Genomic DNA, 114329 nt, shown 5'->3' with positions numbered 1-114329 from the left:
GCCGAAGCCGGCGCGCGGGTCGTCGTCGCCTCGCACCTCGGCCGTCCCAAGGGCGCCCCGGACCCTGCGTTCTCGCTGGCCCCCGCCGCCGCGCGCCTCGGTGAGCTGCTCGGTGCCGAGGTCGCCTTCGCGACCGACACCGTCGGCGAGTCCGCCCGCGCCACGGTCGCCGCCCTCACCGACGGCCGGGTCGCCGTCATCGAGAACCTCCGCTTCAACGCCGGTGAGACGTCGAAGGACGACGCCGAGCGCGGCGCCTTCGCCGATCAGCTCGCCGAGCTCGCCGACGTGTACGTGGGCGACGGCTTCGGTGCCGTCCACCGCAAGCACGCCTCGGTCTTCGACCTCCCGGCCCGGCTGCCGCACGCGGCCGGCGGCCTGATCGCCACCGAGGTCGGCGTTCTCAAGAAGCTCACCGAGGACGTCACGCGCCCCTACGCCGTGGTCCTCGGCGGCTCCAAGGTCTCCGACAAGCTCGGCGTCATCGACCACCTGCTGGAGAAGGCCGACCGCATCCTCATCGGCGGCGGCATGGCGTACACCTTCCTCAAGGCCCAGGGCCACGAGGTCGGCAGCTCCCTCCTCCAGGAGGACCAGATCCCGGCGGTGCTCGGCTACCTCGAGCGCGCCGAGGAGAAGGGCGTGGAGTTCGTGCTCCCCGTCGACGTCGTCGTCGCGGCGCAGTTCCCGGACCTCAAGGCCAAGACCCCGGGCAATCCCACCACCGTCGCCGCCGACGCCATTCCGGCCGGCGTGATGGGCCTGGACAACGGCCCGGAGACCAACAAGCTCTACGCCTCGAAGCTCGCCGACGCGGCCACCGTCTTCTGGAACGGCCCGATGGGCGTCTTCGAGCACCCCGACTACGCCGAGGGCACCAAGGCGGTCGCCCAGGCACTCGTCGACTCCTCGGCCTTCAGCGTCGTCGGCGGCGGGGACTCCGCAGCCGCCGTCCGCATCCTGGGCTTCGACGAGAACGCATTCGGCCACATCTCGACCGGTGGCGGCGCCAGCCTCGAGTACCTCGAGGGCAAGACGCTTCCCGGCCTTGCCGCACTGGAGGACTGACCCTTAATGAGCACCCGTACCCCGCTGATGGCGGGCAACTGGAAGATGAACCTCAACCACCTCGAGGCCATCGCCCACACCCAGAAGCTCGCCTTCGCGCTGGCCGACAAGGACTACGACGCCGTAGAGGTCGCCGTCCTGCCGCCCTTCACCGACCTGCGCTCCGTGCAGACCCTGATCGACGGCGACAAGCTGAAGATCAAGTACGGCGCCCAGGACATCTCGGCGCAGGACTCCGGCGCGTACACCGGTGAGATCTCCGGCCCCATGCTCGCCAAGCTGAAGTGCACGTACGTGGCCGTCGGCCACAGCGAGCGCCGCCAGTACCACGGCGAGAACGACGAGATCTGCAACGCCAAGGTGAAGGCCGCGTACAAGCACGGTCTGACGCCGATCCTCTGCGTCGGTGAGGGCCTGGACATCCGCAAGGCGGGTGAGCAGGTCTCCTACACCCTCGCGCAGCTCGACGGCGCCCTGAAGGACGTCCCGGCCGAGCAGGCCGAGTCCATCGTGATCGCGTACGAGCCGGTCTGGGCCATCGGGACCGGCGAGGTCGCCACCCCCGAGGACGCCCAGGAGGTCTGCGGTGCGATCCGCCGCCGGCTCGCCGAGCTGTACTCGCAGGAGCTGGCCGACGCCGTCCGTATCCAGTACGGCGGCTCGGTGAAGTCCGGCAACGTCGCGGCCATCATGGCGCAGCCCGATGTGGACGGTGCGCTCATCGGCGGCGCCGCCCTGGACGCCGACGAGTTCGTCAAGATCGTCCGCTTCCGCGACCAGTGAGTATGCGGTAGCGCCGATCCGTCGTACCCTTGCGGGGGCCGAGAGGGGTACCCCCCTCAGGCCCCCGCTGTTCGTACATGCAGTCCTAGAGATTCCGGAAAGTAGGGACCAGCCGTGATTTTGGCGTTCGAGATCGCCCTGATCGTCTTCAGCCTGCTGCTGATGCTGCTGGTGCTGATGCACAAGGGAAAGGGCGGCGGCCTCTCCGACATGTTCGGTGGCGGAATGCAGTCGTCCGTGGGCGGCTCGTCGGTCGCCGAGCGTAACCTCGACCGCATCACCGTCGTGGTTGGTCTGGCCTGGTTCGCGTGCATTGTCGTCCTTGGTCTGCTCATCAAGCTGGACAGCTGACCCGTCGTTCGCGATTCCCGGTGAGGGTGTAACTCCTTCCACTGGACGCGCGTTGGGCCTTACGTAGACTGGGGCATCTTCGAGCACCATCACGCAGGGAGTTACGACCGTGGCAAGTGGCAACGCGATCCGGGGAAGCCGGGTCGGAGCGGGGCCGATGGGGGAGGCCGAGCGCGGCGAGTCCGCGCCGCGCCTCCGCATCTCCTTCTGGTGCTCGAACGAGCACGAGACGCAGCCGAGCTTCGCCCATGACGCGCAGGTACCGGAGACCTGGGACTGCCCGCGGTGCGGTTTCCCGGCCGGCCATGACCGGGACAATCCGCCGGCACCACCGCGCACCGAGCCGTACAAGACGCACCTGGCGTACGTGCGTGAGCGGCGCAGCGACGCGGACGGCGAAGCGATCCTCGCCGAAGCCCTGGCGAAACTCCGCGGCGAGATCTAGACGTTGTCCACCGGCCGGTCACCCCACGGGTGCCCGGCCGGAATCCGTATGTCGTCCCGCAGCCCGCTGCTGCCCCGTCGCGCCCCTCAGATCAATTAGGTTGGTGGGGCAGCGGGGATGTTGCAGGTACGAGAAGAAGTGGGCGATTTCCCGGATGAACGCACAAAGCCGAACGAAGCTCAATCAGACGCCCGAGTGGACGGCTCTCGGCAAGCACCGTGAGGAGCTCGGCGGCACCCATCTGCGTCAGCTGTTCGCGGACGCGCCGGACCGCGGGAGCGCGTACACCCTCCGGGTCGGCGACCTCCACATCGACTACTCCAAGAACCTGGTCACCGACGAGACGCTGGGCCTGCTGCGCGAGCTCGCCGCCGCCACGGACGTCGCCGGGCTGCGGGACGCGATGTTCCGCGGCGAGAAGATCAACACCACCGAGGACCGCGCCGTCCTGCACACCGCGCTCCGCGCCCCGCGCGACGCCGTGATCGAGGTCGACGGCGAGAACGTGGTGCCGGCCGTGCACGCCGTCCTCGACAGGATGGCCGCCTTCTCCGACCGGGTCAGGGCGGGCGAGTGGACCGGTCACACCGGCAAGCCCATCAAGAACGTCGTGAACATCGGCATCGGCGGCTCCGACCTCGGCCCCGCCATGGCGTACGAGGTACTGCGCTCCTTCACGGACCGCTCGCTCACCGTCCGCTTCGTGTCCAACGTCGACGGTGCCGACCTGCACGAGGCCGTACAGGGCCTCGACCCGGCGGAGACGCTGTTCATCGTCGCGTCCAAGACCTTCACGACGATCGAGACGATCACCAACGCCACCTCCGCCCGCGACTGGCTGCTCACCGAGCTGAGGGCCGGTCAGGACGCCGTAGCCAAGCACTTCGTGGCGCTGTCGACCAACGCGGAGAAGGTCACGGACTTCGGCATCGACACGGCGAACATGTTCGAGTTCTGGGACTGGGTCGGCGGCCGCTACTCCTTCGACTCGGCGATCGGTCTCTCGCTGATGATCGCCGTCGGTCCGGACCGGTTCCGTGAGATGCTCGACGGCTTCCACCTCGTCGACGAGCACTTCCGCACCGCGCCCGCCGAGGAGAACGCCCCGCTCCTGCTGGGTCTGCTGGGTGTCTGGTACGGCGCGTTCTTCGACGCCCAGTCCCACGCCGTGCTGCCGTACAGCCACTACCTGTCCAAGTTCACCGCGTACTTGCAGCAGCTGGACATGGAGTCCAACGGCAAGTCCGTGGACCGGGACGGCAATCCGGTCGACTGGCAGACCGGCCCGGTCGTCTGGGGCACCCCCGGCACCAACGGCCAGCACGCCTACTACCAGCTGATCCACCAGGGCACGAAGGTCATCCCGGCGGACTTCATCGGCTTCGCAGCGCCCGTCGGTGACCTGCTGCCCGGCCTGATCGCCCAGCACGACCTGCTGATGGCCAACTTCTTCGCCCAGACCCAGGCCCTCGCCTTCGGCAAGACGCCCGACGAGGTCCGTGCGGAGGGCGTCGCCGAGGAGCTCGTTCCGCACAAGACGTTCCGCGGCAACCACCCGACGACCACGATCCTCGCCGACCGGCTCACCCCGTCGGTGCTCGGCCAGCTGATCGCGCTGTACGAGCACAAGGTCTTCGTCCAGGGCGCCGTCTGGAACATCGACTCCTTCGACCAGTGGGGCGTCGAGCTCGGCAAGGTCCTCGCCAGGAAGATCGAGCCGGTCCTGACCGACGGCACCGGCGAGGAGGAACTCGACAGCTCCACCGCCGCCCTCGTCTCCGCGTACCGCACACTGCGGGGTCGCTGAGCCGATGGGCAGGGGGGCGGGGACGGTAGCACTCAGGCCGCCGCGGAACGCACCGGCTCCGCGGGCCGTCGGATGGTGGCGGGCCCAGTGGCTGCTGCTGACGGCCGCTCCGGTGGCCGTCATGGGCCTGCTGGGGGCCTTCATCGCTCCGGCCAGGTTCTGGCTGCTGGTGCCCGCGGCGGCACTGGCGGTCATCGGCCTGCTGTGCGCCGTCCTCTTCCCCCTCTGGTGGTTCCGCACCCATCGGTGGGAGGTCACCGACGACGCGGTCTACGTACGGACCGGTGTCTTCCTGCAGGAGTGGAGGATCGCGCCGATGTCCCGCATCCAGACCGTGGACACCGTGCGCGGTCCGCTGGAGCAGCTCTTCGGACTGGCCACGGTCACGGTCACCACCGCGTCCTCCAAGGGAGCCGTGCGGATCGAGGGCCTCGGTCACGAGGTCGCGGCCGAGCTCGTCGAACGGCTGGCCAGGGTCACCCAGGCCACCCCCGGGGACGCGACGTGAGCACCGCCGCGGCCGAGGACCCCGGGTGGCGGCGGATCCACCCGCGCACGGTGCTGGTCACCGCGCTCGTCACGGCGGGAGTCGCGGCCGGCGCGGCCGTGCCGGCCGTCCTCGGCCTGTCCGACCGGTTCGGATACGCACGAGCCATCGGCTGGGCGCTGGCCGGGGCCGCCCTCCTGATCGGTTGCGCCACGGCCGGTGACTACGTGCGGTGGCGGCGCACCCGCTACCGCGTCGGCACCGTACGCGTCGACCTGCACACCGGACTCCTGCTGGTCAAACGGCGCTCACTGGACCGGACACGGATCCGCAGCGTCGACCTCACCGCCCCCGTGCACCTGCGGGTCCTCGGCCTGGTCACGGTGCGCATCGGCACCGGCGAACAGACGGGCGGCGAATCGACCCTGGAACTGGACCCCGTCTCCCGGGCCGAGGGGGAGCGGCTGCGCCACGAACTCCTCGACCGCGCCGCTGAGTCGGGGTCCGGGACGCACCGCGAGGGCGAACTGGCCACGCTCGACCCGCGCTGGATCCGCTTCGCACCGGTCTCCTTCGTCGCTCCCGCACTGGGCGGCGCCGCGGTCGGCGGGCTGCTGCAGATCAGCGAGTGGGCCGGGGTGCAGGGAGAGGTGATCGCCTGGGTCGCCGACCGGTTCCTCGACACCCCGCTGGCCCGGGCGATCGTGATCATGGCGGGGGCGGCCCTGGCCGCCGGTGTCGTCGGGGCACTCGGCCTCTGGGTCGAGATGTGGTGGAACTACCGACTGGAGCGCGAACCCGGCGGCACCCTGCGGGTGCGGCGGGGACTGCTGACCTCCCGCTCCCTCTCCGTCGAGGAACAGCGGCTGCGCGGTGTGGACCTGGTGGAACCGCTCGGCGTACGGCTGTTCGGTGCCGCGCGGGTGGACGCGATCACCACGGGGCTGGCCAAGGACGAGGAATCGCAGGGCGCCGACCACAACACCCTGCTCCCGGCCGTGCCCCGCCCGCTGGCCGACATGATCGCGGCCGAGGTCCTGCGCGAGACGAGGACCCCGACCGGTGCCACGCTGACCGCCCACCCCCGCGCAGCCCGGAGCAGGCGGCTGCGCCGCGCGCTGGGGGCCGTTCTGGTCCCCGTACTGACCCTGGCAGTTCTCGGCGCCGTGCTGACGCCCGTACTGCTGTGGATCGCGCTGGCCTGCACGGTGGTGTTCCTCCCCCTCGCCGTGCTGCTGGCCCTCGACGCCTACCGGGCCCTGGGGCACACCGTCAGCGGCGACTACCTCGTGACCCGGTCCGGTACCGTCCGGCGCTCCACGGCGGCCCTGCAGCGGACCGGGGTGATCGGCTGGACGGTCAGGCAGTCCTGTTTCCAGCGCCGGGCCGGGCTGCTGAGTGTCACCGCCACGACGGCAGCCGGGGCCGGTGCGTACACCGCGCACGACACCGACGCCTCCGAAGGCCTCACGTTCGCAGCGGAGGCCGTGCCCGGCCTGCTGGAGCCGTTCCTGGAGCGCGGCTGAGGCGCCCGGGTCAGCCGTGCGTCGTGTCGATGACGCAGAAGCGGTTGCCCTCGGTGTCCGCGAGAACCACGAAGTCCGGATCCGGCGGATAGAGCTCCCACGCCACCGGCTGCGCCCCCAGCCCCGTCAGCCGCGCCACCTCGGCGTCCTGCTCATCGGTGTACAGGTCGAGGTGGACGCGCGGCACCTCCTGCACGGGCGACTCGCTCCGCCCCAGGGCCAGTCCGGCGCCGTGCCCCTCGGCCGGGACCAGCACCACCCAGTCGTCCTCGAGCGGCTCACGCTCCACGTAGCCGAGCGCCGCCATCCAGAAGTCCGCCGCGCGACGTACGTCCGACGCGCCCATCACCACAGTCCCGATTCTCACCATGGCGCCACCCTGGCACGACGGAGGCCCGGCCCGCTCCTGGGAGCGGAACCGGGCCTCCGTCGACCTGTGCCTACGCAGAGGCGGGCGGGTACAGCGCACGCGGCAGCCGCGAGGCCGCCGCCGCGTCCATCAGCCACAGCGTGCGGCTGCGGCCGTACGCGCCCGCAGCCGGGGCCTGGATCTCCCCGGCACCGGACAGCGCGATCTCCGCCGCCTCGGCCTTGTCCTCACCCGCCGCCAGGAGCCACACCTCGCGCGCGGCCCGGATGGCGGGCAGCGTGAGCGAGACACGGGTGGGCGGCGGCTTGGGAGCGCCGTGCACACCGACGACGGTGCGCTCGGTCTCCCGTACCGCCGGCAGCTCCGGGAAGAGCGACGCGACATGCGTGTCCGGGCCGACGCCCAGCATCAGCACGTCGAACGTCGGTACCGGCCCGTGGTCCTCCGGGCCCGCCGCGGCAGCCAGTTCCGCCGCGTACCCCGCGGCGGCGGCATCCGCGTCGCCGCCGTAGGGACCGTCCGAAGCAGGCATCGCGTGCACCCGGGACGGGTCCAGGGCCACCGCGTCCAGCAGGGCCTCACGGGCCTGCGTGACGTTGCGCTCCGGGTCGCCCTCGGGCAGGAACCGCTCGTCGCCCCACCACAGGTCGAGCCGCGACCAGTCGATCGCGTCCCGCGCGGGCGAACCGCCGAGCGCGGCCAGCAGGCCGTTGCCGTTGCGCCCGCCGGTGAGGACCACGGAGGCCGATCCGCGCGCGGCCTGGGCGTCCACGATCTTCGTGATCAGCCGGGCCGCCGCGGCCTGGGCCATCAGCTCCTTGTCGCGGTGCACGACGAGCTGCGGAGCACTCACTTCGAGGCCGCCTTCTTGGCCGCGGCCTTCTTCGCGGCCGGGGCCGCGGCACCGGCCGGGGACGACGGCTTGTGCCCGGCACCGACCGACGACGCCTCGGCGGGACCCCCGAGACGCTCCACGCCGAACTTCACCGTGGCCTCGTAGATGTTGTCCGGGTCCAGCCGCCGCAGCTCCTCCGCGAGGAGCTCGGCGGTCTCCCGCCGCTTCAGCGCCACCGCGCGGTCCGGCTGGCCCACCATGGAGAGCGTGGCCAGCGAGCCGTCGGCCCGGTCCAGAACGATGACACCGCTCTTGGTCTCCAGCCGCACGGCCGTCAGACCGGGACCGGCGGACAGGGTGCGCTCCACCGGGACACCGAGCCGGTCCGCGAGCCACATGGCCAGCAGTTCGCAGCTCGGATTGTCCGACTCGCCCTCGACCGTCGCCGAGACGACCTGGGCGGGCTGCTGGTCGAGCGCGGCCGCCAGCATCGAGCGCCACGGTGTGATGCGGGTCCACGCCAGGTCGGTGTCACCCGGCTGGTACGTCGCCGCACGCACCGCGAGCTCGTCGAGCGGGTGCTCGGCCGAGTACGTGTCGGTGATACGGCGCTGGGCCAGCGCACCCAGCGGGTCCTTCGCCGGGTCCGCCGGGGCGTCCTCGGGCCACCACACCACGACCGGGGCGTCCGGCAGCAGCAGCGGCAGAACGACCGACTGGGCGTGATTGGCCAGTTCGCCGTGCAGGCGCAGGACGACGGTCTCGCCGGAGCCCGAGTCGGAACCGACCCGCACCTCGGCGTCGAGGCGGGCGTCACGCCGGCTGCGCGGCGAACGGCTGATCCGCTTGATCACCGCGATGATCCGCGAGGGGTGCTCGCGGGAGGAGTCGGCCGCCGCCCGGAGGGCGTCGTAGGCGTTCTCCTCGTCGGTGACGACGACGAGGGTGAGCACCATTCCGATGGCCGGGGTGCCGATGGAACGGCGGGCCGACACCAGGGCCTGGTTGATCTTGCTGGACGTGGTTTCCGTGAGATCGATCTTCATGGCCGGCGCCAGCTCCGTCCGTCGCGTGCGAGCATCTCGTCGGCCTCGGCCGGACCCCAGGTGCCGGCCGCGTACTGGGCGGGCTTCCCGTGCTTGTCCCAGTACTGCTCGATCGGGTCGAGGATGTTCCAGGAGAGCTCGACCTCCTGGTGGCGCGGGAAGAGGTTGGCGTCGCCGAGCAGGACATCCAGGAGAAGCCGCTCGTACGCCTCCGGGCTGGACTCCGTGAAGGACTCGCCGTACGCGAAGTCCATCGTGACGTCCCGTACCTCCATGGAGGTACCGGGCACCTTGGAGCCGAACCGGACCGTGACGCCCTCGTCCGGCTGCACCCGGATGACCAGGGCGTTGCCGCCCAGCTCCTCCGTCGCACCGGACTCGAAGGGCAGGTACGGGGCGCGCTTGAAGACGACCGCGATCTCCGTGACCCGGCGGCCGAGCCGCTTTCCGGTACGGAGGTAGAACGGCACGCCCGCCCAGCGGCGGTTGTTGATCGTCAGCTTGATCGCGGCGAAAGTGTCGGTCTTCGACTTGGGGTCGATGCCGTCCTCCTCCAGGTAGCCGGGGACTTCCTCGCCGCCCTGCCACGCGTGCGCGTACTGGCCGCGCACGGTGTGCTTGCCCAGGTCCTCCGGCAGCTCCACCGCCGTGAGCACCTTGAGCTTCTCGGCGACCAGGGCCTTCGGGTGGAAGGAGCCGGGCTCCTCCATCGCGGTCAGCGCCAGCAGCTGGAGCAGGTGGTTCTGGATGACGTCACGGGCCGCGCCGATGCCGTCGTAGTAGCCGGCCCGGCCGCCGATGCCGATGTCCTCGGCCATCGTGATCTGGATGTGGTCGACGTACGACCTGTTCCAGATCGGCTCGAACATCGTGTTGGCGAAGCGCAGCGCCAGGATGTTCTGGACCGTCTCCTTGCCGAGGTAGTGGTCGATACGGAAGACCTCGTTCGGCGGGAACACGTCGTGCACGAGCTGGTTGAGCTCCTGCGCGCTGGTGAGGTCGTGTCCGAACGGCTTCTCGATGACGGCACGCCGCCAGGAGCCCTCCTTCTGGTCCGCGAGCCCGTGCTTCTTGAGCTGCTGGACGACCTTGGGGAAGAACTTCGGCGGTACGGACAGGTAGAAGGCGAAGTTGCCCCCCGTGCCCTGTGCCTTGTCGAGCTCCTGGATCGTGGACTTCAGGGTCTCGAAGGCGTCGTCGTCGTCGAAGTTGCCCTGGACGAAGCGCATCCCCTGGATGAGCTGCTGCCAGACCTCTTCACGGAACGGCGTACGCGCGTGCTGCTTGACGGCGTCGTGGACCTCCTGGGCGAAGTCCTCGTCCTGCCACTCGCGGCGTGCGAAACCGATGAGCGAGAAGCCCGGCGGTAGCAGGCCGCGGTTGGCCAGGTCGTAGACGGCGGGCATCAGCTTTTTACGGGACAAATCGCCCGTGACGCCAAAGATCACCAGGCCCGACGGCCCCGCGATACGCGGGAGCCGTCGGTCCTGGGCGTCACGGAGCGGGTTGGCTCCGGGAACACCAGACAAGGTGGTCAGCCCTCCGAAGGAGCGAGGCGCTTGAGCTCGGCCTCGGTGGAGTTGAGCAGGTCGATCCAGGCGGCTTCGAACTTCTCGACGCCCTCGTCCTCGAGGAGCTGGACGACGTCGTCGTAGCTGACCCCGAGCTTCCCGACGGCGTCGAGCTCGGCACGTGCCTGCTCGTAGGTGCCGGCGATGGTGTTGCCCGTGATCTGTCCGTGGTCCGCCGTGGCGTTCAGGGTTCCCTCGGGCATGGTGTTCACCGTGCCGGGGGCGACCAGGTCGTCCACGTACAGGGTGTCCTTGTACGCGGGGTCCTTCACGCCCGTGGAGGCCCACAGCGGACGCTGCTTGTTGGCGCGCCCCTTGTCCAGGGCCGCCCAGCGGTCGGAGGAGAAGACCTCCTCGTACGCCTCGTAGGCGAGGCGGGCGTTGGCGAGAGCGGCCTTGCCCTTCAGCGCCTTCGCCTCGTCGGTGCCCACGGCGTCCAGGCGCTTGTCGATCTCGCTGTCCACGCGGGACACGAAGAACGAGGCCACCGAGTGGATCTTGGAGAGGTCCAGGCCCGCGGCCTTCGCCTTCTCCAGGCCCGCCAGGTAGGCGTCCATGACCTCGCGGTAGCGCTCCAGCGAGAAGATCAGCGTCACGTTGACGCTGATGCCCTTGCCGATGACCTCGGTGATCGCCGGCAGGCCGGCCTTCGTCGCCGGGATCTTGATGAGCGTGTTCGGCCGGTCCACCAGCCAGGCCAGCTGCTTGGCCTCGGCGACGGTGGCCGCCGTGTGATGGGCCAGGCGCGGGTCGACCTCGATGGAGACCCGGCCGTCCTGGCCGTCGGTGGCGTCGAAGACCGGGCGCAGGATGTCGGCGGCGTCGCGGACGTCGGCCGTCGTGATCATGCGGATGGCCTCGTCGACCGTGACCTTGCGGGTGGCGAGGTCGGTGAGCTGCTGGTCGTAACCGTGGCCCTCGGAGATCGCCTTCTGGAAGATCGACGGGTTGGTCGTGACACCCACGACGTGGCTCTGGTCGATCAGCTCGGCCAGGTTGCCGGAGGTGATCCGTGTACGGGACAGGTCATCCAGCCAGATCGCCACGCCCTCGTCGGAGAGGCGCTTGAGTGCGTCTGTCATGAGAATTGCATCTCCTACTTGTCGTATATCCGGGTCAGCGCGCGGTGGCGGCGAGAGATTCCCGGGCGGCGGCGGCCACGTGGCCGGCGGTGAAGCCGAACTCGCGGAAGAGGACCTTGGCGTCGGCCGAGGCACCGAAGTGCTCCAGCGAGACGATCCGGCCCGCGTCGCCCACGTACCGGTGCCAGGTCAGACCGATGCCGGCCTCGACCGCGACACGGGCCTTGACGGACGGCGGCAGCACGCTGTCCTTGTACTCCTGGTCCTGCTCCTCAAACCACTCGACACACGGCATCGAGACCACACGGGTCGGCACGCCGGCTGCCTGGAGCTCGTCCCGCGCCTCGACGGCCAGCTGGACCTCGGAGCCCGTGGCGATCAGAACGGCCTGCGGCTCGCCGCCCTCGGCCTCGAACAGGACGTAGCCGCCCTTGGCCGCGTCGTCGTTCGCCGCGTACGTCGGCACGCCCTGGCGGGTCAGCGCCAGACCGTGCGGGGCACCCTTGCCGAACACCTTGGTGTAGCGGCGCAGGATCTCGCGCCAGGCGATCGTGGTCTCGTTGGCGTCGGCCGGGCGGACGACGTTGAGACCCGGGATGGCGCGCAGCGAGGCGATGTGCTCGACCGGCTGGTGGGTCGGACCGTCCTCGCCGAGGCCGACCGAGTCGTGCGTCCACACGTACGTCACCGGGAGGTGCATCAGCGCGGACAGGCGCACGGCGTTGCGCATGTAGTCGGAGAACACCAGGAAAGTGCCGCCGTAGATACGGGTGTTGCCGTGCAGCGCGATGCCGTTCATGGCCGCGGCCATCGCGTGCTCGCGGATGCCGAAGTGGATCGTCCGGCCGTACGGGTCCGCCTCGGGCAGCGGGTTGCCGGCCGGGAGGAACGACGAGGTCTTGTCGATCGTGGTGTTGTTCGAGCCCGCCAGGTCGGCCGAGCCGCCCCACAGCTCGGGGATGACTCCGCCGAGCGCCTGCAGGACCTTGCCGGAGGCCGCACGGGTGGCGACACCGTGGCCCGCCTCGAAGACGGGGAGCTTGTCCTCCCAGCCCTCGGGCAGCTCGCCTGCGGCGATACGGTCGAACTCGGCGGCGCGCTCCGGGCTGGCGGTGCGCCACGCGGCGAAGGACTTCTCCCACTCGGCCTTGGCCTCACGGCCGCGGTCCAGTGCCTCACGGGTGTGCGAGATGACCGCGTCGGAGACCTCGAAGGTCTTCTCGGGGTCGAAGCCGAGGACCCGCTTGGTGGCCGCGATCTCCTCGTCACCGAGAGCCGAGCCGTGCGCGGCCTCGGTGTTCTGGGCGTTCGGGGCGGGCCAGGCGATGATCGAGCGGGCCGCGATGAACGACGGGCGCTCAGTCTCGGCCTTGGCGGCCAGCAGTGCCCGGTAGAGGCCCTCGGGGTCCAGGTCGCCGTCGGGCGACTGGTCGACGCGCTGGACGTGCCAGCCGTAGGACTCGTACCGCTTGAGGGTGTCCTCGGAGACCGCGGTCTCCGTGTCGCCCTCGATCGAGATGTGGTTGTCGTCCCACAGGAGCACCAGGTTGCCGAGCTTCTGGTGGCCCGCCAGCGAGGACGCCTCGGCGGAGATGCCCTCCTGGAGGCAGCCGTCACCGGCGATGACCCAGACGGTGTGGTCGAACGGGGAGGTGCCGGGGGCCGCCTCCGGGTCGAACAGGCCGCGCTCGTAGCGGGAGGCCATCGCCATGCCCACGGCGTTGGCGACACCCTGGCCGAGGGGGCCGGTCGTCGTCTCGACACCGGTGGTGTGGCCGTACTCCGGGTGGCCGGGGGTCTTGGAGCCCCAGGTGCGGAACGCCTTGAGGTCGTCCAGCTCCAGGCCGTAACCGGCCAGGTAGAGCTGGATGTAGAGCGTCAGGCTGGAGTGGCCCGCGGAAAGGACGAAGCGGTCACGGCCGGTCCAGTCGGCGTCCGCCGGGTCGTGGCGCATCACCTTCTGGAAGAGGGTGTACGCGGCAGGGGCCAGGCTCATCGCCGTACCCGGGTGGCCGTTTCCGACCTTCTGTACGGCGTCCGCGGCGAGGACGCGGACAGTGTCCACGGCCCGCTGGTCCAATTCGGTCCACTGGAGGTCTGTGGTGGTCGGCTTGGTGCTCACCCTGAGTCAGGGCTCCTCTCCACTGTTCGTAAACCGGTGGCTGGTTACCGCACCGGGCATTGCCGAGCCTACCCCCGGAACTAGGCCTCACTTCTGCCCTTTCCACAGTGCGGGCGACCTGCGGAGTTCGCCTCCCGTATGAGCGCCACCGTTCACTTCTGCGCCACCCCAACACGACCCCACCCCCGCGAAGAGCGGCGTATCCGCAACGTCTACAGTGGTCTGGTTCGCGCAAGTCTTTACCGGGCCTTCCTGCCCGGAGCTTGCTGGGATTTCTCTGTCAGGGGTGTGCGTGACGGCCGTCGAGTCCCGACCCGCAGGGGTCGCCTTGACTCCGAGCCCAGTGGGCCATCGCCCGTTCGGGGCCCGCATCAAGGCATTCGTGGCACTTACCAAGCCGCGCATCATCGAGTTGCTGCTGATCACCACAGTTCCGGTGATGTTTCTTGCCGCTCAAGGCGTGCCCGACGTCTGGCTCGTAGTCACCACCACCATCGGCGGATATCTTTCCGCGGGCGGTGCCAATGCGCTCAACATGTATATCGACCGTGACATCGACGCGCTGATGGACCGTACGTCCCAGAGGCCGCTGGTCACAGGCATGGTGAGCCCGCGCGAGTGCCTGGCCTTCGGAATCGCCCTCGGAGTGATTTCCACGGTCTGGTTCGGCCTGCTCGTCAACTGGCTCTCGGCCGCGCTCTCGCTCGGCGCACTTCTGTTCTACGTCGTCGTCTACACGATGCTGCTGAAGCGCCGGACCTCGCAGAACATCGTCTGGGGCGGAATCGCCGGCTGCATGCCCGTACTCATCGGCTGGTCCGCCGTGACCAATTCGATGTCCTGGGCCGCGGTCATTCTTTTCGCCGTCATCTTCTTCTGGACGCCGCCGCACTACTGGCCGCTGTCGATGAAGGTGAAGGAGGACTACGCCCGGGTAGGCGTCCCGATGCTCCCGGTCGTCGCCTCCAATCTGGTGGTGGCCCGCCAGATCGTCATCTACAGCTGGGTGATGGTCGGGGTCTCGCTGCTGCTGACCCCGCTCGGCTACACCGGCTGGTTCTACACGGCGGTGGCCCTGCTGGCCGGCGGCTTCTGGCTCTGGGAGGCGCACGGCCTGCAGAGCCGGGCCAGGGCCGGGGTGACCGGCAGCAAGCTCAAGGAGATGCGACTGTTCCACTGGTCCATCACCTATGTCTCCCTCGTCTTCGTCGCCATCGCGGTGGACCCCTTCCTGCGGTAGTCCCACAGGTACGAAGCTCCGCCGACGGGCGGGGACGTGGCCTATGCCACGTCCCCGCCCGTCGCCGGTCGATCTACCCCTCGGTAGCATCATTTTCATGGCAGAGACGGCAGAGCCCCAGACCCAGCAGACGGACGACAGCAAGCACGCGGCCCGCGCGGAGCGCAGGGCCGCGAAGCTCGCCAAGCAGATCGGCGCTTTCGCCGAGGCTCACGGCGGCGCCGAGGGGCAGCTCGCCTACATCGGCCAGATGGGCACCCGCATCGTCCTCGTGGGTGAGGACGGCGGCTGGGGCGACCTGGTCGCCCCCTCCTACGCCGTCGCCGAGAGCGCCGCCCGGAAGTCCGGGATCACGATGCACGAGAGCTTCGACGGCGAATTCGCCGCCAAGGTGCGCACGGGCCCGTACGAGTGGTCCCGGATGGCCGGAATCCAGCTCGGCGGCCCGTCGAACGGCTGAACCCGCACACGCGAAAGCCTCTGCCGTCGTACCCGACCGGGTACGACGGCAGAGGCTTTCGCGCGGATCAGGCTACGGGCGCGTGCTCCGGCTCCCGGCCGGACGCCGGGGCGGGAACGGTGGCCCCCGCCACCGGGCGCTCGCGCAGCGACAGCAGCAACCGCAGGACGGCGATCCACATCAGGCCCGAGCCGAGCATGTGGAGGCCGACCAGGATCTCGGGGACGTCGCTGAAGTACTGCACGTATCCGATGGCGCCCTGCGCCACCAGGACGATCAGCAGGTCCCGGGAGCGCGCCCGGGTGTCGGCGGGGGCGTCCACGATCCGCAGGGCCAGCCACATCGCGATCGCCAGGGCGCAGACCACCCAGGCGGCGACGGCGTGCACATGGGCCGCGGCGGACCAGTCCCACGGCATGCGCGGTACGTCGCTGCTGTCCCCGGCGTGCTTGCCCGAACCGGTCACCGTGGTGCCGAGCGCGATCAGGACCACCGAGGCCGCCACGATCGCCCAGGACAGGTTGCGCACCGGCTTCGGGGCGCGCGGGCGGCGCGGGCCGTCGCCCTCGCCGATCCGCACCCAGGTGAGGACGGCCACGGTGAGCAGACAGTTGGCGAGCAGGAAGTGCCCGGCCACCGACCACGGGTTGAGGCCCGCCCAGACCGTGATACCGCCGATGACGGCGTTCCCCATCACGAGCCAGAACTGCGACCAGGCGAGCCGGGTCAGACCGCGCCGGCGGGGCTTCAGGGAGCGCGCCGCGATGATCGCCCAGCCGACCGCGGCCGACAGGACGTACGTGAGCATGCGGTTGCCGAATTCGATGGCGCCGTGCAGACCCTGCTCCGGCGTGGCGAAGAGGCTGTCGTCCGTGCACTTGGGCCAGGTGTCGCAGCCCAGACCGGAACCGGTCAGCCGGACGGCACCGCCGGTGACGATGATGAACACCGTCATGACGACTGCGGACAGTGCGGCACGCCGGGCCGTCGTCACGGACGGCGTCCAGCGCTTGGCGATGTAGGAGAGGGGGGTTTCCACGCGCACCATCGTAGGCAACGGCTTGTGCACGTTTTCACGAGGGGTGGTGGTCAATCCCGGATGTCTCGTGACATCAGCGGTATGTCACCGCATGCTCACTCCCAGCGGAAGAACTTCGCCGCCGCGCCGAGCCCGAGCACCGCCCACACGGCAAGGATCCCCAGGTTGCCCCACGGCATCGGGGCGCCGTGCTGGAGGACGTCCCTGAGGCCGTCCGAGAGCGCCGAGATCGGCAGCAGCCCGAGGACCGACTGCGCCGCGTCGGGGAACCTGTCCAGCGGCACGATGACCCCGCCGCCGACCAGCAGCAGCAGGAAGACCAGGTTGGCCGCCGCGAGGGTGGCCTCGGCCTTCAGCGTCCCCGCCATCAGCAGCCCGAGGCCGGAGAAGGCCACGGTGCCCAGCACCAGGAGCAGCAGGACGGCGAACGGGCTGCCCTCGGGGGACCAGCCCAGCGCGAAGGCGATCACCGTGAGCAGGACGATCTGCAGCACCTCGGTGACCAGCACCGCGAGGGTCTTCGCCGCCATCAGGCCCCAGCGCGGCAGCGGTGAGGCGCCCAGTCGCTTGAGTACCCCGTAACGCCGTTCGAACCCCGTTGCGATGGCCTGGCCGGTGAAGGCCGTGGACATCACCGCGAGCGCGAGAATGCCGGGCGCCAGGAAGTCGACCGGCTCGCCCGCGCCCGTGTCCACGATGTCGACCGCGCTGAACAGCACCAGCAGCAGCGTCGGAATGACCACCGTCAGCAGCAGCTGCTCGCCGTTGCGCAGCAGCATCCGCGTCTCCAGTGCGGCCTGTGCGGCGATCATGCGCGGCAGCGGGGCGGCGCCGGGGCGGGGGGTGTACGTACCGGCGCTCATGCGCGCAGCTCCTTGCCGGTCAGTTCGAGGAAGACGTCCTCGAGGGTGTGCCGCTCCACCGCGATGCCGTCCGGCATCACGCCGTGCTGGGCGCACCAGGAGGTGACGGTGGCCAGCAGCTCCGGGTCGATCTTCCCGGTGATGCGGTACGCGCCGGTGGTGAGCTCGGCCGCCTCGGTGCCGTCGGGCAGAGCCTTCAGGAGCGAGGCGAGATCGAGCCCGGGCCGACCGGTGAAGCGCAGGGTGTTCTCGGCGCCGCCGCGGCACAGCTGCTCCGGGCTGCCCTGGGCGACAACCCGGCCCGCGTCGATGACGGCGATGTCATCGGCGAGTTCCTCGGCCTCGTCCATGAAGTGGGTGGTGAGGACGACCGACACGCCGTCGGTGCGCAGCTCCCGGACCAGGTCCCAGGTGGAGCGACGGGCCTGCGGGTCGAGGCCCGCGGTCGGTTCGTCCAGGAAGACCAGCTCGGGGCGGCCGACGACGGCCATCGCCAGGGCGAGGCGCTGCTGCTGGCCACCGGAGAGCCGGCGGTAGGTGGTGCGGCCGCAGCTGCCGAGCCCGAGACGTTCGATGAGCATGCCGACGTCCAGCGGGTGGGCGTGCAGTTTCGCGATGTGCTTGAGCATCTCGTCGGCGCGCGCACCGGAGTAGACGCCGCCGGACTGCAGCATCACGCCGATACGGGGACGGAGTTCGGCCGCGTCGGCGACCGGGTCCAGGCCCAGGACCCGCACGCTCCCGTCGTCGGGCCTGCGGTAGCCCTCGCAGGTTTCGACGGTGGTGGTCTTGCCGGCGCCGTTGGGACCGAGGACCGCGGTCACCGTGCCCGCCCGGACCTCCAGGTCGAGGCCGTCCACCGCGGTCTTGGTGCCGTAGCGCTTTACCAGGGCCTTGACCTGTACGACGGGCTCGCTGCTCATGGCGGGCAAGTCTAGGCGGGGTGGTCCGGGACATTGCGCGGAGGGTTCCCCGGGGGTGCCTCGCGGAGAACCGGGGGTGCGGTGCAGGGGCCGGGTGGTGCGGTGCGGGGATCCGGCCATTTTCTCGAGGGGAACGACGTGACGGGAACATTTCCCCTTCATGTCATGTCCCTGTCGCGTGGATGCCGTACCGGCCGCGCAGTGGATCCGGCGCCCCAGGGGGCCCATGAACGTATCCGGCCACATGGGTGCGCTCCCGCCCCCGCGCCGTCTTCCGTTTCCTTTGTTGGAGCTTCAACATCTCACGCGGCCCGGTTCGCTGCCGATCAGGCGGCGGACCGGGCCGAGCACCCGCGCTACCTCCACTCCACAGAGAAGGAGAACAGCCCGTGGCCCGAAGACTCACCCGCACAAGACCCCTCGCCGTACTCACTGCGGCTCTGACGGCACTGCCGCTGGCCCTCTCGGCGGCCCCCGCGCACGCCCGGCCGGATCCCGGCGGTCCGACCCTCTACCAGCAGAAGACCCAGTCCTCGGTCGTCGACGCGCTGGCGGAGAAGGGCAGGGCGACACTCTGGATCAATCTGGATTCCGAGGCCGACACCGGAGCGGCCCGTGCGGCCGGCGGGAAGGACGACCGGGCGCGGAAGCTGTACGCGGCCAAGACCGCGCACGCCAAGCAGTCGCAGGCGGGTCTGCGTGACCTGCTGACCGGCGCCGGTGTCTCCTACAAGACGTTCTGGATCAGCAACACGATCAAGGCCACCGGCGTCAGTGAGGCGCTCGCGGAGAAGATCGCCGCCCGTGACGACGTCGAGTCGATCGAGGCCGACGACCCGATCGAGATCCCCGACCCGCTGCCCGGCGAGGACGAGACGGGCATCGACGCCGTCGAGTGGAACATCGACCGGATCAACGCGCCCAAGGTGTGGAGCAGCTTCGGCGTCAAGGGCGAGGGCATCGTCATCGCCAACATCGACTCCGGCGTCCAGTACGACCACCCCGCGCTCCAGGCCGCCTACCGCGGCACCAAGGCCGACGGCACGTACAGCCACGACTACAACTGGTTCGACCCGGCCTCCGTCTGCGCCACGGCCGCACCGTGCGACAACAACGGCCACGGCACGCACACCATGGGAACCATGGTGGGCGCCGACGGCATCGGCGTCGCGCCGGGTGCCAAGTGGATCGCCGCGAAGGGCTGCGCGACCAGCTCCTGCGCACGGGACACCCTGCTCGCCTCCGGCCAGTGGGTCGTCGCCCCCACCGACTCCGCCGGCGCCGACCCGCGCCCGGAGCTGGCACCCGACGTGGTGAACAACTCCTGGGGCGCCAACGTCTACGACGCCTGGTACCGGGACACCGTCCAGTCCTGGAGGGACGCCGGCATCTTCCCGGCCTTCTCCAACGGCAACAACGGCCCCGGCTGCAACACCGCGGGCAGCCCCGGCTCGTACACCAACTCCTACTCCTCGGGCGCGTTCGACATCGACAACGCCATCGCCTCCTTCTCCTCCCGCGGCACCGGCGAGAACGCCGAGATCAAGCCCGACCTCGCGGCACCGGGAGTCAACATCCGCTCCTCCTGGGCGGGCGGCGGCTACAACACGATCTCCGGTACGTCGATGGCCTCCCCGCACACCGCGGCGACCGTCGCCCTGATGTGGGCGGCCTCGCCCGCCGTCGCCGGTGACGTCACGGCCACCGAGGCGCTGCTCGACTCCACCGCCGTCGACACCCCGGCCGACCAGTGCGGTGGCACGGCCGCCCGCAACAACGTCTTCGGCGAGGGCAGGCTCGATGCCTTCGAGGCCGTGAACGCCACCCCGCGCGGAGCGCTCGGAGCCGTCAGCGGCACCGTCACGTCCGGGGGCGCCGCTGTCACCGACGCCGTCGTCACCTTCGAGGGGCCGATGCGCGCGACCGCGACGACCGCGACGGACGGCGGATACGCCCTGCCGAAGCTGATGGTCGGCGACTACGAGGTCTCCGTCACCAAGTTCGGGTACCTCACCGCGAAGGGTGCGGTGACCGTCGTCGAGAACGGTGCGGCGGTCAAGGACTTCCCGCTGGCGACGGCGCCCGCGGCCACACTGTCGGGCAAGGTCACCAGTTCCGCGGGCGCCGAGGCGGGTGCCGTCGTCGCGGCCCAGGGAACCCCGGTCACCACGACGGCCGAGGCCGACGGCTCGTACAGCCTCACGCTCCCGCAGGGCTCGTACACCCTGGCCGTCACCCCGGCGGGTGCCTGCGCCACCGCGACCTCGCTCACGGTCGACATCGCCGCCGACCTCACCCAGGACATCGCCCTGGACGACCGGACCGATACCTTCGGCTACTCCTGCAGCACCGAGAGCGCCGCCGAGTTCCCGGCCGGCACCGAGAAGCTGACCTACACCTCCACCACCTCGGGTGCGGCCTCCTTCAGCCTGCCGTTCACCTTCGCGCTGTACGGCAAGGGCTACACGACGGCGACGGCGACCCTGGAGGGTGTGCTGGCGTTCGGCACCTCGTCCACCAGCAGCACCAATGCGACGCTGCCCAGCACCGGGACCCCCAACGGGGCGCTCTACCCGCTGTGGGACAACATGACGGTCGACGCCTCGGGAGGCGTGTACTGGGCGGTCACCGGCACCGCGCCGCACCGCAGGGCCGTCGTCGAGTGGCGGGACGCCCTGGTCGTGACCGGCAGCACGCGCGCCACGTTCTCCGCCGTGATCGGCGAGGACGGCTCGATCTCGTACCACTACAAGAGCGTGCCGGGCAACGGGGCCACCGCGACCGTGGGCCTGGAGAACGCCACCGGCACGGACGCGCTCCTCTACTCCTTCAACGCCCCGGTCATCACGGACGGCACCACCCTGTCCTTCGGTGCCAAGGCCCGCGGGGTCGTGGCCGGCAAGGTCGTCGACGCCAACGACGACGAGCCGCTGGCCGGTGCCACGGTCACGGTCGCCGGGGAGAGCGTGACCACGGCGGGGAACGGTACGTACGCGCTGCAGCCGGCCGCGGGGGAGTACACCGTGGAGGTGTCCGCCGACCGCTACGCGACCGTCTCCGCACCGGTCGACGCGAAGGCGGGCGACGTCGCGTACACGACGACGGCGCTCGGCACACCGCTGGTGCGCTCCGCACAGGACGCCGTGAAACTGGTCGTTCCGGCCGGGCAGTCCCGTACCCGGACGCTGGACCTGGCGAACGCCGGTACGGAGTCGGCCTACACCGTGACCGAGAAGCAGGACGCGGGCTGGCTCGGGCTGTCAGCCGCCGAGGGCACGCTCGCCCGAGGCGCGGAGGCGTCCGTTCCGCTCGCCTTCGACACGAGCGGCGCCACGCCCGGCACGGTTCTCACCGCGACCCTGGTGCTCACCAGCGGCAGCGGCCGTGCGCCGGTGGTCGAGATCCCGGTGAGCGTCGTCGTCCCTGCGTACCAGACGGCGCTGGACACCGGCGCCAAAAAGTCGGCTGTCGACGCGCTCGGTGACACCTGGACGGTCGACCCGGCCTACACCGCGGGCGCCTACGGGTACCTCGGGAGCACCTCGCGGGTCACGACGTCGAGGGCCATCTCGGCGACCGACGACCCCGCCCGCTACTCGACGGCGCGGCAGGGCATGTACGAGTACCGCTTCGACGGGCTGCCGTCGGGCACCTACCGGATCGAGCTGGGCTTCGCCGAGCTCGCCTCCAACGATCCGACCGACCGGGTCTTCGACGTGATGGCCGAGGGGGCGCAGGTCGTGCCCAACCTCGACCTGGCGCTGGAGGCCGGGCGGTACACAGCGCACGACCGTGCGTTCACCATTACGGTCACCGACGGCCGGCTGAACCTCCGGTTCGTGGCCAATGAGGGCAGGACGCTGGTCAACTCGATCAGAGTGACCGAGCGGTCCGACCTCGCGGCGGGCTGACCGGCCCGCAGTCACCCGGTCGGCCCCCGGCGGACCTTCGTCCGCCGGGGGCCGGTCCGGCGTTTTCGCAGGCCCAGCGGCTGCGTGTGGTCTAGACCTCCTACCCGCGAAGGCGTGCCGGAGATCATCATTTCCGCAGGTCAACTTAGGTTCGCCTAAGTGATGAAGCGCACCGCGCCGGGTCGGGGGGTGGGTTGTCAGGCCCGGACGAATTACGCAACAATGGCGTTGTGAAATACGTTGGCGAGGCTCCTCAGGAGGAACTCGCGACCGGTGAGCGCTCGACGCGCAACCGGGTCGCGCGCTCCATCCTGGACCACGGCCCGTCCACCGCCGCCGATCTGGCGAAGCGCGTCGGCCTGACCCAGGCCGCCGTACGCCGTCATCTCGACGCCCTCGTCTCCGACGACGTCGTCGAGGCCCGCGAACAGCGGGTGTACGGAGCGCGCACCCGTGGCCGTCCGGCCAAGGTGTTCGCCCTGACGGACTGCGGCCGCGACGCCTTCGACCAGTCCTACGACGAGCTCGCCGCCGACGCCCTGCGCTGGATCGCCGAAACGGGCGGGGACGAGGCGCTCGTCGCCTTCGCCCGCGCGCGCATGGCCTCCCAGTGGGAGACGTACCGCGCCGCGGTCGACGCCGTGACCCCCGAGGCACGCACCGAGGCGCTGGCCAAGGCCTTGTCGGCCGACGGGTACGCTGCAACGGCGCGCAGCGCGCCGGGCCCCCAGCAGGGCGAGCAGCTGTGCCAGCACCACTGCCCGGTGGCGCACGTCGCCGAGCAGTTCCCGCAGCTGTGCGAGGCGGAGACGGAATTCTTCTCCAGCCTGCTCGGGACGCACGTACAGCGTCTGGCCACCCTCGCCCACGGCGACGGGGTGTGCACGACGTTCGTTCCGCGCAGCAGCCCCGCAGCACCACAGACCACCACATCACCATCTGCAAGTACGGCCGGGAGGAACCCCGCATGACGCTCCCCACGGAGACTGCCCACCCTGAGCTCGATGGCCTGGGCACGTACGAATTCGGCTGGGCCGACTCCGACGCGGCAGGCGCGGCGGCGAAGCGCGGCCTGTCCGAAGCTGTCGTCCGCGACATCTCGGAGAAGAAGAACGAGCCGGAGTGGATGCTGAAGCTCCGTCTCAAGGGCCTGAAGCTGTTCGGCAAGAAGCCCATGCCGAACTGGGGCTCGGACCTGTCGGGCATCGACTTCGACAACATCAAGTACTTCGTGCGGTCCACGGAGAAGCAGGCGGAGTCCTGGGAGGACCTGCCCGAGGACATCAAGAACACGTACGACAAGCTCGGCATCCCCGAGGCGGAGAAGCAGCGCCTGGTCGCCGGTGTCGCCGCGCAGTACGAGTCCGAAGTGGTCTACCACCAGATCAACGAGGAGCTCGAGGCGCAGGGTGTCATCTTCATGGACACCGACACCGCGCTGAAGGAGCACCCGGAGCTCTTCCAGGAGTACTTCGGCACCGTCATCCCCGTCGGTGACAACAAGTTCGCCTCGCTGAACTCGGCCGTGTGGTCCGGCGGCTCCTTCATCTACGTGCCGAAGGGCGTGCACGTGGAGATCCCGCTCCAGGCCTACTTCCGTATCAACACGGAGAACATGGGCCAGTTCGAGCGGACGCTGATCATCGTCGACGAGGACGCCTACGTCCACTACGTCGAGGGCTGCACCGCGCCGATCTACTCCTCGGACTCCCTGCACTCCGCGGTCGTCGAGATCATCGTGAAGAAGGGCGGCCGCTGCCGCTACACGACCATCCAGAACTGGTCGAACAACGTCTACAACCTCGTCACCAAGCGCGCCGTGGCGTACGAGGGCGCGACGATGGAGTGGGTCGACGGGAACATCGGCTCCAAGGTCACCATGAAGTACCCGGCCATCTACCTGATGGGCGAGCACGCCAAGGGCGAGACCCTGTCCATCGCCTTCGCGGGCGAGGGCCAGCACCAGGATGCCGGCGCCAAGATGGTGCACATGGCACCGAACACCTCCTCCAACATCGTCTCCAAGTCGGTGGCACGAGGCGGCGGCCGCACCTCCTACCGCGGTCTGATCGAGATCGGTGAGGGCGCCCCCGGCGCCAAGTCGAACGTGCTGTGCGACGCACTGCTCGTCGACACCATCTCGCGCTCCGACACCTACCCGTACGTCGACGTCCGCGAGGACGACGTGTCGATGGGTCACGAGGCGACCGTCTCCAAGGTCTCCGAGGACCAGCTCTTCTACCTGATGAGCCGCGGCATGACCGAGTTCGAGGCCATGGCGATGATCGTGCGCGGATTCGTCGAGCCGATCGCCAAGGAGCTGCCCATGGAGTACGCCCTGGAGCTCAACCGGCTGATCGAGCTGCAGATGGAGGGCTCGGTCGGCTAGCAGGCCCGCCGACCGGATCCCCCTGACATTTGACTGAGAAAGCGAGCACTACGACAGCCATGGCTGAGGCTCAGAACATTCCGGCGGGCTCCACCACCGCCGGGTCCATCGCGGTGGCGGCCGAGTCCACCGTCGCCACGCGCATGAGCGCCCCCCCGTCCTTCGACGTCGCGGACTTCCCGGTCCCGCACGGCCGCGAGGAGGAGTGGCGGTTCACGCCGCTGGAGCGGCTGCGCGGACTGCACGACGGCACCGCCGTCGCCACCGGTGACGGGGTCAAGGTCGTGATCGAGGCGCCCTCCGGCGTCACGGTCGAGACCGTCGGCCGCGACGACGCGCGGCTCGGCCGGGCCGGCACTCCCGTGGACCGGGTCGCCGCCCAGGCGTTCTCGTCCTTCCAGCAGGCCTCGGTCGTCACGGTCGCCAAGGAGGCCGTGCTCACCGAGCCGATCCGGATCGCCGTGCACGGCCAGGGTGGTGTGGCCTACGGCCACCAGGTCATCGAGCTGGGCGCCTTCGCCGAGGCGGTCGTCGTCATCGACCACACCGGCGACGCGGTGCTCGCCGCCAACGTCGACTACGTCCTGGGCGACGGCGCCAAGCTCACCGTCGTCTCCGTCCAGGACTGGGACGAGAACGCCGTCCACCTCGGTCAGCACAACGCGCTGATCGGCCGGGACGCCTCGTTCAAGTCCATCGTCGTCACCTTCGGCGGCGACGTGGTCCGCATCCACCCCCGGGTCGCCTACGCGTCCACCGGCGGCGAGGCGGAGCTCTTCGGTCTGTACTTCACCGACAAGGGCCAGCACCAGGAGCACCGCCTCCTGGTCGACCACAACGCCCCGCACTGCAAGTCCAACGTGGCCTACAAGGGCGCGCTCCAGGGCGACGGTGCGCACGCCGTGTGGATCGGTGACGTCCTCATCCAGGCCGCCGCCGAGGGCACCGACACGTACGAGATGAACCGCAACCTGGTTCTCACCGACGGTGCCCGGGTCGACTCCGTACCGAACCTCGAGATCGAGACCGGCGAGATCGTCGGCGCCGGACACGCCTCGGCGACCGGCCGCTTCGACGACGAGCAGCTGTTCTACCTGCAGTCCCGGGGTATCCCGGCCGAGGAGGCCCGCCGGCTCGTCGTGCGCGGCTTCTTCGCCGAGCTCGTCCAGCAGATCGGCCTGCCCGACGTCGAAGCCCGTCTCCTCGACAAGATCGAGACCGAGCTGAAGGCGTCGGTCTGATGGCCTTCGTCAAAGCCTGTGCGCTGAGCGAGCTGGAGGACGACACCCCGAAGCGGGTGGAGCTCGACGGCACGCCGGTGTCCGTCGTCCGCACCGAGGGCGAGGTGTTCGCGATCAACGACATCTGCTCGCACGCGAACGTCTCGCTGTCGGAGGGCGAGGTCGAGGACTGCTCGATCGAGTGCTGGCTGCACGGATCGAGTTTCGACCTCCGCACCGGCAAGCCGTCCGGTCTTCCCGCGACGCGCCCCGTCCCCGTATACCCCGTAAAGATCCAAGGGGACGATGTGCTCGTCTCCGTCACCCAGGAGTCCTGAGTCACCCATGGCAACGCTTGAAATCCGCGACCTGCACGTCTCCGTCGAGGCCGACAACGCCACGAAGGAGATCCTCAAGGGCGTCGACCTGACCGTGAAGCAGGGCGAGACCCACGCCATCATGGGCCCCAACGGGTCCGGCAAGTCGACCCTCGCCTACTCGCTCGCGGGTCACCCCAAGTACACGATCACGAGCGGCACGGTGACCCTGGACGGCGAGGACGTCCTGGAGATGTCCGTCGACGAGCGCGCCCGCGCGGGCCTGTTCCTCGCCATGCAGTACCCGGTCGAGATCCCCGGTGTCTCGGTCTCCAACTTCCTGCGCACCTCCGCCACCGCCGTCCGCGGCGAGGCACCCAAGCTGCGTACGTGGGTGAAGGAGGTCAAGGAGACGATGGCCGGGCTCCAGATGGACCCCGCCTTCGCCGAGCGCAACGTCAACGAGGGCTTCTCCGGCGGTGAGAAGAAGCGCCACGAGATCCTCCAGCTGGAGCTCCTCAAGCCGAAGATCGCGATCCTCGACGAGACCGACTCCGGCCTGGACGTCGACGCGCTGAAGACCGTCTCCGAGGGCGTCAACCGGGTCCGCGAGACCGGTGAGGTCGGCACCCTGCTGATCACGCACTACACACGCATCCTCAAGTACATCAAGCCCGACTACGTGCATGTCTTCGCCAACGGCCGGATCGCCGCCTCCGGTGGCGCCGAGCTCGCAGACACGCTGGAGAACGAGGGCTACGAGGCCTACACGAAGGGTGGCGCTTCCGCGTGACTGACGCCCGACAGGGGCTCTCCGGCCTCCTCGACACCGAGGCGATCCGCAAGGACTTCCCGATCCTGGACCGTACGGTCCACGACGGCAAGAAGATCGTTTACCTGGACAGTGCGGCGACCTCGCAGAAGCCGCGCCAGGTCCTCGACGCGCTCAACGAGTACTACGAGCGGCACAACGCCAACGTCCACCGCGGTGTGTACACGATCGCGGAGGAGGCCACCGCGCTGTACGAAGGCGCTCGCGACAAGGTCGCGGCCTTCATCAACGCACCCAGCCGCAACGAGGTGATCTTCACCAAGAACGCCTCGGAGTCGCTGAACCTCGTCGCCAACATGCTCGGCTGGGCGGACGAGCCCTACCGGGTCGACAGCGACACGGAGATCGTCACCACGGAGATGGAGCACCACTCCAACATCGTGCCGTGGCAGCTGCTCTCGCAGCGCACGGGCGCGAAGCTGAAGTGGTTCGGCATCACGGACGACGGACGGCTGGACCTGTCCAACATCGACGAGATCATCACGGAGAAGACGAAGATCGTCTCCTTCACGCTGGTCTCGAACATCATGGGCACGATCAACCCGGTCGAGAAGATCATCCGCCGCGCGCAGCAGGTCGGCGCGCTGGTCTGCATCGACGCCTCGCAGGCCGCCCCGCACATGGTGCTCGACGTGCAGGCGCTGCAGGCCGACTTCGTGGCCTTCACCGGCCACAAGATGGTCGGCCCGACCGGCATCGGCGTCCTTTGGGGACGGCAGGAGCTCCTGGAGGACCTGCCGCCGTTCCTCGGTGGCGGCGAGATGATCGAGACCGTGTCGATGCACTCGTCGACGTACGCTCCGGCGCCGCACAAGTTCGAGGCCGGTACGCCCCCGATCGCCCAGGCCGTCGGCCTCGGCGCGGCCGTGGACTACCTCTCGGCCATCGGCATGGAGAACATCCACCGCCATGAACAGGCGATCACGGAGTACGCGGTGAAGCGGCTCCTGGAGGTCCCCGACCTCCGGATCATCGGTCCGGCGACGGCCGAGGACCGCGGCGCGACGATCTCCTTCACGCTCGGCGACATCCACCCGCACGACGTGGGCCAGGTACTCGACGAGCAGGGCATCGCGGTCCGGGTCGGACACCACTGCGCGCGGCCGGTGTGCCTGCGGTACGGAATTCCTGCGACGACGCGAGCGTCGTTCTATCTGTACTCCACGCCCGCCGAGGTCGACGCCCTGGTGGACGGCCTGGAGCACGTGCGGAACTTTTTCGGTTAATGGCGAGGGTTGACTGGTGAAGCTTGACTCCATGTACCAGGAAGTGATCCTGGACCACTACAAGCACCCCCACGGGCGTGGCCTGCGGGAGGGCGACGCCGAGGTGCACCACGTCAACCCGACGTGCGGCGACGAGATCACGCTCCGCGTGAAGTACGACGGCGAGACCATTGCCGACGTCAGTTATGAGGGCCAGGGCTGCTCCATCAGCCAGGCCAGCGCCTCCGTTCTCAACGAGCTGCTGGTCGGCAAGCAGCTCGGCGAGGCGCAGAAGATCCAGGAGACCTTCCTGGAACTGATGCAGTCGAAGGGCCAGCTGGAGCCGGACGACGCGATGGAGGAGGTGCTGGAGGACGCGGTCGCGTTCGCCGGTGTCTCCAAGTACCCGGCCCGGGTCAAGTGCGCGCTGCTGAGCTGGATGGCGTGGAAGGACGCGACGGCGCAGGCGCTGTCCGAAGGGAAGACGGCATGAGCGAGAACGAGACTCTTACCACCAAGCCGGCCTCCGAGGAGGAGGTCCGCGAGGCGCTGTACGACGTGGTCGACCCCGAGCTGGGGATCGACGTCGTCAACCTCGGCCTGATCTACGGCATCCACGTCGACGACGCCAACATCGCCACCCTCGACATGACTCTGACGTCCGCGGCCTGCCCGCTGACCGATGTCATCGAGGACCAGGCGAAGTCCGCGACGGACGGCATCGTCAACGAGCTGCGGATCAACTGGGTCTGGATGCCGCCGTGGGGCCCGGACAAGATCACCGACGACGGCCGCGAGCAGCTTCGCGCACTGGGCTTCAACGTCTGATCCCGGACGTCGCCCCGTTTCGGTACGACGAACGGCCATGCCCGCCAGGCAGACTGGCGGGCATGGCCGTTCGCTTTTACCACCTCGCCGTCGACGCCCACGACCTGCCGTCACTGGCGCGCTTCTGGTGCCGCGTCATGGACTGGCAGGTGCTGTTCGAGGACGAGGACGAGGTCGTCATCGGTGCCGACGAGTTCGCGATGCCGGGCATGTGCTTCCTCCCCGTACCGGAGGGGAAGACGGTCAAGAACCGGCTGCACATCGATCTGGCGCCCGACGACCAGGCCGCCGAGGTCGAGCGGATCATCGCGCTCGGTGCCCGGCGGCTGGACGTGGGGCAGGGCGAGGACGTGACCTGGGTGGTGCTGGCCGACCCCGAGGGCAACGAGTTCTGCGTACTGCGCCCGAAGAACTCCCTGGTGGACTGAGCTCGTCCGCTACTGCGGGGGACCGTGAGGGGCTTCGCCCTGCTGCCCTCCGTAGGGGGGCGGGCCGGGCTGCGCACCGTACGGGGCCCCGCCCTGCTGCGGTACGCCGGCCGCCTCGGCCAGCACCGGGCCCAGGTCCTCCGTCCGTATCCGCCGGTCCACGTACAGCAGACCGGTCACCAGTTGCGGGAACGTGGTCGAGATGATCTGGCTGACCATCTGCCCCAGCATCGTCGCGATGAAGTAGCCGCTCATCGCGACCACGATCGCCGTGGGGCTCGGGTCGTCGTCCAGCGAGGACGTGCTGATGATGCCGGGGAACATACCGAGGATCGAGAACGGCATCTGGATGAAGTAGCCGGCCGTGGCGGCCATGATGTAGACGAGCAGGGTGATGCCGAAGATCCGCCACCAGTCGCCGCGCACCAGCTGGGCGGAGCGCCGCAGGGCGGCCACCGGGCGCTGGCCCTCGAAGACCACGATCGCCGGTGCCAGGCAGAACTTGACCCAGAGCCAGGCGGCCAGCGGCCCGGTCGCCAGGGCGCCGAGGATGCCGACCGTCATGGCCGTGGCCGCGCCGGAGCCGCTCTCCAGGGTGACCGCCGCGATGATCACCCCGACGAAGGCCGTCATGACCAGCGCCACGGGTACGACCACGATCAGCGCCGTGAGGATCAACGTGCCGAGCACCGGCGCGAGATGGGACCACGCCCGGCGCCACACCGTGGAGACGTCGATGGGCCTGCCCAGCACCGCCTCCTGCAGCACCGCGGGGACCGCCGCGTACATCAGGCCCGAGACGATCATCATCGTGATGATCCCCACCACCGCGAGGGCGCCCACCGCGGTGATGAGCGAGATGACGTCCGACGAGGCCGCCTCCTCCTCGTAGTCGAGCGAGACCACCCGTTCCAGCGGATCTGCGACCGCGGAGTAGGCGATGGCCACCGCCGCCGCCATCAGCAGGGCCGCGCCGCCGTACAGGGCGGCGCCGAGGCCGAACAGCTGCTTCCAGTACCTGCCCATCGTCGAGAACGCGCCGTTGAGCACATCCCCGAGCCTGAGAGGTGCCAGGGGTATCACCCCTGGCTTCGACGGCGGAACCCAGCCGCCCCATCCCGGCGGCCCCGGAGGTCCCCCGTACGGAAATCCGCCGTACGGTGCGCCCCCGTGCGCGCCGCCGCCCCACCCTGCGTCCTGCGCCACTGCTACTCCGTTGTGTTGTTGTCGTGCATTCATCATCCGGTACGACCGGTCGGGACACCGTAGCGTCCCGTGACGGCGGCTCATCGGGGCAGGACACTCCAGGTCGTTGCGTACGGTCGTACGCAACGATGTGTACACTCGTACACATGGGATACGGACTGCTGGCCGTCGCCATCGCGGCCGAGGTGGCCGGGACGACGGCCATGAAGTACAGCGAGGGCTTCACGCGACTGTGGCCCTCGCTCATCACGGTCGTGGGCTATGTGCTGGCGTTCGCGCTGCTCGCCCAGACCCTCAAGACGCTCTCCGTCGGCACGGCCTACGCCATCTGGGCGGGCGCGGGCACGGCGGCCGTCGCCGCCATCGGGATCCTGTGGATGGGGGAGTCCACGGCGCCGGCCAAGCTGGCCGGCATCGCGCTCATCATCGCGGGGGTCGTGGTGCTCAACCTCGGCGGTGCCCACTGATGGTGCGCCGTTACGACCCCGAGCGGCGCGACCGCATCATCGACGCGGCGATCCGTGTCGTCGCGGACCGGGGCATCGCAGGCCTCAGTCACCGCTCCGTGGCCGCCGAGGCGGACGTGCCGCTCGGCTCGACGACGTACCACTTCGCCTCGCTCGACGAACTGCTGATCGCGGCGCTGCGCCGGTGCAACGACAACTTCGCCCGGGTCGCGCGGGAGAGCGCGTACCTCGCGGACCCGGACGCCGATCTCGCCGACGAGCTGACACGGTTGCTGACGGAGTGCTTCGAGGGCGGGCGCGGCCCGCTGGAGCTGGAGTACGAGCTGTATCTGGCCGCTCTGCGACGGCCCGCCCTGCGGGCCGTCGCCGCGGAGTGGACCGACGGTGTGAGCAGCCTGCTGACCGACCGCACCGACCCGGCCACGGCGCGGGCCGTGGCCGCCCTGCTGGACGGGATCAGTCTGCAAGTGCTGCTCACCGGGGACGACTTCGACGCGGAGTACGCGAGGGAGATGCTGTCCAGGATCGTGGACGGTGCCGCGCGCTGATCACCGTCGTGGACGGCGCCATGCGCTGATCACCGCCCCCGGACGACCGCCAGTGCGGCCCGCACGCTCGCCTCGATGTCGGTGATCGGATACAGCACCTCGACGACCGTCCGCTCCCTGTCCACCACCAGGGTCAGCCGCTTCAGCCTGCTGACGCCGGACGCGCGGAAGGTCGGCAGCCGCAGGGCGGCCGTCAGGGCCAGTGCGGCATCGGAGAGCAGCGGGAAGCGCAGCCCTTCCTTGTCGGCGAATGCCCGTTGCTCGTCGGGGCGTTGGGTGGACACCCCGTGCACGGTCGCGCCGGCTGCGGTGAACTCGGCCAGCTGGTCCCGGTAGGTGCACGATTCGAGGGTGCAGCCGCTCGCGCCCGGGATCCCGGACCAGCCCGGTGGGTAGGCGTCCTTCCGGGCGTACGCGCTGGGGAAGCAGTACAGGACGGTGTACGGGGTGTCGGCGACAGGGTCGCGCAACTCGCCGTTGCAGTCGAGCAGTTCCAGCTCGGGGAGCCGGGTGCCCACCAGTGACCGCACCCGGGCCGCCTCCTTCGAGCTCTCCTCGGTCGTGGCCATCGTCTCCCCTTCCCCCAGTACCCACGCGTCGCCCCAGTCCTGGAGCGCGATCAGTACGGGCAGCAGTGCCCGCCCGCGTGGGGTGAGCCGGTACTCGTGGCGGACCGGCCGGTCCTGGTACGGCTCCCGGGCCAGCACCCCGGCGTCCACCAGCAGGTGCAGCCGCTCGGTGAGCACCTTGCGGGACATGCCCAGCTCCTGCTGCAGCGCGTCGAAGCGGTGCACCCCGCGTGCCGTGTCGCGAACGATCAGCAGGGTCCACCAGTCGCCCACGACGTCGAGCGCCTGGGCGATCGCGCAGTCGGCGTCGGCCAGGCTGGTGCGCTGGGGCATGACGGCCCGCCTTCCTACTCGGTTGACCCGCGCACATCATGCTGCCATAGTCCGTTCCCAAAAGGAACTCACTCGGGGGGGACGGGATGGGCATGCTGCGCGGCGTACCGAGGACGGTACGGCTCCTGGCGTTCGGCGCTTTCCTCAACGCCGTCGTCAGCTTCACCTTCGTGTACCTCTTCCTCTACCTCACCGGACCGCGCGGCCTGTCCGTCGCACAGGCCGGGGTGATCAGCGGCATCGGCGGAATCGGCCTGGTCGCCGGGAACTTCACCGGTGGCTGGTTCGGGGACCGGTACGGCCATCGCCGGATGCTCCTGGCCGGGGCCTGCGCGAGCGGCGCCGCGCTCGTCACCCTGCCCGTGCTGCCCGTCGCCGCCCTGTACGCGGTGCTGCCGCTCGCCCAGTACGCGTCGGGCGTCGTGCGCGCTGCCAACGCCGCACTCGTCGCCGTCTCGGTACCCGAGGGCGGGCGGCGCCAGAGCTTCGCCCTCACCCGCTTCGCGTCCAACGGCGGCTTCACCGTGGGCCCGCCGCTCGGAGCGCTGATCGCCGCCCAGTACTCGTACGGTTGGCTGTTCCTCGCCGACGGTCTGGGCACTCTGCTCTTCGCCGCCTACGCGGCCGCCATCCTGCCTGCGCGCGGCACCGCGCACACCGCGCCCGCGCACGGCTCCGGTGCGGCACCGGGCCTGTGGCAGGAACTGCGCGCCAGGCCGGCGGTGATCGTCCTGCTCGCCGCGATCGTCTGCGTCGACCTCGTGTACCGGCAGCAGTACTCCACGCTGCCGGTCTTCCTCGCCGACCACGGCTACGACGCCCAGTTCTACGGCTGGCTGATAGCCGTCAACGGCGGCGTCATCCTCTGCCTCGAACTGCCCGCGGCACACGTACTGCGCAGCCGGGCGCCGCTGAGCATCGTGGGTGCCGGTCTGCTGCTGGTCGGGCTCGGCTACGCGGTGCTGATCCCCGGGGCCGGGGTGCTCTTCGCCGTGTCGATGATGCTGTCACTGACCGCAGGCGAGATCCTGTACAAGACCACGGCCACGGCCTACGTGGCCGACCAGGCACCGGCACACGCGCAGGGCCGCTTCCAGAGCCTGTACGCGGGTGCGTCCATCAGTGGCCAGGTCCTGGCGCCGCCTCTCGGCGGCGCGCTCTACGTGGCCTCGCCCGCCCTGCTCTGGCCGGTCTGCGCAGCCGTGGCGTGCGGCGCGGGGGTGGCCGTACTGGCGGCACGGCGGATGGACCCCGAAAGCCGCGCCTCGACGGCGGCGGGCCCCTGGCGGCCTCCCGGCCTGCCGGGGGCGGCGACGCCGTCGGCCGAGTGTGCGCCGCGCCCGGCCGGGAGCCCTCCCCGTCCTGAGACCGGTTCGCCCGCGCACCGCCCGGGCGGTTAGGTTCTGTTCATGACCGACACGACTTCCCAGGGCTCCGCCCGCACCACCGGCGCCGTCGCCGCCGGCCTCGCCACCATCGCCGGTGACGGCACCGTCCTCGACACCTGGTTCCCCGCCCCCGAGCTCGTCGCCGACCCCGGGCCGGCCGGCACGCAGCGCCTCGGCACCGACGAGGCGGTGAACCGGCTCGGCGAGGGCGCGGCCAGGGCCATCGGCGTGGACGCCCGTCGAGGGGTGGAGGTCGTCGCCGTCTCCACGGTCATCTCCTCGCTCGACGACAAGCCGCTCGACGCGCACGACACCTACCTGCGGCTGCACCTGCTCTCGCACCGACTCGTCCAGCCCCACGGGCAGAACCTCGACGGCATCTTCGGCTTCCTCGCCAACGTCGCCTGGACCTCGCTCGGCCCGGTGGCCGTCGACGACCTGGAGAAGGTCCGGCTCAACGCCCGCGCGGAGGGCCTGCACCTCCAGGTCACCTCGGTGGACAAGTTCCCCCGGATGACGGACTACGTCGCACCCAAGGGTGTACGGATCGCCGACGCCGACCGGGTCCGGCTCGGGGCGCACCTGGCCGCCGGCACGACCGTGATGCACGAGGGTTTCGTCAACTTCAACGCGGGCACGCTCGGCACCTCCATGGTCGAGGGCCGCATCTCCGCGGGTGTCGTCGTCGGTGACGGCTCCGACATCGGCGGCGGCGCGTCCACCATGGGCACCCTGTCCGGCGGCGGCAAGGAGCGCATCGTCATCGGACAGCGCTGCCTCGTCGGCGCCGAGGCCGGTGTCGGGATCGCGCTCGGCGACGAGTGCGTCGTCGAGGCCGGGCTGTACGTCACGGCCGGCACGCGCGTCACGCTGCCGGACGGACAGGTCGTCAAGGCCCGGGAGCTCTCCGGCGCCTCGAACATCCTCTTCCGCCGCAACTCGGTCTCCGGCGCCGTCGAGGCCCGCCCGAACAACGCGGTCTGGGGCGGTCTCAACGAGGTGCTGCACAGCCACAACTAACCGGCGGCGGCGAGGAGTTCCTCGTACACCCTGCGCAGCCCGTCAGTCGCCCCGCGGCCGGCGGGCTGCAGCGGTTCCCGGACCGGGCCCGCGTCCAGCAGAGCCTTCGCCGTGACCGCGCCCGGTAGGCCGGCGGACATCATGGCCTCGACCAGGCCGATGGTGAGCCCGTTCAGGCGGGCCGCCTCCGCGGTGTCGCCGGCGTCGAACGCGTCCAGCACGGCCCGCATCCGGCGCGGCGCCACATTGGCGACCGTGCTCACGTAACCGGCGCCGCCCACCGCGTACAGCGGAAGGTTCATCTCCTCGCAGCCCGAGTAGTAGGCCAGCCGGGTGCGCGCCATCACCTTCGTCGCCCCGAGCAGGTCGTACGCGCAGTCCTTGACCGCCACGATGCGGGGGTGCTCCGCCAGCCGCAGCAGGGTCTGCGGTTCGATCCTCGTGCCGGTGCGGCCCGGGATGTCGTACAGCATCAGGGGAATGCCCGTGGCCTCCGCGACCCTGACGAAGTGTGCCTCCACGGCGGCCTGCGGGGGACGGCTGTAGTACGGGGTGACCACCAGCAGCCCGTCCGCGCCGGCCGCCTCCGCCTCCTGGGCCAGGCGGACCGTGTGCCGGGTGTCGGAGCTCCCGACACCTGCGAGGAGCGGGATGCCGTCGCCGACCGCTTCACGGACCGCCCGCAGCAGGGCCGTCTTCTCCTCGTCGGTGGTGGTCGGGGACTCGCCCGTGGTGCCGCTCAGCACCAGTCCGTCGCAGCCTTCCGCGATCAGGCCGAGGGCGTGCTCGCGGGCGGCTGCCAGATCCAGGTCACCGGTGGCGGTGAACGGAGTGATCATGGCGCAGAGGGCGCGGCCGAACGGCCCGGCCGGGGTGGTTGTCATGCCGGAAGTCTCCGCGCGGCGGTCCGTGCAGGTCCACTTAGTTCTGCTTGGGGTGATGGTGAAGAGACGCTGAACTCACCGTCTGGCATGATCGAACAGAGAGACGACAGACCGTTCCAGGGGTGGGGTACACGGGCATGCGGGTACGGAAGAGGATGACGGCGGCCGTGATCACGGCCGGTGCGCTGGCCCTCTCGGGCTGTTCCGGCTTCCTCGTCCCCGCGGGCGAGGGGGAGCCCGGCCCGACGCCCGGCGCGGCGAGCACCGGACGTGCGCAGACCGGCGGGGTCCGTGCCGAGCCGTTTCCCGCACCTTCCGACCCGGCGGACGCGCCGGCGCAGGGCGCGCCGAGCCCTGCCGGGTCGACGGCCGACTGCCCCGCCTCCGGCGCCCGTGTCGATGTGGGCCCGGTGGAGACCGCGATGTTCCACCGCGCCGTCGTGCTCACGCTCGTGAACTGCGGTACGAAGCCCTACCGCGTGAACGGCTATCCGTCCGTCCGGGCGCTGGGCGAGGACGGCGAGCGGATCCCCGTTCCCGTGAACGCGGGCGGCTCGATGTTCGGCAGCGACCAGGGACCGAAGGGCGTCACGCTGAAGCCGGGCAAGACCGTCAGGTCGATCCTGGCCTGGGTCTCCACCGAGGAGGGCGGCGACCTCATCGAGGGGGACGCCCTGGAGATCGCGCCCGCCCCCGACACGGGCGCCCTCGTCCACCCGCTGGAGGGCCACGACCTGCGCCTGATGGACGAGTTGAACACGACGGCGTGGCGCACCGAACTGCCGGAATGAGCCGGGGGACAGCCGGAGTCGGAGAGAAGGCCTCAGTCGGAGGGACGGCTTCAGTCAGAGGGACAGCCGGAGTCAGAGGGGCAGCTTGAAGCCCTCGTGGCTGCGCGCGAAGCCCAGCGACTCGTAGAACCTGTGGGCGTCCGTCCGCCGCCTGCTGCTGGTCAGCTGCACGAGTGCGCAGCCCCGCAGCCGGGCCCGCTCCACGGCCCGCCGCATGAGGTCGCGCCCCAGACCGCCGCCCCGCAGGTCGGCCCTGATCCGCACCGCCTCGACCAGCGCACGCTCGGCTCCGTGCTTCCCGAGACCGGGGATGTACGTCAACTGCAGGCACCCCAGCACGCCGTCGGCGTCCGCCAGGACCAGCATCTCGTTCCGCGGATCGCTGTCGATGGCCGCGAAGGCCGCCTCGTAGGCAGCGTCGACGACGACCGATGCCGGGTCCATCACCCGGTCCTCGTCCGCGAGAAGTGCGAGAACGGCAGGGAGATCGTGGCGCGTCGCCGGTCGGAGGATCACAGGTGGGGAGTCTGGCACGAGCACCGGGCGGAGGATCCGTCGGGTGCTTGACCTCAAGCATGCTTCAGGTGTGAGGGTGATGATCGGCGGCGCACCGCAGGAGTGCGCCCGGAGAGGACCCCGTCATGCCGCCCGTACAGTTCAACTCCCGGCCCGATGTCGCGTGTTCCGACTCAGGCGTCGTCAAGGTCAGTACCTGGGACGCCGGTTCCCCGGAGCGGCAGCGGCAGGTGGTCGAGGCCGTGCGCGGGGCATGGCGCAGCCGTGACTGGCCGCACCCCGGGCTGCTCTCGTACACCGTGCACACCGGGGAGGACGGCAGGACACTGCTCCACTACGCGCAGTGGACCGGCGAGGACGCGTACCAGGACTTCGTGCGCGGCGGCCGCGACGCGCGCGATACCGAGATCGACGCGGCCGTCCCCGGCATCGAGCGGATCGGACCACACACGTTCGAGCTGTACCGGTCGGGGCTCCGGGAGGGCGAACCCCGTGAGCCCGGCTGCATCGTGATTGTCGACGTCGAGTTCGACGGACCGGACCCCGCGCGCCAACGGGACTGGGTGGACGCGGTGTTCGAGGCATTGGGCAGCGATCCGGCCCCGGCGCCCGGCGGCATCTCGGCGCACTTCCACGTCGGTACCGAGGGCGACCGCGTACTCAACTACGCGGAGTGGGAGACGGCGCAGGCCCACGTCGACGCCCTCGCCTCGGCCGGTGAGGGCGTCGGATCCCCGACACCGCAGTGGCAGCGGGTCCAGAACTACCCGGGTGTGAGCGGCGGGGGCGTGCACCGCTACACCCCGGCGCTCAGCCTCGGAGCGGGCCTGTAGCAGAACCGGGCGGCTCGGGACGAAATGCGTCTACGCTGGGGCTGCGGCGCCTGGCCCGTACACAGGGGCCCGCGCCGTGCGCATCGGGAACCGCCCGTACGCACGGGGGCCCGGCGCAACGGGATCCGCCCGTACGCACGGGGGCCCGGCGCAACGGCTCAGGGCCCGCGCAACGGCTCCACCCCGCACCTGTCCCGAGCACGCCCGAGGAGAACCCCCAGATGTCCGCAGAGCGCCCCTCCCTGCCGCCGGTGCGGCTGCACACCGAGGCCGAGCTGGCACGGGACGCGTTGGCCGCTCCGCTGCTCGCCCGCGCCGCCCGGCTGGCCCGCTGGGCCGGACCCGCGACCCGGGTCGGCGCCGGTGGCGAACTCGTCGAAGCGCAACTGCCCGCGGCGGCGGAGCACCTCGGTCTGACCGACGACGAGGACGGGGCCGCGTCCGCCAGCGAGGCGTGGCGCCTCGCTGTCGACACCGGGCTCGTGGACGTGGAGGACCCGCAGGACGAGGACGGCGAGCCGGACGACGGAGCGGAGGGCACCGTCACCGCCGGAGAGAACCTGACACTGTTGACCGCCGGATCCCCGCAGGACGTCCTCGCGATCTGGCTCGACGGTCTGGATGCCGTGCACGCGGACGCCACCGCGCCGGCGTTCGACGACTTCGCCGATCTCATCCGTGAGGACGGCACCGTCGACTTCGAGGCCCTGGACTGGGACCCGGACGTCGAGGCCGAATTCCTCGACGGGGTGCTCGGCAACCTTTACGTGCTGAGCCTCTCCGACGGTGGACCGGGCGAAGGCCCCGTGCCGCTGCCCGCCCTCGCCGCTTCGATGGTCGTGCCCGACGACATGGGCGAGCCCACCGACGACGTCCTGGAACAGGTGTCGGAGGTGATGATGCGCCTGGACGATCAGTTCCGCCTGCTCGAGCCCATCGGCATCGTCGCATACCGGCCGGTGGACGAGGCGTTGCTGGCCGAGGAGGGCGAGGAGGCGGAGCCGCCCGCCGACGACGAGGACGTCACCCGGTACGGGCTGGTGAAGCTGACGCCGCTCGGCTTCTACGGCATCCGGGAGCGGATGCTGGAGGCCGGAGTGGACGCACCCGCGGTCGGTGACCTCGCGGACAAGGGCGCCGACGTGCTCCTCGACGGCATCGCGTACTACCCCGAGGACGCCTCCCGGGCCGAGGTCGGGCTGTGGCTGGGGCGGCACGGAGCGGACGGAGCGGTGGCCGCCGCGGCCGAGCTGCTGGTGGCGGCGCGCGGTGTGGACCAGGGAGCCCCGCTGCGCAGGCTCCACTGCCAGCAGGCCCTCGCCCTGGTCGGCCCGGAGGCCGAACCCGCGGTGCGTGCGGTGCTCGGCGACCCGGAGCTCGGCGGGCTGGCCCGGGTCTGGCTCGCAGAACGTGGCGCGGCCGACGTGCCCGCCCCGCCGGAGTCGATGGTCTTCTGGCTCGCCGTCGACACGATCGCCGCGCAACTGGACGCCGACGGAGACATGGACGAGCTCCAGGAACTGGTCGAGGGGCTCTCCGGTCAGCACAGCGGTTTCTTCGACGAGGCGTGGCGGGTGGAACACCCGGCGACGGCCGATGTGCTCGAGGCGATCGGACGGCTGCACCGCGACAGGAAGACGGCGAAGGCAGCCCGCAAAGCCGCCTTCAAGGCACGGTCGCGCAGCAGGAGCTGAGCGGGGCCCGAGCCTTTTCGGCCAGGGGGGAGCGGCCGGGATGCGGCCGGAGGCCGGGTTTGTCCTCAAATGCCGGAGGGGTTTGGTGTCCGGGCCCGCTCGAAGTCGTGCGGCGTTCAACTGGTGTTGGTGCGGGGGAGGGAACGTGATCGCGCCAACCACCCGGCCACGTCGCACCAGGAGTCCGTGATGTCGTTCACTCGCAGGGAATTCACCAGACAGTCCGCCCTCACCGGTGCCGGTATCGCTCTCACCGGCACCGTCGGCGCGCTCGCCACCGCACCCGGCGCCCTGGCCGCCGAGGACGCACGGCACGGCCACGGGAACGACCACGACGATCACGACGACCACGGACACGGACACGGCAAGGAGCTGGGCTACGGCCCGCTGCTCCCCGACCCGAAGGGCATCCTCGCGCTGCCCGCCGGATTCTCGTACCGCATCGTCACGCACAGCGGTGTCACCAAGCTGGAGACCGGCGAATCCACCCCCTCCAACCACGACGGCACCGCCGCCTTCGAGGGCCCCCGCGGTGTCACCCTCCTCGTCAACAACCATGAGCTGAGCGGTACCAGGGCAGGCTGGGAGCACCCCGTCCCGCTCATCGAGGGCCTCGTCTACGACCCGGTCGCGGCCGGTGGCTGCACCGTCGTGGAGACCCGCCGCGACGGACGTACCGCCGAGTGGGTCGGCATCGCCGGTACGTCGACCAACTGCGCCGGCGGCAGTACCCCCTGGGGCACCTGGCTCACCTGTGAGGAGACCGAGGACAAGGCCGGTAAGAACGGTCTGCTCAAGGACCACGGCTACGTCTTCGAGGTAGACCCCTACGACAGGCGCGCCAACCGCGACCCGCGCCCGGTCAAGGCGTTCGGCCGGTACGCCCACGAGGCCGTCGTCATCGACCCCAAGCGCGGCCACGCCTATCTGACGGAGGACGCGTCGGGCCCCAACGGCCTGCTCTACCGCTGGGTCCCGCCGCACGGCTTCAAGCACGGCCGCGGCAAGCTGCGCACCCTCGCCGACGACGCGGGTGTCCTGCAGGCCACCAAGTGCTTCGACAAGAACGGCGTGTTCGTCGACGACCTGGCCCGGGCGTCGAAGATCGGTACCGTCTACGGCGTGGACTGGGTCGACGTACCCGACCGTGACGCCAGGACCGTCTCCGTGCGCAAGCAGTTCGACGACACCCAGGTCACCCGCGCCCGCAAGCTCGAAGGCATGTGGTGGGGAGACGGCGGCGCCTACCTCGTCTCCTCGTTCGCCCGGAGCGAGAGCCCCGCGCAGCACGACGGCCAGGTCTGGTTCTACGACCCCAAGCGCCGCACGCTCACCCTGAAGGTGCTCCTCGGCGTGAACCCCGACCCGTCCGTGGACGGCGCCCTCGACGGCCCGGACAACATCACCGTGTCCCCGTACGGCGGTCTGGTCATCTCCGAGGACGGCGAAGGCATCCAGCACCTCTTCGGTGCCACGGACAGCGGCCGCACGTACCCGATCGCGCGCAACGACCTGAACGCGGGCACCGACGACGACCCCTCGTACAGCGAATTCACCGGCGTCACCTTCTCGCCGGACGGTAAGACGCTGTTCGCCAATATCCAGACACCCGGAATCATGCTCGCCATCACGGGCCCGTGGAAGCGTCAGCCGAACCGGCACTGACATCTGCCCGGTGCGCGGCACGTAGGGGAAATTCCCTCGCGTGCCGCGCAGTTGTTCTCCTAGAGTCAGGGCCATGCACCTCCCGGTGCGAAGGCAGCGGCTACTTCCTTCCACGAAATCACGCCGCAGCCGTCCTGACCTCGGGAGGCACAAGCGTCGGGGTGCCCGGTGCGCAGGCAACGGATACTTCCGGGATCCGAAGGTTGCGGGTTCGAATCCCGCCCGGCCAGAGCCGGTAGCTCAATCGGATAGAGCATCGGACATGAGCCCGTCGCCGACTCCTGATCTCGGGCACCCCATTCGCTGTGCCTTCTCCCATGAATTCGGGGGAATTCATATGGCACGCTTCAATACCCGTTTCACCAGGCCCCGCCTCACCTCGCCCGTGAAGTCCACCGGGCGCACCGCGCGCAACCATCAGGGCGCCGTCGGACACCTCAGGGACGCCCGCTCCGAGCTCTTCCTCCTCGCGGTCGCGAACTTCGTGTCGCAGCAGACCTTCCACGAGGGCGGCGACGAACGCGACAACCGGTTCGCGGCCCTGGTGCGGCAGCTCGCCGTCGAGGACCCGCAGTGGACCGCGGGGCTGCTGCACTGGCTGCGCCGCGAGGGCGGGATGCGTACGGCGTCGATCGTCGGCGCCGCCGAATACGTGAAGGCCCGGCTCGACGCGGGTGCCGTGGACGGCCCGTCCAACCGGCAGGTCGTGGACTCGGTGCTGCTGCGGGCGGACGAGCCCGGTGAGCTGCTCGGCTACTGGACCTCGCAGTACGGCCGTGCCGTGCCCAAGCCCGTCAAGCGGGGGATCGCCGACGCCGTACGCCGGCTCTACAGCGGCAAGGCGCTGCTGAAGTACGACACCGCGTCCAAGGGGTACCGCTTCGGCGACATCCTCAACCTGGTGCACGCCGCGCCCGACCCGGCCAAGGCCTGGCAGGGCGAGCTGTTCCGGTACGCGCTGGACCGCAGGCACCACCCCGAGGACGCCGTGCCGCCCGTCTCGAACCGCACCCTGACCGCCCACCGGGCGCTGATGGACCTGCCGGTCGCCGAGCGTCGCGCCGTCGTCACAGGACCCGGTGGAGCGGACCGGCTCGCCGCCGCCGGCATGACCTGGGAGGCACTCGCGGGCTGGCTGCAGGGTCCGATGGACGCCGCGGTCTGGGAAGCGGTGATTCCCTCCATGGGGGCGATGGCGCTCGTACGCAACCTGCGGAACTTCGACGAGGCCGGGGTCTCCGACGCGGTCGCCGCCGAGGTGGCGGCGAGGATCTGTGACCCGGCGGCGGTCGAGGCGTCCCGGCAGTTCCCCTTCCGCTACCTCGCGGCCTACCAGCACGCGCCCTCGCTGCGCTGGGCCTACCCGCTGGAGCAGGCGCTCGGGCACTCGCTGGCGAACATCCCGGCACTGCCCGGCCGCACCCTGATCCTCGTCGACCGTTCCGGTTCCATGTGGTCGCCGCTCTCGGACCGCTCGCAGCTGAACCGGGCCGACGCCGCGGCCGTCTTCGGTACGGCGCTCGCGCTGCGGGCCGCCGATGCCGACCTGGTGGAGTTCGGCACGGGCAGCGCGCCGGTGCCCCACCGCAGGGGCGAGTCGGTGCTGAAGATCCTGGAGCGCTTCCACAGCCTGGGCGGAACCAACACGGTGGAGGCGGTGCGCACGCACTACAGGAAGCATGACCGGGTGCTGATCGTCACGGATGAGCAGGCCTCGTTCACGTACCACGGGGACGTCGCCGAGGGGATCCCGCCGACCGTTCCGGTCTACACCTGGAACCTCGCCGGGTACCGGATCGGGCACGGCCCGTCGGGGAGCGATAACCGCCACACCTTCGGGGGTCTTTCCGACGCGGCATTCCGGATGGTTCCCCTGCTGGAAGCGGGCAGGAGCGCCGACTGGCCGTGGAACGGCTGATTACGAATCCGGCACTACTGCGGCCCTGGGAGTGGTCGGGCATGGCGTCGGGCGCTCCCAAGGCGCATACTCAACGTAATGAAACAGTCAGCCGGATCCCGGCGTCACCTGCCTTCCAGTCCCTTCAACCGCCCGGCCCAGGCGGCCCCACCGGTCGAATGCTTCGATGTGGGCGACAGGGTGTCGCACGACCAGTTCGGACTCGGCCGAGTCCTTGCTGTCGAGGGCGACAACGACGCAGTGCTTATCGACTTCTCGGGGCGACAGGGGAGGATCCTGAGCCCGTACTCCAAGCTGACCAAGCTCTGAGAAGGAGGACGAGCACCTACAGCGTCCGACCGGAGACTCTCCGGATCCGGGGCACCTGAGGAGACATCCATCGGGTGCCCCGGAAGCCGTTCCAGGGGCAGGCGGGCGGCTGCGTCCTACAGCGCCTTCGCGGCGGGCTTCACCATGCCGCGAACGGTCCGCGACTTCACGAACTCACCCATGCCGGTCATCTCCCACTCGCCGGTGAACTGCTTGATCAGCTTGGCCATCATCACGCCGGTCTGCGGCTCCGCGTTCGTCAGGTCGAAGCGGACCAGCTCCTCGCCCGTCGCCGCGTCGATCAGCCGGCAGTAGGCCTTGGCGACCTCGGTGAACTTCTGGCCGGTGAACGAGTTGACCGTGAAGACCAGACCGGTCGCGTCGGCGGGGATCCGGCCGAGGTCCACGACGATCACCTCGTCGTCACCCGCGCCCTCACCCGTGAGGTTGTCGCCGGAGTGCTGGATCGCACCGTTGAGAATGGAGAGCTTGCCGAAGTAGCAGCTCTCCAGGTGATTGCGGTTGGGGCCGAAAGCGATCACCGAGGCGTCGAGGTCGATGTCCTTGCCGCGGAACGCGGGCTCCCAGCCGAGGCCCATCTTGACCTGGGAGAGCAGCGGCTTGCCGCCCTTGACCAGGGACACCGTCTGGTTCTTCTGGAGGTTGACCCGGCCCTTGTCGAGGTTGATCTTGCCGGAGGCGGCGGGAGCGGGTGCCGCCGCCGGAGCAGGCGGAGCGGGCGGAGCGATCCGCGGGTCCACGGGGGCGGCCACCGGGGGGACGGCCGGGGCGACGGGTGCGGGCGGTGCGACCGGGGCGGGCGCGGTGGCCGCTGCCGGCTCCTCGACCGATACGCCGAAGTCCGTGGCGATGCCGGCCAGGCCGTTCGCATAGCCCTGGCCGACGGCGCGGGCCTTCCAGGCGCCGTTGCGCAGATAGATTTCGATGACCACCAGTGCCGTCTCCGCACCCAGCTGGGGCGGGGTGAATGTGGCGAGCGCGCTGCCGTCGTCCGCGTTGCGCACCGTCGCGGTCGGCTCGACCCCCTGGAAGGTCTGGCCCGCGGCGTCGGGGCTCGCGGTGACGACGATCTTCTCGATGCCCGGCGGGACCGCGGAGGTGTCCACCACGATCGCGTCGGGCGCGGAGCCGCCACCCGAGCGGTACGTCACGCCGGGGCCGGAGGGCTGGTTGTAGAAGATGAAGTCGTCGTCGGAGCGCACCTTGCCGTCGGCGGTGAGCAGCAGGCCCGAGACGTCGAGCCGCACCGGGGCGGCGACGTCCACCGCCACGCGGACGGCGGAGAGAGGGATGTTCGAGCCGGGGGTCATTGCGGTCATGCACGGGCTAACGAATGACCCGGCTTTGCCGTTCCCTTACCTTCGGGTACGTGCTCCGTACGGCTCAGCGCCCGCCCACGGGCCGGTTCCGGGGGTGGTTGCGCGCCGCGCGTTCGTTGCCGTGCTTGTACGCGCCCGTCCAGCGCGCCATGACCAGCTGGGCGTCGCCGGACGTCACCTCGGCGAGGAACTTCTCCGCACGGCCGCCGCGCAGGGTGCCCGCAGGGCGGCCGTGATGGGTGATCGTGACGCTCGCGTCGGCATGCTGCTCGTACAGGAATCCGGAAGGTTTCGGCATGCGCCCCATGGTGCCCGCGCCCCGAGTGCGCCGTCGCGCGATTTTCGGGCCCCCGCCGACGGAGCCGGGCCCGGACTAGTACGGCCACATCGGCGGGTCCGTGACGAAATGGCCACCGATGTGGGCGTGGTCCGGGTTCTGCGGGTCCAGCTCCCCGTGCTCGGCGACGAGCTTGTCCGCGTACTGCTCGGAGTCGTCCTGCGGCTCGTACCCGAGGGACCTGGCCGTCGACAGGTCCCACCACAGGCGGGTGTTGTCGGAGGAGCCGTAGATCACCGTGTGGCGCACGTCCTCGGCGGTGAGCGCGGCGTGGAAGAGGCGCGCCCCGTCGCCGGGGCTCATCCAGACCGACAGCATCCGGACCGATGTCGGCTCCATGAAGCAGGAGCCGATGCGCACCGAGACGGTCTCGACGCCGTACTTGTCCCAGAAGAGCTGCGCGAGATCCTCGCCGAAGGACTTCGACAGACCGTAGAAGGTGTCGGGGCGGCGTGCGGTGTCGATCGGGATCAGCGGATCGCCGGGCAGGGGGCGCGGGGTGTAGCCGACGGCGTGGTTGGAGGAGGCGAACACGATGCGCCCGACACCCTCCTCGCGTGCGGCCTCGTAGAGGTTGTAGGTGCCCTCGATGTTGGAGCGCAGAATCTTGTCGAACGACGCTTCCAGGGAGATGCCCGCGAGATGGATGATCGCGTCGACGCCCCGTACGGCTTCCCTCAGGGCCTCCTTGTCACCGAGGTCGGCGGTGATCGCGTCGGGTTCGCCCTCGATGGGGACGACGTCGAAGAGGCGCAGCTCGTAGCCGTACGCGGGCAGCAGTCCCCGCATCAGGGTGCCGAGGCCGCCGGCGGCGCCGGTGAGCAGGACGGTGCGGGGAGCGGGCATACGGAGATCTCCTCGGTGCGGGCACAGGACGGGGTGCGGCGTACGCGGACGTGCCGTGCGTTGCGGTGGTGCGTACGGACAGCAAGGTACGCGCGGCACGCAGGCATGACACATCGGCGCGATGCGTCAAATCCATGGACGACATTCACATGCATGGACAAGCTAAGAAGTCCTGGCGGATCACGTCAAGTGTGGCCCCGGGTGAGCTGCTCCGTCTCCAGGTTGGGCGTTCTTGTCTTGACCTGCACAGCGCGGCTGCCTTAGCGTGGCGGCGTTCAGAAATATGGACACCGATCAGAATTGTGCACGCCTGAATCTGCTCAGGGAGCGCCCGTGACCTCAGCCCCCCTTGCCGCCCGACTCACCGATGTCGCCGGGCCGCTCTTCTTCCCCGTCACCGCCTACGGGCCGGACGGCACCGTGGACCTCGACGCCTTCCGTGCGCATGTGCGCGCCGGCATCGATGCCGGCGCCGCAGCGGTCTTCGCCTGCTGCGGCACCGGCGAGTTCCACGCGCTGACACCGGAGGAGTTCCGGAACGTCGTCGCCGCGGCCGTCGAGGAGACCGCCGGACAGGTACCCGTCGTCGCGGGCGCCGGCTACGGCACGGCGCTCGCGATCCAGTACGCGAAGCTCGCCGAGGACGCGGGGGCGGACGGACTCCTCGCCATGCCCCCGTACCTCGTCGTCGCCGGCCAGGAAGGCCTGCTGGGCCACTACGCCGCGCTCGCCGGGGCCACCGGCCTGGAGACGATCGTCTACCAGCGCGACAACGCCGTCTTCACCCCGGAGACCGTCCTCGCCCTCGCGCAGACGCCCGGGATCATCGGCCTCAAGGACGGCGTGGGCGATCTCGACCTGATGCAGCGCATCGTCAGCGCCGTACGCACCGGCCTCCCCGGCCAGGACTTCCTGTACTTCAACGGCCTGCCCACCGCCGAGCTCACAGGGCTCGCCTACCGCGGCATCGGCGTCACCCTCTACTCCTCCGCGGTGTTCGCCTTCGCGCCCGACATCGCCCTCGCCTTCTACCGGGCGATGGAGTCCGGCGACGACGACCTGGTGAACGCGCTGCTCGACCACTTCTACCGGCCGCTCGTCGAACTGCGCGCCAAGGGGCGCGGATACGCGGTGTCGCTGGTGAAGGCGGGCGTCCGGCTCGAGGGCCTGGAGGTCGGCGAGGTGCGCACCCCGCTCACCGAACCGCCCGCCGAGCACGTAGAGGAACTCGCCGTGATCATCGCGAACGGCCGGGCCCTGCTGGAGAAGCACGGGGCCGGGCAGGAGGAGCGCGGGTGAAGACCTCCGCCTTCCTCTACCCCTGGGACGTCGTCGGGGACCCGGACGCCGCCACGCGCGTCGCGGACCTCGGTGTCCAGCAGGTGACGCTCGCCTCCGCGTACCACTCGACCCGGGCCCTGACCCCGCGCCACCCGGACCGCCGGATCGTCACGGCCGAGCACGCCGCCGTCCTCTACCCGGCGGACCCGGCGCGCTGGGCGGGACGCGAGCTGCGGCCCCACGGGCAGACCTGGGTGGCGGGCGAGGACCCGTACGCCGAGGCGGCCGAGGCCCTGACCGGCGCCGGGCTCCAGGTGCACTCCTGGGTCGTCCTCGCGCACAACTCCCGGCTGGGCGCCGAGCATCCGGACACCTCCGTGGTCAACGCCTACGGCGACCGCTACCCGTGGGCGCCGTGCATCGCTCAGCCCGCCGTCCACACCTACCTGGTGGACATGGCGGCGGAGGCGGCCGTACGGCCCGGGGCACACGGCACCGAGCTGGAGTCCTGCGGCTGGTACGGCTTCGCCCATCTGCACGCCCACGACAAGACCGCGGGTGTGGGCCTCGGGGACGCGGCGCAGTACCTGATGTCGCTCTGCTTCTGCGCCGCGTGCCGGGCCGGGTACGGCGGGCAGGGGCTGGACGCGGAGGAGCTGGGTGCGGCGGTGCGCCGGGCCCTGGAGCCGGTCTGGGCCGGATCCGGGTCCGGAGACACCGGCTGGTCCGGCGTCGAGAAGCTGCTGGGGGCCGGCCTCGCCGATGCCACCCTGCGGTGGCGCGGCCAGGTGGCCCGGACGCTCCAGGAGTCGGCCGTCGCCGCGGTGCGGCAGGCGGCGGAGGGCCGGGACTTCCAGGTCCTGCTGCACGCCGACCCCGCCCCGTACCGCACCGGCGCCAACGTAGGAGTCGAGGCAGCGCACATCCTGTCCACCGCGGACGGCGTGGTGCTGCCCTGTACCGGCGACGACGCGGCGCGCGAGGCGGTCCTCAACCCGTTCGCCGGGCTGTCCGGAGTGCGGGCCGCCAACTTCGGTGTGGTCACCGGCATGGGCGGCAGTCCCGGAACGCTGGAGCGGGACGCGGCGCACGCGCTCTCGCTCGGCGCCACCGAACTGCGCCTGTACCACGCCGGACTGGCCTCCGGGCCGGATCTCGAGGCCGTCACCGACGCGCTCTCACGCGTCGGTCGATGAAGGAGGCGGACCGGTGGGGGCGCCTGTCAGCCCGCCTGTCAGCCGCCCCCTAGCCCGCCACTTCGTCCGAGCAGGGGAGACCCCGTTCGCCGGCCCGTGCCCAGCCATGCCGCGGTGGCCAGTCCGGCCACCGCGGTCAGCGGCAGCAGCACGGTGACGTCCACCGACGCGACCAGCCCCGCCCCGAGGGCCAGGGCCACCGCGTTCGGCACCATCATCAGCGAGTTGGCCGCCGCGGCCGTGCGGCCCAGCACCGCGTCCGGGGTCTCCCGCTGCACGGCCGTCATCGCGGCGATCAGCACACACGGCAGACCCAGGCCGATCGCCGCGCTCGCCGCCAGGGCGACCGGCTCGCAGGGCAGTGCCCGCGCACCCACGGCCACCGCGAACACGGCGGTCCCCGCCGCCGCGAAGACCCGCTCAGGCATGCGCCGGAGCAGCGGCCCGGCCAGCAGCCCGGCGGTCACCGAACCGGCGCCCTGGACCGCGTACAGCACCCCTGTGCAGGCGGGGGAGCGGCCGAGCACGTCGTCGACGACGGCGTACACCGCAGCGCCGTTGAGCCCGGCCGGCAGCATCGTCAGGGCCCCGGCGCACACCAGCGGCCGCAGCACCTGCGAGCCGCGCAGCAGCCGTACGCCCGCCGACGTGCCACCCCGCCGCGACACCCGCCCAGCCCCGTCGGGCCTCCGCCCCCGCAGTTGCGCGAACACCAGCGCGGCCAGGGCGAACGTCACCGCGTCCAGGAGTGCCACCGTCCCGCCGCCGTACCGCGCGAAGAGCCCCGCGCCCGCCAGCGGCGCGAGCAGTTTCATGCCCTCGTTCGCCATGGTCCGCGGCAGGTTGAAGTCACCCAGCAGCCGCGCGTCGACCGTCCGGGCGACCAGTGCCGTCTCGGCCGCGTCCAGCAGGACGCCACTCACCCCGTAGACGAACAGAACGGTGAAGAGCACCCAGACCCGTCCGGCCGAATCGACCACGAGCAGCGAGGTCATCAGCCCCGCCATGCCCAGATTCACCCAGATCAACAGCTGTTCGCGGGGCAGCAGATCGGCGAGCGCGCCGAGGGCGGGGCCGGCGAGCACCGGGGCCCACATCGCGAACACGGTCAGGGCCGCGAGGCTGTCCGAACCGGTGAGCGACTTGGCCCAGATCCCGGCGGTCAACCACATCGCGGACGTACCGAATCCGGAGACGAGCACCCCCGTCAGAACGAGCAGTGCCGTCCGATCGCATACCACTTTGCCCACGGCGCCGCCCGCCCTCGCACCACCGTGACCTGCGCACTCGCTTCCGGGCCACGCCAACGGAGCCATGCCGGCGACTAAGGGCACCTGGTGACATCGGGCAGAAGCCCTGGAGATGCGTCGAAACATCTTCTGTCAGAAGCGTTGACGAAACATTCGCGACCGCTCTAACTTCATCGCGTCGTACTTCGTACGTCATATATGAGACGCGATACGCGAGATGCGAGAGCCCTTCACCCATGACCTTTGCGCCCACCCCGATCCCCTCCCGGACCCAGTACGTGCTGGAGGCGATCAAGCACGCCATCCTCACCGCACAGCTGAGACCGGGGCAGGCGCTCGTCGAGACGGAGCTCGCCGCGCAGTTCGGGGTGTCGAAGACTCCCGTACGTGAGGCGCTGAAGACGCTCGCCGGTACGGGACTCGTCGTCATGAGCCAGTACAAGGGCGCCACCGTGCGACTCGTCGACGCGACCATGGCGCGGGAGGTGTACGACGTGCGCCTGCTCCTGGAGCCCGAGGCGCTGCGCCGCTCCATCACCCGCAAGGCCTCGCTCGACGCGGCGCAGGAAGCGCTGGAGCGCTCCGACTCGGCGGTCGACAAGGCCGACAGGTCGCTCGCGAACCGGGACTTCCACCGCGCGCTCTACCTGCCCTGCGGCAACCCGCTGCTCGCCCGGATGCTGGACGAGATCCGCGACCAGGCCGCCCTCGTGTCGACCGTGGCCTGGTCGGCCATCCCCTCGTGGGAACGCGAGGCGGCCGAGCACCGGGAGATCCTGCGGCTCGCGCTCGCGGACGACGCGACGGCGGCAGCCGGGGCTCTGCACGACCACATCGCGTCGTTCGTGCGCCGCGCCTTCCCCGACGACGAAGACGGGGGTGAGGCGGCGTGAACAACCAGCTGGAGCTCAACCACCAGCACCTCGACGAAAGGCCAGTCCGCATGGACCTCTCCCCGCTGAAGGCGGCCCTCGCAGACGTTGTGGCGATCCCGGTGACCCCGTTCGCCGAGGACGGGAGCATCGACACGACGGCGCACCGCGCCCTGCTGAGACGGCTGCTCGACGGTGGAGTCCGCATCGTCACCCCGAACGGCAACACCGGGGAGTTCTACGCGCTGACCCCTGATGAGCGGCGCACCGTCACCGAACTCACCATCGACGAGGCGGGCGGCCGTGCCACCGTCCTCGTGGGCGTCGGCCATGACGTACCGACCGCCGTGGCCGCCGCCGAGCACGCCAGGGACACCGGCGCCGAGATGGTGATGGTGCACCAGCCCGTGCACCCCTACATCTCGCAGGAGGGCTGGATCGACTACCACCGGGCCATCGCCCAGGCGGTTCCGGAGCTCGGTGTCGTCCCGTACATCCGCAACCCGCTCCTCGCCGGCGAGCGCCTCGCCGAACTCGCGGACACCTGCCCCAACGTCATCGGCGTGAAGTACGCCGTCCCGGACGCCGCCCGCTTCGGCGCCTTCGCCCGGGACGCCGGCCTGGAACGCTTCGTCTGGGTCGCGGGACTCGCCGAGCTGTACGCACCGTCCTACTTCGCCACCGGCGCCACCGGATTCACCTCCGGCCTCGTCAACGTCGCCCCCGGTGTCTCGCTGGCCATGCTGGAGGCGCTGCGGGCCGGCGACTACGCGGCGGCGATGAAGGTCTGGGAGCAGATCCGCCGCTTCGAGGACCTGCGCGCCGACCGGCAGTCCGCCAACAACGTGACCGTCGTCAAGGAGGCCCTGTCCGCACTCGGGCTCTGCAGCCGCGACGTCCGCGCACCGAGCAGGGTCCTGCCCGAGGCGCAGCGCGCCGAGGTCGCCGACCTGGTCGCAGGGTGGTCCATATGACGGGTACCGAAGGCACGCGCATCACTCCCGAGGAGCTGCGCAGCCACCAGTGGTACGGAACGGACGGGCTCCGCTCGTTCAGCCACCGCGCCCGCACCCGCCAGCTCGGCTACCTCCCCGAGGAGCACCTGGGCAAGCCGGTCATCGCGATCCTCAACACCTGGTCCGACATCAACCCCTGCCACGTCCATCTGCGCGACCGCGCGCAGGCGGTCAAGCGGGGCGTCTGGCAGGCGGGCGGCTTCCCGCTCGAATTCCCGGTCTCCACACTCTCGGAGACCTTCCAGAAGCCGACCCCGATGCTCTACCGCAACATGCTGGCGATGGAGACGGAGGAGCTGCTGCGCTCCTACCCCGTCGACGGCGCCGTGCTGCTGGGCGGCTGCGACAAGTCGACGCCCGCGCTCCTCATGGGCGCCGCCTCCGTCGACCTGCCGACCGTGTTCGTGCCCGCCGGGCCGATGCTGCCGGGGCACTGGCGCAACGAAGTGCTGGGCTCCGGCACGGACATGTGGAAGTACTGGGACGACAAGCGGGCCGGGCTCATCGGCGACTGCGAGATGGCCGAGCTGGAGAACGGGCTCGCGCGCTCGCCCGGCCACTGCATGACGATGGGCACCGCGTCGACCCTGACGGCCGCCGCCGAGGCGCTCGGCGTCACGGTGCCGGGCGCCTCGTCCATCCCGGCCGTCGACTCCGGTCACGACCGGATGGCGGCGCAGTCCGGGCTCCGGATCGTCGAACTGGTGTGGCAGCAGCTCACGTTGTCGAAGATCCTCACCGCCGACGCGTACGAGGACGCCGTCGCCACCGTTCTCGCGCTCGGCGGCTCCACCAACGCCGTCATCCACCTGACCGCGATGGCGGGCCGGTCCGGGGTGAAGCTCACCCTGGACGACTTCGACCGCATCGCCCGCACCGTCCCGGTCCTCGCCAACCTCCGCCCCGGCGGCAAGTACCTCATGGAGGACTTCCACTTCGCCGGCGGACTGCCCGGATTCCTGGCGCAGCTCACCGACGTTCTGCACCTGGACCGCCCCACCGTTGCGCACACCACGCTGCGCGAACAGCTCGACGGGGCGCTGGTGCACAACACCGACGTCATCCGGGAGCGGGACAACCCCCTGGCCGAGGAGGGCGGCGTGGCGGTGCTGCGCGGCAACCTCTGCCCCGACGGCGCGGTCATCAAGCACATCGCCGCCGAGCCACACCTGCTGCGCCACACCGGTCCCGCGGTCGTCTTCGACGACTACAAGGAGATGCAGCGCACCATCAACGACCCGGCCCTGGCCCTCACCCCGGACCACGTCCTGGTGCTGCGCAACGCAGGGCCCAAGGGCGGTCCCGGCATGCCCGAGTACGGCATGCTGCCGATCCCCGACTACCTGCTGAAGCAGGGCGTACGGGACATGGTGCGGATCTCCGACGCCCGGATGAGCGGCACCAGTTACGGGGCGTGCGTGCTGCACATCGCGCCCGAGTCGTTCGTCGGCGGGCCGCTCGCCCTGGTGCGCACCGGTGACCTGATCACCCTGGACGTCGAGGCGCGCCGGCTCCACCTCGATGTACCCGACGAGGAGCTGGAGCTGCGCAGGGCCCGGTGGACACCGCCGCCCGCCCGGTACGGCCGCGGCTACGGCGCGCTCTACCAGGACCAGATCACCCAGGCCGACACCGGATGCGACTTCGCGTTCCTGGCGAGGCAGGGAGAAGTGCCCGACCCGTACGCGGGCTGAAACCGGGCGAAGGGAATTCCGCGCACCGATCCGTTCGGCACACCGAACGACATGCGGTAAGCGCTTGCACGGCACACGCACCGACGCACAGCACACGCACCACCGCACGGCACATCCAGCACTTCCCAGAGATCGGAGACGTGTCATGGCCCAATCCGCAGCCGTGGCCACACCGCCGCCCAAGATGCCCCGGCGCCGCTCGGCGACCCCCCGCCGCCTGCCGTATCTGCTGATAGCACCCGCGGGCCTGCTGATGCTGGGCTTCATCGCCTATCCGGTGATCAGCGTCTTCTACTACAGCCTGCAGAACTACAACGTCACCAAGCCGTGGCGGAACGGCTTCGCCGGTTTCGACAACTTCACCCGCATCTTCACCGAGGACGAGCAGTTCTGGCCGACGCTCGGCTTCAGCGCCCAATGGGTCTTCACCCAGGTCACGTTGCAGCTCGCGCTCGGTCTCGCACTCGCCCTGATCGTCAACCAGAGCTTCATCGGCCGCGGTATCTCACGCGCCATGGTCTTCTCGCCCTGGGCCGTCTCGGGTGTGCTGACCAGCACCATCTGGATCCTGCTCTACAACTCCTCGACCGGCTTCAGCCGCTATCTCGCGGACGCCGGAATCGGTGAGTACGGCACCTCGGTGCTCTCCGACACCGGGACCGTCTTCTGGGCGGCGACCATCTCCGAACTCTGGCGCGGTGTCCCTTTCTTCGCCATCCTCATCCTCGCCGACCTGCAGTCCGTCTCGAAGGAGCTGTACGAGGCGGCATCGGTCGACGGCGCGGGCCGGCTGCGGCAGTTCTTCCACATCACCCTCCCGCACCTGCGGGACGCGATCATCCTCGCCACACTGCTGCGCGGTGTCTGGGAGTTCAACAACGTCGACCTCCTCTACACCCTCACCGGCGGCGGGCCGGCCGGAGAAACCACCACCCTGCCGCTCTATGTCGCCAATACCGGCATCGAGGGCCACGACTTCGGCTACGCCTCGGCGCTCACCACCGTCGCCTTCGTGATCCTCCTCTTCTGCTCGATCGTCTATCTGCGCCTGAGCAAGTTCGGAGGCGACCACAAGTGACTGCCGCACTCGCAGAGAAGAACAGCGCCCCGGGACGGTCTGCGCGACACAGCGCCCCGCCGCCCCCCTCGACCCGTAGGCCCAAGCGCGAGCGTGCCTTCGACGACGTACCGCGTTGGCAGATCTACGTGCCGCTCGGCATCTACCTGCTCTTCACGCTCATCCCCTTCTACTGGATGTTCCTGTTCGCCGTACGGCCCGCCGGTTCCACCTCGCTGGTGCCCTGGCCGATGACGGGGGAGCACTTCTCCAAGGTCTGGAACGAGCGGAGCTTCGCGCTCTTCTTCCAGAACAGCATGATCGTCGGCGTCTGCACGCTGTTCGCCACGACCCTGGTCGCACTGGCCGGCGGCTACGCCCTGGCCCGGTTCAACTTCAAGATCAAGAGCGCGTTCATGCTGGCGCTGCTCTGCTCGCAGTTCATCCCGGGCGCGCTGATGCTCGTACCGCTCTTCGAGATCTTCAAGAACCTCCAGATGATCAACTCCCTCGGGAGCGTCGTCATCGCGGAGACCGTCTTCCAGCTTCCCCTGTCGATCATCCTGATCAGCGGCTTCATCAAGAACGTGCCGGTCTCCCTGGAGGAGGCCGCCTGGGTGGACGGCTGCTCGCGCTTCAGGGCCTTCTGCGCGGTCGTCCTGCCGCTGCTGCGCCCCGGGCTGATCGCCGTCGGCTCCTTCGCCTTCGTCCACAGCTGGAACCACTTCCTGTTCGCCCTGATGTTCCTCAGCGAGCAGGACAAGCAGACGATCCCGGTCGGTCTGAACACCCTGATCGGCGCCGACAGCGTCGACCTGGGGGCGCTGGCCGCGGGCGGTGTCATCGCCGCCGTGCCCGTGGTGATCGTCTTCGCCTTCATCCAGAAGTGGCTGATCACCGGCTTCAGCGCCGGCGCAGTGAAGGGCTGACGGACATGACCGCACGCCTTTGCCCCCGCGCCGCGCGGCGCACCGCCACCGGAGTGGGGAGGCCCGGATGACCACGACACCGCTGACCGTCGTCCTGGCCGGCGCCCGGGGCCACGGCCGCTGGCACCTCGCCAACATCCGCCGCCTCCAGCACCAGGGCCTCGTCAGACTGGCCGGGGTCTGCGAACTGAACCCGCTGACCGACGGCGAACTCGACGCGTTCGCCGATGAGATGCCCGAGCAGTCAGCCGACTTCGGGGCGCTCCTGGACTCCACCGGGGCCCGCGTCGCCATCATCTGCACCCCCATCCCGACCCACACCGCGCTCGCCCTGACGGCGGCGGCCCGCGGCGTCCACCTCCTCCTGGAGAAGCCGCCCGCCGCGACCTGGGCCGACTACGCCCGCATGGCCGACGGTGTGCGGGAAGCCGGCATCGCCTGCCAGGTCGGATTCCAGTCCTTCGGCTCGCATGCCGTGCCCGCCATCAAGGAACTCGTACGCTCCGGAGCCATCGGGAACGTACGCGGCATCGGCGCCGCCGGTGCCTGGGTCCGCGACGACGCCTACTTCCGGCGGGCACCCTGGGCGGGCCGCCGCACCCTGGGCGGCACGGACGTGGTCGACGGTGTGCTGACCAACCCGTTGGCACACGCCCTCGCCACGGCGCTCGAACTCGCCGACCGGGGCACCGCCGAGGACGTGGCGTCCATCGAGACCGAGCTGTTCCGGGCCCACGACATCGAGGCGGACGACACCAGCAGTGTCCGTGTCACCACCACGGACGGGCTGCCGGTCACCGCCGCGGTCACCCTCTGCGCCGAACAGGCCGGGGAGCCCTATGTGATCGTCCACGGCGACCGGGGGCGCATCACCTTCTGGTACAAGCAGGACCGGGTCCTCGTCCAGTGCGCGGGACACGGTCCCGAGGAAGCGGTGCACGGGCGGACCGACCTCCTGGAGAACCTCGTCGACCACCTGGTGCGGGGCACCGAGCTGCTCGTACCGCCCCACCGCACCGGCGCGTTCATGCGGGTCGTCGAGGCCGTGCGCACCGCCCCCGAACCCACCGCGCTGCCCGCCGGCGCCTGGGTCACCCGGCCCGCCGAGACCGGTGGCGGGGTGCGCCGCATCGTGCGCGGCATCGACGCCATGGTCGCCGCCGGGGCCGACACCCTCACCCTCTTCTCCGAACTAGGCGCCCCCTGGGCGCAACCCAGCGAGGTGAGCACACCGTGACCACCGCACTCCTCAGCTGCGCCGGACGCCCCGTAGGCCGCTACGGCTACCGGCCCGGGACGGACAGCCGCCCCTACCTCCACCCCGTCACCACCCTGGCGGGCACCCCCGTCACCGAGGAACGCCCCGCCGACCACATCCACCACCTGGGCGCCTCCGTCGCCGTCCCCGACGTGGCCGGGCACAACTTCTGGGGCGGGCGCACCTTCGTCCGCGACCAGGGCCCCACCGAGCTCGACAACCACGGGGTCCAGCGTCACCTCGGCTGGAAGCTCCGCGACCCGGACGGCTTCGTGGAGGAGCTCAGCTGGGAGGCGGACGGCACCGAGCTGCTGCGCGAGCACCGCACCGTCGCCGTCAGCGAACTCTCCGACACGGCCTGGGCGCTGGACTTCTCCTTCTCGCTGACCAACCGCGGCAGCACGGACCTCTCCATCGGCAGCCCCGCCACCAACGGCCGTCCCGGCGCCGGATACGGCGGCTTCTTCTGGCGCGCCCCCAAGGAACCCACCGCGCCCGGCGTCTTCAGCGGCACCCTCGACGGTGAGGAGGCGGTGCACGGCAGGGCCGCCGACTGGCTGGCCCTGACCGGTGACGGCTGGACCCTCGTCTTCGCCGGGGCGACCGACGAGACCCGGCGCGACCCGTGGTTCGTGCGGACCACCGAGTACCCGGGCGTCGGATCCTCCCTCGCCGCGGACCGGCGGCTCCCCGTCGCAGCCGGTGCCACCGTCGTACGCAGGGTGGTCACCGTCATCGCCGACGGCACGCTCGACCGCGAGACCGCCGCCGGCTACGTCCGCAAGGTGGCGACCGCGTGAGCAGACCCTGGACCGCGGACCTCGGCAACGGCACGTACCGCAACCCCGTCCTGAACTCCGACTGGTCCGACCCGGACGTGGTGCGGGTCGGCGACGACTACTACCTCACCGCGTCCAGCTTCGGCCGGGTCCCCGGACTGCCCCTGCTGCACTCGCGCGACCTGGTCAACTGGTCACTCATCGGCCATGCGCTCGAACGCCTGGAACCGGCCGCCGACTTCGCGGTGCCCCGCCACGACTGCGGGGTGTGGGCCCCCTCGCTGCGGCACCACGCCGGACGCTTCTGGATCTTCTGGGGCGACCCCGACCACGGGATCCAGCAGATCAACGCCGAGGACATCCGCGGCCCGTGGAGCGCCCCGCACCTCGTCAAGGCCGGAAAAGGGCTGATCGACGCCTGCCCCCTGTGGGACGAGGAGACCGGCGAGGCCTATCTCGTGCACGCCTGGGCCAAATCCCGCTCGGGTATCAAGAACCGGCTCACCGGTCACCGGATGAGCCCCGACGGACGCGAGGTGCTCGACGAGGGCAAGACCCTGGTCGACGCCGACACGATCCCCGGCTGGTTCACCCTGGAAGGCCCCAAGCTCTACCGCCACGACGGGTACTTCTGGATCTTCGCCCCGGCCGGCGGAGTGGAGACCGGCTGGCAGGGTGCCTTCCGCTCGCGGGAGTTCTTCGGCCCGTACGAGGAGAAGGTCGTCCTGGCCCAGGGCGGAACCGACGTCAACGGGCCGCACCAGGGCGCCTGGGTGCAGACCGCGGACGGCGGTCCCTCCTCCCACTGGTTCCTCCACTTCCAGTCCCGCGGGGCCTACGGGCGGGTGGTCCATCTCCAGCCCATGAGCTGGCCCGCCGACGGCGACGGCTGGCCGGTCATCGGCGACGGGGGAGAACCCGTCGCCGTGCACGCCAAGCCCGAGGCGCCCGAACAGCCCGCCGAGGCACCGGCCTCCAGCGACGGCTTCCCCGGTGGGCGGTACGGCAGGCAGTGGCAGTGGACGGCGAGCCCCCGGCCCGGCTGGACCGTCGAGCACGCCGGGGACGGGCTGCGGCTCAGCTGCGTACGGACCGCGTACGCGCACGATCTGCGGGCCCTGTCCAACGTCCTGGTCCAGCGGCTGCCCGCCGAGGAGTTCACCGTCGAGGTCGACCTCGCGCTGAACAGCCGGGAGCCCGGTGCCAACGCCGGACTCGCGGTCCTGGGCGACGCCTTCAGCTGGATCGGGCTGGAGGCCGGGGAGGACGGGTCGGCCCGGCTCGTCCACCGGTACGCCGAGTCCGTCGCCGAGCACGAGCGGGACGCCGAACACTCCCGCGCGGCCCCCGAGGGGCGGGTCCGGCTGAGCATCGAGGTCACCACGGGGGCCCGCTGCCGCTTCTTCGCCGACACCGGTGACGGATTCCGGCCCTCGGGCCAGGTGTTCGCCGCCACACCCTGGCGCTGGGTGGGCGCCCTGCTCGGCCTCTTCGCCACCGCACCGGCCGGGACCGGCCCCGCCGGAACGGCTGACTTCACCGCGTTCCGTACCAGCGGCTGACCGCACACACCACAGACCACCCCCACGTCCGCCCCCCACCGACGTACCGCACGGCACCTGCGACATCAGCGATTTCACCGACAGCACCGAGAGAGAAGAGCCGACGATGACCATCTCCAAGACGCAGCGGGGGCGCGCCATGGCCGCGATGTCCCTCACGGCGGCGCTCGCCCTGACGGCCACCGCGTGCGGTGACGACGGCAGCGGCACCGGTAAGGAAGGCAGCGGCAAGGGCGAGATCACGTTCTGGGACAACAACGGCGGTCCGCGCACCGCCATCTGGACCGAGATCATCAAGGACTTCGAGAAGAAGAACCCCGACATCAAGGTCAAGTACGTCCCGATCCCGATCGCCGACGTCCAGTCCAAGTACGACACGGCGATCGCGGGCGGCGGCCTGCCCGACGTCGGCGGCGTCGGAACCGCGTACCTCGCCAGCATCGTGTCGCAGGAAGCCCTCGTGCCGGTCACCGACCGTATCGAGGAGTCGTCGCTGAACGGCAAGCTGGTCGAGGGCATGGTCGAGAGCGTCAAGGCCGCGGGTGGCCGGGGCGACGACCTGTACAGCGTGCCGACCTCCGCGAACAACGGTGCCCTCTGGTACCGCACCGACCTGTTCGAGGCGGCGAACCTCGAGGCGCCCACCACCTGGGACAACTTCTACACGGCGGCCGACAAGCTCACCGACGCGAAGAAGAACAAGTTCGGCTACACCATCCGCGGCGGCGCCGGCTCCATCGCGCAGGCCCTCGACGCGGCCTACGGCCAGTCCGGCATCACGGAATTCTGGGCCGGCGACAAGACGACGCTCAACGACCCCAAGAACGTCGCCGCGCTGGAGAAGTACGCCGCCCTCTTCAAGAAGACGACCCCCGCGGCCGACGTCAACAACGACTTCACCAAGATGGTCGCCCAGTGGGACACCGGCACCATCGGGATGCTCAGCCACAACCTCGGTTCCTACCAGGACCACCTGAAGGCACTGGGGGCCGAGAAGTTCGCCGGTATCCCGGCACCGATCGGCGCGGGCGGCACCCGGGTCCAGGTCTCCAACCCGGTCGACGGGCTCGGACTGTTCCGGGCGAGCGACAACAAGACGGCGGCCTGGAAGTTCATCGAGTTCGCCGCCTCGCACGAGTCCAACAGCAAGTGGAACGAGGCCGCGGGTGCCATCCCGGCCAACACCGAGGCGGCCAAGGACCCCTGGATCTCCAAGACCGAGCCGACGGCGCTCGCCGCGAAGGCACTCACCGACGGTTCCACCAAGATCGTGGATCTTCCGTACTACCTGCCCGACTGGAACAACATCAGCAAGGCGGACAACGAGCCGGAGTTCCAGAAGCTGCTGCTCGGCAAGGTCACGGCCAAGCAGTTCCTGGACAAGATGGCCGACGAGCTGAACACCGCCCAGAAGGAGTGGAAGGACCTGGGCCACTGATCCGACCGTCTCGCCACGGCCGGTACCCGATGACCGGGACCCGGCGGCGGTTCGGGTCGCGCCCCGCCGCCGGTCCCTCTCCCCTCGTACGCCAGGCCTTGTACGTCGAGTACGTCAGGTACGTCGAGCACGTCCGGTACGTCGTACGAGCCGGTCGTACGAGAGAGGCAGTCCCGCTGTGTCACTCACCCGCAGGCAGACGGCAGCCGCGCTCCTCGCGCTGCCGCTCGCACTGACCGCCACCCCCGCACTCGCCCACGGCGGGGGCGGGCCACGGTCCCGGACGCTCCACATCGCGGGCGACTCCACGGCCGCCCAGAAGTACGCCGACGCCGCGCCCGAGACCGGGTGGGGCATGGCCCTCCCCTTCTTCCTCGGCCGTGGACTCACCGTCGCCAACCATGCGATGAACGGGCGGAGTTCCAAGAGCTTCATCGACGAGGGCCGCCTGACCGCCCTCCTCGAAGGCGTCCGCCCCGGCGATCTCGTCCTCATCCAGTTCGGGCACAACGACGAGAAGACGGAGGACCCTGCCCGCGGCACCGATCCGTACACCACGTACCAGGCGTACCTGCGCCAGTACGTGAAGGGCGCGCGGGCCCGCCGGGCGGAGCCCGTGCTGCTGACCCCGGTGGAGCGTCGCCGTTTCGCCGTCGACGGCACCGCCCGGCCCACCCACGGCGAGTACCCCGCCGCCATGCGCGCGCTGGCGGCCGAGGAGCGCGTGCCGCTGCTCGACCTCCAGGCACTCTCCCTCGCCCGCTGGCAGGAACTCGGCCCGGACGGGACCGAGCCCTACTTCAACCGGCTGGAGCCGGGGGAGTCCCCGAACTACCCGGACGGCAAGCAGGACAACACCCACTTCCGGCCTGCGGGGGCGATCGACGTGGCCCGGGCGACCGCCCGTGCCCTCGGCGCGGAACGCGTGCTCGCCGCACGGGACCTGCGCCGCCTCGACGGCCCGGTCCCCGTCGAGTGGATCACCTGGCCGCAGGCCTGAACCGCTTCACCATCTTCTTCCTCCGCCCGTACGACAGTTAAGGATTCGTCATGCCCGCACGCATGTCCCACGCCCGTGCCACCGCCGTGGTGCTGGGCTGCGCCTCACTGGCCCTCGCCGTGAGCGTCCCCGCCCAGGCGGCCCCGCACCACCACGGCAAGGGGATCGAGCGCGCCGTACTTCCCGCAGGCGACGGCTGGGCCGCCGCCGACGGCTCCACCACCGGCGGCTCGCAGGCCACTCCCGACCACATCTACACCGTCACGAACCGCGCCGAGCTCATCGCGGCCTTCCAGGACGCGGGCGACGCACCCAAGATCATCAGAATCGCCGGCACCGTCCACGGCAACTCCGATGTCAACGGCACCCCGATCGGATGCGAGGACTACGAGCAGGACGGCTACACCCTGGAGAAGTACCTCGCGGCCTACGACCCCGCGGTCTGGGGCACGGCCGAGGTCCCGGCGGGTCCGCTGGAGGACGCCCGTGTGGCCTCCGCGAAGCTGCAGGCGGCCGCGGTCAACGTGAACGTCCCCTCCAACACCACCCTCATCGGCGTCGGCGACGACGCGACGATCATCGGGGCCAGCCTGCAGGTGAAGGGCGTCTCCAACGTCATCATCCGCAACATCGCCTTCGAGGACACCTACGACTGCTTCCCCCAGTGGGACCCCACCGACGGGGACCAGGGCGCCTGGAACTCCGAGTACGACAACCTCGTCGTCTACGGGTCCACCCACGTCTGGGTCGACCACAACACCTTCAGCGACGGCGACCGGCCCGACGCCGACCAGCCCCACTACTTCGGCCAGGTGTTCCAGCAGCACGACGGGCTCTTCGACATCGTCCGCGGCGCCGACCTCGTCACGGTGTCGTGGAACGTCCTCAAGGACCACGACAAGACCATGCTCATCGGCAACAGCGACGGCGCCGGGGCGAGCGACCGCGGCAAGCTCCGCGTCACGCTGCACCACAACCTCTTCAAGGACGTGAAGGAGCGCGCGCCCCGCGTCCGCTTCGGCCAGGTCGACTCGTACAACAACCACTTCGTCGCCACCACGGGCAGCGCCTACGGCTACTCGTACGGCATCGGAGCCGAATCCAAGCTCGTCGCCGAGCACAACGCGTTCAGCCTCGGCCGCGGCTTCGACAAGGCCACCATCCTCAAGAAGTGGTCCGAGTCCTCGCTCACCGCGGACGACAACTACGTCAACGGGCGCAAGACCGACCTGATCGCCGTGCACAACGCGGGCGTGCCCGCCGAGCAGCTCACCGTGGGCGCCGGCTGGACGCCCGAGCTGCGCACGAAGGTCGACCACCCGCTCGTCGTCCCCGTGCTCGTCGCACTCAAGGCCGGAGCGGGCAGGATATCGGGCCGCTGACGACGCACATCCCGAACCGGCCGGAGCGGCACCGCACTCTCCCCACCACCCCGGAGAGAGCCGCTCCGGCCACTCACTTTTCCCGCATCCCACGTCAGGAGTACCGCCATGACCAGCAGACGCGGCGCGCTGTCACTGCTCGCCGGCGCGGGTGCCGCCCTCGCCGTCGGCGCCCCCACCGCACACGCCCGGCCCGCGCACGTCCGCCCGTTCGGCCGCTACGGCTCACCGGCCCGCCGCCGGGACCCCCGCACGCTCTACGTCGACCCGCAGGGCGGGGGCGACCACGCCGACGTCCCCTCCGCCGTGGCCGCGGCCACCGGCACCGGGCACACCCTGGTGCTCGCCCCCGGCGTCTACCGCGGAACGGTCACCGTCCCGGCGGACCGGGCCGGCCTCACCCTCATCGGGGCGAGCGGCGACCCGCGCGACACCGTCATCGTCCACAACAACGCGGCCGGCACCCCGAAACCCGACGGCTCGGGCACCTACGGCACCAGCGGGTCGGCCACCGTCACGGTCCAGGCCGCCGACTTCACCGCCCGCGACCTGACCTTCGCCAACGACTGGCTGCGCTCCGACAACCCCGAGTACACCGGAACCCAGGCCGTCGCCATCAAGGTCCAGGGCGACCGTTCGGCGTTCTACGGCTGCCGCTTCCTCGGCCATCAGGACACCCTGTACGCCGACTCGCTCTCCCTGACCGCCTTCGCCCGCCAGTACTACCGCGACTGCTACGTGGAGGGCGACGTCGACTTCGTGTTCGGCCGCGCCACCGCCGTGTTCGACCGCTGCCACTTCCGCACCCTGACCCGTACCGACCTCGCGTCCGCCCCGTACGGCTTCGTCTTCGCGCCCAGCACCGCCGGTGCCAACCCGCACGGCTATCTGGTCCTGCGCTCCCGGGTCACCAGCACCGCCCCCGACGCGTACTACAAGCTGGCCCGCCCCTGGGTGCCCTCGTCCGATCTCACCGCACGGCCGATGCTGACCGTCCGCGACAGTCACCTCGGCGCGGGCGTCGACGCCGTCACGCCGTACGCCACCATGTCCGCCGGCTTCCCCTGGCAGGACCAGCGCTTCGCCGAGTACCGCAACACCGGCCCCGGCGCCCGTATCACCGTCCCGGGCAACCGCCCCCAGCTCTCGGCGTCCCAGGCCCGCTCGCACACCCCCGCCGGCCACCTCGGCGACTGGCGGCCCCGCGTCTGACCGCGGGGCCGGACAGCGCTCGGCGCCCCCGCCGGGCCGGGCTCGGGGCCCGGCCCGGCGGAGGCACCTCGACTGCCGCTCAGCTCCTAGTCGTAACTGATGTCCGACGAGGAGTAGCGGCAGTACGTGCCGTCCGGACCGCTACCGGTCTCCTTCGGCTCGGCACCCGTGCTGTTGCCCGTGTAGCGGACGCACGGCTTGATCTTCTTGCTGCTGTCGCCGTGGATCCGCACCGAGCGCAGCGTCGCGGTGTCGCCGTAGTTGGTGTTGATGCCGACCAGGGACTTGCCCGGCACGGTCACGTCCACGTCGTTGACGGTGATGCTGCGCTTGTACTGCTTGGAGCAGTTGCCGCAGGACCGGACCAGTTTGCCGAAGTCGGAGACCTGGAACTTCGTGATGGTCAGACTGCCCGCGCCGTTGAACTGGAAGACCTTGTCCGAGGCCTTCCTGGCACCGCCGCCGCTCACCGTGTACACGGCCCCCGACGACGTGCCCTTGAAGGACGCGGCGTCCTCGCCGACGTCCTCCCACCAGACGTTCTGGAGCGTGCAACTGCCGGAGCAGTGAATGCCGTCGGCGGCGGGCGAGCCCAGGATGACGTTCTTCAGCGTCGCCCCGTCCTTCAGCTTGAAGATCGGGTCCTGGCCCTCGTCCTGGCCCCCGTCGCCGAGGTCGCCGCTCCCGTAGAAGCGCTTCAGGCCGCCGTCGTACGTCCCCGAGACCTCGATGGTCGACGAGACGGCCTGGCTGCCCTTGGCCGTGGGCCAGGCGGGCACCGCGGCGGCGGCCGCGCCGGCCGGCTGGAGCATCACGTTGGTGGCCAGGGCGGCGCCGGTGAGACCCAGGGCCGCGGTGAGCGCGGCGGCCATGCGGCGGCGGCCGGGACGGCGCCGGTGGGTGTGCCGGAGTGCGGCTCGTTCCCTCATGTTCGGTGTTCCGTTCCTCGGTGGTGGGGGAGTGTTGCGCTCCTTTGTCGCCACCGCCGTACGGAAGGGTTGCCGTGTACGGATCATTTTCCCGGTGCTCGTTCTCCGCACCACCGGCCCCGTCGGGCCCTGATGCCTCAGCGGCCGTCGGTGAAGCCGCCGCCCACCGAGGCCTGCCCGCCGGCCGCACGGGCCCGCGCCGTGTAGTCGTCCCGCGCCGCGTTCCGGACGCCCTCCGCGTGGTTGTACTGCCCCGCGAAGGTGTACGTGCCCGCCCGCACGTTCCGTCCCGGCTTCAGCGTCCACCGGTAGACGAGGAAGCCGTCCTCCTCCTGCGCGGAGGCCACGAAGTCCTCCACCGGCAGGGACCGCCAGGATCCGGTGGTGTTCACCCCGCCGTTCAGCGCGACCCGGAGCTCGACGGCGAGCGCGGTCAGCGGCTGCGCGGTCCTGAGCGTCACGTTGCTCTGCGCCCAGTACCTGTTGCTGTGGGCGTCGACCGAACCGTCCGACCACAGCGGCCCGTTCTCGGCGGGCAGCGCGCCGCCCCGCTCGGTGGACCGCGCCTCGGGCGCGGGTGACACGGGTTCACCGGCCACCTGCTGCCCCGGCCGTCCCGCGCCCTGCTCACCCTGTCCCGCAGAGGTCACGGCGACAGCGCCGACCGCCAGGACCCCGCACACCGCCGCCGTCGCGCCCACGACCCGGAGCCACGGCTTCGGGGCGCGCAGGGGGAGGCGGACCGGCGGCTCCTCGGCCATGCTCCGCTCGATCCGGGCCAGCATCCGCTCCCGGTCGGGGAGGTGCGAGGCGGCGGCGTGGTGCAGCCGCTCACGCAGGTCGTCGTCCATCAGTGCCTTCCTCCGGTGCTGCGCTGCCCCGCGACGGCCACCTGCTGCTGCGCCGCCGGAGCCTCGGGGCCCAGCAGCTTCTGCAACTCCGCCACACCCCGCGAGGTCTGGCTCTTCACCGTACCGACCGATATTCCCAGCACCAGCGAGGTGTCCCGCTCGGACAGATCGAAAGCGTGCCGCAGCACCACGCACGCCCGCTTTCGGAACGGCAGCCTCCGCAGAGCCCCCTGTACGTCCACGACCGCCGACACATCGGGGTCGTCCACGGCGTATCCGTCCCCGGCCCCGCGCGGCGCCCAGAACAGTGCGATCCGGCGGCGCTCACGCACGGCGCTGCGGATGCGCGTGCGGGCCAGGTTGGCGACGACCCCGCGCGCGTACGCGACGGGGTGGTCGGCGCCCCTGACCCGGTCCCACCGGTGCCAGAGCGCCATCAGCGCATCGGCCGCCAGATCGTCCGCCGCGTCGGCCTCACCGGTCAGCAGATGGGCGAGCCGGGCGAGTTCGGCATAGTGCGCCTCGAAGAACGCATGGAACTCGGCGGCAGCAGCATCGTCGACGACTGTGCCCACGGGAACCTCTCTCTGCACTCGGCTCCTGGCGCGATCCAAGGAGCTGTGTACGTTCTCACTTCCGTCCGCGGGGACGAGAGCGTACCAACGTGCACCTCGGAAGCGCTTCGACGAGGGTGCGTAACCAGTAAGGCGCAACACGGCGAAAACCTGAACCCCCCGTGACGGGTGAACAATTCAGCTGCCCGTCGCGGGTCCCTCACGCACGGGGGAGCACCATGCCGGACGGGCCGGAATCCGCCGTGGACAAGAGCGGTGATGCACCGGCCGCAGCGGCGACCGCACCCCGGTGACCGGGCGGACCGCACGGGCTACGCCTCCCCGGCCACCGGCGGACTCCGCCGGAACCCACCGTCCCGTCAGCCCTTCAGTGCCGCCTTCATCATCTTCTGCGCGATCGGCGCCGCCAGGCCGTTGCCGCTGACCTCCGAGCGGGCCGCCCCCGAGTCCTCGACGACCACCGCGACCGCGACCTGCTTGCCGGTGGAGTCGTCCTTCGCGTACGAGGTGAACCAGGCGTACGGGGTGTTGCTGTTGTCCACGCCGTTCTGCGCCGTACCCGTCTTGCCGCCCACTTCCGCGCCGTCGATCCGGGCGTTGGTGCCCGTGCCCTGCTCCACGACGGTGACCATCGCACTGCGCAGCTGCTCGGCCGTGGACTCCGACACGACCCGCTCGGTGTCGCCGTCCTCGAACTTCTGCAGCGTGGAGCCGCCGGCGTCCGTCACCTCGGAGACCATGTGCGGCGAGGCCAGCTCACCACCGTTCGAGAGGGCCGCCGAGACCATGGCCATCTGCATCGGGGTCGCCGTCACCTCGAACTGGCCGATACCGGTCAGCGCGGTCTGCGCCTCGTCCATACCCGTCGGGTACACGCTCTCGGCGGCCCGCACCGGCACGTCCAGCTTCTCGGTGTCGAAGCCGAACGCGTCCGCCATCGCCTTCAGCTCGTCCTGACCGAGGTCGGCGGCCACCTTCGCGAAGACGTTGTTGCAGGAGTACTGGAGCGCGGTGCGCAGCGTGGCGTTCTCGCAGGGGGCGGAGGGGTTCTCGTTCGACAGGACCGTCGTCGTGCCCGGCAGGGTGTACGGGTCGGGGCTGTCCGTGGGCTCGTCGACCGAGTCGTACAGGCCGTTCTCCAGAGCTGCCGACGCCACCACCAGCTTGAAGGTCGAGCCCGGCGGGAGCGGCTGCCTCAGTGCCCGGTTGACCAGGGGCTTGCTCGTGTCGTCGAGCAGCTTCTGCCAGGCGTCCCCGTCGGTCGTCCCGCTGATCCCGGACGGGTCGTACGACGGCGAGGAGACCATGCCGAGGATCCGGCCGGTCTCCGGATCCATCGCGACGGCTGCGCCCCGGTCGTCCCCGAGTGCCTCGAAGGCCGCCTTCTGGACGTCCGGGTCGATGGTCGTCAGCACCTGGCCCGGGGCGGTCTGCTCGCCCGTGAGCACCGCGGCGGGATCCTTCAGCCGGTTGTCGGTGCCGTCGAGCACATCGCTGTAGATGCCTTCGAGCTGTGTGGCGCCGTAAGCCTGTGAGCTGTAGCCCGTGACCGACGCGTACAGCTCGCCCTGGGTGTAGATCCGCTTGTAACGGAGATCGCCGCCCGTGGTCTCCTTCGAACCGGTGACCGGGGAACCGGCCACGATGATGTCGCCGAGCGGCTGCGCGTACTGCGCGATCGTGTTCCGCCGGTTGTGTTCGTCGTCTGCGAGCGCCCGGGCCTCGTACGCCTGCACCCAGGTCGCCCGCACCAACAGGGCGAGGACCATGAGCAGACAGAAGACCGAAGCGCGCCTGATTGTCTTGTTCATCCCGCTGGAGGGACGAGCGGGAGAGCCCGGGACGTTCCCGTTCGTGTCCCTTCTCACCGTTTTCTCAGCCGCCCGGGCGGGTCAGCCGGGCGTGATGAACCCCGACTCGTATGCCGCGATGACCGCCTGCGTACGGTCCCGGGCCCCGGTCTTCGCGAGCACCGCGGCCACGTGCGTCTTCGCCGTCGCCACGCCGACCGTCAGCCGCCCGGCGATCTCGGTGTTGGTCAGGCCCACCGCCAGCAGCCGCAGCACCTCCGCCTCCCGCTCGGTCAGCCGCGCCACCCAGGGCGGCGCCGTGACCGCCTGCCGCCTCCCGTGCTCGGCGGCCAGCGTGCGCACCGCGGCCGGGAACAGCAGCGAGTCGCTGCGGGCCACCAGCCGTACCGCCTGCACCAGGTCCTCGGCCGCCGCCCGCTTCAGGAGGAAGCCCGCGGCTCCGGCGCGCAGGGCGTCGTACACATAGGAGTCGTTCTCGAAGGTCGTGACGACGACGATCCGCGGCGGGTCCTTCATCGTCCCGAGGATCTGCTCGGTCGCGCGGATCCCGTCGATCTCCGGCATCCGCACGTCCATGAGCACCACATCGGGCCGCAGCTCACGCACCACGGACACCGCCTCCGCCCCCGTGGCCGCCTCACCGACGACCTCCAGGCCGGTTTCCGCGTCGAGGATCACGCGCAGTGCCGTACGGACCATGCGCTCGTCGTCGGCGAGGACGATGCGGACCGTGCCGCTGCTCATCGGTTCTCCTGTCGGGGGCTGTGCAGGGGGAGGCGGGCGGTGAGCCTCCATACGCCGGCGGCGTCCGGCCCCGAGCGTGTGGTGCCGCCCAGCAGCACGGTCCGTTCGGCGATGCCACGCAGCCCGCGCCCGCCGCCGGGGCGCACCACCGCCGCCCGGCCGGGCAGTGGATTGTCCATCGTGATCTCCAGTTCGCGCTCGTCCACCGCGATCCGGAGCTCCACGCGCGCACCGCTGCCGCCGTGCCGCAGCGCGTTGCTCAGGCCCTCCTGCACGATCCGGTACGCCTCCCTGGACACGGCCCGCGGAACCAGCTCGGGGCTGCCCTTCGCCGTGTACGCCACGGGGACCCCGCAGTGGTCGAGCAGCCCGTCCAGGGCGTCGAGCGCGGGGCCCTGCGCCTCGTCCTCCCCGCGCCGCAACAGGCCCAGCACGGCGTCGAGTTCACCGACCGTGCGGCGGGTCGTCTCCTCGATCGCCGTCAGCGCCTCCCGTACGAAATCGGGGTCGCTGTCCAGCACCCTGCGGGCCGCACCGGCCTGGAGCGTGACCGCGCTCAGCGCATGGCCGACCGAGTCGTGCAGCTCCCGGGCGAGCCGGTTGCGTACCGCCAGATCCGCCGCCCTGCGCTCCGCGGCTGCCAGCCGGTCGTCGGGCGTCGGGCCCAGCAGCACGATCGCCCGGCCGGCCAGTACCGCCGCGGCCGCGGCCGCGCAGCCGGCCATCGCCACGAGCATCGCGAGGCCGGCGAACGGCGCCAGGGCCAGGAGCCAGGGCCGGTCCATGGCCGAGGGCAGTCCCAGCGCCGGCGAGTCCCGGACACCCGCGACGAACGGCAGCATCATCACGGCCACCGCGAACGGGGTCAGCGCGAGCGTCAGCCCGCTGATGACGCCCCCGAGCGCCACATGCAGGGTGAACCAGCCCGCGGTCCTGATCCGCGCCTGCCGGCTCCTGGCGAGTCCTTCCGCCAGCACCTGCGCCGGGATGCCGCACAGGGTGCGGGCCGCCGCCACCGACAGTGGGCGGGCGAGCGGGAAGAGTCCGGTGACCGCGGCCATCGGCAGCGCGAACGCGAACGCGGTGAACTGGTTGGCGGGCGAGGAGAAGACGTTGGCGTCGGAGCTGTACGAGCCGACGATGACCGTGCCGACGAGGAAGTACGGCATCAACAGCGCGCCACCGACGATGAGATGAAGCCAGCGCAGCCGGGCCCGCCGCCCGAGGAGGAGTCTCACGCCCGGGTGCCGGCCGGCTTCGCCGCAGCCGAGCGCTCGGCGAGGAAGTACGCGCCCAAGGTGACGATCAGCATCCCGACCAGCATCTGTACAGCGTAGATCAGGCCCATCGCGGCCGTGGGCCGGTCGGCGATCTCCTCGACGTTGCCCAGCGAGGCGATGCTCAGCCAGCCTCCCCAGCAGGCCGCGGCCCCGGAGCCGGCCCAGGCCAGGGCGAGCGGCACCTTGAGCGCGAGCCCGCCGGTGCGGCGGAAGGCGAGCAGCAGCACCCCGGCGACGGCGGCGGCGAGGAAGAGGGCGTCGAGCGCCTGGAGCGCGTAGAAGTCGGGGGTACGTTCCGCGATCCGCGTCCCGTTGAGGCCCGCGGTCGAACCCGCGGCCCAGACCAGGTGCATGGTGGCGGGTACGACGGCGAGCACCGAGGCGGCGACAGCGGCGGCGCGGAGGGCGGGACCCGTGGGGCTCGGGGGCAGATCACGCAGGGCGCCCTGCCAGAGGTGGCCCCAACGGTCCCTCGCGTACAGGGCGAACAGGGTACCGAGCGCCAGGCCCTGGATGATGAATCCGGAGTAGACGACGCCGAACACCCAGCCGTCCAGGAAGGCACGCGAGTCGGCGGAGCCCGGACTCCGGCCGCTGATCACGCCGACCAGCAGCTGCAACGGGAAGCCGGTCATGATCGGCAGGAGCAGCCCGGTCGCGACCCACATCGGCAGGGCGAGCAGCCAGGCCCGGACGCGCCGGCCCCAGGCCTGGGTGAGCAGCAGGGCGAGGACGATCACGGTGCCGTCCATCAGCACCGTCGCGCTGTTGGCCACGGCCATCGAGGTGGGGTGGTCGAGCAGGGTGCTGTCGTCCGGGATGCCGACGTGACTGCCCGCGATCCAGGCGATCTTGAGCGACAGGTAGGGCAGGCAGGAGACGATCGTCAGGATGCGGAGCAGGACGCGGGCCCGGCCCGCGTGGAGGGGCGGTGGCGGTGTTTCCCGGGTGCGGGGTGCGAGCGGTCTCTGTGTCATGGCACCCACGCTTCCGTGCGGTGCCCGCCCGCACGTCCTGCGCTGCGACGATCCGCCTCCGCCGCGCGGGGGAGAGGCCTCTCGCCCCTTCGGGCCCGGCGCCCCTCCGCCGCGCCGGGGATCCCGGCCGCCCGGCGCAGCGGGTACCCGGCGTACCGGGTACCCGCCCTGTCAGGCGTCCAGCCGCAGGAGCACCTCGTCGGTCTCCTCGCCCCGGGCCTGCGCGAAGCCCCGGTCCGCGCCGGTCACGGTGAACCCGCACTTCTGCAGCACCCGCACCGAACCGGTGTTGTCGGCCGCGGCCCGCGCGTGCAGCGGACGGTCCGGTACGACATCGAGCAGGGCCCGCAGCGCGGCGGTCGCCACCCCCCGGCCCCACTGCGCCCTGTCCAGCCAGTAGGTCACCTCACGCTCGGCCGGCGGCCCGTACACCCCCACGCTGCCGACCACCACGTCGTCGGCGAGCACCGTGCGCATGATCACCGTGTCCGAGGCGCGGATGCGCTGCCAGTGGGCGTCGAACATGGCACGGTCGGAGGGGTCGGCGCTGGTGAAGGCCGCCATGCGGGTCGCTTCCGGGTCGCTCATGAACGCGAAGAACAGGGGCAGGTCGCCGTCCCGCACCTCGCGCAGTTCGGTTCGCACGGTGTCAGAGCCTCCGGGTCGCCAGGGTCAGCCGGTCGCGGGCGTCGAACAGGGCGTCCTTGACCATCTGTTCGTGCGCGGGCGTGAGCCGGGCGACCGGCACGGAGCAGCTGATCGCGTCGCGCGCCGGGGTGCGGTACGGGATCGCGACCCCGAAGCAGCGCAGGCCCAGTGTGTTCTCCTCACGGTCCACCGCGTACCCCTGCTCGCGGATGAGGCGCAGTTCCTCGATCAGCTTCTCGCGGTCGGTGAGGGTGTGCTCCGTCAGCGCGGGCAGCGTCTCGGGCAGCATCTTGCGGACCTGCTCGTCGCTGTGGGTGGCCAGCAGCGCCTTGCCGAGCGAGGTGGAGTGGGCGGGCAGCCGGCGGCCGACGCGGGTGAACGGGCGCAGATAGTGCTGGGACTGCCGGGTGGCGAGGTACACCACGTTCGTCCCGTCCAGACGGGCCAGGTGGATGGTCTCCGTGGTGTCGTCGGAGAGCCGGTCCAGGGTGGGACGGGCGGCGGCGACCACCTCGTCCCCGTCGATGTACGAGGTGCCGACGAGCAGGGCACGCACCCCGATCCCGTACCGCGTGCCCGTCGCGTCCGTCTCGACCCAGCCCAGCTCCACCAGCGTGCGCAGCAGCATGTAGAGGCTCGACTTGGGGTATCCGACGGCCTCCTGCACGGCTGCCAGTGAGTGCATACCGGGGCGCCCCGCGAAGTATTCGAGGAGCTCCACCGTCCGTACCGCGGACTTGACCTGTGTCCCACCGGACTCGGCAACCGACATCGCCCTGTGCCCCTTCCACCCTTTTTGTACAACCTGCGCAACGCTGCGACTTCTTGCCAACACGGAACGCCCGGAAATAGAGTCCCCTGCATATTCACGATCAGGAACTCTGTTCAGAATACCGAACAACTCCTGATGTGTGGCAGTGGACCGGAAGGAAACACGGTGGCAGCAGCACCAGTCTGGAGTGTCGACCCCCGAACCGGGAACCCGCGTGAGCAGGTTGCGGTGGAGGCTACAGCGGAGGAGGTCGACCGCGCGGTCCGGGCCGCGCATGCCGTGCGCGAGACGCTGGCCGACCGCACGGTGCGCGCCGCGTTCCTGCGTACCGCGGCCGATCTGCTCGCCGGAGCGGGAGAGCACGTCATCGAGGCCGCCGACGCGGAGACCGCACTCGGCCCGGCCCGGCTTGCCGGCGAACTCGCCCGCACGGCCGCCCAGTTGCGGGCCTTCGCGGAGGTCGTCGAGGAGGGGTCCTTCCTCGACATCCACATCGACCACGAGGACGGCAGCAGGACCCCGCCCTGGCCGGACCTGCGCCGCTACAAGATCCCGCTCGGCGTCGTCGCCGTCTACGCGGCCAGCAACTTCCCGCTCGCCTTCTCCGTCCCCGGCGGCGACACCGCGAGCGCACTCGCCGCGGGCTGCCCGGTCGTCGTCAAGGCGCACCCCGACCACCCCGCCACCTCCGAACTCTGCGCCTCGCTCCTGCGCAGGGCAGCCGTGCAGAACGGCCTGCCCGAGGACGTGGTGACCGTCGTGCACGGCTTCGACGCGGGCGTCGAGCTGGTCAAGCACCCCCTCGTCACCGCCGCCGGGTTCACCGGCTCGATCCGCGGCGGCCGGGCTCTCTACGACGCGGCTGCGGCCCGGCCCACCCCGATCCCCTTCCACGGCGAGCTCGGCTCCCTCAACCCCGTCGTCGTCACCGCGGCCGCCGCCGAGGAGCGCGGTGAGCAGATCGGTGCCGGGCTCGGCGGCTCCATGACCATGGGCGCGGGACAGTTCTGCACCAAGCCCGGCTTCGTCCTCGCCCCGTCCGGCGAGGCCGGTGACCGGCTGCTGAAGTCCCTCACCGAGACGGTCAGCGACACCGGTGCGGGCGTCATGCTCGACCACCGGATGCGGGACGCCTTCGTCGCGGGCGTGGCCGAGAGGGCAGCACTCGCGGACGTGGAGGCCCCCGTCACCCCGGGTGCGGGCAGCGAGCACACCGTCTCCGCGGGCTTCCTGACCGTCCCCGCCCAGCGGCTGGCCGCCGAAGGGCCGCACGACGCGCTGCTGGAGGAGTGCTTCGGGCCGGTCACCGTCGTCGCACGCTACGACTCCGAGGACGAGATCACCGCTGTCCTCTCCCGCCTCCCCGGCAACCTCACCGCCACCCTCCAGATCGCCACCGAGGAGGCCGACGGCAGCGCCGCGGGCCTGCTCGCGGCGCTCACCCCGCTGGCCGGACGCGTCCTGGTCAACGGCTGGCCGACCGGCGTGGCCGTCGCCCCGGCCCAGCACCACGGCGGCCCGTACCCGGCCACCACCTCCACCTCGACCTCGGTCGGCGCGACAGCGATCGAGCGCTGGCTGCGTCCGGTCAGCTACCAGTCGACACCCGAGGCGCTGCTCCCGCCGGAGCTGCGCGAGGACAACCCGCAGGGCCTGCCCCGCCGGGTCGACGGGCGCCGCGTATGACCGTGCACCTCCCCGAAGTGCCCTTTCCGCTGGAGCCGTTCGGCCCGCAGGGGTACTGGGGGTACGAGGACGGCGTGCTGACCGGCCGGGCGGGCGCCCGGCAGGACCGCTTCGTCCCGCCGGGCGGCGACGCCCTGGAACCCGCCTCCGACGCTCCGCGCCTGCTGGGTGCCGTGCCGGAGGGCGACTTCCAGCTGGCCGCCCGGGTGAAGGTCGGCTTCGCGGGGGCGTTCGACGCGGGCGTGCTCTATCTGCACGCCGGTGAACGGGAGTGGGCGAAACTCTGCTTCGAGCTCTCCCCGGACCGCCCCACCATCTGCACGGTCGTCACCCGCGGCCACTCCGACGACGCCAACTCCTTCGTCGTGGACGGTGACACCGTCTGGCTGCGGCTCAGCCGCACCGGCAACGCGTTCGCCTTCCACGCTTCCGAGGACGGGGACAAGTGGACCTTCGTCCGCGTCTTCGCCCTCGGGGCGGAGCATGCCCCGGTACTGGCCGGCTTCCTCGCCCAGGCGCCCACGGGCGCGGGCTGCCAGGTGGCCTTCGACCGGATCGCCTACCGGCCCGCCGGTCTCGGCGACCTGCGCGACGGCAGCTGACGCCCAGCGGCGCGCTCACCCCCGGCCACTGGCCGGGGGTGAGCCCGTGGCGTGTTCCCGCCCGCACGCCTGCCCGTCCGACTGCGTTGCGGAGGAACCGCACGCAGACGGCTCCGGGCCGGTGCGGTCGGGCCCCTACGGTGCGATGAACGCCGGAGTCAGGTGGGCGGGGGCCAGCAGGGCGCGGTGCGCCGCCGCTCGCTCCAGCAGCGCCTCGCGGGAGGCGCGGGCGGTGTCCGGGTCGAGCTCGTGGGAGTAGGCGACGGCCGGGTTGCCCAACTGGACGGCGTGCACCAGTGCGTCGCCGGTGACGATGACGTCCCGGCCGCCGGGCTGCTCGACCAGGACGGACTGGTGACCGGGAGTGTGTCCGGGTGTGGGGAACAGGGTCACCCCCCGCCCGAGCCGGTGCTCCCCGCGGACCTCGTCGAGCTGTCCCGCGGCGAGGAGCGGCTCGACGACCCACTGCCACACCGGGTCCGACCGGTCGAGGGCAGCCGTCTCCGCGTGCTGGACGATGTACCGGGCCCGGGGGAACAAGGGCTCCCCGTCCGCCGTCGCCGACCAGCCCACATGATCCTCGTGCAGATGGGTCAGCACGACGGACTCCACGTCCGCCGGTGCGATCCCGGCCTCGGCGAGTGCCTCCGGCAGCCGGCCGGGGACCGGGCACCACGGAGCGCCCGGCCCCTCGGCCGGTCCGACGCCCGCGTCGACGAGGACCCAACGCCCGCCCGGCCGCTCGATCGCGAAGCACCAGAAATTCAGCCGCCACATGCCGTCCGGCCCTCGTGCGCCCGGATCGAGGGACGTCGCGCGTTCCCAGTCATCCTCGCCCGCCCCGGGAAAAACGAGCCGTTCCGGCTTGTAGAACGTGCCTGAGGCGTCCAGTAACGCGAGAACATTTCCGTGCCGTGCCAATGTGCTCTCCTCCTACGGATGCTGGTGCGGACGACAGCCGGATCCGAGCGAGATCACATATGCAAGTCCGGCTCCAGGTAAGTGAATTGATTGTCCAGCCCCGGCAACCCGAGTGTCACCGGCGACCCGTCGGGCCGCACACCCCTCAGACGTCGGCCGCGTACCGCACGAAGTGCGCCCAGCGGGCGGGGGAGACGGTCAGGTGGGGGCGGGTGACGTCCTTCGAGTCGCGTACGAGGACGGCGGGGCCGGTGGTGGCGACCTCCACGCACGCTCCTCCTTCGTTGGAGCTGTAGGTGCTCCTGGCCCACGCAAGGGATGCAGTCATGTGCACAGCGCCGTTGTCACTCATGTCGCTCCCATCAACTCCTCGATGACAGCGAGGGATTCGGACGGGTTGAGAGCCTGTGCCCTGATGCTGCCGTAGCGTGCGGCCAGGATACGGACTTCGTCCTGATCAGTGACCAGACGGCTGATGTTCTGAACTTCCAGGTATGCCACCTGGGGTCGCCCCTGGGGCGTCAGAAGAATGAAGGGCCCGCCCATGCCGGCATGCTCTTCCCGGTCGGTCGGCATGACCTGGAGCTCCAGGCTCCTCAGCCGGCCCAGATCGAGTAGCTTCTCCAGCTGCGCCCTGTGCACAGCGGATCCGCCGATCGGCCGACGCAGTACGGCCTCTTCGACGATGCACGTCAGGATCGGCGCGGGCCATCGAGTCAGGAGCTCCTGACGAACCATGCGAGCGGCGACCCGTAGTTCGATGGTCGCGTCGTCCAGCAGAGGCTTGCGCATCGCGAACAGAGCCCGTGCGTGATTCTCGGTCTGTAAAAAACCTGGCACGACATGGCTGCCGTACTCGTGGACCTCCACGGCATCCGCCTCCAGCCGCGCGTAGTCCCGGAACCACGCCGGATGCTTCACCCGCGCCCGGGCCTTCGCCCGGCCGACGTCCTCCGTCGCGGCCCGCAGCAGCCCGCCCGCACCCAGTGCGTCGTCCGCCGCGGCCAGGAACTCCGGCTGTGGCGTCCTGCGTCCGCACTCCAGCGAGCGGACCAGGTCCTCGCTGTAGCCGAGCTGCTCACCGAGTTCCCGCTGGGTGAGCCCCGCCCGTTCGCGGAGCAGCCGGACCTGGCGGCCGATCACCCGGAACAGCTCCGGCGCGCCCTCCGAGTCGTCGCAATCCCCGATCGCGTCCGTCAGCCCCATCGCCGGCCCCGTTCGTCCTGCGTGCCGCACGGCGGACGACCGGTACCGATCACCACCCGCACCGGTACACGCACGCTGCGTACCGTAGTCACTCCTGGTCAGCGTACGGTCACGCGGCCACGCTGAGTGGCGTGAAGAGCGAATCCGTACACACAGGTATGCGCCGACCGGCAACACCCTCACCGCAGTTCACGCAGCTGTTGAGTGCCACCCGGCGGGGTGCGCGCCTCGCGCGGCTGCTCGCCGTGGAAGAGCTCGCCGCATGGGGGTGGCCGCGCAACGGTGAACCCATCGCCGCGGCCGCGCTCGTCGTCGCCGAACTGGCGGCCAACGCGGTGCGGCACGGGCGGCTGGACGGGCGGGGCTTCCGGCTCGGGCTCGTGCTCCTGCCGGGTGCGGGGCTGCGCATCGAGGTCACGGACCCGCGTGGTGAACGAGCCCCCGCCCGGTCCGGCCGGGGGCGCGGCCTGGTCATCGTCGACGCGCTCGCCACCGACTGGGGCGTGAGGCCGTTCCCGCCCTCCGGGAAGACGGTCTGGGCGGAGATCGGAATCAGGTGACGACGACGGTGTTCTGGCAGGCGGTCAGCAGCCAGCGGCCGTCGTCCTGCTTGGAGATCACGTAGAGCGGGGCGCCCTCGCTCTCCTCGCCCGGGGCCAGGTAGCGCTGACGGACCTTGACCGCCGCGACGTCGGGGCGGATGAAGAGTACGTGGGCGACCTCGTAGGTGACCTCGCCGTCCCGGTCCGAGGCGGGGAGTACCTTGCGGGTGAACTCCGCGATCGCGTCGAGGCCGATGAGGATCCTGCCGTGGCCGGTCGTCCAGATCGCGTCCGGGTGGAAGAGGCCGAGGAACTCCTCGGGGTCCTTGTTCTGCTGGGAGTGCTCGACGGTGGCGACCAGCCGGTTGATCGCCTCGAGGTCTGCCGCGTGTGACGTGGTTTCCGTGTCCATGGGGAACACCCTCGGACCTCACGTGCAACTGAGGTCAAGGGGGAAATCGAGTCGAGCGTCGTGGTGATTGCCTCTACCGTGCCCCGGTGGCTACTCAGGTGATTGTGTTGAACGGTGGGTCCAGCTCGGGCAAGTCCGGGATCGTCCGGTGCCTGCAGGCGGTACTGCCGGATCCGTGGCTCGCCGCCGCGGTCGACTCGCTGATCGAGGCGATGCCCGCATCCATGCAGACGTCGGATGCGGGAATCGGGTTCGCCGCGGACGGCGGGGTGAGTGTCGGCTCGCAGTTCCGGGAGCTGGAAGCGGCGTGGATGGAGGGGGTCGCCGCGATGGCCCGCGCGGGCGCCCGGGTCATCATCGATGACGTCTTCCTCGGCGGAGCGGCGTCCCAGGAGCGGTGGCGGAAGGCCCTCGGCGGACTGGACGTGCTGTGGGTCGGCGTCAGGTGTGCGAGTGAGGTCGCCGCAGGACGCGAGGTCGCCCGCGGGGACCGGGCCGGGGGGATGGCCGCCCTGCAGGCGGAGATGGTCCACCGGGGCGTTGTCTACGACCTGGAGGTGGACACCACTCACAGGGAGTCCCTGGACTGTGCGGGGGCCGTTGCCGCGCGGGTCACGTGATCACAGCGGGCCACCGCCTCCAGCCGGCCCGATCCGAACGGGAGACCCTAGCCCCGCCGCGCCGTGGTGCTCGCGCCGTCGAGCGACTCCCGGATGATGTCGGCGTGCCCGGCGTGCTGGGCGGTCTCCTGGAGAAGGTGCAGCAGGATCCGGCGCACCGGCCAGTGGTGCACGACGCCCGGTTCCCAGGGCGCCTCCGGCAGGGGTACCTCCGCGTCCGGGTCCGACTTCGCGACGGCCTCGTCGGTGGCGCGCGCGGCCTCCTCGTAGGCGGTACGCAGGCCGGCGGTCGTCGCACCCTCCGGTGCCTGGTACTGGGTCATGTCCCACATGCCGTCAGGGGTCCGGCCGGCGGTGTCGGTCATGATGTGCGTCCAGACCCGCTCGCCCTGGGTGAGGTGGTTCAGGATCCCGCCGAGCGTCAGCTCGCTGACCGTGGAACGTTCCGTGACCTGTGTGTCCGCGACGTCCAGCGTGGTGATGAGAAGGAGCCGCCGCGCCTCGCGCAGAGCGGTCAGGATGCCCTCGGCCTCCGGTGTCATGCGGACAGGGTAGGAAGGCATCAGGTCAGGTTGCGGCCTAGTGGATGAGCGGGAATCAGCCGCCGCCGTTGAACGTTGAACGGGCGGCGGAGGGTGGCTCCGCCCCCGTACGGCAGAGCTGGAGAGAAGAAGAGTCATGCGCGTCGAGATCTGGAGCGACATCGCCTGCCCCTGGTGCTACATCGGGAAGGCGCGCTTCGAGAAGGGCCTGGCCGAGTTCGCCCACCGCGACGAGGTCGAGGTGGTGCACCGTTCCTTCGAGCTGGACCCCGGGCGGGCAAAGGGCGACACCGAGAAGGTGATCGACATGCTGGCGCAGAAGTACGGGCGGACCCCCGAGGAGGCCCGCGGCATGGAGGCCAACGTCGCGGCGAACGCGCAGTCCGAAGGGCTCGGCTACCGGTCCGAGGGGCGCGACCACGGCAGCACCTTCGACATCCACCGGCTGCTGCACCTGGCCAAGGCGCGCGGTCGCCAGGACGAGCTGCTGAGCCTCGCCTACCGGGCGAACTTCGCCGAGGAGCGCTCGGTCTTCGACGACGCGGTGCTCGCCGACCTCGCCGAGGAGGCGGGGCTCGACCGGGAGGAGTCGCTGGCGGTGCTCGCCGACCCCGCGGCGTACGCCGACGAGGTGCGGGCCGATGAGCGCGAGGCGGCCGAGCTGGGCGCGAACGCGGTGCCGTTCTTCGTGTTCGACCGACGCTACGGAATCTCCGGCGGCCAGCCCTCCGAGGTCTTCGTCCAGGCGCTGGAGCGGGCGTGGAAGGACCGTCCGGTCAGCGCGCTCACCACCCTCGGCGGGGACGCCGACGCCTGCGACGCGGACGGGGCCTGCGAGGTCCCCCAGGGTGCCTCCGACCGGCACGCATAAGCACTTCTTGGGTGTGCCCCTCAACTCTTCGTGATTGACGAGGGATTGAGGGGCGGACAGGCTGGACGCATGGAGACGTCTACGATCCACCAGGTCACAGCCGCCGAGTTCGCACCGGAGACCACCTACCTCAACACGTCCAGCTGCGGTCTGCTGCCCCGCCGGACCGTCGAGGCGGTCAAGGAACTGGCCGACGACAACGCCACGGGCCGTCGGGCCGGTGCGGGCAGCTTCGAGTCGGTGGACGCCGCCCGGGCCGGTTTCGCCCGGCTCGCCGGTGTCGGTCCCGACCGGGTCGCCACCGGCGGCTCCGTCGCCGCCCATGTCGGGCTCGTCGCGGCCTCCCTGGCGCCGGGCTCCGAGGTCCTCGCCCCGGAGGGCGAGTTCAGCTCGGTCGTCAGCCCGTTCGCCGTCCGCGGTGATCTGAAGATGCGGTACGTCCCGCTGGACGATCTCGCCGAGTCCGTACGGCCGGAGACCGCGCTCGTCGCCTTCTCGGCCGTCCAGTCGGCCGACGGCAGGGTCGCCGACCTGGACGCGGTCCGGGCGGCGGCCGCGGCGCACGGCGCGCGGACCCTGCTCGACGCCAGTCAGTCCGCGGGCTGGCTGCCCCTGGACGCCGGGGCGTACGACTACACGGTCACCGGCGGCTTCAAGTTCCTGCTGTGCCCCCGGGGTGCGTCGTTCCTGACCGTGACCGAGGAGGCGCAGGAGACGGTGCCCGTGGTGTACGCGGGCTGGGTCTCGGCGGAGGACCGCTGGAACAGCACGTACGGGCCGGTCGAGCAGCTGGCCGTCACGGCGCGGCGCTTCGACGAACCGGCAGCCTTCCTCGCGTACCACGGGGCCGAGCGCTCCCTGGAGCTGCTGGCGGAGGTCGGAGTCGATGCGATGTACGCCCACGCCACAGGGCTCGCCGCCCGCTTCCGCAGTGGGCTGTCCGGGATCGGGCACGAGGCGGTGCCGGGGGAGTCGGCGATCGTGGCCGTGCCCGGACTCGGTGGCCGCCTTGCCGAGCTGACGCGGGCGGGGGTCATGGTCTCGGACCGGGCGGGGAACCTGCGGGCGGCGTTCCACCTGTACAACACCGAGGCCGACGTGGACCGTGCGCTGGATGTGCTCTCCGGCTGAACCGGCCGCCCGGGGAGCCCTTCCCGGCCCGAACGGTCACTCCGAGCCCGAACCGTCACTCCGAGCCGGGGCACTCCTGGGTCTCCTGGCAGAGGTTCGCCTCGACCTTGGCCAGCAGCCGGGCCAGCTCCGTACGCTCCGCCGGGTCCAGTCCCGCGAGGGTGTGCTCCTCCAGGCTGGACCAGGCGTCGCGCACCGAGGCGTGGAGCCCGCAGCTGTCGTCGGTTGCCTCGACCAGGACGGCCCGTCGGTCGTCCGGGTCGGGGCAGCGGCGGACATGCCCGGCCTGGTCGAGCCGCTGGAGCATCTTGGTGACGGTGGACGGGTCGAGGTCCACGGCCTTGATGAGCTCCGCCTGGCGGACGGCCCCGCCGTCCCACAGGTGCATCATCAGGAGTTCCTGGCCGGGATAGAGGCCGAGCCCCTTGAGCAGCCTGCCCGCCGCGATCCGGTGCAGCCTGGCGATGCGTGAAACCGCATGGCTGACGGGGCCGCCGCGGGCGGCGCTGGGCAGTGCCTCGGCACAGACGGGATCTGCGGGGGCCGTGCTGTCGGCCTTCATCGGGGCTCCTCGGGGCGGTGGTGCTGCCCGGTCGATTCCGCTGCCGGGTCCTCGACGTCGCCTGGTCCATGACGTCTCCATGAACATTACCTTGGTCGGCCAATTAATGGGTTACAGTGGCGCGGAGATAATTACTTGGCCGACCATGTAAATCCCACGGGAGCTTCCATGACCACCGTGTTCGACCCCATCGACCTCTCCGGTACGCAGCTCGCCAACCGCATAGCGCTCGCTCCGATGACCCGGAGCCGGGCCGGAGACGGCGGTACGGCCACCGATCTCGTCGTCGAGTACTACACCCAGCGCGCCTCGGCCGGACTGATCATCACCGAGGGCATCCAGCCGTCGGTGGTGGGCCAGGGCTACCCCGCCACCCCCGGACTGCACAGTGCCGAGCAGGTCGCCTCGTGGCGCAGGGTCACCGACTCCGTCCACGAGGCCGGCGGGCGCATCTTCGCCCAGATCATGCACGCGGGCAGGATCGGCCACCCCGTACTGCTGCCGGACGGACTCACCCCGGTCGCCCCCTCCCCGGTCGCGGCGCCCGGCCAGGTCTACACCCAGGTGGGCCCGAAGGACTTCGTCGAACCGCGCGAGCTGACCGACGCCGAGATCCGGTCGACCATCGAGGACTTCGTCTCGGCCGCCCGCAACGCCGTCGACGCGGGCTTCGACGGGGTCGAGCTGCACGGCGCCAACGGCTACCTGATCCACCAGTTCCTCGCACCCAACACCAACCTGCGCACCGACGAGTGGGGCGGTTCCGAGCAGGCCCGCACCCGGTTCGCCGTCGAGGTGGCCAAGGCCGTCGTCGCCGAGATCGGCGCGGAGCGCACCGGGCTGCGCATCTCGCCCGGCAACCCGTTCAACGGTATCGAGGAGCCCGCCCCCGACGCCGTCTACACCGCGCTCGTCGCGGAGCTCGAACCGCTCGGCCTCGCCTACCTGCACATCCTGGAGCAGACCGAGATCCGTGAGCTGACGCTCGCGCTGCGCAAGCAGTTCTCCGGAACCGTGGTCCTCAACGTGTTCACCGAAGGGCCGACCGGACCGGAGCACCACACGGTGATCGACGACGGGATCGCGGACCTCATCTCCTACGGCGCGCTGTTCCTCGCCAACCCGGACCTGCCGGCGCGGCTGAAGGCCGGCGGGCCGTTCAACACCCCCGACCCCTCGACCTTCTTCGGCGGCGAGGCGAAGGGCTACACCGACTACCCGGCGCTGCAGGACCGGTAACCCGGCGGCCGGCACACCGCGTACCGCGGCCCCCTGACGGGCGAAGGACCGTCAGGGGGCCGTGCGTGTGCTCACGGAAGGGCGCCGGGCCCGTCCGACGGCGTCACGCCGAGTCCCGCCGGACCAGTTCGGTGGGCAGGATGACCGCGGCCGGGTCCTCCCCTCCGATCTGCGCCAGCAGCACCCGTACCATCTCGGAGCTGATCCGGTCCCACGGCTGGCGGACCGTCGTCAGCGCGGGACGGGCCGCGAGCGCCGCGGGGGAGTCGTCGAAACCGCCGACCGCGATGTCCTGCGGCACGCGCCGGCCCGCCTGCTCCATGGCGGTCAGCACCCCCTGCGCCATCAGGTCGGACGCCACGAACACCGCGTCGATGTCCGGTGCGCGCTCCAGCAGGAGCGATGCCGCGGCCTGACCGCCCGCGCGGCTGTAGTCGCCCGGCACGACCAGCGCCTCGTCGAAGGGCAGCCCGCACTCGGCGAGCGTCTCGCGGTAACCCGCCAGCCGCTCCACGCCGCCGGGGGTGTCCAAGGGGCCGGTGACCGTGGCGATCCGGCGGCGCCCGGACTCGTACAGGAACCGCACCATGTCCCGTGCGCCGTCCCGGTCGGCCGCAGCGACGTAGCTGACCTTCGAGCCCTGGCCGAGCGGCTTCCCACAGGCGACCAGCGGGACGCCTGCCTCGTGCAGCTGGGCGGCGACCGGGTCGCCGGAGTGGCTGGAGACCAGCAGCACCCCGTCGACGTGCCCGGCGATGTACCGCATGTTCCGGCGGCGCTCCGCCTCCGTCCCCGCGATCATCAGCAGCAGCGGTATGTCGTGGGCGGCGAGCGCCGTGGTGCAGCCGCGCAGCAGCACGTTGAAGTTCGGGTCCTCGAAGAACCGCTCCTGCGGCTCGGTCAGCAGGAACGCCACGGAGTCGGAACGGCCGGTGATCAGCGACCGGGCGTGCCGGTTCACGGTGTAACCGGTCTTGTGTATGGCGGAGTTGACCGCGTCGAGCGCGGCGGGGCTGACGTTGTGGCCGCCGTTGAGTACGCGCGAGACCGTACCCCGGGAGACTCCGGCCTCCCGCGCGACATCGTGGATCGTCGGCGGTCGGCGGCGTCCCGTGCCGTTCTGTTCAGTGCGGCTCATGTTGCTTGATCTTTCATCAAGGGAAGCCCTGTTGAGGAGCTGTCAGGACTTTACGGCGCCGGAGAGCAGGTCGAGGCTCCAGAACCGCTGGATCACGAGGAACAGGGCGATCAGCGGAATGATCGCCAGCAGCGCGCCGGTGATGACCAGCGTGTACAGCGCCGGGGTGTTCGAACCCTGCTGCAGCAGTGTGTAGAGCCCCAGGGTCACCGGGAACTTCTCGTCGTCGCCGAGCATGATGTAGGGCAGCAGGAAGTTGTTCCAGACCGCCACGAACTGGAACAGGAACACCGTCACCAGTCCCGGCACCATCATCGGCAGCGCGATGGTCCGGAAGATCCGCCACTCGCTGCCGCCGTCCATCCGTCCGGCCTCGATCACATCGGCCGGCACGGCCGCCGCGGCGTAGATCCGGGCCAGGTAGACGCCGTACGGGGAGAGGATCACCGGCAGCAGCACCGAGAGGTAGGAGTCGGTCATGTCGGCCTTGGCCAGCAGCAGGTACTGCGGTACCGCGAGGATCACCGGCGGCATCAGCACCCCGGCCAGCAGGATGTTGAAGACGGTCTCCTTGCCGCGAAAGCGGTACACGGCCAGCGCGTACCCCGAGACAGCGGACACCGCCGTGGACAGCAGGGCGCCCACTCCGGCGTAGAAGGCCGAGTTGGCCATCCACTTCCAGTACACGCCGTCCCGGTACGCCGTCAGGTCGGCGACGTTGTCGGTGAAACCGGAGCCGGGCAGGAAGGTGAAGGTGGAGAACAGCTCGCTGCCGGACTTGGTCGAGGCGACCAGGACCCAGACGACGGGCAGCAGGCAGTACAGGGCGCCGAGGAGCAGGGCGGCCGTCGGGACGAGCGGGAACCGTCGGGGTCCGGTGGCGAGGGACTGCGTACTCATCGGGAGTCTCCCTGCTTCGTACGGGAGTTGGCCGCCTTGAGGAAGCCGAAGGACAGGGCCAGCGTGGCCAGGGCGATGATGACCGCCTGCGCCGCCGCCGCGTAGATGTCGTTGTTGACGAAGGCGTCCTGGTAGACCTTCATCAGCGGACTCCAGGTGGTGGAGAGCGAGTTGGTCAGAGGCTTCAGCGTGGTGGGCTCGCTGAACACCTGGAGCGTCGCGATGATCGAGAAGAAGAACGTCAGGATCAGCGAGGGCGCCACCATCGGGATCTTGATCCGCAGCGCGATCTGCAGCTGGGAGCAGCCGTCGAGACGCGCGGCCTCGAAGATCTCGACGGGGATCGCCCGCAGCGACGTGTAGATCACGATCATGTTGAAGCCGGTGCCGCCCCACACCGCGATGTTGGCGAGGGAGAGGTACAGCGGGCCACCGTCCAGGAGGTCCGGCTGCGGCAGCCCCGCCCTGTCGAGCAGGAAGAGGAAGGGGCTGACGTCGGGCAGGTACAGGAAGCCCCACATCAGTGCGGCGATGACACCCGGGATCGCGTACGGCAGGAAGATGGCCAGCCGGGTGAAGCCGCGCAGCCGGACCCGTTCGGTGTCCAGCAGCAGGGCGAACAGCAGGGCGAGCCCGAGCATCACGGGGACGACGATCGCGCCGTACCCGAGGATGCGCAGTGCACCGTGCAGCAGCTCCGGGTCGGAGAGCGCGTCGGTGTAGTTGGCCGGTCCCGCCCAGATCTCGTCCCGGGCGCCCTTGCCCAGCCCGAGCCCCTTGACCTCGGTCCTGCGGAAGCTCAGGTAGAGCGCGTACCCGATGGGCAGCGCGAAGAAGAGCAGGAAGAGGACGGTCGCGGGTATCAGGAAGGCGTACGGGGCGCTCTTGACCCCGTACGGCCTCCTGCGGTTTGCGCGTGTCACTCGGAAACTCCGAAGCCCTGCTTCTTGAGGTCGGCGACGGTGGCGTCCTGCATCGCGGTCAGCGCGGTACCGAAGTCCGACCTGTTCTTGGCGGCCTGCGCGAAGTTGTCCTTGAAGGCGGTGTACGCGACGTTGACGTTCGGGCCCCACGCGGCGGGCGCGGTGCCCTGGGCGATCTTCGCGGCCTCGGTGTAGAAGTCGGGCTGGTTGGAGAAGTAGTCCGGGGCCTGGGCGAGCGCCCCACCGGTCTGGGCGGCCGTCGCGGCGGGGTAGATGCCGCTCTCCTTGACGAGGGCGGCGAGCGCGGCCGGGTCCGTGTTCAGCCACTTCGCGAAGGTGGCCGCGGCCTTCTTGTTCTTGGAGTCGTTGGTGACCGCGGTGGAGGAGCCGCCCCAGCTGCCGGTGATGCTCTCGCCGGCCGTCCACTGGGGGAGCGGGGCCATCGCCCACTTGCCCTTCGTCTCCGGCGCCGCTGTGGTCAGGGTGCCCGGCGCCCAGACGGCGCTGACCCAGGCCACCTGCTCGCCGGTGTTGAGTGCCTTGTTCCAGGCCGGGGTGTACATCGGCTGGTTGTCGATGGCGCCCTCCTTGACGAGGCCGCCCCAGAAGTCGGCGACCTTCTGCGTGGCGGGGTCGTCGATCGCGACCTTCCACTTGTCGCCGCCGGTCGTCCACCACTGCGCCCCGGCCTGCTGGGCGAGGCCTGCGAAGAGGCCGGAGTCGTTGGAGGAGAAGGTCGTGAGGTCCTTGTCGGGCGCCTTTTTCTTCAAGGCGCGGGCAGTCTCGGCGAACTCGTCCCAGGTGGTGGGCACGGTCAGGCCGTACTGCTCGAAGAGGTCCTGGCGGTAGTAGAACATCAGCGGGCCCGAGTCCTGCGGCAGGGCGTACAGGGCGTCCGAGCCCAGGGTGGTCTGCTGCCAGATCCCCTCGGCGAACGCGCCCTTGGCGTCGCCCGCCTCCTTGGATATGTCGGCGAGGACGTCGTTGGAGACCAGGGTGGGGAGTGCCTGGTACTCGGCCTGGACGAGGTCAGGGGCCTTGTGCGCCTTGGCCGCCGTGATGATCTTGGTGACGAGGTCGTCGCCCGACGCCTGCTTCTTCACCGTGACCGTGATGCCGGCTTCCTTGCCCGGGCCCTCGTTCCAGATGTCCGCGACCTTGTCCAGGCCGGGCGCCCAGGCCCAGTAGGTCAGTGATGCGGGCCCGGAGGCTGCCGGCTCGTCGCCCCCGTCGTCCGAGGAACCGCAGCCCGAGAGCAGGGCGGTGGCGGCGAGTGCGGCTGCGGTGATCACCGCGACGGAGCGGTATTTCATGGTTTCTCCCCTGACGAGACTGGGCGGGCGCATCGGCGGACGGGCCGATCGGACGCTGTGAGCGTTCACAGTAGAGAAACGAAACCGACACTTGTCAATGGTTGTTGCTGTGCGGTTATGTTGGCCCTGCGTCGCCACGAGTGTGTGTGCACGTTCCCAGAAGTTGTTCCAAAGAGCCAGGAGACGTCCATGCCGCACGCAGCGCCCGCTCCCACCCCGATCGGTCTGCACAAGCTGGCCTTCGGCGGCGACTACAACCCCGAGCAGTGGCCCGAGGAGGTCTGGCACGAGGACGTGCGCCTCATGCGGGAAGCCGGCGTCACCATGGTCAGCGTCGGGATCTTCTCCTGGGCGCTGCTGGAACCCGAACCGGGCAGCTACGACTTCGGATGGCTCGACCGCCTCCTGGGCCTGCTGCACGTCAACGGCATCCGCGCCGACCTCGGCACCCCCACCGTCGCCCCGCCCGCCTGGTTCTACCGCGCCCACCCCGAAGCCCTCCCGGTCAGCCGCGACGGGGTCCGCCACGCCTTCGGATCACGCGGCGCGATCTGCCACAGCTCGGCCCCGTACCGCGCGGCAGCGGCGAACATCACCGAACAGCTCGCCCGCCGGTACGCGAGCCACCCGGCCCTCGCGATGTGGCACGTCCACAACGAGTACGGCGTCCCCGTCAGCGCCTGCTACTGCGACAACTGCGCCGCCCACTTCCGCCGCTGGCTCACCGGCCGGCACGGCTCCGCCGAAGCGGTCAACGAGGCCTGGGGCACCAACTTCTGGGGTCAGCGCTACCGCACCCTCGACGAGATCGACCCGCCCCGCACCACCCCCACGGTGGGCAACCCCGCCCAGCAGCTGGACTACGCCCGCTTCGCCGACGCCACCATGCGCGAGAACTTCACCGCCGAACGCGACATCCTGCACCGGCTCGCCCCCGGCGTCCCCGTCACGACCAACTTCATGACCGCCCTCAGCCAGTGCGACTCCGTCGACTACTGGGCCTGGGGCCGCGAGGTCGACATCGTCACCAACGACCACTACCTGATCACCGACGGCCGCCGCACCCACGTCAACCTCGCCATGGCCGCCGACCTCACCCGCTCGGTGGCGGGCGGTGCCCCCTGGCTGCTCCTGGAGCACTCCACCAGCGGCGTCAACTGGCAGCCCCGCAACCCCGCCAAGCGCCCCGGCGAAATGGCCCGCAACAGCCTCGCCCACGTCGCCCGCGGCTCCGAAGGCGCGATGTTCTTCCAGTGGCGCCAGTCCCGGCGCGGCGCCGAGAAGTTCCACTCCGCGATGCTCCCGCACGCCGGCACCGACTCCCGCGTCTGGCGCGAGGTGACGGCGCTCGGTGCCGGCCTCGGCCTGCTGGAGGGCATCCGGGGCACCCGTACGGTCGCCGACGCCGCGATGCTCTGGGACTGGCAGTCCTGGTGGGCGCAGGCCCTGGAGTGGCGCCCCAGCGAGGACCACGACGCCCGCGAGCGCGCCGACACCTTCTACGCCTCGCTCTACGACCGCCACCTCACCGTCGACTTCGCCCACCCGGACGCCGACCTGTCCGCGTACCCCCTCGTCGTCGTCCCCGCCCTCTACCTCGCCACCGAGGACACCGGCCGCAACCTGCGCCGCTACGTCGAGAACGGCGGCACCCTCGTCGTCTCGTACTTCTCCGGCATCGTCGACACCCACGACGCCGTCCACCCCGGCCCCTACCCGGGCGCGCTGCGGGACGTCCTGGGCCTGACGATCGAGGAGTTCTCCCCGCTCGGCGAAGGGGAGACGGTCCGCCTGATCACCCCCGAGGGCGCCCCCGAAGGACCCGACCTGACCGGGGACCTCTGGACGGACGTGGTGATTCCGCGCGGCGCCGAGACCGTCTGGTCGTACGCCGACGGCATCCCGGCCGGCTGCCCCGCCGTCACCCGCCACCAACTCGGCGAAGGCACCGCCTGGTACGTCTCCACCCGACTCTCCGGCCCCCACCTGGACGCCGTCCTGGACCGTGCCTGCGCCGACGCCGCCATCGTGCCGCGCACCGGCCTCGCCCGCGACGTCGAGGTCGTACGGCGCACCGGGGACAACGGCACGTACCTCTTCGCGATCAACCACACGGACACCGACACCGAGGTGGCGCTGGACGCCCCCGGCACCGAACTCCTCACCGGCGAGCCCGCCGCGCACTCGCTCGCCGTACCGGCGGGCGCGGTGCGCGTCGTACGGCTCGACGGCTGAGGCGCACCGAGGCACCCCCCGCACGACACGGACGCACATCCCCGTTACCCCGCACAACTGTCGAAGGGACATCGACGATGTACGGAACGACGCACACCCGCAGAACCGCAGGAACGGTGGCCGCACTCGCCGGCCTGCTGTTCGCCGCCCTCCCCGCCCAGGCCGCCCACGCGGCCACCACCCCCGCCAACCCCGGTTTCGAATCGGGCAGCACAGGCTGGTCGACCTACTCGGCGGGCGGGCAGTCCGCCGCCTCCTTCACCGAGGCGGGAGGCCACGCCGGCAGCACCAGGCTCAGCCACTGGTCCGCCTCGGCGTACAAGGTCGAGACCTACCAGTACCTCTCCGGCCTCACCGACGGCACGTACACCCTCAGCGCCTGGGTCCGCTCCGGCGGCGGCCAGAAATCGGCCTACCTAGCACTGCGCAACTGCGGCGGCGCCGAGCAGCGCACCGACCTGCCGCCCACCGCCAACGGTGCCTGGATCCGGCTCGTCACCTCCGTCAAGGTGACCGGAGGGGCCTGCACGATCAGCCTCAACTCCGACGCGCACGCGGGGGAGTGGGCCAACTTCGACGACATCACGTTCACCCAGGGAACCACCGGGCTGAGCGTCAGGGGCGGCGACCTCTCCACCCTCCCGAAGAACGAGGCGCACGGCGCGACCTACCGCAACGCGAGCGGTACGGCCGGCGACGCGATGACCATCCTCAAGAACTCCGGGATGAACTACGTGCGCCTCAAGGTCTGGGTGAACCCGGCCGACGGCTACAACAACAAGACCCGTGTGCTCGCCATGGCCAAGCGCGCCAAGGCACTCGGCATGAAGACGCTCATCGACTTCCACTACTCCGACGCCTGGGCCGACCCCGGCAAGCAGATCAAGCCCGCCGCCTGGGCCGGCCACAGCTACAGCCAACTCCGCACCGACGTCTACAACCACACGTACGACGTGCTGAACGCACTGAAGGCCCAGGGCACCACCGCCGACATGGTGCAGATCGGCAACGAGACCAACGCCGGAATGCTGTGGCCCGAAGGGTCCACGGACAACTGGTCCCAGCTGGCCGGCCTCCTGACCTCCGGAGCCGACGCCGCGAAGGCGGTCTCCTCCGGTACGAAGGTGGCGCTGCACCTCGCCAAGGGCGGCGACAACGCCGGCACCCGCTGGTGGTTCGACAACGCCGTGTCGCGGGGCGTCCCCTTCGACGTCATCGCCCTTTCCTACTACGGCTACTGGCACGGATCGCTGTCCGAGCTCCAGACCAACCTCGACGACACCGCCTCCCGGTACGGAAAGCCGGTACTGGTCGCCGAGACCGCGTACGCACACACGCTCGCGGACGACGACGGCCTGGAGAACAACGTGGCGACCGCCGCCCAGCTGGTCGCCGGCTACCCGGCGACCCCGGCCGGCCAGGCGGCCAACCTCCGCGACGTCATGAACGTCGTCGAGGCCGTCCCGAACGGCCGCGGGCTCGGCGCCGTCTACTGGGAGCCGGCCTGGACCGCGGTCACCGGCAGCGGCTGGGACCCGGCCGACCCCTCGTCGGGCAACGCGTGGGAGAACCAGGCGGTGTTCGACTACGACGGGAAGCTGCTCCCGGCGGCGACCTGGTTCAACCACAGGTAGGGGCTACAGGGGCGCGCCGTGCCACTTCCACGAGGTGACACGGTCGCGGCCCGGCAGCTCCGCGCGACCGGTGGACCAGAGCAGGACGGCCCACCGGTCCTCGTCGTCCGGCGCACCGGGGAAGAGCCGGGCCAGCACCCGGTCGCACAGATCGGCGGGCGGCGCCCAGGGCAGTGACAGGCCCTCGGCGATGTCATGGGTGTGCACGAGGGTCTCCACGATGCCCATCGCGGCGAAGCCCTCAGGGTCGGAGAGCCCGTGCGAATGGTGCGAGCGGACGGTCGGCGGAGTCGTGCGCACCATCGCCGTGAGCAGGGCGCCGCTCGCCTCCAGGGTCTGCAGCAGCCCGGCGGACCCCGCCGCCGGATCCGCGAAGATCGAGTTGGCCGGGCCGCCCTCGCGCTCCGCCGCCCACCGGTAGGGCACCTCGGTGTCGGTCGGCGGCTTCCGGGGGCCGAGCTGGACCGCGTACGCGAAGAGGTCGTCGCTCAGATGCTCGACGGTCTCCCAGCAGGTCCACTCCAACGACCCGGCCGGAACCTGCCAGTCGTCCGACGGGGATTCCTTGAGGACGTCGACCGCGAGGTGCACCGCCCGGGCGACGTCGTCCGCGGTGACCGGCAGCCGGGTCCCGCTCAGCGCCGCGCGCTCGGCGGCACTGCACTCCACGCAGAACTCGTTGCCCTCGGGGTCGGCCATCGTCGCCCAGCCCCGCCCGTTGGGCTTGCGGTGGTCGGCGACGAGCGTGGCGCCGAGAGCGAGCAGCCGCTCGACCTCCGCGTCACGGGTCCGGTCGTCGGGGCGCAGGTCCAGGTGGACACGGTTCTTGGTGCGCTTGGGTTCGGGAACCGTGACGAAGAGCAGTGCGGCACGGGGCGTCTCGACGAGCGCCTCGGGATCACCGGGCTCGTCGTCGTCGGACACGGCCGAGTCGAGGACCTCGGCCCAGAAGACGGCCAGCTCGTAGGCGTCGGCGCAGTCGATGGTGATGTGCTGTACGAGAGACGTCATAGGGCGCCACTTTTCCTGGTGGTGGGTCTGAGGTCCAGCGAGTTGCTGCGCGGCCGGGGCCTCTTGTTCGGATCTTGCTGGGCTCGCGGGGTCTGGCACCCCGCTCCCTGGTCCAGCCCGATCCGAACGAGAGACCCTAGCCCTTGGAATCCCTGGAATCGAACACCTTCGCGGACGCGGGCGGCCGGATGTCCAACGGCTCGTCGAAATCGCTGAACGACGTGGTGGTGACCTGATTTCCGCCCTTGTAATCGGCTTTCAGCAGGTGCGGATCGCCTTCGGTGGCAACGTAGAAGGTGTACGCCCCCTCCTTGTCCGTCGGATCGGTCACCTTCAGCCCGAGCGCCTTCCGGCCGCCGATGCGGGTGGCCTCGCCCTTCGTCGCCGTACCGAACGACTCGAACGGACGGGTGCACTGGGACAGCCCGTCACCAGGCTTCGACCTGGCGACGGGCACCTTCGCCCACACGTCCGGCCTGGCGGCGTCGAGATCGTTGCCGCTCCAGGCCTCCAGGTACTTCGTGTCCGGACGGACGTAGTCCGTCTCGCCGATCCGGATCTGTTCCAGGGTGCCGCTTCTGGAGAAGGTGTTCTTCACCTGGCACCGGCTCTTCAGGTCGGTCGACATCCGCCACGTCACCGTGTCGTCGCCCACCTTGTTGGTGATCTCGATGGTCAGAGAACTCAGCTTGCCCATCGTGGCGTTGGCCTCGTCGAACAGGTCCGCCGCAGACTTCTTCGCGGAGCCGTCGTCGTCACCGCCCCCGCACCCGACGAGGGCGAACCCGGCCAGCAGGCCCGTCAGTACCAGTGCCGTCGTCCTGTGAACCGTTCTCATGGGCCCCCGCCTCTTCGCCGTGCGCACGATCATGGCCGTGACCGGCAATGGAAGGCTATCAACTGCCCTGTGCAGGTATGTCGTTCGGGCCGGCGTCGGGGGTGGACGCCTGTCGAGGCGAAGAAGGCGGCGAGGAAGTCCGGGACGTTCCTCGGGAGGTTGAACGGGCGACGCCCCCTGCCTACCTGACCGGTTCGTCCTCCGTCGGGGCCGAGGCCCGCGCGGCCTGGGCGTCGAGGCGGTAGCGGAGCTGCACCACGAGGGAACCCGCCATCAGGAGGGCGGGGACGACCGTGAAGCCCAGGAGGATCGCGGTGTGCGCGCCACTGGTCTGGGTGACCTCCTGGCCGGCCCGCGCGGCGGCGTACCCACCGAGGGCGAGGGCCGCCGAGTACAGGTAGGGACCTGCCGCCGCGCCCACCGACTCCGTCGCGGTCCACACCCCCGTATAGGCGCCGGTCCGCTCGGTCTCCGTGCTTCCCGCCCCACGGATGGTGTCGGGGACCATCGAGAACGGGAAGAGCTGAAGTCCCGCGAAGCACACCCCGAGAACCAGGGTGCACAGGACGGGCACCGCGAGTCCCGCCGAATCCCCCACGCCCAGGCCGAGGGCGCCCACGACGAAGGCGGCCTGGGCCGCCAGCAGGCAGCGCTGCTTGCCCCAGCGCCGCGAGAGGCGGAACCACAGGGGGGTGGTCAGCAGGGCGGGCGCGACGAACGCTGCCATCAGGACGGTCGTGAAGCCGGGCCGGTGCAGTTCGTGGCGCGTGTAGTACGGCAGGCCGGCGAGGACGAGGTGGGTGGTGGCGGAGGCGAGGAGGTAGGCCAGGGCGAGGATGCGGAACGGCACGTTGCGGCGCAGTACGTCCAGTACCTCCGCCGGGGCCGACCTGGGCCCCCGCCGCCGGGCGGGCGCCGCGGCCCGCGCGCTCCGCGGGGCCACGGACGGTCTTTCCGCGGGCAGGAGGTCGCGCACACCGCCCACGCCGACGACCTGGAAGACGGCGGTGAAGACGCCGAGGACGAGAGCCATGACCACGTAGCGGGCGACCGAGTCGCCCTCCCCCGCGAGGAGCGGTGACAGCGCCCCGCCGATCAGGATGCCGACCGTGAGGACCACCATGCGGAAGGAGAGCACCCGGGTCCGGCCGTGGTAGCCGACCGTCATATCGGTGGGCGTGGCGAGGTAGGGCACCTGGTACGAAGCGAAAAGGGTGTTGGCGACGACGAACCAGCCGGCGACCCAGACGGCCGCGGCCCAGGGCCGGTCGGCCACGGGTCCGGGAACCGCGAAGAGCGCGACGAAGGCCGGAGCGAGGGCGCAGCCGGCAGTGAGGAGCCGCAGCCTGTTCCCGCGAAGGGCGCGTTCCCGGTCGGAGAGTGAACCGATGAAGGGATGGACGACGACGTCCACGACCTTCGGCGCGAGCAGGGTGAGACCGGCCAGCCAGGGAGCCACACCGAGCGTGTCGGTGAGGAAGTACAGGAGCAGCAGGCCGGGGACGGTCACGTAGACGCCCATGCCGGCCGAGCCGAGCGCGTAGCGCACGAGTGCGGGGCGGGGCACGTCCCCGCCCGCCTCGCCGGCTATGGAGCCCTTGTGTCCCGGAGGGGAGGACTCGGGTCGAGCATCGGCGTCCATTTATCCCTCACCTGTGTGATTGCGGAGTCTGCGGATCCTAGCCAGACTGGGCCGGATGAGGAAGAGCGTCACGACACCGAAAGATCTGCCGGCCCGGCGCGGACCCGGCCGGCCCCGACGGGAGGAGCGGGAGGGCCCTTCGACCCGCGAGCTGATCCTGCGGGAGGCGACGGAACTCTTCGCCGCGCGGGGGCCGGAGGGCACGTCGCTGCGCGACATCGCGGCTCGGGTGGGCATCGACGTGTCGAGCCTGCACCACCACTTCCCGTCGAAGAACGCCCTCTACGACGCGTGCTTCGAGCGGGTGCACGAGGCGGAGCGGGCGGCGCTGGCCCCGCTCGTCGCGGAGCTGGGCCGTGCCGCCGCGCACGGCGGGGCACCCTTCGCCGCGGCGCTGCGCGCGCTCGCCGAAGGTTTCGTGGGCTTCCTGGAGGGGAACCCGCACACGACCTTCCTGTGGCTGCGCCGATGGCTCGACCCGGCTCGCGGCGCGGGGCTGGACGAGGCGTACGCGCTGCCGCTGTACGGCGAGGTCGAGAGGGTCCTGCTGGAGGCGGCCCGCGCGGGGACGGTGCGGGAGACGACTCCGCACGTCACCGTGCGCAGCCTGGTCTGGGCGGCGCACGGGCACGTCACGGCGCTGGCGGCTGCCTCGCCCGCCGGGCGGGAGCGCGAGCGCTATGAATTCCGCGTCTGGGTGCGCGGATTCCTGGAGGCCCTCTACGGCTCGCCGCCCGCCGACGGGGCGGCGGGGGCTGGTGCCGTTGCCGCAGACGAGGTAATAATCCATCCACCGTTGGATTAATTCCGGGAGAGGGCGCGGCACGATGGACGCAGGGCAGGGTACGGCGGTGCGGGTGGCGGTCATCGGGGGCGGGATCGCGGGCATCGCGGCAGTCAAGGCGCTTCGCGAGGCGGGCGTGGACGTGTGCGGCATCGAGCGGGCAGGGGAGTTGGGCGGGCTGTGGAGGCTCGCCGAGGACACCGCCGCGTACCAGGGGCTGCGGCTCAACACCTCGAAGCCGCGCACCGAGTTCAGCGACCACCCGATGCCCGCCGACTGGCCCGACTACCCCTCGCGCGGCCAGCTCCTGTCCTACGTACAGGGATACGCGCAGCGCTTCGGCGTCGAGCGGTCCTACCGGCTGAACACGGAACTCGTCGCCGCGCGCCGCACCCCTGCGGGCTGGCTGCTCGAACTGACCGGCCCGGACGGGGTGAGTGAGGAGACCGTCACCCACCTCGTGGTCGCGAACGGGCACAACCACACACCGCGTCTGCCCGAACCGCCGTACCCCGGCCGGTTCGAGGGGACGGCCTCGCATGCGCACACCTACCGCGACCCCTCGGAATTCACGGGCCGCCGGGTACTCGTCGTGGGCACCGGCAACTCCGCGATGGACATCGCGACAGAGCTTGTGTGGCACGCGAGGGAGGTCTCGCTGTCCGCCCGGCGCGGTGTGTGGGTGCTGCCCAAGCGGCTGCTGGGCCGGCCCACCGACCAGTGGAACGGAGCCCTCGCCGCCGTCCTTCCCTGGCGGCTGCGCCAGCGGGTCTCCCAGACGATGCTGCGGCTCGCCGCCCCGGGAGGAGACGGGCCGGCACTGCCCCCGTCCCCGGAAGGGGTGCTCCAGGACCATCCGACGCTGAGCGACACGGTTCCGGCACTGGTGGCGGAAGGGAAGATCGGCGTACGGGCGGGCATCGAAAGCCTCGACGGACTCCGGGTGCGCTTCACCGACGGGCGCGAGGACGAGGTGGACCACATCCTGTGGTGCACCGGATACCGTGCGACCGTCCCCTTCCTCGATCCGGAGCTGGTCCCCGACCCCGCCCGACTGCCGCTCTACCGGCACGTCTTCCCGCTGGACGAGCCCGCACTGTCCTTCATCGGCCTGATGCAGTCGACGGGCTCGGCTCTCCCGGTCGTGGAGGCGCAGAGCAGGCTGCTGGCCGCGCACCTCTCCGGGCGCCGCCTGCCGTCGCGGGAGCGGATGCACGCGACGGTGACCGCGGAACTGGGTGCGGCGCGGGCCAGATGGGGCGAGAAGCGCCCGCACATGCGCATCGACGTGGACCGGTACCTCCGCCAGGTGAAGGAGGACCTCGCCGACCGGCGGAACGCCGCGCCGTCCCTCACGGGGCGGCGGGTGATCGTGACGGGCGCCGCGGGGACCTTCGGCCGGGCGATCAGCGAACGCTTCACCGAACTCGGCGCACGAGTCGTCGGGTTGGACCTGGTGGCGGACGGGACGGGGCCCACGCCGGTCGTGGCCTGCGATCTGACCGACCCCGAATCGGTCACCAAGGGGGTCGAGGAGGCCGTGCGGCTGCTCGGCGGTGGGGTCGACGTCCTCGTCAACAACGCGGGCAGGGGCGGTCCCGCGCCCGCGGAGCTGCGGCCCTCCGACGAGGTACGGGCTCAGATACGGCTCAACCTCCTCGCAGCCTGGGAGGTGACGGCGACCACGCTTCCGTACCTCGAACAGGCCCGTGGGCGCGTGGTGTTCATCGCCTCGCGCATGGCAGCGCTGCCGCTGCCCCTCGCCGCCGCCTACGGGGTCTCCAAGCGTGCCCTCGCCGCGTACGCGGACACGCTGCGGCTGGAGGTCGGCTCGCACGTGGGGGTCACCACCGTGTACCCGAGCATGGTGAGCAGTCCGATCCATGACAGCACACGCGCGGCGGGACTCTCCCTCGACGGGGTGTCCACGCCCGAGCCGGTCGAGGGGGTGGTGTCCGCGGTGGTCTCCGCCGTCGCCGCCGCGCGGGCACCCCGCGACGTCGCGACGACGCGCCGCGGACGGGTCGAAATGGCGCTCGCCAGGCATGCCCCGGCCCTCACCGACCGCATCGTGAAGCGGACGGTCGCGGCCCGGCTCGCCGCCGGCGCCTTCGACGACGCGGCGCTCGCCGAAGGGCTGCGGCGCAGAGCCGGGCGCACCGGCTGAACCCGGCCCGGACACGCCGATGGGGGCGGAACGCGATGCGTCCCGCCCCCACCGAACCGTCGTACGTCTACTTCACCGGTGTGAAGTCGCGCGCCCCGATGAACTCAGGACGGCGGATCGGAGCCGCGAAGGGCTCCTCGGCGGTGTTGTCCACGCTGTTGAACACGATGAAGACGTTGCTGCGCGCGTACGGGGTGATGTTGTCCCCCGAGCCGTGCATGCAGTTGCAGTCGAACCAGGTCGCCGAACCGGCCCTGCCCGTGAAGAGCTTGATGCCGTGCCGGTCGGCCATCTTCGTCAGCGCCTCGTCGGACGGGGTGCCGGCGTCCTGCATCTGCAGGGACCTCTTGTAGTTGTCCTTCGGCGTCTCGCCCGCGCAGCCGAGGAACGACTTGTGCGAACCGGGCATGATCATCAGCCCGCCGTTGGTGTCGTAGTTCTCGGTCAGTGCGATCGAGACGGACACGGTCCGCATGTTCGGCAGACCGTCCTCGGCGTGCCAGGTCTCGAAGTCCGAGTGCCAGTAGAAGCCCGAGGCACCGAAGCCCGGCTTCACATTGATCCGGGACTGGTGGACGTACACGTCCGAGCCGAGGATCTGACGGGCCCTGCCCACCACGCGCTCATCGCTCACGAGCCGGGCGAAGACCTCGCTGAGCTTGTGGACCTCGAAGACGGACCGCACGCTCTGCGACGTCGGCTCGATGATCGAGCGCTCGTCGGCACGGACCGCGGGATCGGCGATCAGGCGTTCCAGCTCGGCGTGGTAACCGGCCACCTCGTCATCGGTGATGATCTGGTCGACGGTGAGGAAGCCGTTCTCCTCGTAGCCCTGGAGATCCTTCGCGGCGACGGGACCGGGTGCGCCCGGCGCGGACCAGATGACCGGGTCCTGGCGGGGAGTGGTCATCTCGGCGGCGCCGCGCGAGGGGTACAGGTCGGCGCGTACTTCGGTGGTCATGGTTCAGCCCTCCTCTGTCAGCAGCGGATAGACACCGTTCTCGTCGTGGTCCTCCCGTCCGGTGACGGGGGGGTTGAAGACGCACACGCAGCGGAAGTCGGTCTTGGGCCGCAGCGTGTGGTGCTCGTGCCCGTTCAGCAGGTACATCGTTCCCGGGGAGATCCAGTGCTTCTCGCCGGTCTCGTCGTCGGTGAGCTCGGCCTCGCCCTCGGTGCACAGCACGGCCTCGATGTGGTTCGCGTACCACATGGACGTCTCCGTGCCCGCGTACAGCACGGTTTCGTGGAGCGAGAAGCCCACCTTCTCCTTGGCGAGCACGATGCGCTTGCTCTCCCAGGTGCCGGAGGCGGCCTTCACATGCCGGTCGGTGTTCTCGATGTCACTGAACGATCGGACGATCACGGTGGGATGGTGCCTTTCTCTTCTGTACTGCTCAGATGTGCCTGCCCCGGGGGCGTACCCCGGTCAGGCGGTCTCACGGACGGACCGGGCCAGCGTGCGCAGGCCCTCGTCCAGTTCTTCGGGGGTGATGGTCAGCGACGGAAGCAGCTTCACGACCTCGCTCTGCGGGCCCGAGGTCTCCAGCAGCAGACCCAGCTCGAAGGCGCGGGCGCAGACGGCGGTGGCGCGCGAGGTGTCGGGGAACTCCAGGCCCCAGACCAGACCGCGACCGCGGAAGTGACCGCCGAGCTGCGCGTTCTCGTCGCAGATCGCGAGCAGTGCCCGCTCCACCTGCTCGCCGCGTGCCAGGGTCTGCTTCTCCATCTGGCCGTCCGCCCAGTAGGCGTCGAGCGCGGCGGCGGCCGTGACGAAGGCCGGGTTGTTGCCGCGGAAGGTGCCGTTGTGCTCGCCCGGCTCCCAGATGTCCAGTTCGGGCTTGAACAGGCAGAGCGCCATCGGCATGCCGTAGCCGCTGATGGACTTCGACAGCGTGACGATGTCCGGGACGATGCCGGCCTCCTCGAAGGAGAAGAAGCCGCCGGTACGCCCGCAGCCCATCTGGATGTCGTCGACGATCAGGAGCATGTCCTGGCGGTGGCACAGGTCCTGGAGCGCGCGGAGCCACTCGGCGCGGGCGACGTTGATCCCGCCCTCGCCCTGCACGGTCTCCACGATCACGGCGGCGGGCTTGTTGAGTCCGGAGCCCTGGTCCTCCAGGAGCCGCTCGAACCACAGGAAGTCGGGGACCTGGCCGTCGAAGTAGTTGTCGAACGGCATCGGGGTGCCGTGCACCAGCGGGATGCCGGCACCCGCACGTTTGAAGGCGTTGCCGGTCACGGCGAGCGAGCCGAGCGACATGCCGTGGAAGGCGTTGGTGAACGAGACGACGGACTCGCGGCCCTTGACCTTGCGGGCGAGCTTCAGCGCCGACTCGACGGCGTTGGTGCCGGTCGGGCCGGGGAACATCACCTTGTACGGCAGGTCACGGGGGCGCAGGATCACGTTCTGGAACGTCTCGAGGAAGGCGCGTTTGGCCGTCGTGGCCATGTCCAGACCGTGGGTGATGCCGTCGCGCTCGATGTAGTCGATCAGTGCGCGTTTCAGCACCGGGTTGTTGTGGCCGTAGTTGAGGGATCCGGCACCGGCGAAGAAGTCGAGGTACGAGTGTCCGTCCTCGTCCGTCAGCCGGGCGCCCTGCGCGCGGTCGAAGACTGCGGGCCAACCGCGGCAGTAGCTGCGTACTTCCGACTCCAGGGTCTCGAAGACACTCAGGGCGGGCGGGGTGATGGTCACAGCGAATCTCCTGCTCGAGGGGGGTGTGACGGGCGGTGGGTGAGGCACGCCCTGGGCGGGGGCGGGTCAGGCCCTACGCGTGGAGCGGGCCGATGCGGTACAGGACCTCCGGCAGGTGTGTTCCCTCCGGGAACAGGGCCCCGTCGAAGAGCACCTCGTGCTCCAGGGGAACGTCGCGGCGCTGCGCGAAGGAGGTGAACAGGCGGTCGGACGCGGTGTTGTCCGGAGTGACGGTCGTCTCGACCCAGGCCAGGCCCTGGGAGGCGGAGACGCGGGTGGTCAGGGCGTCCAGCAGCGTGGCAGCCAGTCCCTTGCCGCGGTGGGCACGGTCGACGGCCACCTGCCAGACGACGAGCGTCTCGGGGCGGTCGGGGCGGATGTATCCCGTCACGAAGGCGACGGGGTCGCCGTTCTCGTCGCGGGCGACCACGGAGGTCGCCGCGAAGTCACGGCACCACAGCAGGTAGCTGTACGAGGAGTTGAGGTCCAGGACCTCGGAGTCGCGGGCAATTCGCCAGATCGCGGCTCCGTCCTCCACTCGTGGGGTGTCGATACTGAGGAATTCGCTTCGGGCACGTGCAAAATCTGCTGGTGCTGCGGTCATGCGAATTGAATTTACCTAGCAAAAATCAAAATTGCATCGACCCAGGGGGTTGGGCAGGAGGTCTCGCCGTGTTATCACGCGGGCGTGACCCGGCCCGGATCGGGGGGCGTTTTCTCACCCTTTGACCGTAATTTATCCGGCATAACGGCCTCTCTGTGGAGTCGGTCACAGGGTCGTAACTCTCGTGACACGCATCCGGTCCGCGCGGGCCGATCATGTGGGAACTGGGGCGTTTAGCTACGAGGAAAGCGGGCAGAAGAATGCGGGGAGCTGCTTTGTGCAAAGCAGCTCCCCTTATTCACCGATTCGGGCGCCGGATGGTGGATCCGGGTGAATTCAATTCCCCGGCCAGGTTTCCGAAACGGCCTTGCGGGCAGCTTCCGGGTCGGTCGTCCGTCCGGTGCCGTCCAGCGCGGCGCCCAGGGCGGCGAGCGAGGACCGCACCGCGCCCGGCGTCGCGTCCACGCCGTAGTGGTTGACCCGGATCATCTCCTTGGCCAGCGCGCCGCCGCCCGCGATCAGCGGCACCGAAGGGTCGGCGGCGAGCGCCCGCTCGACCAGGGCGGAGGCGTCGACGCCCTCGGGGGCACGCAGCGTCGTGGCGACCGGTGCCGCGTCGCGGGCGTCGTGGACGTACGGCTCCAGCCCGCCGCCGAGCGCCAGGGCGCCCGCCCGGGTCGCCGCGGCCGCCGAGGCGTGCCGGGCCATCAGGGAGTCCAGGCCCTCGGCCTCGATCCGCTCCAGACAAGCCTCCAGCGCCAGCATCTCCAACTGCGCGGGAGCGTGCAGCAGTGCCTTGCGCCCACCGTCGATCCAGCGCGCCTTCCAGTCCAGGAGGGAGAGGTACGAGTGCCTCGGGGCCGTCGGGTTGGCCGCGATCCGCTCCCAGGCCCGCCCGCTCACCGACACGGCCGAGACCCCGGCAGGACCGCCCATCGCCTTCTGCGCGCCGATGACACACAGATCCACGCCCCAGGCGTCCGGCAGCAGCGGCTCCGCCCCCACCGACGCGACGGCGTCCAGCATGAACAGCGCACCGTGGGCCCGGACCACCTCGCCGATCTCCGCGACCGGATTGGTGTTGCCCGTCGCGGCCTCGGCGTGCACCAGCGACACGAAATCGATCTCCGGGCGCGCGGCCAGCGCCTGCGCGACCTGCTCGGCGGTGACCGCCGTGTGGAACGGCACCGCGAGATCGACGACATCGGCGCCGCAGTCCCGCAGCCAGTTCCCGAAGGTCTGGCCGTAAGGACCCGTGACGATGTTCAGCGCCGTCGAACCGTGCCCGGCCCCGCCCCGGATGCAGCCTTCGAGGGGCAGCAGCGCCTCGCCCTGCATGATGACGACGTCCTGCTCGGTGGCGAGGAGGCCGGCCACCCGACGCTCGATCGCCGCGAAATGCGCGGCGGTGAGAGGGGGAAGGTCGAGGAAGGGGTGCGTCACGGTGGTGCTCTCTTCGGATCGGTCCAGCTGCGGTCAGCGCTTGCGTCGAGGGTACCCAGCGCCTCGTGAAGAGCCTGGTCCACCGCCTCGTACAGTGCTGGTATGAGTGATCACGAGGTGGCGCCGGTGCTGCGGATCAAGGGGCGGGTCCTCGTCGGCCCCGACGACGTCAGGGACGGTCTCTGGGCCGTCGACGGGCGGATCACCTACGAGCGGCCGCCCGGCGCGGACGACGCGGTGACCGTCACCGGCTGGGCCCTGCCCGGTCTCGTCGACGCGCACTGCCATGTCGGCCTCGACCGCCACGGCCCCGTGGACGCGGCGACCAGCGAGAAGCAGGCCCTGAGCGACCGGGAGGCCGGCACGCTGCTCATCCGGGACGCCGGATCACCCTCCGACACCCGGTGGATCGACGGCCGTGAGGACCTGCCGAAGATCATCAGGGCGGGCCGTCACATCGCCAGGACCCGCCGGTACATCAGGAACTACGCCCATGAGATCGAGCCCGGCGACCTGGTCGCGTACGTCGCGCGGGAGGCGAGGCGCGGGGACGGCTGGGTGAAGCTGGTCGGCGACTGGATCGACCGCGACGCCGGCGATCTGACCGCCTGCTGGCCGCGCGCCGAGGTCGAGGCCGCCATCGCCGAGGCGCACCGCCTGGGGGCCAGGGTCACGGCCCACTGTTTCGCCGAGGCGGCCCTGCGTGACCTGGTCGAAGCCGGGATCGACTGCATCGAGCACGCGACGGGGCTGACCGAGGACACCATCCCGCTCTTCGCGGAGCGCGGCGTCGCGATCGTCCCGACGCTGGTCAACATCGCCACGTTCCCCGACCTCGCGGCGGGCGGCGAGGCCAAGTTCCCCCAGTGGTCCGCACACATGCGGGAACTGTACGAGCGCCGTTACGACACCGTGCGCTCGGCGTACGACGCGGGCATCCCGGTCTTCGTCGGCACGGACGCGGGCGGTTCGCTGGCCCACGGGCTGGTGGCGGCGGAGGTCGCCGAACTGGTGAAGGCGGGCATCCCGCCCCTCGAAGCCCTCTCGGCGACGTCCTGGGGCGCCCGGAAGTGGCTCGGCCGGCCGGTGCTGGAGGAGGGCGCTCCGGCGGACCTGGTGGTGTACGACGAGGACCCGCGGGCGGACGTGCGCGTGCTGGCGGACCCGCGGCGGGTGGTGCTCAACGGGCGGGTGGTCGGCTGACCCGGCGGGTCGTCGGCCGACCTGGCGGGGGAGGCGCCGGGTTGACCGGCAGTGACCCGGCAGCCGCCCACTCGTTGAAGCACTTCATTGCGTCCCCCGGTCGCTCGATGACCGCGCCGCCCGCGCTGGGCGAAACGAGTGACTCCGGGGAACTCCTGTGCCGGAATATTCGAAGGTGCAGGCGAAAACCCCCCTTTGGAGTGAACTGACGCCAGGTGTCTGTGTGTTCACCCTCTGTGCGTAAAGATTCACGGAGTCGAGGCCCTCGGCGCACGCGATGTCCCCCATTGACGGCGCCGGAGGGCTCCATGTCTCTTGTGGGGGTTCCACCATTTTGAACAGCAACACCTTCCGCCTGGCTGCCCTGGCCGTCGCCGCCGCGCCCGTCGCACTGCTGGTCGCCGTCCCCGCGCAGGCCGCCACCGGAACGGCGCCGGCCCACCCGGCCGACGGCCGCGGAAAGGCGAGCGCGGTCGTCCTCCGTGCCGCACTCGACGTCTCGCTCCTGAACAAGTCGGTCGAGGTGCCGCTCAAGGCCACGCTGAACGAGGTGCAGGCACCCGCGAGTGCCGAGAAGACCGCACTCAGCGTGGAGCTCGACGGAGCGGAGCGGGGGCGCCCCGTCCATGTGCTGAAGGCCGACGTGGCCACCGCGAACGCAACCGTCGACAAGCACAAGGCAGAGGGCTACACCAACCTCGTGAAGGCCCGGGTGCACGTGCCCGGACTGCCGCTGCTCTCGCTCATCGAAGTCGAGAAGGTCACCTCGAAGGCGCTCTGCGAGGTGGGGAAGAAGCCGGTCGCGGAGTCGAACGTACTGGGACACGTCTCGGTGCTCGGCAAGCGGATCAGGCTGACCTCGGGCGGTCGGACGCAGGTCGAGGTGCCGGGCGTCGGCGAGGTGACCCTCGACCTGTCGAGGACCAGCACCACCTCACGTACAGCCGCCGCGACAGCGCTTCAGCTGCGGGTGTCCGTGAACCCGGGCAAGCTCAACGTGGCCGACGTGCAGGGAGAGATCACCCTGGCCGAGGCCACGTGCAGGACGCCGAAGGGTGACGGCGGCTCGGGGGACGGCGGCGCCAGTGACGGCGGGTCGGACAACGGCGGTTCGAGCAACGGTGGTTCGGACAGCGGTGGTTCGGACAGCGGTGGTTCGAGCAGCGGTGGTTCGCAGGACGGCGGTTCCACCGCCGGCTCCTCCGGCAGCGGCGGCTCGACCGGCGGATCCGGTGACACCGGCAGCACCGGCAGCACGGGCGGCAAGGGCGATGCCGTCGACGTGAAGCCCCAGACCGGCTCCGACCCGGTCCAGGCGTCCGGCAGCGGCGACCTCGCCGAGACCGGATCCAGCTCCACGACCCCGTACATCGCAGCCGGTTCGGCCCTCCTGCTGGCGGCCGGCGCCGGTGCCACGGTCATCGCCCGCAGGCGCGCCCGGAGCTGACCCACCCGAGGGGGACGCGGGGGCGGGAAACGGTGTTCGTGTGACGGAGCACCGCTTCCCGCCCCGTAGGTCCGTCAGCCGGCCGCTCTCCGGGGCAGCCCCTGCAGAGCCAGGTCGAGCGCCTGGAGGAACCTGTTGGTCGTCACACGGTCGCGTACGGCCAGCCGCAGCCAGTCGCTGCCCAGCCCGGGGAACGTGTCACCGCGCCGCGCGGCGAACCCCCGTGAACGCAGCCGCTCCCTCACCTCGTCCGCGCGGTCCACCTGCAGGAGAACGAACGGCCCCGCCGCCGGCTCCACCACCTGCACCTCGCTGAACTCCGCCAGCCCGGCCAGCAGATGCGCCCGGTCCACCACGACGCGGTCCGCCGCATCGGCCGCCTCCACCAGCGCACGCGGCTCCATGCAGGCTTCCGCCGCCGCCAGGGCGGGGGAGGACACCGGCCACAGCGGCTGTGCCTCCTGCAGCAGAGCGAGTGTCGCCGGATCCGCGACCGCATAGCCGATCCGCAGCCCCGCAAGACCCCAGGTCTTGGTCAGGCTCCGCAGCACGACGAGCCCGGGAACGTCCTCCCGCCCGCACAGCGCCTCCCGTTCGCCCGGAACGGCGTCCATGAACGCCTCGTCGACCACCAGCGTGCGACCGGGCCGCGCCAGTTGCTCCAGCACACCCGCGGGATGGAGCACGGACGTCGGATTGGTCGGATTGCCCACCACCACCAGATCGGCGTCCTCGGGCACCGCCGACGGATCCAGCCGGAAGCCGTCCTCCGGACGCAGCAGCACCCGCCCGACCTCGTGCCCCGCCGCGCGCAGCGCCGCCTCCGGCTCGGTGAACTGAGGATGCACGACGACCGGCCGCCGGGCAGGCAGCGCCCGGGCGATCAGCACGAAGGCCTCGGCCGCCCCCGCCGTCAGCAGGACACGCTCCTCGGGCAGTCCGTGCCGTGCGGCCACCGCCGCGCGTGCCGGACGGCCGTCCGGATAGGCGGCCAGCGAGCCCAGTGACGCGGCTATCCGCTCCCGCAGCCAGTCCGGAGGCGTACCGGTCCGTACGTTCACGGCGAGGTCGGTCAGATCCAGACCGCGTACTTCCGCGTCACCGTGGTGCCTCAAGTCAGGCCCGGCGCTGTCGATGTGCTTCGTGTGCTTCGTGGGGGGCAGCATGGCAGCCATGGTGAACGGCTCAGCGCCATTCGTCGACGCCGGGGTGCCGACAGAAGGCAGACGGCGCGCCACCGCGCAGGTCGCCGAGGCCGACTTCCGCTTCGGTACGAGGAGTTCATCCGCCCCGACGAGCGCGGCAGCCTCCGCGACCGACGGTGTGCCCACGGCGTCCCGAGGCGCCCCCGAGGGGTTCGGTACGCGGACGGCGGCCAGAACCGCGGCGGGAAACGAGCGCACCGGCACCCCGAGCCGTGCCGCCGCACCGGTGATCCCCGGTTCGTCCGCCCGCGTGTCGAGCGTTGCCACCTCCACCACGTCGGAGGCCGCCGAACCGGCCGCTCCCAGTGCCTCGAGGATCAGCTGGAGAACCTCGTCGGCCGTGACGCCCGGGCGGGCACCGACGCCGACGACGAGCTCGGTGCGGGTCATGGGCGGAGTCCTTCTCGGAGTGGCGGGTTAGGGCTGCCTGGGATGCGGGCCAGGGGGTCGATCGGCTAGCAAGGGCCCATGGCGGTGTTCGTCGCGCTCGGCGCGTTCCTGATGACCCTGGCCGGCGGCTGGGTCGCTCAACGCGTCACCGACCGCCGTCACCTGGTGCTCGGCCTCGCCGGCGGACTGATGCTCGGGGTCGTCGGTCTCGATCTGCTGCCCGAAGCGGTGGAGGCCGCGGGCGGAGCGGTCTTCGGCGTCCCCGCCGCGCTGCTGCTCTTCGTGGGCGGCTTCCTCGTCGCCCATGTCGTGGAGCGTTCACTGGCCGTACGCCAGGCCGCACATGGTGCGAGCGAGGAAAGGGTGCCGCAGGTCGGGATGACGGCCGCGGCCGCGATGGTGGGCCACAGCCTGATGGACGGCATCGCGCTCGGGGCCGCCTTCCAGATCGGCGGAGGCATGGGAGCCGCCGTCGCCCTCGCCGTCATCACCCATGACTTCGCCGACGGATTCAACACCTACACGATCGCCAGCCTCTACGGGAACGCCCGCCGCAAGGCCCTCCTGATGCTGTACGCGGACGCCCTGGCCCCGATCGTGGGCGCGGCCACCACCCTGCTGTTCACCCTTCCGGAGGAACTGCTCGGCTGCTATCTCGGTTTCTTCGGCGGGGCACTCCTCTACCTCGCAGCCGCCGAGATCCTGCCCGAGGCGCACCACGACCACCCGGCCCGCTCCACGCTGCTGTGCACCGTCGCGGGAGTGGGCTTCATCTGGCTGGTCGTCGGCATCGCGGAGTAGCCTCGCCGTGCCGCTCGGCCGGTCGTCGGCATCGCGGAGCAGCCCCGCCGTGCCGCTCATGCCCGGCAGTGCTCCACGAACCGCCTGGCCACCCCGGGTGACGCCGCCCAGTGTGTATGCAGATAGCTCGCGTGCACCCCCTGCTGGACGAAGCCCTCCACCCGCCGTTCCGGCTGGTGCATGCCCCAGGCGGGGGTGGCACCGGCGCCCGGTTCCAGCACCGTTCGGTGGAACTCGTGCCCGCGCAGCCGGGTCCCCGCCGCCGCCAGCGCACTGTCGGACACCGCGACCGCCTGCCGGTAGCCGAGCGTCAGCCGCTCGGACATCCGGGCCGAGGCGTCCAGCACCCCGCACATCGGACGCCCGTCCAGCTCACGCGCCAGATACAGCAGCCCCGCGCACTCCGCCGCCACCGGGGCGCCGGAGAGGGCCAGTTCGGTCACCGACCTGCGCAGCGGCTCGTTCGCCGACAGCTCCGGCGCGTACATCTCGGGGAAGCCGCCACCGATGACCAGCCCCGCCGTCCCCGCGGGCAGCTTCTCGTCGCGCAACGGGTCGAAGACCACGACGTCCGCTCCGGCGGCCGCCAGCAGCTCGGCATGTTCCGCGTACGCGAACGTGAACGCGGCCCCGCCCGCCACGGCCACCACCGGCCGCACCCCCTCGACGGAGTGCCGTTCCGGCTCCCACACCTCGTCGGGCAGCGCGGGCGCCGAACGGGCGAGCGCCAGCAGGGCGTCCAGGTCGCAGCCCGCCCGTACCCGCTCCGCCATCGCCCCCACCGCGTCGACGGCCTCGGTCTGCCGTTCCGCGACCGGAACCAGACCCAGATGGCGTGAAGGCGTCACCACCTGCGGTGCCCGCCGCAGCGCCCCCAGCACCGGCAGGCCCGTCTCCTCGAGCGCCTCCCGCAGGAGGGCCTCGTGCCGGTCGGACGCCACCTTGTTGAGGATGACCCCGCCGATCCGCACCTCCGGGTCCCAGGAGGCGAAACCGTGCACGAGGGCAGCGACCGAACGGGACTGCGACGAGGCGTCGACGACCAGGACGACGGGAGCCCGGAGCAGCTTCGACACCTGGGCCGTGGAGGCGAGTTCCCCCTGTCCCGAAGCGCCGTCGTACAGCCCCATCACGCCCTCGACGACCGCCAGGTCGGCACCGGCGGCACCGTGTGCGAACAGCGGGGCGATCAGCTCCGTACCGCACATGTACGCATCCAGGTTGCGCCCCGGACGGCCGGTGGCCAGCGCGTGGTACCCCGGGTCGATGTAGTCCGGGCCCACCTTGTGCGGGGACACGGCGAGGCCGCGGCCCGCGTAGGCCGCCATCAGGCCCGTGGCGACCGTCGTCTTGCCGCTGTTGGAGGCCGGCGCGGCAATGACCAGACGAGGAACACTCACCACTCGATGCCCCTCTGGCCCTTCTGGCCGGCGTCCATCGGGTGCTTGACCTTCGACATGTCGGTCACCAGATCGGCGGCCTCGATCAGCTTCCCGGGAGCGTTGCGCCCGGTGATCACGACATGCTGCGTCCCCGGACGGTCGCGCATCACCTCGACGACCTCGTCGGTGTCGATCCAGCCCCAGTGCATCGGATAGGCGAACTCGTCCAGCACGTACAGCTTGTACGTCTCAGCCGCCAGGTCGCGCTTGACCTGCTCCCAGCCCTCGCGGGCCTTCTCCTCGTTGTCCAGCTGATTGTCGCGCTGGACCCACGACCAGCCCTCGCCCATCTTGTGCCAGTCGACGGTGCCGCCTTCGCCGCTCGCCCCCAGCACCTTCAGCGCGTTCTCCTCGCCGACCTTCCACTTCGCCGATTTCACGAACTGGAACACCCCGATCGGCCAGCCCTGGTTCCAGGCCCGCAGCGCGAGCCCGAAGGCCGCCGTCGACTTGCCCTTGCCGATGCCCGTGTGGACGAAGAGGAGCGGACGATTGCGCCGCTGACGTGTCGTCAGCCCGTCGTCCGGCACCGATGCAGGCTGTCCCTGTGGCATTACGCGGCCCTCCCGGCTGCTTGTACGTCCTTGACGAGCCCGGCGATCGAGTCGGCGCGCAGCTCGTCGAGCGTGACCGCGCCGCCCCCGAGATCCCGGGCGAGCTGTGCGGCGAGCCCGAGGCGTACGAACCCCGACTCGCAGTCCACGACGACGGACGCCGTGCCCTCGGCGGCATGCAGCCGGCCGGCCCGCGCCGCCAGTGCCACCGGGTCCGGACCACCGGTCGCCCGGCCGTCCGTCACCACGACGAGCAGCGGCCGCCGGGACGGGTCGCGCATCCGCTCCACCCGCAGGACGTCGTGCGCCCTCAGCAGCCCCGCGGCCAGCGGGGTACGCCCGCCGGTCGGCAGCGACTCCAGCCGCGCCGCCGCCGCGTCCACCGACGAGGTGGGCGGCAGTACGACCTCGGCGTCCTTGCCGCGGAACGTCACCAGGCCGACCTTGTCCCGCCGTTGATAGGCGTCCAGCAGCAGCGACATCACGGCGCCCTTCACAGCGCTCATCCGCTGCCGGGCCGCCATCGACCCCGAGGCGTCCACCACGAACAGCACCAGGTTCCCCTCGCGCCCCTCCCGCGTCGCCTGCCGCAGATCGTCACGCCGTACGACGAGCCCCCGGCCGGACCGCCCGCGCGCCCGCTGGTGCGGCGCCGCCGCCTGCATGGTCGCCGCGAGGTGCAGCTTCGTCAGCGCCCCCTGGGGCCGCCGAGCCCCCGTCGTCCGCCCGTGCTCGGTACGCGCCCGGGACCGCCGACCCGCCGCGCCCTCGCCGAGACCGGGCACGCTGAGCATCTTCGTGCGGAACGGCTCCGAGGCGCGTACCGGCTGCTGCTCCCCGCCGCCGGCGGGCGCGGGCGCCTCGGGACCGCCGGTCTTGGGGCTGCTCCCCTCCCCGGGACCGCTCTCCGCTCCCGGACCGCTCTCCGCTCCCGGACCGCTCTCCGTGCCCGGACCGCCGTCCGCGTCGGGACCGCCGCCCTGAGGGGGCAGCCCGCCGCCACCGGGCCCGTCGGGATCCGGATCGTCGTCGCCCCCGTCCGCGTCGTCCGCCGCGTCCCTGAGGGTGTCGTCCAGCTTGTCCTCGTCCAGGCCGGGTGCGTCGAAGGGGTTCCGCCGCCGCCGGTGGGGGAGCGCCAGGAGTGCGGCCTGCCGCACGTCCTCGGCGGTGACCTCGTCGCGCCCCGCCCACGCGGCCAGCGCCGTGGCGGTGCGCGCCATGACGATGTCGGCACGCATGCCGTCCACCTCGAAGGCCGCGCACGTCGCCGCGATCTGCCGCAACACACCGTCCCCGAGCACCACTTCGGGCAACAGGACACGCGCGGCGGCGATCCGTGCCCGCAACGCGCCCTCCTCCTGCGCCCACCGGGCGGCGAACCCGTCCGGATCGTCGTCGTACGCGAGCCTTCGCCGCACGACCTCGACCCGCTGATCGGTGTCGCGGGAGGCAGCCACCTCGACGGTCAGCCCGAAGCGGTCGAGCAACTGCGGGCGCAGCTCGCCCTCTTCGGGGTTCATCGTCCCGACCAGCAGGAACCGCGCCGCATGCCGGACGGAGACGCCCTCGCGCTCGACGTACGAGGCGCCCATGGCCGCCGCGTCGAGCAGCAGGTCCACCAGGTGGTCATGGAGCAGGTTGACCTCGTCCACGTACAGGATCCCGCGGTGCGCGTCGGCGAGGAGCCCCGGCTCGAAGGCCTTGACCCCCTCCGAGAGCGCCCGCTCGATGTCCAGCGCACCCACGAGCCGGTCCTCGGACGCGCCGACGGGCAGCTCCACCGTCCGCGCGGCACGCGACACGCCGGTCCCGGCCTCGTGCGGCCCGTCGGGACACGCCGGGTCGGGCGCGACCGGATCGCAGGAGAACCGGCACCCGGAGACCACGGACACCTCCGGCATGAGCGCGGCGAGCGCCCGCACGGCGGTGGACTTGGCGGTGCCCTTCTCGCCCCGCACGAGAACACCGCCGACGGCCGGACTGACGGCGTTCAGCAACAGACCGAGCCGCAGATCGTCCTGCCCGACGATGGCGGTGAAGGGATACGGGGTACTCACGGTGCCTCCTCGGTCGCGTACACAACTGGTCCAGCCACATCAGGCGTTCGCTCCGCGTTCCGGGGGAGGGAACCGGGCCCGTCCGGCGGTCGAGGGGCGGAGGCCGCGTTACGGGATGTCCGCGGCGCCCCCGGCGGCACGAACGGCAGCCCCGCAGGCGCCCCCTCCTCGATCAGCCGCCACAACGCATCCGTGTCCGCGTGCTCCTCGATCAGGTCCCCCAGCCGGTCCAGCTGTTCCTCCCGAAGCTCCGAGAAGCTCGTGTCCGGAGCCGCCACGAACCGCCGCCCGGCGGCCCGGGCCACCTCCGCCAGGAACCGCCGCCTGAACGCGTCGCTCTCCAGCGACCCGTGCCAGTGCGTCCCCCACACGGCGCCCACCCGGCACCCGTCCAGGAACGGCTCGCCGCCGCGCACATCGGCGACCCCGTGATGGATCTCGTACCCCTCCACGGGCTCCCCGAGCGCCGACCCGACAGGCCGGCGCAGCACCTTCTCCCGGCCGAACCGGATCCGCACCGGCAGCAGCCCCAGCCCCTCGACCAGGCCCGCCCGCGACTCCACCTCGTCCTCGATGGACTCACCCAGCACCTGGAAACCGCCGCAGATCCCCAGCACCGGCAACCCCTCGGCCGCCCGCCGCAGCAACGCGCCGGCCAGCCCCCGCTCGCGCAGCCACGCCAGCGCCTTCACCGTGCCGCGCGTACCGGGCACGATCACCAGGTCCGCGTCGGCCAGCTCCTCGGCCCGGTCCACGAACCGCACCACCACACCCGGCTCGGCCGCCAGCGCGTCCACATCGGTGAAGTTCGACATCAGCGGCACGGCGCACACCGCGACCCGCAGGACGTCCTGGCCGTGCGGCGGTGCGACGACCGACTCCCGCACGGCGCCGCGCATCGACACCCGCAGCCCGTCCTCCTCGTCGATACCGAGGCCGTGGGCGAACGGCAGCACCCCGTACGTACGGCGCCCGGTGAGCTCGTGCAGCATGTCCAGGCCGGGCTCCAGCAGCGACACATCGCCGCGGAACTTGTTGACGAGGTACCCGGCGACCAGCGCCTGGTCCTCGGCGCTCAGCAGCGCCGTCGTACCGAAGAACGAAGCGAACACCCCGCCCCGGTCGATGTCCCCGACGACCAGCACCGGGAAGCGAGCCGCCCGCGCGATGCCCATGTTCACGATGTCCGTGCGCCGCAGATTGATCTCGGCCGGACTGCCCGCCCCCTCGCAGATCACGGCGTCATACGTGCCCCGGAGCTGCTCCAGACAGTCCACGACCGTCCCCAGCAGCGATTCCTGGCGCCCGCCGTGGTAGCCGCGCGCACTCATCTCGCCGACCGGCTTCCCCATCAGGACCACCTGACTGGAGCGGTCACCACCGGGCTTGAGCAGCACCGGGTTCATCAGCACGCTCGGCTCCACCCGGGCGGCCTGCGCCTGCATCGCCTGGGCACGGCCGATCTCCGCACCCTCGTGGGTGACGAACGAGTTCAGCGACATGTTCTGCGCCTTGAACGGTGCGACCTTCACCCCCTGGCGCACCAGCCACCGGCAGATCCCCGCCGTGACGACGCTCTTGCCCGCGTCCGAGGTGGTTCCCGCGACCAGCAGCCCGCCGCCCTGTCCGCCGCTCATGCCCGACCCTTCCGTCCTGCGGCCAGCCGCGCGGCCGCACACACGCCGAGGGCCAGCACACTCACCCGGCGCGACAGCCGCACCGCGCGTTCGATATCAGTGACCCGCACGTCCCGGCCGGTCTCCCCGTTGAGTACGGGCCGGTGCTCGACCCGGCCGCCGTACGCGAGAGTCCCGCCGAGGCGCACGCCGAGCGCACCCGCGAACGAGGCCTCCACCGGGCCCGCGTTGGGGCTCGGGTGCTTTCCCGCGTCGGCCCGCCAGGCCCGTACCGCCTCGCGCGGACGGCCACCGGCGGCCACGGCGAGCACCGCGGTGAGGCGGGCCCCGGGCCAGCCGGCGAGGTCGTCGAGACGGGCCGAGGCCCAGCCGTAGCGGCGGTGGCGCGGCGACCTGTGGCCGACCATGGCGTCGAGTGTGTTGACGGCCCGGAACGCGACGAGGCCCGGGACACCGCCGATGGCGCCCCACACCAGAGCGCCGACGACGGCGTCGGAGGTGTTCTCGGCGACGGACTCCACCACCGCGCGGGCGATCTGCGGTCCGTCGAGGGACTGGGGGTCACGGCCGCAGAGGTGCGGCAGCCGCTCCCGGGCCACCTCGACGTCACCGGCGGCGAGCGCACCGCCGATGGCGCGGGCCTCCCGGCCCAGCGACGTACCGCCGACGACGGACCAGGTGGCGGCGGCGGTCAGGGCCACGGCCGCGGCGGGACGGTCGCGTACGGCACGGGCGGCCAGCGCGGCGGCGCCCGTGGCGCCCCCGGCGCAGACGAGTGCGTGCAGGGCGCCCCAGCCGCGGTGGTCGCGCCACAGCCGGCTCTCGACGCCTGCCGCGGCCTGCCCGAAGGCGGCGACGGGGTGGCCCCGCCGGGGGTCACCGAGCAGCAGGTCGCCGATCAGACCGGCGGTGGCGCCGTACGCGAAGATGCGGTCGGCTCGCACGGTTCAGCCGGCCGTCGCGCCTCGAAGGACCTTCGGAGCGGGTGACACAGGGACCGACGCACGGCAGCCAGGCATGGCAGATGTCCTTAACTCAGGGTCCGCGCCCTGGTTCGACGTGACCGGCGACGAGAGTCTCCTGGCTTCCGGATCCGCAGTTCCCCCGGCCTTCCAGTCCGTGGTGGACCGTGACTTCCGTGTGGGGGCCTGCTCCCCGGTGACAGTGGCGGGACCGCGCCGGATTCGCACCGGCTTCCTCTCCTGTCGCCGTAAATGGCACCGGCAGTCCACCACGCCCCGTGAACGCCCGTCAACCTGCCGTTGACCTGCGGGAGTGCAGTGTGCGCAGACGCACATCGGGCCGGACACACCCGTGGTGTGTCCGGCCCGATGCGAGGAGACGGCGGCGCCGCGCCGGGGTGCTCAGACGACGATCAGATAGATCCCGTAGGCGACCGCCGCCGCGCACAGCCCGAAACAGGCGTACGCGCCGGTGCGCGCCAGCGTGAGGGATCCGCCGGACTGAACCGCCGAGGCCTGCTTGGCGAGGCCGATGATGCCGAGAGTGAAGAGGCCGACCAGTGCGACGGTGACCACGAGGCTGACGCCGAAGACGGAGGCGAGAGCTGCCCAGTCGATGTTCATACGGATCTGTCCTTACACCGT

109 protein-coding genes and 1 riboswitch (2 of these 110 only partly in view) are annotated in these 114329 nt (G+C 70.9%); of the genes, 57 read left to right on the top strand and 52 right to left on the bottom strand.

Annotation, left to right across the window (positions count from 1 at the left end; all coding sequences use genetic code 11):
- The 7 genes from ABZS61_RS15150 to ABZS61_RS15120 form a co-directional block, all read left to right on the top strand.
- Window positions 1-1068, top strand: the 3' portion of a protein-coding gene (locus ABZS61_RS15150; RefSeq protein WP_356419869.1) for a phosphoglycerate kinase. It extends 144 nt beyond the left edge of the window; the window shows 1068 of its 1212 coding nt (coding positions 145-1212); its start codon lies beyond the left edge, outside the window; the stop codon is at window positions 1066-1068.
- 6 nt (window positions 1069-1074) lie between these two features.
- Window positions 1075-1851: a triose-phosphate isomerase gene (gene tpiA, locus ABZS61_RS15145; protein WP_356419866.1), complete on the top strand. Its 777-nt coding sequence runs from the start codon at window positions 1075-1077 to the stop codon at window positions 1849-1851.
- Between the two features lie 114 nt (window positions 1852-1965).
- A complete protein-coding gene (gene secG, locus ABZS61_RS15140; protein WP_069172160.1) occupies window positions 1966-2202 on the top strand; it encodes a preprotein translocase subunit SecG in 237 nt (78 codons plus the stop codon).
- A gap of 109 nt (window positions 2203-2311) precedes the next feature.
- Window positions 2312-2647 carry an RNA polymerase-binding protein RbpA gene (locus ABZS61_RS15135; RefSeq protein ID WP_356419862.1) on the top strand — a complete coding sequence of 112 codons (336 nt, stop codon included), beginning with the start codon at window positions 2312-2314 and terminating at the stop codon, window positions 2645-2647.
- Window positions 2648-2801: 154 nt separating this feature from the next.
- The gene (pgi, locus tag ABZS61_RS15130; RefSeq protein WP_356419859.1) at window positions 2802-4454 is read left to right on the top strand and encodes a glucose-6-phosphate isomerase; all 1653 of its coding nucleotides are present in this window, start codon (window positions 2802-2804) and stop codon (window positions 4452-4454) included.
- A 4-nt stretch (window positions 4455-4458) separates the two neighbouring features.
- Complete coding sequence (locus tag ABZS61_RS15125; RefSeq protein ID WP_356419857.1) at window positions 4459-4962, top strand: PH domain-containing protein; 504 nt, start codon at window positions 4459-4461, stop codon at window positions 4960-4962.
- Window positions 4959-6467: a PH domain-containing protein gene (locus tag ABZS61_RS15120; RefSeq protein ID WP_356419854.1), complete on the top strand. Its 1509-nt coding sequence runs from the start codon at window positions 4959-4961 to the stop codon at window positions 6465-6467. The genes ABZS61_RS15125 and ABZS61_RS15120 overlap by 4 nt, the downstream gene beginning before the upstream one ends.
- A gap of 10 nt (window positions 6468-6477) precedes the next feature.
- On the opposite strand, the gene ABZS61_RS15115 is transcribed toward ABZS61_RS15120, so the two are convergent.
- The 6 genes from ABZS61_RS15115 to tkt form a co-directional block, all read right to left on the bottom strand.
- Complete coding sequence (locus ABZS61_RS15115) at window positions 6478-6837, bottom strand: VOC family protein (protein WP_329212238.1); 360 nt, start codon at window positions 6835-6837, stop codon at window positions 6478-6480.
- Between the two features lie 70 nt (window positions 6838-6907).
- Entirely contained in the window at window positions 6908-7690 is a 783-nt protein-coding gene (gene pgl / locus ABZS61_RS15110; RefSeq protein ID WP_356419850.1) for a 6-phosphogluconolactonase, read from the bottom strand.
- Window positions 7687-8718: a glucose-6-phosphate dehydrogenase assembly protein OpcA gene (opcA, locus tag ABZS61_RS15105; protein ID WP_356419847.1), complete on the bottom strand. Its 1032-nt coding sequence runs from the start codon at window positions 8716-8718 to the stop codon at window positions 7687-7689. The genes pgl and opcA overlap by 4 nt, the downstream gene beginning before the upstream one ends.
- A complete protein-coding gene (gene zwf, locus ABZS61_RS15100; RefSeq protein WP_356419844.1) occupies window positions 8715-10247 on the bottom strand; it encodes a glucose-6-phosphate dehydrogenase in 1533 nt (510 codons plus the stop codon). Before zwf ends, opcA begins: the two co-directional genes overlap by 4 nt.
- A gap of 5 nt (window positions 10248-10252) precedes the next feature.
- A complete protein-coding gene (gene tal, locus ABZS61_RS15095) occupies window positions 10253-11371 on the bottom strand; it encodes a transaldolase (RefSeq protein ID WP_356419841.1) in 1119 nt (372 codons plus the stop codon).
- Window positions 11372-11405: 34 nt separating this feature from the next.
- Window positions 11406-13493 (bottom strand): transketolase, encoded by a 2088-nt coding sequence (tkt, locus tag ABZS61_RS15090; RefSeq protein ID WP_356419838.1) that lies wholly within the window; start codon window positions 13491-13493, stop codon window positions 11406-11408.
- A gap of 286 nt (window positions 13494-13779) precedes the next feature.
- Between tkt and ABZS61_RS15085 the strand changes: the two genes are divergently transcribed.
- On the top strand, window positions 13780-14733 hold the full coding sequence (locus ABZS61_RS15085) for a heme o synthase (protein WP_356419835.1): 954 nt from the start codon (window positions 13780-13782) through the stop codon (window positions 14731-14733).
- Window positions 14734-14830: 97 nt separating this feature from the next.
- A complete protein-coding gene (locus ABZS61_RS15080) occupies window positions 14831-15193 on the top strand; it encodes a hypothetical protein (protein WP_356419832.1) in 363 nt (120 codons plus the stop codon).
- Between the two features lie 67 nt (window positions 15194-15260).
- Here the strand turns inward: ABZS61_RS15080 and ABZS61_RS15075 are convergent, their stop codons facing one another.
- The 3 genes from ABZS61_RS15075 to ABZS61_RS15065 all read right to left on the bottom strand — a co-directional run bounded on the left by ABZS61_RS15075 (window position 15261) and on the right by ABZS61_RS15065 (window position 18018).
- Window positions 15261-16241 (bottom strand): COX15/CtaA family protein, encoded by a 981-nt coding sequence (locus ABZS61_RS15075; RefSeq protein ID WP_356419830.1) that lies wholly within the window; start codon window positions 16239-16241, stop codon window positions 15261-15263.
- A gap of 86 nt (window positions 16242-16327) precedes the next feature.
- A complete protein-coding gene (locus tag ABZS61_RS15070; protein WP_356419828.1) occupies window positions 16328-17095 on the bottom strand; it encodes an ABC transporter permease in 768 nt (255 codons plus the stop codon).
- On the bottom strand, window positions 17092-18018 hold the full coding sequence (locus ABZS61_RS15065; protein ID WP_356419825.1) for an ABC transporter ATP-binding protein: 927 nt from the start codon (window positions 18016-18018) through the stop codon (window positions 17092-17094). Before ABZS61_RS15065 ends, ABZS61_RS15070 begins: the two co-directional genes overlap by 4 nt.
- Before the next feature lie 389 nt (window positions 18019-18407).
- Between ABZS61_RS15065 and ABZS61_RS15060 the strand changes: the two genes are divergently transcribed.
- The 10 genes from ABZS61_RS15060 (at window position 18408) to ABZS61_RS15015 (ending at window position 29148) form a co-directional block, all read left to right on the top strand.
- The gene (locus ABZS61_RS15060) at window positions 18408-21929 is read left to right on the top strand and encodes a S8 family serine peptidase (RefSeq protein ID WP_356419822.1); all 3522 of its coding nucleotides are present in this window, start codon (window positions 18408-18410) and stop codon (window positions 21927-21929) included.
- A 230-nt stretch (window positions 21930-22159) separates the two neighbouring features.
- Window positions 22160-22900 (top strand): metalloregulator ArsR/SmtB family transcription factor, encoded by a 741-nt coding sequence (locus tag ABZS61_RS15055; protein WP_356419818.1) that lies wholly within the window; start codon window positions 22160-22162, stop codon window positions 22898-22900.
- The gene (sufB, locus tag ABZS61_RS15050) at window positions 22897-24318 is read left to right on the top strand and encodes a Fe-S cluster assembly protein SufB (protein WP_329212265.1); all 1422 of its coding nucleotides are present in this window, start codon (window positions 22897-22899) and stop codon (window positions 24316-24318) included. Before ABZS61_RS15055 ends, sufB begins: the two co-directional genes overlap by 4 nt.
- 59 nt (window positions 24319-24377) lie before the next feature.
- Window positions 24378-25559, top strand: a complete 1182-nt coding sequence (gene sufD / locus ABZS61_RS15045; RefSeq protein WP_356419815.1) for a Fe-S cluster assembly protein SufD — start codon at window positions 24378-24380, stop codon at window positions 25557-25559.
- Window positions 25559-25876 carry a bifunctional 3-phenylpropionate/cinnamic acid dioxygenase ferredoxin subunit gene (locus ABZS61_RS15040; RefSeq protein WP_329212268.1) on the top strand — a complete coding sequence of 106 codons (318 nt, stop codon included), beginning with the start codon at window positions 25559-25561 and terminating at the stop codon, window positions 25874-25876. The genes sufD and ABZS61_RS15040 overlap by 1 nt, the downstream gene beginning before the upstream one ends.
- Before the next feature lie 7 nt (window positions 25877-25883).
- Window positions 25884-26648 (top strand): Fe-S cluster assembly ATPase SufC, encoded by a 765-nt coding sequence (sufC, locus tag ABZS61_RS15035; protein ID WP_205019479.1) that lies wholly within the window; start codon window positions 25884-25886, stop codon window positions 26646-26648.
- Window positions 26645-27913, top strand: coding sequence for a cysteine desulfurase (locus tag ABZS61_RS15030; RefSeq protein WP_329212273.1), 1269 nt, complete (start codon window positions 26645-26647; stop codon window positions 27911-27913). Before sufC ends, ABZS61_RS15030 begins: the two co-directional genes overlap by 4 nt.
- Before the next feature lie 16 nt (window positions 27914-27929).
- Window positions 27930-28385 carry a Fe-S cluster assembly sulfur transfer protein SufU gene (gene sufU / locus ABZS61_RS15025; RefSeq protein ID WP_356419811.1) on the top strand — a complete coding sequence of 152 codons (456 nt, stop codon included), beginning with the start codon at window positions 27930-27932 and terminating at the stop codon, window positions 28383-28385.
- Entirely contained in the window at window positions 28382-28720 is a 339-nt protein-coding gene (locus ABZS61_RS15020) for a metal-sulfur cluster assembly factor (protein ID WP_250970406.1), read from the top strand. Before sufU ends, ABZS61_RS15020 begins: the two co-directional genes overlap by 4 nt.
- Window positions 28721-28782: 62 nt before the next feature.
- Window positions 28783-29148 carry a VOC family protein gene (locus ABZS61_RS15015; protein ID WP_356419808.1) on the top strand — a complete coding sequence of 122 codons (366 nt, stop codon included), beginning with the start codon at window positions 28783-28785 and terminating at the stop codon, window positions 29146-29148.
- Window positions 29149-29157: 9 nt separating this feature from the next.
- On the opposite strand, the gene ABZS61_RS15010 is transcribed toward ABZS61_RS15015, so the two are convergent.
- Entirely contained in the window at window positions 29158-30198 is a 1041-nt protein-coding gene (locus ABZS61_RS15010; RefSeq protein ID WP_356419805.1) for a hypothetical protein, read from the bottom strand.
- Between the two features lie 302 nt (window positions 30199-30500).
- Here ABZS61_RS15010 and ABZS61_RS15005 point away from each other — a divergent pair, with 302 nt between their 5' ends.
- Both ABZS61_RS15005 and ABZS61_RS15000 read left to right on the top strand, forming a co-directional pair.
- Window positions 30501-30821 carry a multidrug efflux SMR transporter gene (locus ABZS61_RS15005; RefSeq protein WP_356419802.1) on the top strand — a complete coding sequence of 107 codons (321 nt, stop codon included), beginning with the start codon at window positions 30501-30503 and terminating at the stop codon, window positions 30819-30821.
- A complete protein-coding gene (locus ABZS61_RS15000; protein WP_356419799.1) occupies window positions 30821-31369 on the top strand; it encodes a TetR family transcriptional regulator in 549 nt (182 codons plus the stop codon). Before ABZS61_RS15005 ends, ABZS61_RS15000 begins: the two co-directional genes overlap by 1 nt.
- A 29-nt stretch (window positions 31370-31398) precedes the next feature.
- On the opposite strand, the gene ABZS61_RS14995 is transcribed toward ABZS61_RS15000, so the two are convergent.
- Window positions 31399-32271, bottom strand: a complete 873-nt coding sequence (locus ABZS61_RS14995; RefSeq protein WP_356419797.1) for a winged helix-turn-helix transcriptional regulator — start codon at window positions 32269-32271, stop codon at window positions 31399-31401.
- Between the two features lie 86 nt (window positions 32272-32357).
- Here ABZS61_RS14995 and ABZS61_RS14990 point away from each other — a divergent pair, with 86 nt between their 5' ends.
- Both ABZS61_RS14990 and dapD read left to right on the top strand, forming a co-directional pair.
- Window positions 32358-33671 carry an MFS transporter gene (locus tag ABZS61_RS14990; protein WP_356419794.1) on the top strand — a complete coding sequence of 438 codons (1314 nt, stop codon included), beginning with the start codon at window positions 32358-32360 and terminating at the stop codon, window positions 33669-33671.
- Between the two features lie 9 nt (window positions 33672-33680).
- Complete coding sequence (dapD, locus tag ABZS61_RS14985) at window positions 33681-34679, top strand: 2,3,4,5-tetrahydropyridine-2,6-dicarboxylate N-succinyltransferase (RefSeq protein ID WP_356419791.1); 999 nt, start codon at window positions 33681-33683, stop codon at window positions 34677-34679.
- On the opposite strand, the gene dapA is transcribed toward dapD, so the two are convergent.
- Window positions 34676-35563: a 4-hydroxy-tetrahydrodipicolinate synthase gene (dapA, locus tag ABZS61_RS14980; RefSeq protein WP_356419788.1), complete on the bottom strand. Its 888-nt coding sequence runs from the start codon at window positions 35561-35563 to the stop codon at window positions 34676-34678. The genes dapD and dapA overlap by 4 nt on opposite strands.
- Before the next feature lie 137 nt (window positions 35564-35700).
- Here dapA and ABZS61_RS14975 point away from each other — a divergent pair, with 137 nt between their 5' ends.
- Complete coding sequence (locus ABZS61_RS14975; RefSeq protein WP_356419786.1) at window positions 35701-36354, top strand: DUF4232 domain-containing protein; 654 nt, start codon at window positions 35701-35703, stop codon at window positions 36352-36354.
- A 72-nt stretch (window positions 36355-36426) separates the two neighbouring features.
- Here ABZS61_RS14975 and ABZS61_RS14970 read toward each other — a convergent pair whose 3' ends face one another.
- Window positions 36427-36870, bottom strand: a complete 444-nt coding sequence (locus tag ABZS61_RS14970; RefSeq protein WP_356419783.1) for a GNAT family N-acetyltransferase — start codon at window positions 36868-36870, stop codon at window positions 36427-36429.
- 125 nt (window positions 36871-36995) lie between these two features.
- Between ABZS61_RS14970 and ABZS61_RS14965 the strand changes: the two genes are divergently transcribed.
- The 5 genes from ABZS61_RS14965 (at window position 36996) to ABZS61_RS14945 (ending at window position 43289) form a co-directional block, all read left to right on the top strand.
- Entirely contained in the window at window positions 36996-37703 is a 708-nt protein-coding gene (locus ABZS61_RS14965; RefSeq protein ID WP_356419780.1) for an antibiotic biosynthesis monooxygenase, read from the top strand.
- A 221-nt stretch (window positions 37704-37924) separates the two neighbouring features.
- The gene (locus tag ABZS61_RS14960; RefSeq protein ID WP_356419777.1) at window positions 37925-39397 is read left to right on the top strand and encodes a hypothetical protein; all 1473 of its coding nucleotides are present in this window, start codon (window positions 37925-37927) and stop codon (window positions 39395-39397) included.
- Between the two features lie 189 nt (window positions 39398-39586).
- Complete coding sequence (locus ABZS61_RS14955; protein ID WP_356419774.1) at window positions 39587-41062, top strand: alkaline phosphatase PhoX; 1476 nt, start codon at window positions 39587-39589, stop codon at window positions 41060-41062.
- Between the two features lie 337 nt (window positions 41063-41399).
- Window positions 41400-42980 (top strand): TROVE domain-containing protein, encoded by a 1581-nt coding sequence (locus tag ABZS61_RS14950; RefSeq protein WP_356419771.1) that lies wholly within the window; start codon window positions 41400-41402, stop codon window positions 42978-42980.
- 78 nt (window positions 42981-43058) lie between these two features.
- On the top strand, window positions 43059-43289 hold the full coding sequence (locus tag ABZS61_RS14945) for a hypothetical protein (protein WP_014156926.1): 231 nt from the start codon (window positions 43059-43061) through the stop codon (window positions 43287-43289).
- Window positions 43290-43405: 116 nt separating this feature from the next.
- Here the strand turns inward: ABZS61_RS14945 and ABZS61_RS14940 are convergent, their stop codons facing one another.
- The 3 genes from ABZS61_RS14940 to ABZS61_RS14930 form a co-directional block, all read right to left on the bottom strand.
- Window positions 43406-44629 carry a TerD family protein gene (locus ABZS61_RS14940; protein WP_356419769.1) on the bottom strand — a complete coding sequence of 408 codons (1224 nt, stop codon included), beginning with the start codon at window positions 44627-44629 and terminating at the stop codon, window positions 43406-43408.
- A 64-nt stretch (window positions 44630-44693) separates the two neighbouring features.
- A complete protein-coding gene (locus ABZS61_RS14935; protein ID WP_356419766.1) occupies window positions 44694-44927 on the bottom strand; it encodes a hypothetical protein in 234 nt (77 codons plus the stop codon).
- Window positions 44928-45002: 75 nt separating this feature from the next.
- Entirely contained in the window at window positions 45003-45812 is an 810-nt protein-coding gene (locus ABZS61_RS14930; protein ID WP_356419763.1) for an NAD(P)-dependent oxidoreductase, read from the bottom strand.
- Window positions 45813-46145: 333 nt separating this feature from the next.
- Here ABZS61_RS14930 and ABZS61_RS14925 point away from each other — a divergent pair, with 333 nt between their 5' ends.
- Both ABZS61_RS14925 and ABZS61_RS14920 read left to right on the top strand, forming a co-directional pair.
- Window positions 46146-47111, top strand: coding sequence for a 5-dehydro-4-deoxyglucarate dehydratase (locus tag ABZS61_RS14925; protein ID WP_356419760.1), 966 nt, complete (start codon window positions 46146-46148; stop codon window positions 47109-47111).
- Complete coding sequence (locus ABZS61_RS14920; protein ID WP_356419757.1) at window positions 47108-48289, top strand: hypothetical protein; 1182 nt, start codon at window positions 47108-47110, stop codon at window positions 48287-48289. Before ABZS61_RS14925 ends, ABZS61_RS14920 begins: the two co-directional genes overlap by 4 nt.
- Before the next feature lie 38 nt (window positions 48290-48327).
- Here the strand turns inward: ABZS61_RS14920 and ABZS61_RS14915 are convergent, their stop codons facing one another.
- A complete protein-coding gene (locus ABZS61_RS14915; protein ID WP_356419754.1) occupies window positions 48328-49605 on the bottom strand; it encodes an MFS transporter in 1278 nt (425 codons plus the stop codon).
- A gap of 170 nt (window positions 49606-49775) precedes the next feature.
- On the opposite strand from ABZS61_RS14915, the gene ABZS61_RS14910 reads away from it, so the two are divergent.
- From ABZS61_RS14910 to ABZS61_RS14855, 12 genes are all read left to right on the top strand, one after another.
- Entirely contained in the window at window positions 49776-50432 is a 657-nt protein-coding gene (locus ABZS61_RS14910; RefSeq protein WP_356419751.1) for a GntR family transcriptional regulator, read from the top strand.
- Between the two features lie 50 nt (window positions 50433-50482).
- Window positions 50483-51385 carry a dihydrodipicolinate synthase family protein gene (locus ABZS61_RS14905; RefSeq protein ID WP_356420273.1) on the top strand — a complete coding sequence of 301 codons (903 nt, stop codon included), beginning with the start codon at window positions 50483-50485 and terminating at the stop codon, window positions 51383-51385.
- Complete coding sequence (gene araD / locus ABZS61_RS14900) at window positions 51382-53121, top strand: L-arabinonate dehydratase (RefSeq protein ID WP_356419747.1); 1740 nt, start codon at window positions 51382-51384, stop codon at window positions 53119-53121. Before ABZS61_RS14905 ends, araD begins: the two co-directional genes overlap by 4 nt.
- 145 nt (window positions 53122-53266) lie before the next feature.
- Complete coding sequence (locus tag ABZS61_RS14895; RefSeq protein ID WP_356419744.1) at window positions 53267-54199, top strand: sugar ABC transporter permease; 933 nt, start codon at window positions 53267-53269, stop codon at window positions 54197-54199.
- A complete protein-coding gene (locus ABZS61_RS14890; RefSeq protein ID WP_356419741.1) occupies window positions 54196-55107 on the top strand; it encodes a carbohydrate ABC transporter permease in 912 nt (303 codons plus the stop codon). The genes ABZS61_RS14895 and ABZS61_RS14890 overlap by 4 nt, the downstream gene beginning before the upstream one ends.
- A 67-nt stretch (window positions 55108-55174) precedes the next feature.
- A complete protein-coding gene (locus ABZS61_RS14885; protein ID WP_356419738.1) occupies window positions 55175-56344 on the top strand; it encodes a Gfo/Idh/MocA family oxidoreductase in 1170 nt (389 codons plus the stop codon).
- On the top strand, window positions 56341-57165 hold the full coding sequence (locus ABZS61_RS14880) for a PmoA family protein (protein ID WP_356419735.1): 825 nt from the start codon (window positions 56341-56343) through the stop codon (window positions 57163-57165). The genes ABZS61_RS14885 and ABZS61_RS14880 overlap by 4 nt, the downstream gene beginning before the upstream one ends.
- Entirely contained in the window at window positions 57162-58706 is a 1545-nt protein-coding gene (locus ABZS61_RS14875) for a family 43 glycosylhydrolase (protein WP_356419732.1), read from the top strand. The genes ABZS61_RS14880 and ABZS61_RS14875 overlap by 4 nt, the downstream gene beginning before the upstream one ends.
- Window positions 58707-58812: 106 nt before the next feature.
- The gene (locus ABZS61_RS14870; RefSeq protein WP_356419728.1) at window positions 58813-60144 is read left to right on the top strand and encodes a sugar ABC transporter substrate-binding protein; all 1332 of its coding nucleotides are present in this window, start codon (window positions 58813-58815) and stop codon (window positions 60142-60144) included.
- Window positions 60145-60322: 178 nt separating this feature from the next.
- Complete coding sequence (locus ABZS61_RS14865; RefSeq protein ID WP_356419725.1) at window positions 60323-61144, top strand: rhamnogalacturonan acetylesterase; 822 nt, start codon at window positions 60323-60325, stop codon at window positions 61142-61144.
- Window positions 61145-61194: 50 nt separating this feature from the next.
- Window positions 61195-62526, top strand: coding sequence for a pectate lyase (locus ABZS61_RS14860; RefSeq protein ID WP_356419722.1), 1332 nt, complete (start codon window positions 61195-61197; stop codon window positions 62524-62526).
- A 108-nt stretch (window positions 62527-62634) separates the two neighbouring features.
- On the top strand, window positions 62635-63738 hold the full coding sequence (locus ABZS61_RS14855; protein ID WP_356419719.1) for a pectinesterase family protein: 1104 nt from the start codon (window positions 62635-62637) through the stop codon (window positions 63736-63738).
- 86 nt (window positions 63739-63824) lie between these two features.
- On the opposite strand, the gene ABZS61_RS14850 is transcribed toward ABZS61_RS14855, so the two are convergent.
- From ABZS61_RS14850 to ABZS61_RS14810, 9 genes are all read right to left on the bottom strand, one after another.
- Window positions 63825-64667 (bottom strand): pectate lyase, encoded by an 843-nt coding sequence (locus ABZS61_RS14850; protein WP_356419716.1) that lies wholly within the window; start codon window positions 64665-64667, stop codon window positions 63825-63827.
- Between the two features lie 137 nt (window positions 64668-64804).
- Window positions 64805-65518, bottom strand: coding sequence for a hypothetical protein (locus ABZS61_RS14845; RefSeq protein ID WP_356419714.1), 714 nt, complete (start codon window positions 65516-65518; stop codon window positions 64805-64807).
- The gene (locus ABZS61_RS14840; RefSeq protein WP_356419711.1) at window positions 65518-66093 is read right to left on the bottom strand and encodes a SigE family RNA polymerase sigma factor; all 576 of its coding nucleotides are present in this window, start codon (window positions 66091-66093) and stop codon (window positions 65518-65520) included. The genes ABZS61_RS14845 and ABZS61_RS14840 overlap by 1 nt, the downstream gene beginning before the upstream one ends.
- 359 nt (window positions 66094-66452) lie before the next feature.
- Window positions 66453-67904 carry a penicillin-binding protein 2 gene (locus tag ABZS61_RS14835; protein ID WP_356419707.1) on the bottom strand — a complete coding sequence of 484 codons (1452 nt, stop codon included), beginning with the start codon at window positions 67902-67904 and terminating at the stop codon, window positions 66453-66455.
- Between the two features lie 81 nt (window positions 67905-67985).
- Complete coding sequence (locus tag ABZS61_RS14830; RefSeq protein WP_356419704.1) at window positions 67986-68648, bottom strand: response regulator transcription factor; 663 nt, start codon at window positions 68646-68648, stop codon at window positions 67986-67988.
- Window positions 68645-69886: a histidine kinase gene (locus tag ABZS61_RS14825; protein ID WP_356419701.1), complete on the bottom strand. Its 1242-nt coding sequence runs from the start codon at window positions 69884-69886 to the stop codon at window positions 68645-68647. The genes ABZS61_RS14830 and ABZS61_RS14825 overlap by 4 nt, the downstream gene beginning before the upstream one ends.
- A complete protein-coding gene (locus ABZS61_RS14820; RefSeq protein WP_356419698.1) occupies window positions 69883-70905 on the bottom strand; it encodes a hypothetical protein in 1023 nt (340 codons plus the stop codon). The genes ABZS61_RS14825 and ABZS61_RS14820 overlap by 4 nt, the downstream gene beginning before the upstream one ends.
- Window positions 70906-71076: 171 nt before the next feature.
- The gene (locus tag ABZS61_RS14815; protein WP_356419695.1) at window positions 71077-71550 is read right to left on the bottom strand and encodes a GNAT family N-acetyltransferase; all 474 of its coding nucleotides are present in this window, start codon (window positions 71548-71550) and stop codon (window positions 71077-71079) included.
- 4 nt (window positions 71551-71554) lie between these two features.
- Entirely contained in the window at window positions 71555-72325 is a 771-nt protein-coding gene (locus tag ABZS61_RS14810) for an IclR family transcriptional regulator (RefSeq protein ID WP_329212353.1), read from the bottom strand.
- Window positions 72326-72490: 165 nt separating this feature from the next.
- Between ABZS61_RS14810 and ABZS61_RS14805 the strand changes: the two genes are divergently transcribed.
- Both ABZS61_RS14805 and ABZS61_RS14800 read left to right on the top strand, forming a co-directional pair.
- Entirely contained in the window at window positions 72491-74011 is a 1521-nt protein-coding gene (locus ABZS61_RS14805) for an aldehyde dehydrogenase (NADP(+)) (RefSeq protein WP_356419692.1), read from the top strand.
- Window positions 74008-74613: a DUF1349 domain-containing protein gene (locus ABZS61_RS14800; RefSeq protein WP_356419690.1), complete on the top strand. Its 606-nt coding sequence runs from the start codon at window positions 74008-74010 to the stop codon at window positions 74611-74613. Before ABZS61_RS14805 ends, ABZS61_RS14800 begins: the two co-directional genes overlap by 4 nt.
- 135 nt (window positions 74614-74748) lie before the next feature.
- On the opposite strand, the gene ABZS61_RS14795 is transcribed toward ABZS61_RS14800, so the two are convergent.
- The 3 genes from ABZS61_RS14795 to ABZS61_RS14785 all read right to left on the bottom strand — a co-directional run bounded on the left by ABZS61_RS14795 (window position 74749) and on the right by ABZS61_RS14785 (window position 76740).
- Complete coding sequence (locus ABZS61_RS14795; protein ID WP_356419687.1) at window positions 74749-75534, bottom strand: MBL fold metallo-hydrolase; 786 nt, start codon at window positions 75532-75534, stop codon at window positions 74749-74751.
- A 145-nt stretch (window positions 75535-75679) separates the two neighbouring features.
- Complete coding sequence (locus ABZS61_RS14790) at window positions 75680-75862, bottom strand: DUF397 domain-containing protein (protein ID WP_356419684.1); 183 nt, start codon at window positions 75860-75862, stop codon at window positions 75680-75682.
- 20 nt (window positions 75863-75882) lie between these two features.
- A complete protein-coding gene (locus ABZS61_RS14785) occupies window positions 75883-76740 on the bottom strand; it encodes a helix-turn-helix transcriptional regulator (RefSeq protein ID WP_356419681.1) in 858 nt (285 codons plus the stop codon).
- 158 nt (window positions 76741-76898) lie between these two features.
- Here ABZS61_RS14785 and ABZS61_RS14780 point away from each other — a divergent pair, with 158 nt between their 5' ends.
- The gene (locus ABZS61_RS14780; RefSeq protein ID WP_356420271.1) at window positions 76899-77300 is read left to right on the top strand and encodes an ATP-binding protein; all 402 of its coding nucleotides are present in this window, start codon (window positions 76899-76901) and stop codon (window positions 77298-77300) included.
- Here ABZS61_RS14780 and ABZS61_RS14775 read toward each other — a convergent pair.
- Complete coding sequence (locus ABZS61_RS14775; protein WP_356419678.1) at window positions 77293-77694, bottom strand: SgcJ/EcaC family oxidoreductase; 402 nt, start codon at window positions 77692-77694, stop codon at window positions 77293-77295. The genes ABZS61_RS14780 and ABZS61_RS14775 overlap by 8 nt on opposite strands.
- 86 nt (window positions 77695-77780) lie before the next feature.
- Here ABZS61_RS14775 and cpt point away from each other — a divergent pair, with 86 nt between their 5' ends.
- Window positions 77781-78314, top strand: a complete 534-nt coding sequence (gene cpt / locus ABZS61_RS14770) for a chloramphenicol phosphotransferase CPT (protein ID WP_356419676.1) — start codon at window positions 77781-77783, stop codon at window positions 78312-78314.
- A 47-nt stretch (window positions 78315-78361) separates the two neighbouring features.
- Here the strand turns inward: cpt and ABZS61_RS14765 are convergent, their stop codons facing one another.
- A complete protein-coding gene (locus tag ABZS61_RS14765) occupies window positions 78362-78856 on the bottom strand; it encodes a DinB family protein (RefSeq protein ID WP_356419673.1) in 495 nt (164 codons plus the stop codon).
- Window positions 78857-78992: 136 nt separating this feature from the next.
- Between ABZS61_RS14765 and ABZS61_RS14760 the strand changes: the two genes are divergently transcribed.
- Both ABZS61_RS14760 and ABZS61_RS14755 read left to right on the top strand, forming a co-directional pair.
- Window positions 78993-79727 carry a DsbA family oxidoreductase gene (locus tag ABZS61_RS14760; RefSeq protein ID WP_356419670.1) on the top strand — a complete coding sequence of 245 codons (735 nt, stop codon included), beginning with the start codon at window positions 78993-78995 and terminating at the stop codon, window positions 79725-79727.
- Window positions 79728-79796: 69 nt separating this feature from the next.
- Window positions 79797-80858: an aminotransferase class V-fold PLP-dependent enzyme gene (locus tag ABZS61_RS14755; protein WP_356419667.1), complete on the top strand. Its 1062-nt coding sequence runs from the start codon at window positions 79797-79799 to the stop codon at window positions 80856-80858.
- 55 nt (window positions 80859-80913) lie between these two features.
- On the opposite strand, the gene ABZS61_RS14750 is transcribed toward ABZS61_RS14755, so the two are convergent.
- Complete coding sequence (locus tag ABZS61_RS14750; RefSeq protein WP_356419664.1) at window positions 80914-81420, bottom strand: MarR family winged helix-turn-helix transcriptional regulator; 507 nt, start codon at window positions 81418-81420, stop codon at window positions 80914-80916.
- Window positions 81421-81588: 168 nt separating this feature from the next.
- Between ABZS61_RS14750 and ABZS61_RS14745 the strand changes: the two genes are divergently transcribed.
- Window positions 81589-82659 carry an alkene reductase gene (locus tag ABZS61_RS14745; RefSeq protein WP_356419661.1) on the top strand — a complete coding sequence of 357 codons (1071 nt, stop codon included), beginning with the start codon at window positions 81589-81591 and terminating at the stop codon, window positions 82657-82659.
- 103 nt (window positions 82660-82762) lie between these two features.
- On the opposite strand, the gene ABZS61_RS14740 is transcribed toward ABZS61_RS14745, so the two are convergent.
- Genes ABZS61_RS14740 through ABZS61_RS14725 form a run of 4 tightly spaced genes read right to left on the bottom strand, consistent with a single transcriptional unit; the run spans window position 82763 to window position 86933 of the window.
- A complete protein-coding gene (locus tag ABZS61_RS14740) occupies window positions 82763-83797 on the bottom strand; it encodes a LacI family DNA-binding transcriptional regulator (protein ID WP_356419658.1) in 1035 nt (344 codons plus the stop codon).
- A 42-nt stretch (window positions 83798-83839) separates the two neighbouring features.
- Window positions 83840-84697, bottom strand: a complete 858-nt coding sequence (locus ABZS61_RS14735) for a carbohydrate ABC transporter permease (RefSeq protein WP_356419655.1) — start codon at window positions 84695-84697, stop codon at window positions 83840-83842.
- The gene (locus ABZS61_RS14730) at window positions 84694-85620 is read right to left on the bottom strand and encodes a sugar ABC transporter permease (protein ID WP_356419652.1); all 927 of its coding nucleotides are present in this window, start codon (window positions 85618-85620) and stop codon (window positions 84694-84696) included. Before ABZS61_RS14730 ends, ABZS61_RS14735 begins: the two co-directional genes overlap by 4 nt.
- Window positions 85617-86933, bottom strand: a complete 1317-nt coding sequence (locus ABZS61_RS14725) for an extracellular solute-binding protein (protein WP_356419649.1) — start codon at window positions 86931-86933, stop codon at window positions 85617-85619. The genes ABZS61_RS14730 and ABZS61_RS14725 overlap by 4 nt, the downstream gene beginning before the upstream one ends.
- A gap of 189 nt (window positions 86934-87122) precedes the next feature.
- On the opposite strand from ABZS61_RS14725, the gene ABZS61_RS14720 reads away from it, so the two are divergent.
- Window positions 87123-89168 (top strand): beta-galactosidase, encoded by a 2046-nt coding sequence (locus tag ABZS61_RS14720; RefSeq protein WP_356419647.1) that lies wholly within the window; start codon window positions 87123-87125, stop codon window positions 89166-89168.
- A gap of 77 nt (window positions 89169-89245) precedes the next feature.
- The gene (locus ABZS61_RS14715; protein WP_356419644.1) at window positions 89246-90802 is read left to right on the top strand and encodes an arabinogalactan endo-1,4-beta-galactosidase; all 1557 of its coding nucleotides are present in this window, start codon (window positions 89246-89248) and stop codon (window positions 90800-90802) included.
- Window positions 90803-90805: 3 nt separating this feature from the next.
- Here ABZS61_RS14715 and ABZS61_RS14710 read toward each other — a convergent pair whose 3' ends face one another.
- The 3 genes from ABZS61_RS14710 to ABZS61_RS14700 form a co-directional block, all read right to left on the bottom strand.
- A complete protein-coding gene (locus ABZS61_RS14710) occupies window positions 90806-91813 on the bottom strand; it encodes a VOC family protein (RefSeq protein WP_356419642.1) in 1008 nt (335 codons plus the stop codon).
- A 136-nt stretch (window positions 91814-91949) separates the two neighbouring features.
- Window positions 91950-92651 carry a hypothetical protein gene (locus ABZS61_RS14705; protein ID WP_356419639.1) on the bottom strand — a complete coding sequence of 234 codons (702 nt, stop codon included), beginning with the start codon at window positions 92649-92651 and terminating at the stop codon, window positions 91950-91952.
- Between the two features lie 181 nt (window positions 92652-92832).
- Window positions 92833-94293: an MFS transporter gene (locus ABZS61_RS14700; protein WP_356419636.1), complete on the bottom strand. Its 1461-nt coding sequence runs from the start codon at window positions 94291-94293 to the stop codon at window positions 92833-92835.
- 55 nt (window positions 94294-94348) lie between these two features.
- Here ABZS61_RS14700 and ABZS61_RS14695 point away from each other — a divergent pair, with 55 nt between their 5' ends.
- Window positions 94349-95098: a TetR/AcrR family transcriptional regulator gene (locus ABZS61_RS14695; RefSeq protein ID WP_356419633.1), complete on the top strand. Its 750-nt coding sequence runs from the start codon at window positions 94349-94351 to the stop codon at window positions 95096-95098.
- A 22-nt stretch (window positions 95099-95120) separates the two neighbouring features.
- The gene (locus ABZS61_RS14690) at window positions 95121-97244 is read left to right on the top strand and encodes an SDR family NAD(P)-dependent oxidoreductase (RefSeq protein WP_356419631.1); all 2124 of its coding nucleotides are present in this window, start codon (window positions 95121-95123) and stop codon (window positions 97242-97244) included.
- Window positions 97245-97311: 67 nt separating this feature from the next.
- Here the strand turns inward: ABZS61_RS14690 and thpD are convergent, their stop codons facing one another.
- From thpD to ABZS61_RS14665, 5 genes are all read right to left on the bottom strand, one after another.
- The gene (thpD, locus tag ABZS61_RS14685) at window positions 97312-98205 is read right to left on the bottom strand and encodes an ectoine hydroxylase (RefSeq protein ID WP_356419628.1); all 894 of its coding nucleotides are present in this window, start codon (window positions 98203-98205) and stop codon (window positions 97312-97314) included.
- Between the two features lie 3 nt (window positions 98206-98208).
- Entirely contained in the window at window positions 98209-98607 is a 399-nt protein-coding gene (locus ABZS61_RS14680; protein ID WP_356419625.1) for an ectoine synthase, read from the bottom strand.
- A 63-nt stretch (window positions 98608-98670) separates the two neighbouring features.
- Entirely contained in the window at window positions 98671-99939 is a 1269-nt protein-coding gene (ectB, locus tag ABZS61_RS14675) for a diaminobutyrate--2-oxoglutarate transaminase (RefSeq protein WP_356419622.1), read from the bottom strand.
- 73 nt (window positions 99940-100012) lie between these two features.
- Window positions 100013-100543, bottom strand: coding sequence for a diaminobutyrate acetyltransferase (gene ectA / locus ABZS61_RS14670; protein WP_356419619.1), 531 nt, complete (start codon window positions 100541-100543; stop codon window positions 100013-100015).
- Between the two features lie 336 nt (window positions 100544-100879).
- Entirely contained in the window at window positions 100880-101986 is a 1107-nt protein-coding gene (locus tag ABZS61_RS14665; RefSeq protein WP_356419617.1) for an aminotransferase class V-fold PLP-dependent enzyme, read from the bottom strand.
- Between the two features lie 102 nt (window positions 101987-102088).
- Between ABZS61_RS14665 and ABZS61_RS14660 the strand changes: the two genes are divergently transcribed.
- Complete coding sequence (locus ABZS61_RS14660) at window positions 102089-103189, top strand: amidohydrolase family protein (RefSeq protein WP_356419614.1); 1101 nt, start codon at window positions 102089-102091, stop codon at window positions 103187-103189.
- 334 nt (window positions 103190-103523) lie between these two features.
- On the top strand, window positions 103524-104636 hold the full coding sequence (locus ABZS61_RS14655) for an SCO1860 family LAETG-anchored protein (protein ID WP_356419611.1): 1113 nt from the start codon (window positions 103524-103526) through the stop codon (window positions 104634-104636).
- 74 nt (window positions 104637-104710) lie between these two features.
- Here ABZS61_RS14655 and cobC read toward each other — a convergent pair whose 3' ends face one another.
- A complete protein-coding gene (gene cobC / locus ABZS61_RS14650) occupies window positions 104711-106231 on the bottom strand; it encodes an Rv2231c family pyridoxal phosphate-dependent protein CobC (protein WP_356419609.1) in 1521 nt (506 codons plus the stop codon).
- Window positions 106232-106309: 78 nt separating this feature from the next.
- On the opposite strand from cobC, the gene ABZS61_RS14645 reads away from it, so the two are divergent.
- The gene (locus tag ABZS61_RS14645) at window positions 106310-107032 is read left to right on the top strand and encodes a ZIP family metal transporter (RefSeq protein WP_356419606.1); all 723 of its coding nucleotides are present in this window, start codon (window positions 106310-106312) and stop codon (window positions 107030-107032) included.
- 56 nt (window positions 107033-107088) lie between these two features.
- On the opposite strand, the gene ABZS61_RS14640 is transcribed toward ABZS61_RS14645, so the two are convergent.
- The 7 genes from ABZS61_RS14640 to ABZS61_RS14610 form a co-directional block, all read right to left on the bottom strand.
- Window positions 107089-108435, bottom strand: coding sequence for a cobyrinate a,c-diamide synthase (locus ABZS61_RS14640; protein WP_356419603.1), 1347 nt, complete (start codon window positions 108433-108435; stop codon window positions 107089-107091).
- Complete coding sequence (gene cobO / locus ABZS61_RS14635; protein WP_356419600.1) at window positions 108429-109028, bottom strand: cob(I)yrinic acid a,c-diamide adenosyltransferase; 600 nt, start codon at window positions 109026-109028, stop codon at window positions 108429-108431. The genes ABZS61_RS14640 and cobO overlap by 7 nt, the downstream gene beginning before the upstream one ends.
- Window positions 109028-111085, bottom strand: a complete 2058-nt coding sequence (locus tag ABZS61_RS14630) for a putative cobaltochelatase (protein WP_356419597.1) — start codon at window positions 111083-111085, stop codon at window positions 109028-109030. Before ABZS61_RS14630 ends, cobO begins: the two co-directional genes overlap by 1 nt.
- On the bottom strand, window positions 111082-112722 hold the full coding sequence (locus ABZS61_RS14625; protein WP_356419594.1) for a cobyric acid synthase: 1641 nt from the start codon (window positions 112720-112722) through the stop codon (window positions 111082-111084). Before ABZS61_RS14625 ends, ABZS61_RS14630 begins: the two co-directional genes overlap by 4 nt.
- Window positions 112719-113666 (bottom strand): cobalamin biosynthesis protein, encoded by a 948-nt coding sequence (locus ABZS61_RS14620; RefSeq protein WP_356419592.1) that lies wholly within the window; start codon window positions 113664-113666, stop codon window positions 112719-112721. The genes ABZS61_RS14625 and ABZS61_RS14620 overlap by 4 nt, the downstream gene beginning before the upstream one ends.
- Before the next feature lie 129 nt (window positions 113667-113795).
- A riboswitch (cobalamin riboswitch) is annotated at window positions 113796-113923 on the bottom strand.
- Between the two features lie 163 nt (window positions 113924-114086).
- Window positions 114087-114308, bottom strand: coding sequence for a hypothetical protein (locus ABZS61_RS14615; protein ID WP_356419589.1), 222 nt, complete (start codon window positions 114306-114308; stop codon window positions 114087-114089).
- Window positions 114309-114320: 12 nt separating this feature from the next.
- Window positions 114321-114329, bottom strand: the end of a protein-coding gene (locus tag ABZS61_RS14610; RefSeq protein ID WP_356419586.1) for an inorganic phosphate transporter. Its footprint extends 1254 nt past the window's final position; only the last 9 of its 1263 coding nucleotides appear in the window; its start codon lies beyond the right edge, outside the window — the gene reads right to left on this strand; it ends in the stop codon at window positions 114321-114323.

The sequence above is a fragment of the Streptomyces sp. NPDC005566 genome (assembly GCF_040605575.1).
Lineage (GTDB): Bacteria > Actinomycetota > Actinomycetes > Streptomycetales > Streptomycetaceae > Streptomyces.
Note: the sequence above shows the minus strand (reverse complement) of the source record. Positions and strands in the feature narration are given on the sequence as shown.

Coding starts and splice junctions, on each gene's coding strand:
- tpiA (WP_356419866.1), top strand. CDS start 1,075: ATGAGCACCCGTACCCCGCTGATGGCGGGCAACTGGAAGATGAACCTC.
- pgi (WP_356419859.1), top strand. CDS start 2,802: ATGAACGCACAAAGCCGAACGAAGCTCAATCAGACGCCCGAGTGGACG.
- ABZS61_RS15125 (WP_356419857.1), top strand. CDS start 4,459: ATGGGCAGGGGGGCGGGGACGGTAGCACTCAGGCCGCCGCGGAACGCA.
- ABZS61_RS15115 (WP_329212238.1), bottom strand. CDS start 6,837: ATGGTGAGAATCGGGACTGTGGTGATGGGCGCGTCGGACGTACGTCGC.
- opcA (WP_356419847.1), bottom strand. CDS start 8,718: ATGAAGATCGATCTCACGGAAACCACGTCCAGCAAGATCAACCAGGCC.
- tal (WP_356419841.1), bottom strand. CDS start 11,371: ATGACAGACGCACTCAAGCGCCTCTCCGACGAGGGCGTGGCGATCTGG.
- ABZS61_RS15080 (WP_356419832.1), top strand. CDS start 14,831: ATGGCAGAGACGGCAGAGCCCCAGACCCAGCAGACGGACGACAGCAAG.
- ABZS61_RS15075 (WP_356419830.1), bottom strand. CDS start 16,241: ATGGTGCGCGTGGAAACCCCCCTCTCCTACATCGCCAAGCGCTGGACG.
- ABZS61_RS15070 (WP_356419828.1), bottom strand. CDS start 17,095: ATGAGCGCCGGTACGTACACCCCCCGCCCCGGCGCCGCCCCGCTGCCG.
- ABZS61_RS15065 (WP_356419825.1), bottom strand. CDS start 18,018: ATGAGCAGCGAGCCCGTCGTACAGGTCAAGGCCCTGGTAAAGCGCTAC.
- sufB (WP_329212265.1), top strand. CDS start 22,897: ATGACGCTCCCCACGGAGACTGCCCACCCTGAGCTCGATGGCCTGGGC.
- sufD (WP_356419815.1), top strand. CDS start 24,378: ATGGCTGAGGCTCAGAACATTCCGGCGGGCTCCACCACCGCCGGGTCC.
- ABZS61_RS15040 (WP_329212268.1), top strand. CDS start 25,559: ATGGCCTTCGTCAAAGCCTGTGCGCTGAGCGAGCTGGAGGACGACACC.
- sufC (WP_205019479.1), top strand. CDS start 25,884: ATGGCAACGCTTGAAATCCGCGACCTGCACGTCTCCGTCGAGGCCGAC.
- ABZS61_RS15020 (WP_250970406.1), top strand. CDS start 28,382: ATGAGCGAGAACGAGACTCTTACCACCAAGCCGGCCTCCGAGGAGGAG.
- ABZS61_RS15015 (WP_356419808.1), top strand. CDS start 28,783: ATGGCCGTTCGCTTTTACCACCTCGCCGTCGACGCCCACGACCTGCCG.
- ABZS61_RS15005 (WP_356419802.1), top strand. CDS start 30,501: ATGGGATACGGACTGCTGGCCGTCGCCATCGCGGCCGAGGTGGCCGGG.
- ABZS61_RS15000 (WP_356419799.1), top strand. CDS start 30,821: ATGGTGCGCCGTTACGACCCCGAGCGGCGCGACCGCATCATCGACGCG.
- ABZS61_RS14995 (WP_356419797.1), bottom strand. CDS start 32,271: ATGCCCCAGCGCACCAGCCTGGCCGACGCCGACTGCGCGATCGCCCAG.
- ABZS61_RS14990 (WP_356419794.1), top strand. CDS start 32,358: ATGGGCATGCTGCGCGGCGTACCGAGGACGGTACGGCTCCTGGCGTTC.
- dapD (WP_356419791.1), top strand. CDS start 33,681: ATGACCGACACGACTTCCCAGGGCTCCGCCCGCACCACCGGCGCCGTC.
- dapA (WP_356419788.1), bottom strand. CDS start 35,563: ATGACAACCACCCCGGCCGGGCCGTTCGGCCGCGCCCTCTGCGCCATG.
- ABZS61_RS14975 (WP_356419786.1), top strand. CDS start 35,701: ATGCGGGTACGGAAGAGGATGACGGCGGCCGTGATCACGGCCGGTGCG.
- ABZS61_RS14965 (WP_356419780.1), top strand. CDS start 36,996: ATGCCGCCCGTACAGTTCAACTCCCGGCCCGATGTCGCGTGTTCCGAC.
- ABZS61_RS14960 (WP_356419777.1), top strand. CDS start 37,925: ATGTCCGCAGAGCGCCCCTCCCTGCCGCCGGTGCGGCTGCACACCGAG.
- ABZS61_RS14955 (WP_356419774.1), top strand. CDS start 39,587: ATGTCGTTCACTCGCAGGGAATTCACCAGACAGTCCGCCCTCACCGGT.
- ABZS61_RS14950 (WP_356419771.1), top strand. CDS start 41,400: ATGGCACGCTTCAATACCCGTTTCACCAGGCCCCGCCTCACCTCGCCC.
- ABZS61_RS14945 (WP_014156926.1), top strand. CDS start 43,059: ATGAAACAGTCAGCCGGATCCCGGCGTCACCTGCCTTCCAGTCCCTTC.
- ABZS61_RS14940 (WP_356419769.1), bottom strand. CDS start 44,629: ATGACCGCAATGACCCCCGGCTCGAACATCCCTCTCTCCGCCGTCCGC.
- ABZS61_RS14935 (WP_356419766.1), bottom strand. CDS start 44,927: ATGCCGAAACCTTCCGGATTCCTGTACGAGCAGCATGCCGACGCGAGC.
- ABZS61_RS14930 (WP_356419763.1), bottom strand. CDS start 45,812: ATGCCCGCTCCCCGCACCGTCCTGCTCACCGGCGCCGCCGGCGGCCTC.
- ABZS61_RS14915 (WP_356419754.1), bottom strand. CDS start 49,605: ATGGCTCCGTTGGCGTGGCCCGGAAGCGAGTGCGCAGGTCACGGTGGT.
- ABZS61_RS14910 (WP_356419751.1), top strand. CDS start 49,776: ATGACCTTTGCGCCCACCCCGATCCCCTCCCGGACCCAGTACGTGCTG.
- ABZS61_RS14905 (WP_356420273.1), top strand. CDS start 50,483: ATGGACCTCTCCCCGCTGAAGGCGGCCCTCGCAGACGTTGTGGCGATC.
- araD (WP_356419747.1), top strand. CDS start 51,382: ATGACGGGTACCGAAGGCACGCGCATCACTCCCGAGGAGCTGCGCAGC.
- ABZS61_RS14895 (WP_356419744.1), top strand. CDS start 53,267: ATGGCCCAATCCGCAGCCGTGGCCACACCGCCGCCCAAGATGCCCCGG.
- ABZS61_RS14885 (WP_356419738.1), top strand. CDS start 55,175: ATGACCACGACACCGCTGACCGTCGTCCTGGCCGGCGCCCGGGGCCAC.
- ABZS61_RS14870 (WP_356419728.1), top strand. CDS start 58,813: ATGACCATCTCCAAGACGCAGCGGGGGCGCGCCATGGCCGCGATGTCC.
- ABZS61_RS14860 (WP_356419722.1), top strand. CDS start 61,195: ATGCCCGCACGCATGTCCCACGCCCGTGCCACCGCCGTGGTGCTGGGC.
- ABZS61_RS14855 (WP_356419719.1), top strand. CDS start 62,635: ATGACCAGCAGACGCGGCGCGCTGTCACTGCTCGCCGGCGCGGGTGCC.
- ABZS61_RS14850 (WP_356419716.1), bottom strand. CDS start 64,667: ATGAGGGAACGAGCCGCACTCCGGCACACCCACCGGCGCCGTCCCGGC.
- ABZS61_RS14845 (WP_356419714.1), bottom strand. CDS start 65,518: ATGGACGACGACCTGCGTGAGCGGCTGCACCACGCCGCCGCCTCGCAC.
- ABZS61_RS14835 (WP_356419707.1), bottom strand. CDS start 67,904: ATGAACAAGACAATCAGGCGCGCTTCGGTCTTCTGTCTGCTCATGGTC.
- ABZS61_RS14830 (WP_356419704.1), bottom strand. CDS start 68,648: ATGAGCAGCGGCACGGTCCGCATCGTCCTCGCCGACGACGAGCGCATG.
- ABZS61_RS14820 (WP_356419698.1), bottom strand. CDS start 70,905: ATGACACAGAGACCGCTCGCACCCCGCACCCGGGAAACACCGCCACCG.
- ABZS61_RS14810 (WP_329212353.1), bottom strand. CDS start 72,325: ATGTCGGTTGCCGAGTCCGGTGGGACACAGGTCAAGTCCGCGGTACGG.
- ABZS61_RS14800 (WP_356419690.1), top strand. CDS start 74,008: ATGACCGTGCACCTCCCCGAAGTGCCCTTTCCGCTGGAGCCGTTCGGC.
- ABZS61_RS14790 (WP_356419684.1), bottom strand. CDS start 75,862: ATGACTGCATCCCTTGCGTGGGCCAGGAGCACCTACAGCTCCAACGAA.
- ABZS61_RS14785 (WP_356419681.1), bottom strand. CDS start 76,740: ATGGGGCTGACGGACGCGATCGGGGATTGCGACGACTCGGAGGGCGCG.
- ABZS61_RS14780 (WP_356420271.1), top strand. CDS start 76,899: ATGCGCCGACCGGCAACACCCTCACCGCAGTTCACGCAGCTGTTGAGT.
- ABZS61_RS14775 (WP_356419678.1), bottom strand. CDS start 77,694: ATGGACACGGAAACCACGTCACACGCGGCAGACCTCGAGGCGATCAAC.
- ABZS61_RS14765 (WP_356419673.1), bottom strand. CDS start 78,856: ATGACACCGGAGGCCGAGGGCATCCTGACCGCTCTGCGCGAGGCGCGG.
- ABZS61_RS14760 (WP_356419670.1), top strand. CDS start 78,993: ATGCGCGTCGAGATCTGGAGCGACATCGCCTGCCCCTGGTGCTACATC.
- ABZS61_RS14755 (WP_356419667.1), top strand. CDS start 79,797: ATGGAGACGTCTACGATCCACCAGGTCACAGCCGCCGAGTTCGCACCG.
- ABZS61_RS14750 (WP_356419664.1), bottom strand. CDS start 81,420: ATGAAGGCCGACAGCACGGCCCCCGCAGATCCCGTCTGTGCCGAGGCA.
- ABZS61_RS14745 (WP_356419661.1), top strand. CDS start 81,589: ATGACCACCGTGTTCGACCCCATCGACCTCTCCGGTACGCAGCTCGCC.
- ABZS61_RS14740 (WP_356419658.1), bottom strand. CDS start 83,797: ATGAGCCGCACTGAACAGAACGGCACGGGACGCCGCCGACCGCCGACG.
- ABZS61_RS14735 (WP_356419655.1), bottom strand. CDS start 84,697: ATGAGTACGCAGTCCCTCGCCACCGGACCCCGACGGTTCCCGCTCGTC.
- ABZS61_RS14725 (WP_356419649.1), bottom strand. CDS start 86,933: ATGAAATACCGCTCCGTCGCGGTGATCACCGCAGCCGCACTCGCCGCC.
- ABZS61_RS14720 (WP_356419647.1), top strand. CDS start 87,123: ATGCCGCACGCAGCGCCCGCTCCCACCCCGATCGGTCTGCACAAGCTG.
- ABZS61_RS14715 (WP_356419644.1), top strand. CDS start 89,246: ATGTACGGAACGACGCACACCCGCAGAACCGCAGGAACGGTGGCCGCA.
- ABZS61_RS14710 (WP_356419642.1), bottom strand. CDS start 91,813: ATGACGTCTCTCGTACAGCACATCACCATCGACTGCGCCGACGCCTAC.
- ABZS61_RS14705 (WP_356419639.1), bottom strand. CDS start 92,651: ATGAGAACGGTTCACAGGACGACGGCACTGGTACTGACGGGCCTGCTG.
- ABZS61_RS14700 (WP_356419636.1), bottom strand. CDS start 94,293: ATGGACGCCGATGCTCGACCCGAGTCCTCCCCTCCGGGACACAAGGGC.
- ABZS61_RS14695 (WP_356419633.1), top strand. CDS start 94,349: ATGAGGAAGAGCGTCACGACACCGAAAGATCTGCCGGCCCGGCGCGGA.
- ABZS61_RS14690 (WP_356419631.1), top strand. CDS start 95,121: ATGGACGCAGGGCAGGGTACGGCGGTGCGGGTGGCGGTCATCGGGGGC.
- thpD (WP_356419628.1), bottom strand. CDS start 98,205: ATGACCACCGAAGTACGCGCCGACCTGTACCCCTCGCGCGGCGCCGCC.
- ectA (WP_356419619.1), bottom strand. CDS start 100,543: ATGACCGCAGCACCAGCAGATTTTGCACGTGCCCGAAGCGAATTCCTC.
- ABZS61_RS14660 (WP_356419614.1), top strand. CDS start 102,089: ATGAGTGATCACGAGGTGGCGCCGGTGCTGCGGATCAAGGGGCGGGTC.
- cobC (WP_356419609.1), bottom strand. CDS start 106,231: ATGACCCGCACCGAGCTCGTCGTCGGCGTCGGTGCCCGCCCGGGCGTC.
- ABZS61_RS14645 (WP_356419606.1), top strand. CDS start 106,310: ATGGCGGTGTTCGTCGCGCTCGGCGCGTTCCTGATGACCCTGGCCGGC.
- cobO (WP_356419600.1), bottom strand. CDS start 109,028: ATGCCACAGGGACAGCCTGCATCGGTGCCGGACGACGGGCTGACGACA.
- ABZS61_RS14625 (WP_356419594.1), bottom strand. CDS start 112,722: ATGAGCGGCGGACAGGGCGGCGGGCTGCTGGTCGCGGGAACCACCTCG.
- ABZS61_RS14615 (WP_356419589.1), bottom strand. CDS start 114,308: ATGAACATCGACTGGGCAGCTCTCGCCTCCGTCTTCGGCGTCAGCCTC.